Annotated in this window: 115 protein-coding genes and 2 tRNA genes (2 of these 117 only partly in view); 53 read left to right on the forward strand and 64 right to left on the reverse strand. The window is 35.1% G+C overall.

From position 1 onward, the window contains the following. The 4 genes from BW936_RS01490 to BW936_RS01505 form a co-directional block, all read right to left on the reverse strand. A protein-coding gene (locus BW936_RS01490) for a nuclear transport factor 2 family protein (RefSeq protein WP_076546556.1) crosses the window boundary here: on the reverse strand, nt 1-250 show its start. The gene continues 281 nt to the left of window position 1, outside the view; 250 of the gene's 531 nt are visible here — the first part of the coding sequence; the start codon lies at nt 248-250; its stop codon lies off the left edge, out of view. A gap of 602 nt (nt 251-852) precedes the next feature. After that, nucleotides 853-960: a GIY-YIG nuclease family protein gene (locus BW936_RS20150; RefSeq protein WP_076546557.1), complete on the reverse strand. Its 108-nt coding sequence runs from the start codon at nt 958-960 to the stop codon at nt 853-855. 172 nt (nt 961-1,132) lie between these two features. Beyond that, nucleotides 1,133-1,206 (reverse strand) — tRNA-Ala (locus BW936_RS01500). A 53-nt stretch (nt 1,207-1,259) separates the two neighbouring features. Further along, nucleotides 1,260-2,057 (reverse strand): universal stress protein, encoded by a 798-nt coding sequence (locus BW936_RS01505; protein ID WP_076546558.1) that lies wholly within the window; start codon nt 2,055-2,057, stop codon nt 1,260-1,262. 552 nt (nt 2,058-2,609) lie between these two features. On the opposite strand from BW936_RS01505, the gene BW936_RS01515 reads away from it, so the two are divergent. The 6 genes from BW936_RS01515 (at nt 2,610) to BW936_RS01540 (ending at nt 7,775) form a co-directional block, all read left to right on the forward strand. Beyond that, a complete protein-coding gene (locus BW936_RS01515; RefSeq protein WP_076546559.1) occupies nt 2,610-3,944 on the forward strand; it encodes an MATE family efflux transporter in 1,335 nt (444 codons plus the stop codon). A gap of 21 nt (nt 3,945-3,965) precedes the next feature. Further along, nucleotides 3,966-4,733: an enoyl-CoA hydratase/isomerase family protein gene (locus BW936_RS01520; protein ID WP_076546560.1), complete on the forward strand. Its 768-nt coding sequence runs from the start codon at nt 3,966-3,968 to the stop codon at nt 4,731-4,733. A gap of 215 nt (nt 4,734-4,948) precedes the next feature. Then, on the forward strand, nt 4,949-5,368 hold the full coding sequence (locus BW936_RS01525) for a hypothetical protein (protein ID WP_076546561.1): 420 nt from the start codon (nt 4,949-4,951) through the stop codon (nt 5,366-5,368). Between the two features lie 57 nt (nt 5,369-5,425). Continuing rightward, complete coding sequence (locus BW936_RS01530) at nt 5,426-5,875, forward strand: 6-pyruvoyl trahydropterin synthase family protein (protein ID WP_076546562.1); 450 nt, start codon at nt 5,426-5,428, stop codon at nt 5,873-5,875. Between the two features lie 83 nt (nt 5,876-5,958). Continuing rightward, entirely contained in the window at nt 5,959-6,936 is a 978-nt protein-coding gene (locus BW936_RS01535) for an endonuclease/exonuclease/phosphatase family protein (RefSeq protein WP_076546563.1), read from the forward strand. A 74-nt stretch (nt 6,937-7,010) separates the two neighbouring features. After that, complete coding sequence (locus BW936_RS01540) at nt 7,011-7,775, forward strand: UDP-2,3-diacylglucosamine diphosphatase (protein ID WP_076546564.1); 765 nt, start codon at nt 7,011-7,013, stop codon at nt 7,773-7,775. A 644-nt stretch (nt 7,776-8,419) separates the two neighbouring features. On the opposite strand, the gene BW936_RS01545 is transcribed toward BW936_RS01540, so the two are convergent. From BW936_RS01545 to BW936_RS01565, 5 genes are all read right to left on the reverse strand, one after another. Then, the gene (locus BW936_RS01545) at nt 8,420-9,682 is read right to left on the reverse strand and encodes an MFS transporter (RefSeq protein WP_076546565.1); all 1,263 of its coding nucleotides are present in this window, start codon (nt 9,680-9,682) and stop codon (nt 8,420-8,422) included. Nucleotides 9,683-9,785: 103 nt separating this feature from the next. Then, nucleotides 9,786-10,148: a hypothetical protein gene (locus BW936_RS01550; protein ID WP_076546566.1), complete on the reverse strand. Its 363-nt coding sequence runs from the start codon at nt 10,146-10,148 to the stop codon at nt 9,786-9,788. A gap of 62 nt (nt 10,149-10,210) precedes the next feature. Beyond that, nucleotides 10,211-10,483, reverse strand: coding sequence for a VOC family protein (locus tag BW936_RS20155; protein WP_394333577.1), 273 nt, complete (start codon nt 10,481-10,483; stop codon nt 10,211-10,213). Nucleotides 10,484-10,590: 107 nt separating this feature from the next. Beyond that, nucleotides 10,591-12,279 carry a single-stranded-DNA-specific exonuclease RecJ gene (gene recJ / locus BW936_RS01560; RefSeq protein ID WP_076546567.1) on the reverse strand — a complete coding sequence of 563 codons (1,689 nt, stop codon included), beginning with the start codon at nt 12,277-12,279 and terminating at the stop codon, nt 10,591-10,593. A gap of 199 nt (nt 12,280-12,478) precedes the next feature. Then, nucleotides 12,479-12,907 (reverse strand): OsmC family protein, encoded by a 429-nt coding sequence (locus BW936_RS01565; RefSeq protein ID WP_076546568.1) that lies wholly within the window; start codon nt 12,905-12,907, stop codon nt 12,479-12,481. Between the two features lie 536 nt (nt 12,908-13,443). Between BW936_RS01565 and BW936_RS01570 the strand changes: the two genes are divergently transcribed. Beyond that, the gene (locus BW936_RS01570; RefSeq protein ID WP_076546569.1) at nt 13,444-13,668 is read left to right on the forward strand and encodes a hypothetical protein; all 225 of its coding nucleotides are present in this window, start codon (nt 13,444-13,446) and stop codon (nt 13,666-13,668) included. 231 nt (nt 13,669-13,899) lie between these two features. Here BW936_RS01570 and BW936_RS01575 read toward each other — a convergent pair whose 3' ends face one another. From BW936_RS01575 to BW936_RS01610, 8 genes are all read right to left on the reverse strand, one after another. Then, entirely contained in the window at nt 13,900-14,472 is a 573-nt protein-coding gene (locus BW936_RS01575) for a uracil-DNA glycosylase family protein (protein WP_076546570.1), read from the reverse strand. 62 nt (nt 14,473-14,534) lie between these two features. Continuing rightward, nucleotides 14,535-14,879 (reverse strand): HopJ type III effector protein, encoded by a 345-nt coding sequence (locus BW936_RS01580; RefSeq protein ID WP_076546571.1) that lies wholly within the window; start codon nt 14,877-14,879, stop codon nt 14,535-14,537. A gap of 33 nt (nt 14,880-14,912) precedes the next feature. Further along, on the reverse strand, nt 14,913-15,884 hold the full coding sequence (locus tag BW936_RS01585; protein WP_076546572.1) for a transporter family protein: 972 nt from the start codon (nt 15,882-15,884) through the stop codon (nt 14,913-14,915). A 3-nt stretch (nt 15,885-15,887) separates the two neighbouring features. Further along, nucleotides 15,888-16,928: a cytochrome-c peroxidase gene (locus BW936_RS01590; RefSeq protein ID WP_076546573.1), complete on the reverse strand. Its 1,041-nt coding sequence runs from the start codon at nt 16,926-16,928 to the stop codon at nt 15,888-15,890. Between the two features lie 50 nt (nt 16,929-16,978). Then, complete coding sequence (locus tag BW936_RS01595; protein ID WP_076546574.1) at nt 16,979-17,779, reverse strand: MbnP family protein; 801 nt, start codon at nt 17,777-17,779, stop codon at nt 16,979-16,981. Between the two features lie 233 nt (nt 17,780-18,012). Next, the gene (locus BW936_RS01600; RefSeq protein WP_076546575.1) at nt 18,013-18,384 is read right to left on the reverse strand and encodes a hypothetical protein; all 372 of its coding nucleotides are present in this window, start codon (nt 18,382-18,384) and stop codon (nt 18,013-18,015) included. A gap of 99 nt (nt 18,385-18,483) precedes the next feature. Next, nucleotides 18,484-19,155 (reverse strand): 16S rRNA (cytidine(1402)-2'-O)-methyltransferase, encoded by a 672-nt coding sequence (gene rsmI, locus BW936_RS01605; RefSeq protein ID WP_076546576.1) that lies wholly within the window; start codon nt 19,153-19,155, stop codon nt 18,484-18,486. A gap of 154 nt (nt 19,156-19,309) precedes the next feature. Next, nucleotides 19,310-20,002 carry a hypothetical protein gene (locus BW936_RS01610; RefSeq protein WP_076546577.1) on the reverse strand — a complete coding sequence of 231 codons (693 nt, stop codon included), beginning with the start codon at nt 20,000-20,002 and terminating at the stop codon, nt 19,310-19,312. Between the two features lie 103 nt (nt 20,003-20,105). Here BW936_RS01610 and BW936_RS01615 point away from each other — a divergent pair, with 103 nt between their 5' ends. The 7 genes from BW936_RS01615 to arfB all read left to right on the forward strand — a co-directional run bounded on the left by BW936_RS01615 (nt 20,106) and on the right by arfB (nt 27,304). Then, a complete protein-coding gene (locus BW936_RS01615) occupies nt 20,106-20,750 on the forward strand; it encodes a thymidine kinase (RefSeq protein ID WP_076546578.1) in 645 nt (214 codons plus the stop codon). Next, nucleotides 20,743-21,849 carry an alanine racemase gene (alr, locus tag BW936_RS01620; RefSeq protein WP_076546579.1) on the forward strand — a complete coding sequence of 369 codons (1,107 nt, stop codon included), beginning with the start codon at nt 20,743-20,745 and terminating at the stop codon, nt 21,847-21,849. The genes BW936_RS01615 and alr overlap by 8 nt, the downstream gene beginning before the upstream one ends. Nucleotides 21,850-21,933: 84 nt before the next feature. Then, complete coding sequence (gene mscL, locus BW936_RS01625) at nt 21,934-22,341, forward strand: large conductance mechanosensitive channel protein MscL (RefSeq protein ID WP_076546580.1); 408 nt, start codon at nt 21,934-21,936, stop codon at nt 22,339-22,341. Between the two features lie 240 nt (nt 22,342-22,581). Beyond that, nucleotides 22,582-23,571 carry an aspartate-semialdehyde dehydrogenase gene (locus BW936_RS01630; protein ID WP_076546581.1) on the forward strand — a complete coding sequence of 330 codons (990 nt, stop codon included), beginning with the start codon at nt 22,582-22,584 and terminating at the stop codon, nt 23,569-23,571. A gap of 86 nt (nt 23,572-23,657) precedes the next feature. Further along, nucleotides 23,658-25,814 (forward strand): prolyl oligopeptidase family serine peptidase, encoded by a 2,157-nt coding sequence (locus BW936_RS01635; RefSeq protein ID WP_076546582.1) that lies wholly within the window; start codon nt 23,658-23,660, stop codon nt 25,812-25,814. Nucleotides 25,815-25,899: 85 nt separating this feature from the next. Then, nucleotides 25,900-26,889, forward strand: a complete 990-nt coding sequence (locus BW936_RS01640; protein ID WP_076546583.1) for an ABC transporter ATP-binding protein — start codon at nt 25,900-25,902, stop codon at nt 26,887-26,889. Between the two features lie 13 nt (nt 26,890-26,902). After that, nucleotides 26,903-27,304 (forward strand): alternative ribosome rescue aminoacyl-tRNA hydrolase ArfB, encoded by a 402-nt coding sequence (gene arfB / locus BW936_RS01645; protein WP_076546584.1) that lies wholly within the window; start codon nt 26,903-26,905, stop codon nt 27,302-27,304. 12 nt (nt 27,305-27,316) lie between these two features. On the opposite strand, the gene BW936_RS01650 is transcribed toward arfB, so the two are convergent. The 10 genes from BW936_RS01650 to pdxA all read right to left on the reverse strand — a co-directional run bounded on the left by BW936_RS01650 (nt 27,317) and on the right by pdxA (nt 36,247). Continuing rightward, nucleotides 27,317-28,645, reverse strand: coding sequence for a GntP family permease (locus tag BW936_RS01650; RefSeq protein ID WP_076546585.1), 1,329 nt, complete (start codon nt 28,643-28,645; stop codon nt 27,317-27,319). A 61-nt stretch (nt 28,646-28,706) separates the two neighbouring features. After that, entirely contained in the window at nt 28,707-29,177 is a 471-nt protein-coding gene (locus BW936_RS01655; RefSeq protein WP_317042865.1) for a 3-oxoacyl-ACP synthase, read from the reverse strand. Next, on the reverse strand, nt 29,164-29,772 hold the full coding sequence (locus tag BW936_RS01660) for a hypothetical protein (protein WP_076546586.1): 609 nt from the start codon (nt 29,770-29,772) through the stop codon (nt 29,164-29,166). The genes BW936_RS01655 and BW936_RS01660 overlap by 14 nt, the downstream gene beginning before the upstream one ends. A gap of 172 nt (nt 29,773-29,944) precedes the next feature. Beyond that, the gene (locus BW936_RS01665; protein ID WP_076547927.1) at nt 29,945-31,060 is read right to left on the reverse strand and encodes an NAD(P)/FAD-dependent oxidoreductase; all 1,116 of its coding nucleotides are present in this window, start codon (nt 31,058-31,060) and stop codon (nt 29,945-29,947) included. A gap of 86 nt (nt 31,061-31,146) precedes the next feature. Beyond that, a complete protein-coding gene (gene accC, locus BW936_RS01670) occupies nt 31,147-32,499 on the reverse strand; it encodes an acetyl-CoA carboxylase biotin carboxylase subunit (RefSeq protein WP_076546587.1) in 1,353 nt (450 codons plus the stop codon). 84 nt (nt 32,500-32,583) lie between these two features. Continuing rightward, on the reverse strand, nt 32,584-33,078 hold the full coding sequence (gene accB, locus BW936_RS01675; protein WP_076546588.1) for an acetyl-CoA carboxylase biotin carboxyl carrier protein: 495 nt from the start codon (nt 33,076-33,078) through the stop codon (nt 32,584-32,586). 33 nt (nt 33,079-33,111) lie between these two features. After that, nucleotides 33,112-34,104, reverse strand: coding sequence for a beta-ketoacyl-ACP synthase III (locus BW936_RS01680; protein ID WP_076546589.1), 993 nt, complete (start codon nt 34,102-34,104; stop codon nt 33,112-33,114). Between the two features lie 232 nt (nt 34,105-34,336). Next, nucleotides 34,337-34,534 carry a 50S ribosomal protein L32 gene (rpmF, locus tag BW936_RS01685; RefSeq protein WP_027065618.1) on the reverse strand — a complete coding sequence of 66 codons (198 nt, stop codon included), beginning with the start codon at nt 34,532-34,534 and terminating at the stop codon, nt 34,337-34,339. 7 nt (nt 34,535-34,541) lie between these two features. Beyond that, a complete protein-coding gene (locus tag BW936_RS01690; RefSeq protein ID WP_076546590.1) occupies nt 34,542-35,072 on the reverse strand; it encodes a YceD family protein in 531 nt (176 codons plus the stop codon). Nucleotides 35,073-35,194: 122 nt separating this feature from the next. Continuing rightward, a complete protein-coding gene (gene pdxA / locus BW936_RS01695) occupies nt 35,195-36,247 on the reverse strand; it encodes a 4-hydroxythreonine-4-phosphate dehydrogenase PdxA (RefSeq protein WP_076546591.1) in 1,053 nt (350 codons plus the stop codon). A gap of 137 nt (nt 36,248-36,384) precedes the next feature. Here pdxA and BW936_RS01700 point away from each other — a divergent pair, with 137 nt between their 5' ends. After that, complete coding sequence (locus BW936_RS01700) at nt 36,385-36,969, forward strand: riboflavin synthase (protein ID WP_076546592.1); 585 nt, start codon at nt 36,385-36,387, stop codon at nt 36,967-36,969. A 4-nt stretch (nt 36,970-36,973) separates the two neighbouring features. Here the strand turns inward: BW936_RS01700 and BW936_RS01705 are convergent, their stop codons facing one another. Beyond that, complete coding sequence (locus BW936_RS01705; protein ID WP_076546593.1) at nt 36,974-38,062, reverse strand: acyltransferase family protein; 1,089 nt, start codon at nt 38,060-38,062, stop codon at nt 36,974-36,976. 7 nt (nt 38,063-38,069) lie between these two features. Beyond that, nucleotides 38,070-39,881, reverse strand: coding sequence for a sodium:solute symporter family protein (locus tag BW936_RS01710; RefSeq protein ID WP_076546594.1), 1,812 nt, complete (start codon nt 39,879-39,881; stop codon nt 38,070-38,072). Nucleotides 39,882-39,956: 75 nt separating this feature from the next. Here BW936_RS01710 and BW936_RS01715 point away from each other — a divergent pair, with 75 nt between their 5' ends. The 4 genes from BW936_RS01715 (at nt 39,957) to BW936_RS01730 (ending at nt 45,927) form a co-directional block, all read left to right on the forward strand. Further along, nucleotides 39,957-40,712, forward strand: a complete 756-nt coding sequence (locus BW936_RS01715) for a sulfite exporter TauE/SafE family protein (protein WP_076546595.1) — start codon at nt 39,957-39,959, stop codon at nt 40,710-40,712. A gap of 107 nt (nt 40,713-40,819) precedes the next feature. Beyond that, nucleotides 40,820-43,027 carry a DNA cytosine methyltransferase gene (locus BW936_RS01720; RefSeq protein WP_076546596.1) on the forward strand — a complete coding sequence of 736 codons (2,208 nt, stop codon included), beginning with the start codon at nt 40,820-40,822 and terminating at the stop codon, nt 43,025-43,027. Then, nucleotides 43,024-44,205: an MvaI/BcnI family restriction endonuclease gene (locus BW936_RS01725; RefSeq protein WP_076546597.1), complete on the forward strand. Its 1,182-nt coding sequence runs from the start codon at nt 43,024-43,026 to the stop codon at nt 44,203-44,205. The genes BW936_RS01720 and BW936_RS01725 overlap by 4 nt, the downstream gene beginning before the upstream one ends. A 198-nt stretch (nt 44,206-44,403) precedes the next feature. Next, on the forward strand, nt 44,404-45,927 hold the full coding sequence (locus BW936_RS01730) for a GH3 family acyl-acid amido synthetase (protein ID WP_076546598.1): 1,524 nt from the start codon (nt 44,404-44,406) through the stop codon (nt 45,925-45,927). A 12-nt stretch (nt 45,928-45,939) separates the two neighbouring features. Here BW936_RS01730 and BW936_RS01735 read toward each other — a convergent pair whose 3' ends face one another. Together BW936_RS01735 and cls are read right to left on the reverse strand one after the other, a co-directional pair. Beyond that, nucleotides 45,940-46,569 carry a hypothetical protein gene (locus BW936_RS01735; protein WP_244156155.1) on the reverse strand — a complete coding sequence of 210 codons (630 nt, stop codon included), beginning with the start codon at nt 46,567-46,569 and terminating at the stop codon, nt 45,940-45,942. Continuing rightward, nucleotides 46,566-47,993, reverse strand: a complete 1,428-nt coding sequence (gene cls, locus BW936_RS01740) for a cardiolipin synthase (RefSeq protein ID WP_244156156.1) — start codon at nt 47,991-47,993, stop codon at nt 46,566-46,568. Before cls ends, BW936_RS01735 begins: the two co-directional genes overlap by 4 nt. Before the next feature lie 130 nt (nt 47,994-48,123). Here cls and BW936_RS01745 point away from each other — a divergent pair, with 130 nt between their 5' ends. Next, entirely contained in the window at nt 48,124-48,534 is a 411-nt protein-coding gene (locus BW936_RS01745) for an arsenate reductase family protein (RefSeq protein ID WP_076546599.1), read from the forward strand. Nucleotides 48,535-48,615: 81 nt separating this feature from the next. After that, a complete protein-coding gene (locus BW936_RS01750; RefSeq protein ID WP_143744043.1) occupies nt 48,616-50,169 on the forward strand; it encodes an AsmA family protein in 1,554 nt (517 codons plus the stop codon). Nucleotides 50,170-50,228: 59 nt separating this feature from the next. On the opposite strand, the gene BW936_RS01755 is transcribed toward BW936_RS01750, so the two are convergent. Then, a complete protein-coding gene (locus BW936_RS01755) occupies nt 50,229-50,411 on the reverse strand; it encodes a hypothetical protein (RefSeq protein WP_076546601.1) in 183 nt (60 codons plus the stop codon). A gap of 250 nt (nt 50,412-50,661) precedes the next feature. On the opposite strand from BW936_RS01755, the gene BW936_RS01760 reads away from it, so the two are divergent. Continuing rightward, the gene (locus BW936_RS01760; RefSeq protein WP_076546602.1) at nt 50,662-51,699 is read left to right on the forward strand and encodes a helix-turn-helix domain-containing protein; all 1,038 of its coding nucleotides are present in this window, start codon (nt 50,662-50,664) and stop codon (nt 51,697-51,699) included. On the opposite strand, the gene BW936_RS01765 is transcribed toward BW936_RS01760, so the two are convergent. The 4 genes from BW936_RS01765 to BW936_RS01780 form a co-directional block, all read right to left on the reverse strand. After that, entirely contained in the window at nt 51,696-52,388 is a 693-nt protein-coding gene (locus BW936_RS01765; protein ID WP_076546603.1) for an SOS response-associated peptidase, read from the reverse strand. The genes BW936_RS01760 and BW936_RS01765 overlap by 4 nt on opposite strands. 186 nt (nt 52,389-52,574) lie before the next feature. Continuing rightward, a complete protein-coding gene (locus BW936_RS01770; protein WP_076546604.1) occupies nt 52,575-53,024 on the reverse strand; it encodes a ferritin-like domain-containing protein in 450 nt (149 codons plus the stop codon). A 50-nt stretch (nt 53,025-53,074) separates the two neighbouring features. Next, nucleotides 53,075-53,314 (reverse strand): hypothetical protein, encoded by a 240-nt coding sequence (locus BW936_RS01775; RefSeq protein WP_076546605.1) that lies wholly within the window; start codon nt 53,312-53,314, stop codon nt 53,075-53,077. A gap of 356 nt (nt 53,315-53,670) precedes the next feature. Beyond that, nucleotides 53,671-54,741, reverse strand: coding sequence for a DNA topoisomerase IB (locus tag BW936_RS01780; protein WP_076546606.1), 1,071 nt, complete (start codon nt 54,739-54,741; stop codon nt 53,671-53,673). Nucleotides 54,742-54,970: 229 nt separating this feature from the next. Here BW936_RS01780 and BW936_RS01785 point away from each other — a divergent pair, with 229 nt between their 5' ends. Together BW936_RS01785 and BW936_RS01790 are read left to right on the forward strand one after the other, a co-directional pair. Then, nucleotides 54,971-55,576 carry a DUF2652 domain-containing protein gene (locus tag BW936_RS01785; RefSeq protein WP_076546607.1) on the forward strand — a complete coding sequence of 202 codons (606 nt, stop codon included), beginning with the start codon at nt 54,971-54,973 and terminating at the stop codon, nt 55,574-55,576. Between the two features lie 107 nt (nt 55,577-55,683). Continuing rightward, nucleotides 55,684-56,151 carry a Dps family protein gene (locus BW936_RS01790; protein WP_076546608.1) on the forward strand — a complete coding sequence of 156 codons (468 nt, stop codon included), beginning with the start codon at nt 55,684-55,686 and terminating at the stop codon, nt 56,149-56,151. 183 nt (nt 56,152-56,334) lie between these two features. Here BW936_RS01790 and BW936_RS01795 read toward each other — a convergent pair whose 3' ends face one another. Genes BW936_RS01795 through BW936_RS01805 form a run of 3 tightly spaced genes read right to left on the reverse strand, consistent with a single transcriptional unit; the run spans nt 56,335 to nt 57,216 of the window. Beyond that, nucleotides 56,335-56,529, reverse strand: coding sequence for a hypothetical protein (locus BW936_RS01795; RefSeq protein ID WP_076546609.1), 195 nt, complete (start codon nt 56,527-56,529; stop codon nt 56,335-56,337). Between the two features lie 6 nt (nt 56,530-56,535). Beyond that, nucleotides 56,536-56,883, reverse strand: a complete 348-nt coding sequence (locus BW936_RS01800) for a phage holin family protein (protein WP_076546610.1) — start codon at nt 56,881-56,883, stop codon at nt 56,536-56,538. After that, nucleotides 56,884-57,216 carry a YtxH domain-containing protein gene (locus BW936_RS01805; protein ID WP_076546611.1) on the reverse strand — a complete coding sequence of 111 codons (333 nt, stop codon included), beginning with the start codon at nt 57,214-57,216 and terminating at the stop codon, nt 56,884-56,886. A gap of 190 nt (nt 57,217-57,406) precedes the next feature. Here BW936_RS01805 and BW936_RS01810 point away from each other — a divergent pair, with 190 nt between their 5' ends. The 8 genes from BW936_RS01810 to BW936_RS01830 all read left to right on the forward strand — a co-directional run bounded on the left by BW936_RS01810 (nt 57,407) and on the right by BW936_RS01830 (nt 61,647). After that, entirely contained in the window at nt 57,407-58,768 is a 1,362-nt protein-coding gene (locus BW936_RS01810) for an NAD-dependent succinate-semialdehyde dehydrogenase (RefSeq protein ID WP_076546612.1), read from the forward strand. A 4-nt stretch (nt 58,769-58,772) separates the two neighbouring features. Beyond that, nucleotides 58,773-58,934 carry a hypothetical protein gene (locus tag BW936_RS19560; protein ID WP_159438991.1) on the forward strand — a complete coding sequence of 54 codons (162 nt, stop codon included), beginning with the start codon at nt 58,773-58,775 and terminating at the stop codon, nt 58,932-58,934. A 24-nt stretch (nt 58,935-58,958) separates the two neighbouring features. After that, nucleotides 58,959-59,108, forward strand: coding sequence for a DUF7677 family protein (locus BW936_RS20205; RefSeq protein WP_449405325.1), 150 nt, complete (start codon nt 58,959-58,961; stop codon nt 59,106-59,108). A gap of 151 nt (nt 59,109-59,259) precedes the next feature. Next, on the forward strand, nt 59,260-59,511 hold the full coding sequence (locus tag BW936_RS01815; protein WP_076546613.1) for a type II toxin-antitoxin system ParD family antitoxin: 252 nt from the start codon (nt 59,260-59,262) through the stop codon (nt 59,509-59,511). Next, complete coding sequence (locus BW936_RS01820) at nt 59,498-59,800, forward strand: type II toxin-antitoxin system RelE/ParE family toxin (RefSeq protein ID WP_076547930.1); 303 nt, start codon at nt 59,498-59,500, stop codon at nt 59,798-59,800. The genes BW936_RS01815 and BW936_RS01820 overlap by 14 nt, the downstream gene beginning before the upstream one ends. 13 nt (nt 59,801-59,813) lie before the next feature. Beyond that, complete coding sequence (locus BW936_RS01825; protein WP_076546614.1) at nt 59,814-60,224, forward strand: lipocalin-like domain-containing protein; 411 nt, start codon at nt 59,814-59,816, stop codon at nt 60,222-60,224. A gap of 30 nt (nt 60,225-60,254) precedes the next feature. After that, complete coding sequence (locus BW936_RS19565; RefSeq protein WP_159438992.1) at nt 60,255-60,419, forward strand: hypothetical protein; 165 nt, start codon at nt 60,255-60,257, stop codon at nt 60,417-60,419. A 16-nt stretch (nt 60,420-60,435) separates the two neighbouring features. After that, the gene (locus tag BW936_RS01830; protein ID WP_076546615.1) at nt 60,436-61,647 is read left to right on the forward strand and encodes a Pycsar system effector family protein; all 1,212 of its coding nucleotides are present in this window, start codon (nt 60,436-60,438) and stop codon (nt 61,645-61,647) included. A 19-nt stretch (nt 61,648-61,666) separates the two neighbouring features. Here BW936_RS01830 and BW936_RS20025 read toward each other — a convergent pair whose 3' ends face one another. Continuing rightward, nucleotides 61,667-61,792 carry a hypothetical protein gene (locus tag BW936_RS20025; protein WP_262493985.1) on the reverse strand — a complete coding sequence of 42 codons (126 nt, stop codon included), beginning with the start codon at nt 61,790-61,792 and terminating at the stop codon, nt 61,667-61,669. A gap of 284 nt (nt 61,793-62,076) precedes the next feature. Here BW936_RS20025 and BW936_RS01835 point away from each other — a divergent pair, with 284 nt between their 5' ends. Both BW936_RS01835 and BW936_RS01840 read left to right on the forward strand, forming a co-directional pair. Continuing rightward, on the forward strand, nt 62,077-62,667 hold the full coding sequence (locus BW936_RS01835; protein ID WP_076546616.1) for a DUF4202 domain-containing protein: 591 nt from the start codon (nt 62,077-62,079) through the stop codon (nt 62,665-62,667). 19 nt (nt 62,668-62,686) lie between these two features. Then, a complete protein-coding gene (locus BW936_RS01840) occupies nt 62,687-63,271 on the forward strand; it encodes a precorrin-2 dehydrogenase/sirohydrochlorin ferrochelatase family protein (protein WP_076546617.1) in 585 nt (194 codons plus the stop codon). A 2-nt stretch (nt 63,272-63,273) separates the two neighbouring features. Here the strand turns inward: BW936_RS01840 and BW936_RS01845 are convergent, their stop codons facing one another. Then, nucleotides 63,274-63,828, reverse strand: coding sequence for a hypothetical protein (locus tag BW936_RS01845; protein ID WP_076546618.1), 555 nt, complete (start codon nt 63,826-63,828; stop codon nt 63,274-63,276). A 198-nt stretch (nt 63,829-64,026) separates the two neighbouring features. On the opposite strand from BW936_RS01845, the gene BW936_RS01850 reads away from it, so the two are divergent. Then, on the forward strand, nt 64,027-65,079 hold the full coding sequence (locus BW936_RS01850; RefSeq protein WP_076546619.1) for a phosphotransferase enzyme family protein: 1,053 nt from the start codon (nt 64,027-64,029) through the stop codon (nt 65,077-65,079). Between the two features lie 8 nt (nt 65,080-65,087). Here the strand turns inward: BW936_RS01850 and BW936_RS01855 are convergent, their stop codons facing one another. The 4 genes from BW936_RS01855 to BW936_RS01870 all read right to left on the reverse strand — a co-directional run bounded on the left by BW936_RS01855 (nt 65,088) and on the right by BW936_RS01870 (nt 68,721). After that, a complete protein-coding gene (locus BW936_RS01855) occupies nt 65,088-65,786 on the reverse strand; it encodes a TVP38/TMEM64 family protein (protein WP_076546620.1) in 699 nt (232 codons plus the stop codon). A gap of 4 nt (nt 65,787-65,790) precedes the next feature. Then, entirely contained in the window at nt 65,791-66,675 is an 885-nt protein-coding gene (locus BW936_RS01860) for an SdiA-regulated domain-containing protein (RefSeq protein WP_076546621.1), read from the reverse strand. 84 nt (nt 66,676-66,759) lie between these two features. Continuing rightward, a complete protein-coding gene (porY, locus tag BW936_RS01865; RefSeq protein WP_076546622.1) occupies nt 66,760-68,034 on the reverse strand; it encodes a sensor histidine kinase in 1,275 nt (424 codons plus the stop codon). A 9-nt stretch (nt 68,035-68,043) separates the two neighbouring features. After that, nucleotides 68,044-68,721 carry a response regulator transcription factor gene (locus tag BW936_RS01870; protein WP_076547931.1) on the reverse strand — a complete coding sequence of 226 codons (678 nt, stop codon included), beginning with the start codon at nt 68,719-68,721 and terminating at the stop codon, nt 68,044-68,046. A gap of 158 nt (nt 68,722-68,879) precedes the next feature. On the opposite strand from BW936_RS01870, the gene BW936_RS01875 reads away from it, so the two are divergent. After that, entirely contained in the window at nt 68,880-69,326 is a 447-nt protein-coding gene (locus BW936_RS01875; protein ID WP_076546623.1) for a PepSY-like domain-containing protein, read from the forward strand. A 70-nt stretch (nt 69,327-69,396) separates the two neighbouring features. Here the strand turns inward: BW936_RS01875 and BW936_RS01880 are convergent, their stop codons facing one another. The 4 genes from BW936_RS01880 to BW936_RS01895 all read right to left on the reverse strand — a co-directional run bounded on the left by BW936_RS01880 (nt 69,397) and on the right by BW936_RS01895 (nt 72,423). After that, nucleotides 69,397-69,963, reverse strand: a complete 567-nt coding sequence (locus BW936_RS01880; RefSeq protein ID WP_076546624.1) for a TlpA family protein disulfide reductase — start codon at nt 69,961-69,963, stop codon at nt 69,397-69,399. A gap of 132 nt (nt 69,964-70,095) precedes the next feature. Beyond that, on the reverse strand, nt 70,096-70,287 hold the full coding sequence (locus BW936_RS01885; protein WP_076546625.1) for a hypothetical protein: 192 nt from the start codon (nt 70,285-70,287) through the stop codon (nt 70,096-70,098). 287 nt (nt 70,288-70,574) lie between these two features. Further along, complete coding sequence (locus BW936_RS01890; RefSeq protein ID WP_076546626.1) at nt 70,575-70,844, reverse strand: hypothetical protein; 270 nt, start codon at nt 70,842-70,844, stop codon at nt 70,575-70,577. Nucleotides 70,845-71,661: 817 nt separating this feature from the next. Beyond that, nucleotides 71,662-72,423, reverse strand: coding sequence for a hypothetical protein (locus BW936_RS01895; RefSeq protein WP_076546627.1), 762 nt, complete (start codon nt 72,421-72,423; stop codon nt 71,662-71,664). A gap of 325 nt (nt 72,424-72,748) precedes the next feature. On the opposite strand from BW936_RS01895, the gene BW936_RS01900 reads away from it, so the two are divergent. Together BW936_RS01900 and BW936_RS01905 are read left to right on the forward strand one after the other, a co-directional pair. After that, the gene (locus BW936_RS01900) at nt 72,749-73,774 is read left to right on the forward strand and encodes a 3-keto-disaccharide hydrolase (RefSeq protein WP_076546628.1); all 1,026 of its coding nucleotides are present in this window, start codon (nt 72,749-72,751) and stop codon (nt 73,772-73,774) included. Between the two features lie 130 nt (nt 73,775-73,904). Continuing rightward, nucleotides 73,905-75,173 (forward strand): PQQ-dependent sugar dehydrogenase, encoded by a 1,269-nt coding sequence (locus BW936_RS01905; RefSeq protein ID WP_076546629.1) that lies wholly within the window; start codon nt 73,905-73,907, stop codon nt 75,171-75,173. Between the two features lie 205 nt (nt 75,174-75,378). On the opposite strand, the gene BW936_RS01910 is transcribed toward BW936_RS01905, so the two are convergent. The 8 genes from BW936_RS01910 to BW936_RS01945 all read right to left on the reverse strand — a co-directional run bounded on the left by BW936_RS01910 (nt 75,379) and on the right by BW936_RS01945 (nt 89,924). After that, nucleotides 75,379-77,994, reverse strand: a complete 2,616-nt coding sequence (locus BW936_RS01910; protein ID WP_076546630.1) for a M14 family metallopeptidase — start codon at nt 77,992-77,994, stop codon at nt 75,379-75,381. 417 nt (nt 77,995-78,411) lie between these two features. Beyond that, nucleotides 78,412-79,053 (reverse strand): M48 family metalloprotease, encoded by a 642-nt coding sequence (locus BW936_RS01915; protein ID WP_076546631.1) that lies wholly within the window; start codon nt 79,051-79,053, stop codon nt 78,412-78,414. Between the two features lie 80 nt (nt 79,054-79,133). Next, nucleotides 79,134-80,159: a hypothetical protein gene (locus tag BW936_RS01920; protein WP_143744044.1), complete on the reverse strand. Its 1,026-nt coding sequence runs from the start codon at nt 80,157-80,159 to the stop codon at nt 79,134-79,136. Between the two features lie 93 nt (nt 80,160-80,252). Further along, on the reverse strand, nt 80,253-81,569 hold the full coding sequence (locus tag BW936_RS01925; protein WP_076546633.1) for a RagB/SusD family nutrient uptake outer membrane protein: 1,317 nt from the start codon (nt 81,567-81,569) through the stop codon (nt 80,253-80,255). Nucleotides 81,570-81,583: 14 nt separating this feature from the next. Beyond that, on the reverse strand, nt 81,584-84,877 hold the full coding sequence (locus BW936_RS01930) for a SusC/RagA family TonB-linked outer membrane protein (RefSeq protein ID WP_076546634.1): 3,294 nt from the start codon (nt 84,875-84,877) through the stop codon (nt 81,584-81,586). A gap of 3 nt (nt 84,878-84,880) precedes the next feature. Continuing rightward, nucleotides 84,881-87,418: a zinc-dependent metalloprotease gene (locus BW936_RS01935; protein WP_076546635.1), complete on the reverse strand. Its 2,538-nt coding sequence runs from the start codon at nt 87,416-87,418 to the stop codon at nt 84,881-84,883. 93 nt (nt 87,419-87,511) lie between these two features. After that, nucleotides 87,512-89,152 (reverse strand): sensor histidine kinase, encoded by a 1,641-nt coding sequence (locus BW936_RS01940; protein WP_076546636.1) that lies wholly within the window; start codon nt 89,150-89,152, stop codon nt 87,512-87,514. Nucleotide 89,153: 1 nt separating this feature from the next. Beyond that, a complete protein-coding gene (locus tag BW936_RS01945) occupies nt 89,154-89,924 on the reverse strand; it encodes a LytR/AlgR family response regulator transcription factor (protein ID WP_076546637.1) in 771 nt (256 codons plus the stop codon). A gap of 529 nt (nt 89,925-90,453) precedes the next feature. Here BW936_RS01945 and BW936_RS01950 point away from each other — a divergent pair. Beyond that, nucleotides 90,454-91,674, forward strand: coding sequence for a site-specific integrase (locus BW936_RS01950; RefSeq protein WP_076546638.1), 1,221 nt, complete (start codon nt 90,454-90,456; stop codon nt 91,672-91,674). A 759-nt stretch (nt 91,675-92,433) separates the two neighbouring features. Here BW936_RS01950 and BW936_RS01955 read toward each other — a convergent pair. Further along, complete coding sequence (locus BW936_RS01955) at nt 92,434-94,005, reverse strand: carboxypeptidase-like regulatory domain-containing protein (RefSeq protein WP_076546639.1); 1,572 nt, start codon at nt 94,003-94,005, stop codon at nt 92,434-92,436. A 66-nt stretch (nt 94,006-94,071) separates the two neighbouring features. On the opposite strand from BW936_RS01955, the gene BW936_RS19570 reads away from it, so the two are divergent. The 7 genes from BW936_RS19570 (at nt 94,072) to BW936_RS01990 (ending at nt 98,888) form a co-directional block, all read left to right on the forward strand. Continuing rightward, on the forward strand, nt 94,072-94,236 hold the full coding sequence (locus tag BW936_RS19570; RefSeq protein ID WP_159438993.1) for a hypothetical protein: 165 nt from the start codon (nt 94,072-94,074) through the stop codon (nt 94,234-94,236). Between the two features lie 324 nt (nt 94,237-94,560). After that, nucleotides 94,561-94,806 carry a helix-turn-helix transcriptional regulator gene (locus tag BW936_RS01965; protein ID WP_076546641.1) on the forward strand — a complete coding sequence of 82 codons (246 nt, stop codon included), beginning with the start codon at nt 94,561-94,563 and terminating at the stop codon, nt 94,804-94,806. 58 nt (nt 94,807-94,864) lie between these two features. Then, on the forward strand, nt 94,865-96,070 hold the full coding sequence (locus BW936_RS01970; protein ID WP_076546642.1) for a primase-helicase family protein: 1,206 nt from the start codon (nt 94,865-94,867) through the stop codon (nt 96,068-96,070). A 208-nt stretch (nt 96,071-96,278) separates the two neighbouring features. After that, the gene (locus BW936_RS01975; RefSeq protein ID WP_076546643.1) at nt 96,279-97,235 is read left to right on the forward strand and encodes a toprim domain-containing protein; all 957 of its coding nucleotides are present in this window, start codon (nt 96,279-96,281) and stop codon (nt 97,233-97,235) included. Next, nucleotides 97,232-97,537, forward strand: a complete 306-nt coding sequence (gene mbpA, locus BW936_RS20095) for a mobilization protein MbpA (RefSeq protein ID WP_076546644.1) — start codon at nt 97,232-97,234, stop codon at nt 97,535-97,537. The genes BW936_RS01975 and mbpA overlap by 4 nt, the downstream gene beginning before the upstream one ends. After that, nucleotides 97,534-98,403: a relaxase/mobilization nuclease domain-containing protein gene (locus tag BW936_RS01985; RefSeq protein ID WP_076546645.1), complete on the forward strand. Its 870-nt coding sequence runs from the start codon at nt 97,534-97,536 to the stop codon at nt 98,401-98,403. The genes mbpA and BW936_RS01985 overlap by 4 nt, the downstream gene beginning before the upstream one ends. Nucleotides 98,404-98,414: 11 nt before the next feature. Then, nucleotides 98,415-98,888: a DUF6730 family protein gene (locus BW936_RS01990; RefSeq protein WP_076546646.1), complete on the forward strand. Its 474-nt coding sequence runs from the start codon at nt 98,415-98,417 to the stop codon at nt 98,886-98,888. Between the two features lie 241 nt (nt 98,889-99,129). Here the strand turns inward: BW936_RS01990 and BW936_RS01995 are convergent. Next, nucleotides 99,130-99,203: transfer RNA gene (locus BW936_RS01995), tRNA-Ile, on the reverse strand. A 373-nt stretch (nt 99,204-99,576) separates the two neighbouring features. Beyond that, nucleotides 99,577-99,981, reverse strand: a complete 405-nt coding sequence (gene mce, locus BW936_RS02000) for a methylmalonyl-CoA epimerase (RefSeq protein WP_076546647.1) — start codon at nt 99,979-99,981, stop codon at nt 99,577-99,579. Between the two features lie 64 nt (nt 99,982-100,045). On the opposite strand from mce, the gene rbfA reads away from it, so the two are divergent. Together rbfA and BW936_RS02010 are read left to right on the forward strand one after the other, a co-directional pair. Continuing rightward, nucleotides 100,046-100,438: a 30S ribosome-binding factor RbfA gene (gene rbfA / locus BW936_RS02005; protein WP_076546648.1), complete on the forward strand. Its 393-nt coding sequence runs from the start codon at nt 100,046-100,048 to the stop codon at nt 100,436-100,438. Nucleotides 100,439-100,442: 4 nt separating this feature from the next. Beyond that, a complete protein-coding gene (locus tag BW936_RS02010; protein ID WP_076546649.1) occupies nt 100,443-101,648 on the forward strand; it encodes an ABC transporter permease in 1,206 nt (401 codons plus the stop codon). On the opposite strand, the gene dusB is transcribed toward BW936_RS02010, so the two are convergent. After that, entirely contained in the window at nt 101,645-102,643 is a 999-nt protein-coding gene (dusB, locus tag BW936_RS02015; RefSeq protein ID WP_076546650.1) for a tRNA dihydrouridine synthase DusB, read from the reverse strand. The genes BW936_RS02010 and dusB overlap by 4 nt on opposite strands. A 206-nt stretch (nt 102,644-102,849) precedes the next feature. Between dusB and BW936_RS02020 the strand changes: the two genes are divergently transcribed. The 3 genes from BW936_RS02020 to BW936_RS02030 are packed head-to-tail and all read left to right on the forward strand — an operon-like array spanning nt 102,850 to nt 105,189. Then, the gene (locus BW936_RS02020) at nt 102,850-103,632 is read left to right on the forward strand and encodes a prolipoprotein diacylglyceryl transferase family protein (protein ID WP_208611102.1); all 783 of its coding nucleotides are present in this window, start codon (nt 102,850-102,852) and stop codon (nt 103,630-103,632) included. Continuing rightward, nucleotides 103,604-104,998 carry a radical SAM protein gene (locus BW936_RS02025; RefSeq protein WP_076546651.1) on the forward strand — a complete coding sequence of 465 codons (1,395 nt, stop codon included), beginning with the start codon at nt 103,604-103,606 and terminating at the stop codon, nt 104,996-104,998. Before BW936_RS02020 ends, BW936_RS02025 begins: the two co-directional genes overlap by 29 nt. Further along, nucleotides 104,995-105,189 carry a hypothetical protein gene (locus tag BW936_RS02030; protein WP_076546652.1) on the forward strand — a complete coding sequence of 65 codons (195 nt, stop codon included), beginning with the start codon at nt 104,995-104,997 and terminating at the stop codon, nt 105,187-105,189. Before BW936_RS02025 ends, BW936_RS02030 begins: the two co-directional genes overlap by 4 nt. Nucleotides 105,190-105,192: 3 nt before the next feature. Here the strand turns inward: BW936_RS02030 and BW936_RS02035 are convergent, their stop codons facing one another. Together BW936_RS02035 and BW936_RS02040 are read right to left on the reverse strand one after the other, a co-directional pair. Beyond that, complete coding sequence (locus BW936_RS02035; protein ID WP_084181955.1) at nt 105,193-107,592, reverse strand: TonB-dependent receptor; 2,400 nt, start codon at nt 107,590-107,592, stop codon at nt 105,193-105,195. A gap of 109 nt (nt 107,593-107,701) precedes the next feature. Continuing rightward, nucleotides 107,702-110,032, reverse strand: coding sequence for an outer membrane beta-barrel family protein (locus tag BW936_RS02040; RefSeq protein ID WP_244156157.1), 2,331 nt, complete (start codon nt 110,030-110,032; stop codon nt 107,702-107,704). A gap of 270 nt (nt 110,033-110,302) precedes the next feature. Here BW936_RS02040 and lepA point away from each other — a divergent pair, with 270 nt between their 5' ends. Beyond that, a complete protein-coding gene (gene lepA, locus BW936_RS02045; protein ID WP_076546654.1) occupies nt 110,303-112,099 on the forward strand; it encodes a translation elongation factor 4 in 1,797 nt (598 codons plus the stop codon). Between the two features lie 527 nt (nt 112,100-112,626). On the opposite strand, the gene BW936_RS02050 is transcribed toward lepA, so the two are convergent. Beyond that, nucleotides 112,627-114,483, reverse strand: coding sequence for a cation:proton antiporter (locus BW936_RS02050; RefSeq protein WP_076546655.1), 1,857 nt, complete (start codon nt 114,481-114,483; stop codon nt 112,627-112,629). Nucleotides 114,484-115,173: 690 nt separating this feature from the next. Here BW936_RS02050 and BW936_RS02055 point away from each other — a divergent pair. Next, nucleotides 115,174-115,343 carry the beginning of a PAS domain S-box protein gene (locus BW936_RS02055; RefSeq protein ID WP_076546656.1) on the forward strand. It continues 3,643 nt past the right edge of the window, so 170 of the gene's 3,813 nt are visible here — the first part of the coding sequence; it begins with the start codon at nt 115,174-115,176; the stop codon falls past the right edge of the window.

Raw genomic sequence — 115,343 nt, forward strand, 5'->3', positions numbered from 1 at the left:
ACAACTGAGAAGAGTTCATTACGTTGGTAGGACCTCCGCTGAGACCATATATTTTGGCGTCATCTGCTAATTGCGCTACCATAGTTTCCACATCTTCGTTGTGCACTGCATTTACGTAATTTGACACAACAGCTACATTGGCTTCTGCATTCTCAAAATCCATGGTAGCCGAAATTTCTTGTGCGTTATTGATAAATGGTGTTAAAAGCACAGCAAGCATAAAAAGCATAGTCATTTTAATAGTTCTCATAATATATAGTTTTTGGTTATTATTCTAATCAATAGGTATTTTACCACAATGGGGGAATAATATTACCGGCAATACATACTAGGGGAAGTTACTTGCTTCGTTAAATGCTTCAACAATACATGTTGTTTAGACACAAACACACAATGTCTTTATAATCAGTAAGTTAATGATTATTTTCAACATATATATCTCAAAATAAATTAATATGGTATTTTTAATTTTAAATGAAAAACGGATAAAAAATAATGCTTTTTACTGGCAATTAAAGTTCTAAGTTGAAGGTACGGAGTACTATGTATTAAGTAAAAAAAAGGTTACCGGATAGGAACCAGTGACCTTCCCGAAAGCTTTCGGGACGCTCTGTTCCAGACAAAACAACTAATTATCAAGCAAAAAAAAAAGCCCTCACTTTCGTGAAGACTTTAAAGATGTGGAGAATACCGGATTCGAACCGGTGACCTTCCCGAAAGCCTTCGGGACGCTCTGTTCTTTCATTTCTGATGAGATTATTAAATACTCAACATACTTTCTGCTTTTCTTCTTTTTAATTAAAAGCTCAAATGAAACTGCTTCTGTTCGCATTTCAAAATTACGTTGCCATTTTAAAGTCCAATCATTTGCCTTTTTAGTCTCTCTTTTATATCTTCTGTGCTACCAATATAGTATCGGTCTAAAGTCTGGCTGTAAATAATATATGTAGTAAATGACATACCTAAAAGTAATCAAATAAAAAAAATCATAAAACGGTAGTTTTGTAAAATGAAGAATACCGGATAGGAACCGGTGACCTTCCCGAAGGCTTTCGGGACGCTCTGTTCCAGATAAAACAACTAATTATCAAGCTTAAAAAAAGCCCTCACTTTCGTGAAGGCTTTAAAGATGTGGAGAATACCGGATTCGAACCGGTGACCTCTTGCCTGCCAGGCAAGCGCTCTAGCCAACTGAGCTAATCCCCCAATTTTCAAGAGCATCAAAGAAAATACATTTTTCTATGCTAACAAAGTACTACTTAATCTTTCTTTACACTTAATACCAAGACCGGTACCGGGGCATAAAATTCTGATTTAGAAATGGTACTTTTTTCCCATAATTTCTTAAAAAAACCACGTTTTCTTCTAAAAACACATAACAAATCGGGGTGCTTGGCTTGAAAATGCTCTAAAACACCATGGTAGGTAGTTGAGTTTTCTGTAAAGGTCAATTGTGAGCTTATGTCCATCAATGCCGTATTAATTTTTAAATCATCATCTGAATAGCCCGGTGTTTTCACCATTAATAGGTTTATGCTGGCCTTATGCTTGTGCTGAATTTCAATTAACGGATCTAGAATCCTCTTTCTCTTTAAAATACCCGACTTAAAGGCAACTAAAATATTCTCAAAAGACGTATATGTCGTTCCTTTGGGTACGATCAACGTTGGTATGTTCGTTTCTTTTATAATTGCTCCAGAGGTTTGCCCTAAATAATTTTCTTCCTTTATATCATTACTTCTAGGTGCCAAAATAATAAGGTCAATTCCAATACCCTTATCAATTTCTTTAAGTCCATCTTTTAACTCCCCGTTAAAACTGGCTATTTTTATAGAAACATCTTTGGTATCTACCGTTGCTACGACCGCTTTTAATCGCTCTTTAGAGTTATCGGCCACCTTCTGCGTAACATTGGTGAGCGTTCCTGTTTTTCCACTAACGTTAAAAACCTCCATTACATATATTTCTGCATCAAAGTCTTGTGCAAAATTTACTGCATATTGTAATGTTTCATTTGCGTTTACAGAGGTCCCTATAGGAACAAGAATATTCATCATAATATAAGGTATTGGTTATAACTCTAAATTTACAATTTAATTAAATTTATTTTATGATAGCATTGTCAAAGATATTGCAAATACCAAAAATTCTTCTCTAGACAGATGCTGATAGCATAGCTAAAGAAGCCAACGGTATTTGCCAAAGCATTACAGAATAACCTTCTAAACAAGCGTTTGAAAACAATTTAAATGTAATAAACTTTTTGTACTACTTATTGATAACGAAATAACCGCCCGTATTGTTATTTCGTCTTTTATGAGTTAGGAATATAAATCTATGGATTGGTACACAGCAAACGCAAAGTACTGTTACATTCATTACCTAGGGTATAAAGGCCAAGGTTTGCCCATGGTTTGGTAGATTTTTGGGAAAAATTTGCCACAGAAAACAATACACTATCGGTTAGGTTAGATACCTTTAGCCAAAATTTAAAAAATCAGAAATTTTACGTACCGCGTGGTTATATCAAATTAGCTGTTGTCTTTTTACAAAAACAGAGCAATCCTCCTTTTTATTACTACGAACTTGTACTTTAGAAACCATACGTTTTGAAAACCTCCGTTAATTCTAAATCTATAAACGCCCTGGCTATCCCTGCTACTATTGCTGGTATTGCCGAACCCTTGCTTTCCATAACAGATACGGCTATTGTGGGTAATATTCCGGTAGACGGATTAGAGTCTCTTGCCGCTGCCGGCATTGTAGGTTCTTTTCTATCTATGTTGATCTGGATTCTTGGTCAAACCCGCAGTGCAATTTCCGCTATTATTTCGCAATATTTAGGCGCCGGAAAATTGGAGGAGGTCAAAAGTTTACCGGCACAAGCTATTTACCTTAACATTACTTTGAGCATCTTGGTTTTATTGTCTACCGTTTTTGTTATTCAAGAAATCTTTGAGCTGCTAAATGCTACTGGTAAAATACTTCAATATTGCATCGGCTACTACGAAATTCGTGTTTGGGGGTTTCCGTTAACTTTATTCGTTTTTGCGGTGATGGGTATTTTCCGTGGATTACAGAATACCTACTGGCCCATGGTCATTGCCATTACCGGAGCGGTCTTGAACGTAATTTTCGACTTTGCCTTTGTTTACGGTATTGAAGGATTTATCCCTGCCATGTATTTAGAAGGTGCCGCTTATGCAAGTTTATTGGCGCAGGCAATCATGGCAATCATGGCGTTCTACCTACTTTGGACAAAGACGGATATTAGTCTAAAACTAAAACTGCCCATTCATCCAGAACTTGGTAGGCTAGTGGTCATGAGCTTGAATTTGTTTGTGCGTGCCATTGCCTTGAATACTGCGCTTATACTTGCCGTTAGAGAAGCTACAGCACTTGGTGATAAATATATTGGCGCACATACCATTGCAATAAACCTCTGGTTGTTTTCCGCGTTTTTTATTGATGGTTTCGGCGCCGCAGGTAATATTATGGGAGGTAGGTTGTTAGGTGAAAAAAATTATGATGCGCTTTGGTTATTGGCGAAAAAAATTACGAAATACGGACTCATAGTGAGTCTAGTAATCATGGCATTGGCAAGTGTATTCTACAAACCTTTGGGCAGCCTATTTTCTAACGAAGATTTGGTGCTCTCTGCCTTTTATGGGATCTTTTATATTATTATCCTAGGTTTACCAATCAATACTATTGCCTTTGTTCTTGACGGCGTTTTTAAAGGTTTGGGAGAAATGAAGTATTTACGTAACACCTTACTAATAGCTACTTTTTTAGGCTTTGTGCCCATGCTCTTTTTAGGAAAATATCTAGACTGGGGCTTAACAGGAATATGGCTGGCTTTCACCGTTTGGATGTTTATTAGGGGTGCTGCTTTGGTGTGGAAATTTAGAAACAAATTCAAACCTTTGTTGCAAAATCCGTAATTTTGAAGGAAACAGAATGCTATGGTCACCACAAGAAAAAACGGAAGTTTATATACCAGAATAGATGGTAAAGTTGCCCACGTAGAATTTGGGCATCCTGCCAGTAATTCTTTTGTTTCTGAACTTCTAGAACGCCTTACGGATACCATAAACGAACTTTCAGATAACAAAGCCATTTCAGTTATCTTGTTAAAATCCGAAGGTGAAAAAGCATTTTGTGCCGGGGCATCTTTTGATGAATTATTAGAAGTCTCTAACCTTGAAGAAGGCAAAGCATTCTTTAGTGGTTTTGCCCATGTCATCAATGCCATGCGCAAATGTAAAAAGGTCATTGTAGGCCGTGTACATGGTAAAACTGTTGGTGGTGGCGTTGGTCTTGCCGCTGCTTGTGATTATGTATACTCGAACGTAAATTCTTCCATAAAACTATCTGAGCTTAGTATCGGTATTGCTCCGCTGGTAATTGCCCCTGCCGTAGCTCGTAAAATAGGTGCTGCCGCTATGGGCGAAATGTCTTTAGCACCTACCGAATGGAAAAGTGCATATTGGGCGCAAGAAAAAGGGCTGTTCAATAAAGTTTATGACTCTGTACAAGAAATGGATAAGGAGCTGGATTTCTTTATTCTCAAATTGGAAAGTTATAATCCAGATGCTTTGACCGAGTGGAAGAAAGTTTTATGGGAAGGTACCGACCATTGGGATACCTTATTGACAGACCGCGCAGCTATCACCGGTAAATTAGCACTTTCTGATTTTACAAGAAACGCATTGTCAAAATTTAAAAAATAAACAATAACTGAAACAGTGTTTCGTTCTGTTTCTAAATAATTAGTATGGAATTCTTTCAATTTTTAAATGGCAACCTTGTATTTCCCGTTCTTGCACTTTCTGTTTTGATCATTTATTTCGTGAACAAAATGCGCGCAAAGAAGAAATACAAAAGATAATGCTACACCCTACGCAACTAATCGGTATCTCAATCATCTTATAATAAAATCCGCTTTATGTTCGCAAAAATCTCCTTAATAATTCTTTCCATATTTCTTGTAACCTGTAACGATACTATTGAACTGCCAGATTGCTCTACAACTATATGCACATTAAATTTTGTTACCATAACTGTTAGGGTAAAAGATGCATCAGGTGAAGCAGTAATATTAGATAACTACCAGGTTATTGATTCTAAAACGGGTGAAAACCTAGCTACGAATTTTAACGGTGAAGAATATGAATATTCTAAAAAACAAGGTGTCTACCCTATTCTTAGTGATGCCAATCGAAGTCAATATCAAAATAAGTCAGCAACTCTTACCTTCAAAGGTCATATTAATAATGAAGAGGTGATCAACGAAGCCTATGAAGTTAGTGCAGACTGCTGTCATGTGAGCTTAATTACCGGAAATACCGAGATTACTTTAGATTGATTTATTCGCTATAAATGCGTTTAAACTTTTCCTACCTTTGCCATATAATTAGAGGCTATGGGCAACATTCGTATTACGAAACAATTCAATTTTGAAACGGGACATGCATTGTACGGTTATGACGGTAAATGTAGAAATGTACATGGCCATAGCTATAAATTATCGGTTACCGTAATCGGTAGACCTATTACCGACACCAACCACGTAAAATTAGGAATGGTTATCGATTTTGGAGATCTCAAAAAAATTGTCAAAGAAGATATCGTGGATGTTTTTGATCACGCCACCGTATTCAATAAAAATACCCCACATGTAGAACTTGCCAAAGAATTAATTGACAGGGGACATAACGTTATTTTGGCAGATTACCAGCCTACAAGTGAGAATATGGTCATTGATTTTGCAGCTAAGATAAAATCAAGGTTACCTGAGAATATTTCATTATTCGCCCTAAAACTACAAGAAACAGATACTTCTTTCGCAGAGTGGTATGCGAGTGATAATTAAGTTCAACAAAACTTAACCTAATATTTTAGCTACAAGCTTTTAAATTGTTTTATTTTTAAGATAACTCCTTAATATACAACAATATGACCAAGCATCATATTTATTGGTGGAATCTTGAAAACCTCTTCGATATAGAAAATTCGCCTAGACGAAGTGAGTTTCTAAACAACCATTTAGGCAAAGAACTTGAAGGATGGAATACTACTATTCTTAACCAGAAAATTACCAACCTAACCGCAGTTATATCCAAATTCAATAATGGTAAAGGGCCTGATTTATTTGGAGTTTGCGAGGTAGAAAATGAATATGTTATCGAATTGCTTATCGATGCCATGAGTACAGCACTTGATAAGAATTATGGCTATGTTATTTCTGAAGGTGAAGATAAACGAGGTATCGATACCGCGCTTATTTATGACAAAACCAAATACGGGCCTGAGCAGCAAACATTCAGTCTACGCATTATAAAGAGAAATACTACTAGAGATTTATTTCAAGTACACATCAACACTGCCAATGGCAACAAGCTGGTATGCGTACTTAACCATTGGCCTTCTAGATCTGGTGGTGAACTTGAAAGCGAACCATTTAGAATTATGGTTGCCGAAAACTTATCTTATTGGATCGAGAGAATCTACGAAGAGCAGGGTGACAACGCCAATATCATATTAATGGGTGATTTTAACGATAATCCGTACAACAAAAGTATTACAGAGTACTTAATGGCCATTAACAACAAAGCCTTGGTAAAAAGTAATAGAGTGCGCCTAAAGTACTTCTATAATGTAATGCATCGGTTTTTAGATGCGCAGATAGGTACATTTGTTTTTGGCAATGAATATAACATGCTTGATCAGTTCATGATATCAAAGAGTATTTTATCAGAATTGCCATTTAATCTAAGTACCGCAGAAATCATTGCCTACCCTGAGCTAACTTCTGGCTCATACCAGAAACCGGTAAAGTTTGGTAGACCAAATTCGTCTACCTTTAATGACAAGGGTTTTAGTGACCACTTGCCCATAAAAATAGTACTGAACGAGAAAGATGTCGCTGTTTAATTTAGAATGGTATACTCTTATTTTGACGTGCGTATTCCCGTGGTACGCAAAACAGTTATTATATTTACACCCTGATGACGAAAATTGAACTTCCGGCAGGGAAAAAAGTATATTTTGCTAGTGATAATCACCTAGGTGCACCTACTATGAAAGAAAGTAGGGTGAGAGAATTAAAATTTATCCGTTGGCTAGATATGATCAAGTCTGATGCCGGAGTGATTTTCTTGATGGGTGATTTGTTCGATTTTTGGTTTGAATATAAAACCGTGATTCCAAAAGGATTTACCAGAACCTTAGGAAAACTTGCAGAACTGTCTGATTCAGGCATACAAATACACTACTTTGTAGGCAATCATGACCTTTGGATGAGCGGTTACTTTGAAGAAGAACTTAATATTCCTGTATATCATAAACCTCAACAGTATTCTATTAACGGAGCATCCTTTTTTATAGGGCATGGTGACGGATTAGGGCCGGATGATAAGGGGTTTAAAAGAATGAAAAAGGTATTTACCAACCCAGTAGCCAAATGGTTCTTTAGATGGTTACACCCAGATATTGGGGTTCGGTTGGCAAAACATCTTTCTGTAAGCAATAAATTGATCAGCGGTGACGATGATGCCAATTTTTTAGGAAACGACAAAGAATGGCTAGTGCAATATGCACACAGAAAGCTAGAAACTCATCATTATGACCATTTCATTTTTGGTCATAGACACCTTCCTTTGGAAATAGAATTAAAAGAAAACTCAAGATACACCAATCTTGGAGATTGGATCAATTACTACACATACGCCATGTTTGATGGCCAACAACTTTCGCTAAAAGAATTCTGCTAAATTTCATCAAAACCAACGATGAAATACACAAAACCAAACGTAATCCTTTTCTTACAACAATAATTGAGCAGTTCACAACATAAGTTATATAAATATTGATCTTAGTAATATCTTTACAGTGTTATTAAGTCTGAGTGTTGAACCCAAATCTTCACTTTACCTACAAGTTATAGCATCTTAAAACCCAAATTTTAAGTGTACCTACTTTAAAGAACAGCCCCTATTTTAGGGGCTTTTTCGTTATTTACCATTTTCTATCAAGTTCAATTTTCTTTTGCCTCAAAAAATCTCTAAAATTTTTAAACAAGTAAATCTGTGAAATCACTAGTTCTATATAGCGAAATAATCCATCTTTCATTCTTGATCAAATATTACTATAATATGGATAACGTGTAGTGTAAAAATGCAACAAACCACTTGTAATCTTTTTCTTACATATAAAAATTGACACTTCACAACAAAAGTTAGCTCCAACTAGACATTGGTGCTATATTTACACTGTTGTTAAGATAAAGTGTTTATTCCCAAATCTACAGTTTACCTACAAGTTACAATAACTTAATGACCCAAACATTAAGTAAAACCTACCATAAAAAAGGCTCCTTATACAAGGAGCCTTTTTTATGGTATTACTGAAAAGTAAATTAACGCTCGTGATCTTCTACATCTTTTTGTAAATCAAGCTTTCTAAACTTGGGAGAAACAATTGCCGTTAAGCCCACAGTGAACAAAGTCATGGTACCCCCAAAAACTACGGCGGTCACCGTACCCATCAATTTTGCCGTTAATCCGCTTTCAAACGCACCAAGTTCATTAGACGACCCTACAAACATGGAGTTTACCGAGGCTACACGCCCACGCATATTATCCGGTGTTTTTAATTGCAATATAGTTTGTCTTATAATCATGGACACCCCGTCTACCGCTCCACTTAAGAATAAGGCAATAACAGATAACCAGAAATAGGTTGATAAACCAAAAACGATCATACACACTCCAAAACCGAATACGGCCAATAATAACTTCTTCCCTGCATTTTTATGCAAAGGAAATCTAGTAGACCCTAACATAGTTAACGCGGCTCCTACAGCTGGTGCAGCTCTTAATACTCCAAAGCCTTCTGAACCTACATGTAATATATCTTGAGCAAAGATGGGCAACAATGCTACTGCACCACCAAACAATACCGCAATCATATCTAAGGTCAGGGCACCTAATACCGCTCTGGTCTTAAATACAAACGTTAGCCCCTCTCTTAAGCTCTGAAAAACCGGTTCCCCTAGTTTTGGATTTAGAATTGGCTTCTTAGAAATATTAAAAAGTGCCGTTAATGCCAATAAAGAAAAACCGAATATGACACACATGGACCAATGTACACCAATAAGACTAATGGAGAACCCTGCTAAAGCAGGACCTAATACAGCTGCCATTTGCCAAGTGGTACTACTCCATGTAGCAGCATTTGGGTATATTTTTTTAGGAACGATCAACGCAATTAATGAAAATATGGTGGGACCTAAAAATGCCCTGACCAATCCGCCACAGAAGACCAATACATAAATTCCATACAGAATTGACTTGGTCTCATAGGTTTCTAAAACAGAAGGTAGACTCAGCATAAAAAGTCCGAAACTAATGACAGAGAAACCACAAATACACTTGATCAACAGATTTCGTTTTTCTTTCTGATCTACAATGTGACCAGCAAAAAGCGCCATACTAACTGCGGGTATTACTTCCATCAAACCAATAATACCTAATGACAATGGATCTTTGGTCATGGAATACACCTGCCATTCTATGACAATAAATTGCATAGACCAGGCAAAAACCATGGCAAAACGAACTAAAAGAAAAATATTAAATTCCTTAAATCTTAAGGCTGCATAGGAATCATTTACGCGCATAGGAAAATCTCTGAATAGACTTCAAAGATATTTAATAAATTACCGGACAAATAAAGATAAACCAACTAATTAATCTATAGTTTAGGTAAAAATTTAAAGGATTCTATCCAATTCCCAATTCGCCAAAAAAGGAATCTAGCTCTAGCTTAAATAACGTACCATTTATTAAATCTCTAACCTCTATAGCCTCTTGGTAACTTACTGCAAAGGTTATCTGGTGAGCAGGCGTATTCAATAATAAGGACCTGCATGCTTCCTTTGTTTTGCAATCTCCACAAAGATTGCCCTTTCCGTTTTCTACCGTATCTGCAATACATTTAGCAAAATGACGTAGCTCATTATAGGTAAGTAATAGCCCAATATCCCTGAAAATCACCTGTACTTTGTTAGATTGACTAGGTTTCTCTTTTTTCCATTGAAAGGCTATTCCAAAATCATTCTGGTAAATAGGATGTATATCGTTCATAAGAATCTACATATTTAGTATAAATATATGGATCTTATTTAGAACAGTTATAAATAAGAATGTTAAATAGTGAATTCTATTTGATTTCCTTCCGGGTCTAGAATGACACTTTCAAAGTAGCCATCATCTGTAGTTCTAGGTTCACCAACAATTGTGACTCCGGTTATCCTAAGCTTCTCCGTTAGTACATCTACTTGTTCTTTTGAGCGGGTTGACATGGCAAAATGTATAAATCTGGCAGAAATGGTATCATTTATGGCTACAGTAATAATTGACTTATACCTAATTTTTAAACCACTACCCGCTATAAAACTTAAAAAAAATAACAGGTGAATTCTTTCGTAGGATCATGATACTTTTATCCTGCTACGGCATTAAATTCGTTTCATAAAACGTACACATTGCTTATAAGCAATCAACCATATAGCAATATGTGCTGTTCTTATTTAATGTCCTTTAGCTTCAGCTGTAAACTAACATTCCCCTGCCATTCATTTTCATCAATAGCAAAAACAGCATTAAAAGGCTTTCTACCCGTTACCAATGAAAGTTTATCACCCATATTAAAGCCAATACCATCAATTCTATGGCTGCCTTGCTGAACTACCGAAACTTTTAAATGCGCTTCTTCTTTACCTACACCCTTTGCATAACCGGTATCTTTTAAGTCTTCTGCCATGAAAATTGGCGACATATTACCCGGACCAAAAGGGGCAAACTGTTTTAGAATTCGCATTAATTTCGGGGTGATATCTTTCAATTCTATTACGGTATCTATTGTAATTTCAGGTATCAACATTTGCGGGTCTATACTCTCTTTCACAACCTTTTCAAACTTATGCTTGAAATTATTATACTGCTCTTCTAACAAGGTTAATCCTGCGGCATATTTATGCCCACCAAACTGCTCAATATAATCTGCACAACCTTCTAGGGCATTATACACATCAAACCCTCTGACCGATCTTGCCGATGCCGCCAACTTATCGCCACTTTTTGTAAAAACCAGCGTTGGTCTATAGTAGGTTTCCGTTAACCTTGATGCTACAATACCGATAACTCCTTTATGCCAAGTATCTTTATAAACCACAGAAGTAAAACCTTCTTCCTCCTGATTTTCTTGAATTTGCCCTAGTGCCTCAATCGTAATTTCTTGATCCAGTCCCCTTCTATCCGTATTAAATTTTTCAATTTCAGCAGCAAACTGTATAGCTTGATCCATATTGGTTTCCGTGAGTAGGTTTACTGCATATTGACCATGTTTCATTCTACCAGCTGCATTAATTCTAGGTGCAATGATGAAAACCACATCTGTAATGGTCAGTTCTTTTTTATTGATTTGATCAATAATGGCTTTAAATCCTATTCTAGGTTGCTGATTGATAACCTGTAATCCATAAAATGCAAGTATTCGATTCTCCCCAGTTATTGGTACAATATCTGCCCCAATTGCAGTTGCCACTAAATCAAGGTAATAGATGACATCATCAATAGTTTCTCCTCTTCGGGAACCTAACGCTTGAATCAGCTTAAAACCAACTCCACAACCACATAATTCATCATACGGATATAAACAATCTTCTCTTTTTGGATCTAAAATTGCTATTGCACTTGGTAATATTGTACCAGGTCTGTGGTGGTCACAAATGATAAAATCGATTCCCTTTTCTTTTGCGTAAGCAACTTTATCAATTGCCTTCACTCCGCAATCCAAAGCAATAACTAATGTAAATCCGTTATCCTCAGCAAAATCGATTCCTTTAAAAGAAACTCCATAACCCTCATCATACCGATCCGGAATATAGGTAGCTACGTTCGGGTAATACCTTAAAAGATAAGATGACATTAAAGCTACAGCGGTTGTACCATCTACATCATAATCGCCATACACCAAAATATTATCTCCGTTAGCAATAGCTTCCTCAATTCTGTTCACGGCAATATCCATGTCCTTCATTAAAAAAGGATCATGCAAATCTTCTAACTGCGGACGAAAGAAATTCTTAGCCTCCTCATAGGTAGAAATTCCTCTTTGCAATAATAATTGCGCCACCAAATCATCAACCTTTAACGCATCGGCCAAAGCATCAATATCTTCTTGTTTCGGTTTTGGTTTTATTGTCCAGCGCATTATAGTCAGTGTTCAGTTTTCAGTATCAGTTTTCCATTCTTCACATACAAATATCAAATTCCTCAGTTGGCATTATCAGTTATCAGTATTTAGAGTATAATCGATATCGTCTTTGCGAGGCACGAAGCAATCTCTCAATTAGCTGTACCAAACAAACAGATTGCTTCTTCCGATTACTATCGGAAGAAGCAATGACGTTTTATTTTGTATGAAAAACAGTCTTAATCTCTAGCTCGGCAAATTGTCTGAACATTTCCATTACTCCACAATATTTTTCAATGGAAAGGTCTACTGCTCGTTGTAGTTTTTTCTCATTTAGGTTTTCCCCATGAAAATGATATTCTATCACTACTTTGTCATAAAACTTTGGGTGCTCATCTGTTAGATTTGCAATAGTTTCAATATGAAACTCATCTACTTCTAACTTCATCTTCTTGAACATTGCCGCTACATCTAAGCCAGAACAACCCGCTAATGAAGAAAGCATTAAAGCTTTGGGTCTAAAACCACTACCATCACCACCGTCTTCTTTAGCGATATCAATTTTCAATGAATGCCCTGATGGATTGTTACTTTCAAAGGACATGTTGCCCAACCATTTTGTGCTAATATGATTTGTTGTACTCATAGTTTTATGTTTTTTGTAGGCTACAAAAATACGATAATATTAAGCTAGGTTAATTATTAGATGAACCAACGATAGTAAATCAATTTTAGTTACATATTTTAAAAATGAAAGTATTTTAATTTTGGACAATAAAATATAATTTAACGCAAAAAGTAATCTTTACATTAAATCAAAATCTAATGTTTATTAAGCAGACTTCATCTTAACTTTTAAATTTTATTCTGGTTTCTTTGGTGAAACCAATTTTGAAAATTAAATAGCTCTTTAAAAACAAAGAACAAACATACAATATATTGATTTTCAATACTTTAATTTATTTTTAAATTTAATAATCTCTTATTATATGATTTAGATTACCAACCATAACCAATACTTAAAAATAGAATTTCTAATATTGATTGATAATGTTATAATTACAAAGACTAGCCAATAATACATGAATTGTGTTATATGATTAGAAAATCAGAAATAACATAAATTCTAAATGCTATAAAAATATTAACATTTAGAAATTTTATTAATTAAAGAAAGGAGCTATGGAAAATATTTGGCTTGTGACAATTCCAATCACTTTAATTATTGTTACAATAATTAAAGAATTATTTAAAGAAAGAAGAATTAAACTCTTTAAAGAAATTGATATTCCTAAAATTGAAGCAAGTGGGAATTATGAATTAAAATCAAGTTTAAAAGAACGAACTAAGAACAACTATATAGTTCAAATTTTAAAATCTATTATATCTAAACAAGATGAATCCTAACATTAATATACTTCCAAAGTTTAATGGGAAATACATCTATAAATCAATTCGTTTAATACTATTATGGGCGGTACTCCCCATCATAGTTTTTACTACACTACTCATTTTCTTTCCTGAAAGAATATTTGAAATTTTTAGAATTCTTTACTCAAGACCCTAGCAGTGGTTCAGGTGGTATTCTATTAGGTATCAAAATAACAATCAGATTGTTTCGTGCCTCGCAATTACGTTTTATTTCAAAATCTTAGCCACCAACTCTTGCAACTCCCCAACAACATCTTCTTCAAACCATGGATTTTTACTTCTCCAAAAGCGATTTACGGGCGATGGGTGCGGTAATACGAAGTACTTTGGTAGAAATTCTTTGTGGTGCAAAACGTTTTCGGTCAGGTTTTTTTTGGCTTGTTCTCCCAAATACTGGTCTTGAGCGTATTTACCGATCAGCAGAATAAGCTTTACGTTTTTAAATTCTTCCCATACTCTTGGGTGCCATAATGGGGCACATTCTTTTCTTGGTGGCAAGTCTCCTGATTTCCCTTTACCGGGGTAACAGAATCCCATAGGTATAATTCCAAAATTATTGGGATCATAAAAATCTTCATCAGTGACTCCCAACCATTCTCGCAATTTTCTACCACTAGGGTCGTCCCACGGTTTATTCTCTACATGGGCTTTTCTACCCGGTGCCTGACCAATTACTATTATTTTTGAATTCTTGGCACCTGCTACAATAGGTCTGGGCTCTAAAGGCAAATGTGCCTTACAAACCTCACAACCTCTTATTTCAGATAATAAATTCTGCATTATTTATGTAGATAACATATGCTTCTCCCAATACGTATCAGGAGAAGCAATGACATATAGTTTTAAAGCAACCTTAGCGCTTCTCCATCAAATGACAATCCTTCAAAACCAGTTGCCATAAAATTTCTAATATTCTGATGGGAATTACCCTTTAGGTCTAGTAATACCTCATCAAAATAATAAGACCCAAAACAAGTCAACGTTTCCTCTTTTGTTAATCCTTCTTTTATAGCGAAAGAAAATAATTTACAGGAGCCGGAATTCTGTCCAGCTTCATTCCTTACGCTCCCGTTAGTATATGCCGTAGGTGTAAAACTGTATTTTGAATCTATAACCACCATAGTGTCTGAAAAGGAAACTTCTTTTGGTGTGTCCGCTACTTTATTCTTGAATTCTATTAATGTCATGGGTATTATTTTGGTCTTAGCTAAGGTTATTTTTTAAATATTGATATTCAAATATAATGAAACCCTATTTTTTACCTCTACTTTACCTTCATTCAAATTTTGAGCTATAGGCAGCATACTAGAAATACCCAATGCATAGCTATTGTAATTTGCTTCTACACCAAAACGCGCAAAATAAACTTCGCCACCAGTATCTGGCACAGTAAGACTAAACTCTTTATTCTCTTCAAAAATCTCTCCACCCAAACCTATTTGCGGGCTTAGGGATATAGACGGAGAAAGGTAATACGTCTTGTACGTGTTTAACGCCACATTCCATTGATTACCGAACAAATAGCTTTTACTATTTTCAGTTTTTATGGTATAATTCAGCAAGGCAGACAAGCCCCAGTTTCTATGGGTGATTCCGTAATTGGCAGCTAAAATATAATCCCAACTACCGGTACCCAATTGAAAACTTGGGTTGACACTACCTTCAATGTTGGCGGCATCAAAACTACCGGTGGGCATTTTTACACCACCACCAATTTGTAAGGCATGTTCCGGTTTAATGGAGATTACACTATCGGGTGTTTGGCGTAGTACGTTATAATAGGCCAAGACTGTGGCATCTCCAATACCGTTTATGGTCTGTTCGGTATTATCTGCAAACGTTCTGTTATGTGAATGATACGGCAGCAAGGCATTTACCAATACCCTTTTTCCAACAGGGAGTTTACCCCATGCTTGTACCGTATTGAAATTTTCATTTATCCATGGGGAATTATCAAAAATACCATCACGAGAACGATACTTTTGACCAATATACCGTAGTCCTACGAAGTTATTATTTAGTCCGGTACCAAAACCCATACTTCCTCCATTTCCACCGCATCCACAGGTATCACAAAAATACTCGTAAGCTGTATTTTTCCAAATACATTCGGCTTTCCCCTTAGGGTTCTCATTTGCTTGGACAGTAAATAATCCGCCAAGCAAAAACATAAAAATTATTGTCTTGTTCATATTTTAATATTCTGAAAATCGTTCGTCATTTATAAAAGTGTCATCCGTCAAAATTTCAAAAAAGGCTAGCAATCCGGCCTTTTCTTCGTCGTTTAATGCAATTCCTAATCCGTCTTTGGTTCGTAAAGAATCATCTAACGTTTCCGATGCTACCATACCATTGGTGTAGAAATTCAACACAGATTCTAGGCTACCAAACCTGCCATCATGCATGTACGGCGCAGTCAATGAAACGTTTCTTAAACTAGGCACTTTAAACTTGTAATTATCACTATCGCTACCACTTACTTCTGCTCTACCCATATCATTTAATTGTGGATTAGGCGGCAGACCATTGTTTCTAAAACTGCCATCTGTAAATAAATCTGTAGCGTGGCATGAAGCACACTTTTGCTGAAAAACACCTAGCCCCATTGCTTCGGTTTCTGTCAATTCTCCGCCTGCTTCATTACGTACATACTTATCGTATTTACTATCTGAAGAAATCATCATGACCATAAACTGAGCTATCGCTTTTAAAAAATTCTCTGCATTTACCCCGCCTTCTTCAAAAGCCATTTCAAATTCTTTTTGATACTCGGCATCTGCTATGAGTTTGTTAATGACACCGGTCATGGTTTCTCCCATTTCTACCTCATTGGTAATAGGAATTATTGGAAAAAGATCTAAATGCGATGTAGCACCATCCCAAGCAAATTCAGTAAAAAATGCCATGTTAGCTATGGTAGGGGTATTTCTTGTGCCCTCTAAATCATTTACACCGTGACTAAATTGATGTCCGTGGTGGGTAAATGCTGAGCTCTGCTCATGACAAAAACCGCAAGAGATAAATCCGCTTGAGGATAGTTTGCCATCATAGAATAATTTCTTGCCTAGCTCAAAGCCCAATTGTGTTGGCGGATTTGCTTCTATATCATACACTAGTGCAGGAAAATTCTCAGGAACGTCTACCGTTAAAAAAGTATTCTTAACAGCCACATACGCGTCATCTTCGTGGCAAGACACCAAAAACACGGACACTAATACCCAAAATAGATATTTCATCTTTTATTATTTTAAAATAGGGTCGCCCAAAAAAGAGCGACCCAATGAATTTAGTGTGAGTCTCCAGTACCGTTATGAACATGATCTACTGTAAACATACTGGCAGTGTTCAAAGCTACTTTTGGTGATTTTTCTTCACTTACCATAATAACCGATTGCTCTGTTAGAGCTAATTTATTCTCTCCGTCTAAAATGTCATTGGCATCTGCAACAATGTGAATAATAGGTGACATTTCATCGCTTACCAAAGCATCTGTACCCAAACTCAAGGTTACTTCTTTGTAGTTGTCCAGGCTAGAACCGTGGCTGCCCATATGCACTTTAAAGTCCGTTGGTTCCGTTACCGTTTCTGAAGTAAAAGTGCCTTCATAATTTAAAAACTTGTACCCCGCTTGCCATGACCACATCATGTTGGTTTCTTCGGCTATGGTTAAAAAATCACCTTGACCTTCAGCTCCTTGTAGGTATTTTTCTTGGTCTACGCCAATACCAAAAGTTACAGATACATAGGTGCCTGCTGGTATATGCTCTAACACTACTTCTGTACTACCTGTTTCTTCGCTGGTAACAAAATAGCTCTCCTCTTTATCATAGGTAAATACTTCCCCTGCATCATTAGTTAAACTGAAGTTACTTACAATGTAATTTAATCTGGTAATGGTCAAAGTTTCGTTCTGCGAGTTGGTATAACCAGCGGTTGCCAATAGTAGATCGTCTGATCCTACACTATTATCAAACTCTAGGGTTACCTTGTTTTCTCCCATTAATCCTGCTGTAGCGTCATCATCACTACTACAGCTAGTGAATACGGCTAACAGTGTAAATGCTAAAAATTTATATATGGATTTCATGTATTGATATATTAATTATTGGATATAGTACGCGTAGTAGTACCTCTGAGTGTTACCCAAAAATAAAATCACGCACTACACCTTCGTTTATGTAATGGTTTCACCTAATGCCAATGCACTAAGCCTAATTTTAAAAAATTGATTGTGTACACGACTATAGCTTTTGTGTCGTGCTATGGAATACAACGGCATGTACCTTTTCTAAAAAAAGGCACAGGAATACTTTGTTGTATTTAAGATAAGGAGGTAGGCGGATGAAAAACAGCCGATATAAACTGTTGCTCGTTTAAGTTAGGATGTATTGAAACCACTTTTGTTTCAACTATTGTACTTTGAAAATTACAATCTAGAATACTCACAAAACCAATTGGGTATTCACGAAGGTCTGCTGAAGGAATGTCCTGATGATCTTCTTGTTGCTGCTTTTTTATCATTTGTGACAAATAGCATTTACCATCACAATTAAGCATTGGTTTATCTTTATTGATACACAAAACCTCCGCAATATAATCTTGATTTATTACATACTCCAATACAGGCAACACCGGTTTTACCATCGCTGTGAGGTATAACAGGATAAATGTGTATGTGAGAATTTTTTTCATGTTAAATCGATACGAAGATAATTCTGATTTTGAAATATTCTTATTTATTTCTTTGAATTAACACTTAAATCTTTTGATTTTGAAGGAATTATAAAATGATTACCTATTCCCCCCAACAATAATAACAATTTCCCCTTTTGGTGGTTTCTCTGTAAAGTGTTTTAGCACTTCTTCGGCAGTTCCACGAACAGTTTCTTCGTAGAGTTTGGTCAGTTCCCTTGAAACGGAAACAGGTCTTTCCGCCCCAAAATATTCCACAAAATTACCCAAGGTCTTTATTAGCTTATGCGGAGATTCATAAAAAATGATGGTACGTGGTTCTTCTGACAATAATTTTAAACGTGTTTGCCTTCCTTTCTTGACAGGTAAAAATCCTTCAAAAACAAACTTGTCATTGGGCAAGCCGCTATTGACCAATGCCGGCACAAATGCTGTAGCCCCTGGTAAACATTCCACTTCAACGCCCGCTTCTACACAAGCACGGGTTAAAAGGAATCCAGGGTCAGAAATTGCCGGGGTTCCTGCATCTGAAATTAATGCGATGTTCTCGCCTCCTTTTAGCTTTCCTACCAAATAGTCTACCATATTATGCTCATTGTGCATATGGTGACTTTTCATTTGGGTACCAATTTCAAAATGATGCAAGAGTTTACCGCTGGTACGGGTATCTTCCGCCAGAATTAAATCTACTTCCTTAAGCACCCTAATTGCCCTTAAGGTCATATCCTCTAAATTACCGATTGGTGTAGGTACTAAGTAAAGTTTTCCCATTTAGTATATAGTAAAAACCTCAAGGCACGCTCATGAGGTATTATATTGAAAATTTAAGTTAGATTTCTATGCAACCCTAGAAGCCATTAAATCTCTATTATCAAGTAAAAAACCCAACACTAAGGTTGGGTTCGTGATACACATATTGTAATTATTAAGAGAACCTACGAGATATCATTTCAATAAATCGTTCTTCATATGGTTCTTTTCCTAACCAATTATTATAGTCTGGCTTTACCATATTTTTAATAAATGAAATAGAACGTTCTTCGGTATCTATAGTATTTAATTGAGATAGTACACGGTTATAATCTTCCATGTTATCATTGAACAAATGTTTTACAAATGCCAAGCGATCGTTCAAGTCTACTTTTACATTGCCCTTTGCCAAACGATCATTCAATGACTTTGGCGTAGCATCTGCTTGCTTTAAATCTTCTTTAGAAGGTGTAAACAGTTCATTATCATTCTTCATTAAATGAGGCTCTGACATAAACTCTGTCAGTACATCTTCTAATGAATCATTATCTGGCATTTCAGAAATAAAACCCTTAATAGTATCCATACCCGGGTACTTGATAATATCTTCTGTATGCGGATTACTCTCTGGCACTCCTTGATTTCCTTTCAATACGGCATTCGCCATTTCTTCGAACTTTGCCGCAATGGCATTTTTAGAAACATCTACCTCCATATCATTGAGTTCTACCTCAATAAACTTAAGCACAGCGAGTTTCTCGTATAGGGTTTTAGAAACCTCATACAAATTTGTTACATCATCTAAATTATCTGCAGTCAAAATTTCTGTAGATAACTTTCTCAATTCCAGTTTCAACTTATTTTTCATCTCACAATTTTTACGGTAAAGACCTAAATAGCGGGTTTTTTAATACCTTTATCATTCCTAAACAAAAAACGAAATACCCAATATTTTCGTCTAAAATTACAAAATGTTTCTTGAAAACACAGTTAATCCTAAAGAACAATTCGGCTGGATAGAAGTCATTGCCGGATCAATGTTTTCTGGAAAGACAGAAGAATTGATCCGAAGACTCAAAAGAGCACAGTTCGCCAAATTAAAGGTTGAAATATTTAAACCTATGGTAGACACACGTTATGACGATGATATGGTGGTATCTCATGATGCCAATGAAATACGTTCTACACCTGTACCCGCAGCTGCCAATATTCGTATTCTTGCAGACACCTGTGATGTGATCGGTATTGACGAAGCCCAATTCTTTGATGATGAAATAGTTACCGTTTGCAATGACCTCGCCAATAAAGGCATAAGGGTTATTGTTGCAGGACTAGATATGGACTTTAAAGGTAACCCCTTTGGTCCCATGCCAGCCCTTATGGCAACAGCTGAATACGTTACCAAAGTACATGCAATTTGTACCCGTACAGGTAACTTGGCAAATTACAGTTTTAGAAAGTCTAGTAATGATAATTTGGTAATGCTTGGCGAAGTAAATGAATATGAACCGTTAAGCAGAGGTGCATATTACAAAGCCATGCTTAAAGAAAAAGTAAAAACAATGGAAGTAAAACCTGAGGAGGTCCATACCCTCAAAAAGAACCAAAATGGCTAAGGCAGAGGAAACCATTCTGGAAATTGACCTAAAGGCACTTGGTCATAATTACACATATTTACGCTCTAAAATAAAGCCCGAAACTAAGTTTATGGCAGTGGTAAAGGCGTACGCCTATGGCAGTGATGCCCTTGCTATTGCCAAATATCTGGAAAATTTAGGCACTGATTATTTTGCAGTGGCTTATGTAAATGAAGGTGTTACACTAAGAGAAGGTGGTATTACCGCTCCTATAGTAGTACTTCACCCACAGAAAGTTCATTTTAAAACCCTCATTAGAAAAAATCTACAACCAAGCATATATTCCAAAGCTATCTTGTCTGATTTTATTGCAACAGCCAAAGAATTGGGGAAGACGGATTATCCTATTCATTTAAAATTTAACACGGGACTAAACCGACTGGGGTTTTCTGACCATGAATTACCGGATATCGCTACAATTATTCAGCAACAAAATGCTGTAAAGGTAATCGCTCTTTTATCGCACTTGGCAGCTACCGAAGATCCTAACGAAATGGATTTTACAGACCTTCAATTAAAACGGTTTGATGCTGTTTGCAAAAAAGCAGACACCTTATTTAAATCTAACACGTTAAAACACGTACTGAATACTTCGGGTATTATAAATTACCCTCATGCACAGTATGGCATGGTTCGTAGTGGTATTGGCCTATATGGCTATGGTAACGAAGCACATATAGATGCTGAACTACAGCCCGTAATGACCTTAAAAACAATTATTGCTCAAAAACATACTATTTTACCGGGGGAATCCGTAGGTTATAATCGGAAATACAAATCTGAGCATAAAACCGTAACCGCTACATTGCCTTTGGGTCATGCTGATGGTATAGGAAGACAGTACGGGCAAGGAAAAACCTATGTAAGCATTCATGGGAAAGCTGCTCCTATCATAGGAAATGTTTGTATGGATATGATCATGATTGACGTAACCGATATTGAATGTGAGGAAGGTGATGAGGTTATTATTTTTGGAAAAGAATTAACCGCTCACGAATTTTCAAAAACTGCACAGACTATAACGTATGAACTTATAACAGGACTTTCTCAACGCATTAAGCGGATTTTAAAGAATTGATTTTATTAACATTTTATTAAGGTTTGTGTTTTTTTAGTAAATTGCTTTACTTTACTATTAACCATTAATAAAAAACACTAAAACATGTTTAAAGAATTTAAAGATTTCATCATGACAGGTAATGTCATTGATTTAGCTGTAGCCGTATTACTTGCAAGTGCTATGGGATTAGTAGTTAGCGGATTTGTTGGAGATATTATGATGCCAATAGTAGGTCACTTTAGTGGCGGAGTTGACTTTGCGGATTTAAAAGTTGTATTAGATGAAGCAGTAGTAGGTGCAGATGGCGTAGTAGCTAAACCTGAAAACGCAATTCTCTATGGTAAATGGATAAATGCAATTATCAACTTAATCATTGTTGGTTTTGTCTTATTCATAATTGTCAAAGCTTATAACAAAACTAAAACTCCACCGGCTCCGGTAAAAGAAGCTCCAAAAGGACCAACTACCGAAGAGTTATTGATAGAGATCAGAGATGCTTTAAAAAAGTAATCTAACATATGCCCCATAATTAGGGAACCGTTGCACTGCAACCCACATGAATTAAAACCGTCAACTATGTTTCGCTAACATGTTGACGGTTCTTTTTTTTACCACACTTTTCTACTCACCATAAAAAAACAACAATGTTACAAATTAAACATTTTGTTATATTTTAATTATTCTATTCTTTTTTACTTGCCCAAGTATCAGTATTACCTATTTTTGTCGCTTAATATAATTGTTTTACAAATGAAAGTAGCTGTAATTGGTGCCACAGGCATGGTAGGCGATGTAATGTTGAAAGTATTGGCCGAACGTAATTTTCCGTTAACGGAGTTGTTACTCGTAGCCTCTGAACGATCAGTAGGTAAAAAGATGACCTTTAAAGGAAAAGAACATACGGTTATTGGCTTAGCAGACGCAGTAGCGGCAAGACCACATATTGCCATATTTTCTGCAGGTGGTGACACTTCTTTAGAATGGGCTCCAAAATTTGCTGAAGCGGGTACCACGGTAGTGGATAATTCTTCTGCCTGGAGAATGGATCCTACAAAAAAATTGGTTGTACCAGAGATCAATGCTCATGAGCTTACATCCGAAGATAAAATCATCGCAAATCCTAACTGCTCTACCATACAATTGGTAATGGCATTGCACCCATTACATAAAAAATATAAAATGAAACGCGTAGTTGTTTCTACCTATCAATCGGTTTCGGGTACCGGGGTAAAAGCAGTAAAGCAATTAGAAAATGAAATTGCAGGCGTTCCGGGCGAAATGGCATATCCTTATCCAATTGGTAGAAATGCATTGCCTCATTGCGATGTTTTCATGGAAAACGGTTACACTAAAGAAGAAATGAAATTGGCTCGCGAACCACAGAAAATTCTAGATGACCGTACTTTTTCTATAAGTGCTACTGCAGTTAGGATACCTACTGCTGGCGGACATTCAGAATCTGTAAACGTAGAATTCGAAAATGACTTTGAACTTAATGAAGTCCGTCGTCTGTTAAATGAAATGCCCGGCGTTACCGTTCAAGATAATCCAGATACCAATACCTACCCAATGCCAATATACGCTCATGAAAAAGATGAGGTTTTTGTAGGGCGTATTCGTAGAGATGAAACACAAAGAAATACGTTGAATATGTGGATCGTTGCAGATAACCTTAGAAAAGGTGCAGCAACTAACGCAGTACAAATTTCAGAATACCTAGTAGAAAAGGGCTTAGTTTAATTTATACCCTTTACAACGTTAAAACCTTCAAAACATAGCTGTTTTGAAGGTTTTTTTATGGTATTTTAGTGCAAACTGAACTACTCATGAAAAAAATAATATTCGCATTTATTTTTTTAACACTGATTTCTTCCTGTACAAACGAATCTAAACCTGAACCCATTCTAGTGAAATATCCTGTTACCGCAAAAGTAGATACCATAGATACTTATTTTGGCACTGAAATAAAAGACCCCTATCGCTGGCTAGAAGATGATAGAAGCCCAGAAACAGAAGCTTGGGTTAAAGAACAAAACACGACAACTTTTGGATATTTAGATCAAATACCCTTTAGAAATGATCTAAAAAACCGACTGGAAAAACTGTGGAATTATGAGAAGTTAGGTTCTCCCTTTAAAAAAGGAGATTATACCTATTTTTATAAAAATGACGGATTACAGAACCAATACGTGGTATACAGAACCAAAGCCGATGAAGCGCCCGAGGTTTTCTTAGATCCAAACACCTTTTCTGAAGACGGCACTACCTCATTGGCCGGCTTAAGTTTTACTAAAGATGGCTCTTTGGCTGCTTACCTTATTTCTGAAGGAGGAAGCGACTGGAGAAAAGCTATTATTTTAAATGCCGAAACTAAACAGGTTGTTGAAGACACTTTAATTGATATTAAATTCAGCGGACTATCCTGGAAAGGTAAAGAAGGATTTTACTATTCTAGTTATGATAAGCCAAAAGGCAGTGAGCTATCAGCTAAAACAGATCAGCACAAAGTATACTATCATAAATTGGGTACGCCACAGAAAGAAGATGAATTGATCTTTGGCGGTACACCCACGGAAAAGCATAGATATGTAGGCGCTAGTGTTACTGAAGACAACAAGTATTTACTAATAAGCGCATCTGTCTCTACTTCTGGAAACAAGTTGTTTATTAAAAATTTAGAAGACCCTAACGGATTACTTATCCCCATGGTCCAAGATACCGATTCTGATAACTATGTAATTGATAACATCGGCTCAAAACTATATATTGTTACCAATAGAAATGCCCCGAACAAGAAAATTGTTACGGTAGATGCTAACAACCCTGAAGTTAAAAACTGGGAAGATTTCATCCCTGAAACAGAAAATGTATTGAGCCCCAATACCGGTGGTGGATATTTCTTTACCGAATATATGGTCAATGCTATTTCTAAAGTAAATCAATATGATTACAATGGTAAACTAATTCGTGAGGTAGAATTGCCAGGTATAGGTTCTGTTGGCGGATTTGGTGGTGAAAAAGAGGACAAGGAATTGTACTTCTCCTTTACAAATTACAATACACCCGGTTCTACCTATAAATATGACCCTGCAACCGGTGAATATGAATTGTACTGGAAACCAGAAATAGATTTTAATCCTAAGGATTATACTTCTGAACAGGTATTCTACGCTTCCAAAGATGGTACCAAAGTACCCATGATCATTACTTATAAGAAGGGAACTAAATTGAACGGTAAAAACCCAACCATTCTTTATGCCTATGGTGGATTCAATGTGAGTTTAACGCCATCCTTCAGTATAGCAAATGCCGTTTGGATGGAACAAGGCGGAATTTACGCTGTACCAAATCTTCGTGGAGGTGGTGAATATGGTAAAAAATGGCATGATGCGGGTATCAAAACTAAAAAGCAAAATGTATTTGATGACTTTATTGCTGCTGCAGAGTACTTAGTCGATAATAAATATACATCAAAAGAATACTTAGCTATTCGTGGAGGTTCTAATGGCGGGTTACTAGTTGGTGCCACAATGACACAAAGACCAGATTTAATGCAAGTAGCTTTACCTGCTGTTGGCGTTTTGGATATGTTGCGCTATCATACATTTACGGCTGGCGCCGGATGGGCTTATGATTATGGTACTGCAGAAGATAGCGATGAAATGTTCCAATACTTAAAAGGCTATTCTCCTGTACATAATGTAAAAGCCGGTACTGCATACCCTGCAACTTTGGTGACCACAGGTGACCATGATGACAGAGTGGTACCCGCACATAGTTTTAAGTTTGCGGCAGAACTTCAAGAAAAACAAAAAGGCACAAACCCAACGTTGATCCGCATTGAAACAAATGCCGGACATGGCGCAGGTACGCCTGTGAGTAAAACAATAGAGCAATATGCAGATATTTTTGGCTTTACACTCTATAATATGGGCTTTACCAAACTGCCTAACAAAAGTGTTTTAAAAGAGTTTAAAGAGTAATTTCTAACTTAAATCAATAAATTATTGAAAAATCCGTTTCATATTGAAACGGATTTTTCAATTTTAAATTCCTAAGTATAAAAGCATGTTACGAGTAGAGAATCTATCATTTTCATATGATACACTTCCAGTTTTAGAGTCCATTAATTTACGAATTCAACGTGGAGAGCATGTGGCTATCATTGGTGAAAGCGGGTGCGGCAAAAGCACCTTACTTAAACTAATGTATGGTTTAATGGATTTGGAACAGGGTGAAATTTTCTGGGAAGACGAACAAATACTAGGTCCGGCGTACAACTTGGTACCTGGTGCCCCATTTATGAAATATTTGTCTCAAGATTTTGATTTGATGCCGTTCATTACCGTTGCTGAAAATATAAGTCAGTACCTATCCGTATTTTATCCCGATGAATTAAAGCAACGAACTGAAGAGCTATTAGAGATGATAGAGCTGACAGAGTTTGCCGATAAAAAGGTTAAAACGTTAAGTGGCGGGCAACAACAACGTGTAGCCTTAGCAAGGGTTTTAGCGCAAAAACCAGAAGTACTCCTTTTAGATGAACCTTTTAGCCATATAGATAATTTTCTTAAAAACAGTTTACGCCGAAATATTTTTAATTACCTGAAAGAGAATCTTATTACTACCATCGTTGCTACACATGATGTGCATGATGTTTTACCTTTTGCCGATCGTGCCGTTGTTTTGCGTGATAAAGAAATAATAGCCCGGGCAAGACCTATGGAGCTTTATAAAAATCCTAAGAACTTATATGTAGCCTCTCTTTTTGGTGAGGCAAGTATGATTTCTATAGATGTATTAAAAACCTATGCCAATACCAAAAGAAAAATTATTGTCTACGCACATGAGTTTAGGGTTTCTCCTTCACAAGGCTTTCATGTTACCGTTGAAAAAGCATACCCAATGGGTAGCCATTACTTAACAGAAGGCAAGAGTGATGAAAATGAATCCATCTTTTTTAACGCAGATAGGTTATACCCAAAAGGAAAAGAAGTGTTTTTGAATGTAGCCATTGAAACTATCAACCAACGCATACAAGAAGCCACTGCTCATTAATAAAAAACGTGTTGTGAACCAAGAACAAATTCTTACCGAGTTACAGTTTAAAGCCATTAGAAGTAGTGGTCCGGGTGGTCAGCATGCCAATAAAGTTTCTTCTAAGGTAGAATTGTCTTTTCATGTAGAAGCTTCAACAGGGTTAACAGAACGCCAGAAAAAAAGAGTGCTTTTAAAATTAGGCAATAAACTAAGTAAAGAAGGTTTACTGATTTTACAGTGCGATGAATCTCGCAGCCAACATAAAAACAAAGAATTGGTTATTAAACGATTCTTTAAGCTTCTTGAAAAATCTCTAATTGTACCCAAGGCAAGAAAAAAAAGTAGGCCTACTAGGTCATCTATTGAAAAAAGGTTGAAGGGCAAGAAAATAGCTTCGCTCAAAAAGCAGAATCGCAGTAAGCCAGATTATTAAATTTCTTGTTTTTTAAGCGAAAATGGTATAGCATACGAATACGGTTAGCGCACCAGTAAGACCAAGAACGCCCGTACCCAACCCAAAAAGGCGATACCCAGTTTTTACATTCATACCACTCATTTGTGTTACTACCCAGAAAAAGCTATCGTTTGCATGAGATATTACCGCAGAACCTGCGCCAATAACTACTACGACTAAAGCTTTCTGTATTTCGGTATCAAAACCTAAAGATGACATCATAGGCATGATAATAGATGCTGTGGTAACCAAAGCTACAGTTGAAGAACCTTGCGCCGTTTTTAACGCAGCAGCCAATACAAATGGCAAGAAAATACCCATATTATAATCCGTCAAGGTTTGCCCTAGAATTTCTGCAATGCCGGAGTTCTGTAATATTTTACCAAAAATTCCGCCTGCGCCTGTTATCAATAATATAGAAGCTGCATCTTTAATTGCTTTGCCTACCCAACCCGCCGATGAGAGCATATCATAATTCAATTTTTTAGGCAAAAGCAAACATAAGAATACGCCAATTAATAAAGATATAACTGGCTCACCCACAAAATTGATAACATCTACTAGTCCGTTTTCTTGTCCGATAACCATGGAGTTTAAAACCGATTTCAAGACAATTAGAAAAATAGGAACAAGTATGGGTATAGACGCTTTTAAAGCACTTGGCGAATCTTTATTCTCTTGTTCTGCTTCTAGTGCATCTTCAACATCTGGTGGTATCATGGTTTTTGATGCATATTTTTTGGCGAATATAATTCCGACAATCAAAGCAACAATACTTGTGGGAAATCCGAAAGCGATAACCAAACCTAAATCTGCCCCAAGAATACCAGCAGCGGCTATTGGACCCGGAGTTGGCGGCACCATCGTATGCGATGCCATTAAGCCCAAGCCTAGTGCTATTGCAGGACCAGCAATGGATATTTTGGCCTTTTTAGAAAGACTTTTATTTAAGGGATGTAACAGCATAAAACCACTATCTGCAAAGACAGGTATAGATACAATATAACCAATAATACCCATTGCCGTTGTCACCCGTTTCTTCCCTATTAGACCCAATACTTTCTCTGCAATTGCAAATGCGCCACCAGTATGTTCCAAAAATGCACCAATGATCACCCCAAGCACTATGATCAGACCAATTTTACCAAGTGTGCCGCCAAAACCATCATTTATAGATACAATGATGTCAGCATAGGGCATACCTGCAAAAACACCGTATAAAATAGAAATGATGAACAGTGCTAGAAATGCGTGGATCTTTAGCTTTGTCGTTAATATAATTATGGCAATGACCGCGAGTAGTAAGTAGAATATTTCCATAATAGTGGTTTAATCAATTATTCGGTTGCTTTAAGATAACCATATAAATACTTGAATGTATTTATTGAATACCAACAATAGTCAGCTCCCTCCCGTTAAAACTAAAAACATCTCCTACTGATTTTCCAAAAACTAGCTTCCCAATAGGTGTTGCGGCAGAAATACAGTAGACGGACTTAGGTTTGCATTTAAACTCCCCTGCCGATATGGCTATGTAATATATAAAAGCGTCTGTGACAACCAAACTACCCAAACCTACCGTTGGGGCATTTCTGTCTTTTGGCACTTTTGAGAGTAATTGTTGGGTTTTTTCAAGTTCTGCTAATTGCTGACCTAGTTTTTCACGCTCTAGTTGAATCATAGCGCGACCCGTTTCATGCTTATCGCCAGCACTACTCTTTGTCTCTGAGGTTAAGGCCAACTCCAATTCTTTAATTTGATTCTGTATTCTTGTCAACCTATCGTTGACGAAATGCACGCAAAAGTGGTAAGCGTCTTTTTTTAAAATCTCAAGTGATTCAATTTCCTTCAATGTGATACAGGTCTGCCAGTTTATAGATCAAGTAATTTACGATTTGATTATCACTTTCACCACCACTTAGCATCTTTTGAATTTCAATTTCATTTTCAGCTTTAAAATAGTCTAAATCACCAGAGCGATCATCACTGAAAATGTTCCACGATTTTAATCCGCTTAACATTGCTTTATGCGCTTCGTAACGGTTTGTTATCGCTTGAACTTTTTTCTTATCTAGCTTTTTGGTTGGCTCGCCATCCTTTAACAGCATGTAATCTGCCGTAATTTGTGCATCTGCTTTTTCTGCTTCGGTAATTATCTTAAAATAAGCTCTTGATACCAAAGATTCATACTTCGTATAAAAACCTGATTCTAAATTGTCGTCCGCCAATGTCACCTCAGAATCTGTACTGGCATATAAATCATCTTTGACATACGAATTGCTGGCAATAAGGGATTGTTTCCAAGCCTCACTCTTTATATGCTCTCTCCACACTTTTGCATATTCTCGCTGGTAATGGGTTTTGGATAAACCGCAGCTATTTAGACATACTATTCCTATAGTGGCTAAAAGCGTAGCCGAAGTAATTCTTCTAATCAATGTTTTCATATAGTATACATGCTATTACAAACCAACTTAAAAGTGTACTGTTCTAGGGTAAACCAATAAGTGCATTTTGGGCAATAGGTAATCAAAGGGGATAGACAATTTAAAAATAAAAATAAGAGTAGACCTGACTTTTTGATAAGAATTAAAAAAATAGGATGAACGGGAGGTTATTTTAGTCTAACTTATTAGCTAAGTTTTTACCTATAATCCTGCCTATGGCAATGCCCATACCGCCCAAACGCACTCCACATGCTACGTTATCAGATATTTGTTTTACAATTGCCTTCTTCTGTTGCCCCACACCCATAATACCGCTCCAACTATAATCAATTTCAAAAGGCTGCTCTGGTAAAATGACCGTTTCCAATAGTTGGTTTAATTTATTTTTAATTAAGACCGTAGTACCAAAATCTGTAGTTTGTTCCGCTTTAAAATCTAGATTACGACCACCACCCAACAAAATACGATTATCAATATTACGGAAGTAGTAATACCCTTCTTCTAAATGAAATGTTCCTTTAATTGATAAGTCCCTAATTGGTTTTGTAATCAATACTTGCGCCCGTGCAGGTTTCACGTTCTCTGACAATAACTGGGCAGCAAAGCCATTGGTGGCAATCAGTAATTTTTTGGTTGTAAATGCTATATCATCGGTTTTGATCAAGACCCCTGTACCTGTATCTTCAAAAGCTTTTACTGGCGTTGCATTTAAAATATTGATGTTTTTATCGTGTGCTAATTGCAGTAAAGAATGCATCATTCTACCCGTATCTATCTGCCCCTCAAAAACATTCGAGATATAAGTATTGTTAATCCCTTTAAAATTAAACTTATTTGGCACAACCTTAAACGCATCATTCTTGAACACGGGTTGCAATAGGGCATTGACCGAATTTAATTCTTGTAAGCAGCGCTCATACAAGCCTACATCCTTATTTAAAAATAATTCGTGTCCGCCATTATTTTGATACCCTATTGCATCATCGCCCAAAAGAGTGCGTAGCGATTGTATACCATCAAACCGATCCTGTACCAATTGCAAAACCTCTTGCTCTGAATGTGTTTTGAGGTCGGATAAAATTTCAGAAATACTACCAAAACAGGCAAACCCTGCATTTTTAGTACTGGCACCTTGTGGAAGCTTCCCTTTTTCCAAAATAAGAATACGTGCCTTCGGATGCTTCTTTCTTAATTCTAAAGCACAGTTTAAGCCTACAATTCCACTACCTACAACAGTAATATCTATATTAGAAAACCATGACTTTCGTTCCCAGTAGCTTAAATTCATAGTAGTATTTGAATCTGATATAAGATAAACAATCCAACTTAAAAAATGACATAAAAAAACTCCAACATTGCTGCTGGAGTTCGTTTTTAATTTTCTGGTTGAGGATCCATTTTCCAATTATCCATAAAGGCTGTTGTGTAATTACCCGCCAAATAATCTGGATGGTCCATTAACTGCCTGTGGAAAGGAATGGTCGTTTTAATTCCCTCAATTACAAATTCATCTAAAGCACGCTTCATTTTATTGATTGCCTCTTCCCTTGTTTGGGCAGTAGTAATCAACTTTGCGATCATAGAATCATAGTTAGGAGGAATACTATACCCACTATACACGTGCGTATCCATACGTACCCCATGACCACCTGGTGTGTGTAACGTTGTAATCTTACCTGGTGATGGTCTAAAGTTGTTATAAGGATCTTCCGCATTAATTCTACACTCAATAGAATGTAATTTTGGAAGATAGTTTTTACCTGAAATTGGCACACCTGCAGCTACAAGTATTTGCTCACGAATTAAATCATAGTCAATAACCTGTTCTGTAATTGGGTGCTCTACCTGTATACGGGTATTCATTTCCATAAAATAGAATTTACGGTGTTTATCTACCAAAAACTCTATGGTACCTGCACCTTCGTATTTTATGTATTCCGCTGCCTTTACCGCGGCTTCACCCATTTGCTCTCTTAACTTATCTGTCATGAAAGGCGACGGAGTCTCTTCCGTTAACTTTTGGTGACGACGTTGTACGGAACAATCTCTTTCTGATAAATGACATGCTTTACCGAATTGATCACCAACAATTTGAATTTCAATATGTCTTGGCTCTTCGATCAGCTTTTCCATATACATACCACCGTTACCGAAAGCAGCGGTTGCTTCGTTTACGGCACTATCAAAAAGCTCTTCCATTTTGTCTTCTGAAAATACGGCACGCATACCTTTACCACCACCACCGGCAGTAGCTTTGATCATTACCGGATAGCCCATTTTTTTAGCTATCTTCTTTGCGTCTGCAACATCTTTCAATAGACCTTCTGAACCAGGTACACAAGGTACACCCGCTTCTTTCATGGTTTCTTTGGCCGTAGCTTTATCTCCCATTCGATCAATTTGATCACCAGAGGCACCAATAAATTTTATATCATGCTCTGCACAGATACGTGAGAATTTTGAATTTTCTGAAAGAAAACCATATCCTGGATGGATCGCATCTGCATTTGTAATCTCTGCGGCTGCAATTATATTTGGGATCTTTAAATAGGATTCACTACTAGCGGCAGGACCAATACATACAGCTTCATCTGCAAAGCGCACATGCAAACTTTCTTCATCTGCCTTACTATATACGGCTACCGTTTTAATACCCATTTCTTTACAGGTACGGATAACACGCAAAGCGATTTCTCCCCTATTGGCAATCAGTATTTTTTTAAACATCTTTTAAATTTTAAGTTCTAGGTTCCACAAGATTCTTACACACCGTTTTGTAACGGTATCTAACAATTACTACTCAAAATTTAGTTAAGAAGGATCTACCAAAAACAATGGCTGATCAAACTCTACCGGTGAAGAATCATCTACCAAAATCTTCACGATTTTACCAGAAACTTCAGATTCTATATCATTGAACAATTTCATAGCTTCAATAACACAAAGTACATCTCCTGTTCCAATTGAGTCACCTACTTCAACAAAAACAGGTTTATCTGGAGAAGGCTTTCTGTAGAACGTACCAATAATCGGAGATTTTATAGTAATGTACTTATCGTCCTCAGCTTTCTTCTTTTCAGCTTCTGATACGCCGGTAGCTGCTGGTTGAGCCTCTACTGGTGCAGGAGCTGCCGCTTGCATGGCTGGTTGAGCCATAGGCATGGTATGCACATAGGTAGGCTCAGAGTTACCTGTTAAGCTTCCAGTACGAATGGTAATCTTAATATCATCCGTTTCCAATTTTACCTCGCTAGCGCCAGACTTAGCAACAAACTTGATAAGGCTTTGAATTTCTTTAATATCCATATTTTCTATGTTATAATTGGTAGTTGTTGTTAGTTAATATGCCCATTTAAGGTAGATAGAACCCCAAGTAAAACCACCACCAAAGGCAGCAAAAACTAGATTATCTCCTTTTTTAAGCTGTTTTTCGTAATCGAATAATAAAAGTGGCAATGTAGCAGATGTAGTATTACCATAGCGTTGTATGTTCATTAATACTTTTGAATCATCTACCCCCATTCTTTTGGCCGTAGCATCAATAATACGTTTATTTGCTTGATGTGGAACCAACCAGTCAACATCTGATTCTGTGAGATCATTTCTATCCATGATCTTAGCGGCTACATCTGCCATATTGGAAACCGCGAACTTGAACACTGTTTTTCCTTCTTGAAAAATATAGTGTTTTTTATTGGTTACACTTTCTATGGTAGCCGGCAATAAAGATCCGCCACCTTCCATGCCCAAATACTGTCTTCCACTTCCGTCTGCCCTCAAATACTCATCTTGTAAGCCTAAGCCTTCCGTATTGGGTTCAAAAAGAACTGCACCGGCACCATCTCCAAAAATGATACAAGTAGTGCGATCGGTATAGTCAATTATAGATGACATTTTATCTGCACCTATAAGAAGTACTTTTTTATATCGTCCGGTTTCAATATGTCCGGCAACTGTAGACATGCCAAAAAGAAAACTTGAACAGGCAGCCAATAGATCGTATGCGAAAGCATTTACCGCTCCTATTTCTGAAGCAACAAAAGCTGCTGTAGAAGCAACCATACTATCTGGTGTTGCGGTTGCAACTATAATAAGGTCTATTTCAGAAGCATCTAGGCCCTTCTTTTCCATCAGGTCTTGCGCCGCTTTAATGGCTAAATATGATGTACCTTCTCCCTCTTCCTTCTTTAGTACCCTTCTTTCTTTAATACCAGTTCTTGTAGTGATCCATTCGTCATTGGTTTCAACCAAATCCTCAAGCATTTTGTTGGTCATTACAAACTGGGGAACATAGCCTCCTACCGCGGTAATAGCTGCTGTAATTTTGGTCATACTTTATTTGCTTTCTTGTAAAAAACTTAAAAACCTGTCAAAAGTCATGAAAATTAGTGATTTTCGGCGACTTTTTGGGTAAAGTTATCGGGTTTTTGAAAAATTGCAATTTATAGCCATACCTCTGTTACTTCTAAATTTATCTGAGTAACAAGGTCATAAAATACAAATTGGGCTAAAAAAAACTCCCTACTTCAAATGAAGTGGGAGCTTGGTATAATGTAAAAAGGTCTTAAGCTTCTGCTTCTTCAGTTTTGTCAACCAAAACTTGACCTCTGTAATGTAACTTTCCTTCGTGCCAGTGAGCTCTGTGAAACAAGTGAGTTTCGCCAGTTGTAGAATCGGTAGCCAATGTTGGAGCTACTGCTTTATAATGTGTTCTTCTTTTGTCTCTCCTTGTTTTGGAAATTTTTCTTTTAGGATGTGCCATTTAAACCTTATTTATCCGTTAATAGTTTCTTTAATTCGTCCCATCTGGGATCGTTTTCTTCTTTATTTGATCTTTTCTCTTTTGGTTGAAGCTCCTTTAACCTGTCTAACACTTCAGATTCTAAAGTGCCATCTTCAATACCAGGATGAATTCTTTTTTGTGGAACCGCCAATACTAACATTTCATATACATATTGCGCAATGTTCAATTGATGTTCATTATGAGGGAGAATCAATATTTCATCATTCTCATCATTATACTCTTCACCAAATTTCACCACCAAATGCAAATCGCCATTTATAGCTTGATCATAAGGTTCGCTGGTCATATCACAATTCACATTCACCGTTCCCGATGCTTCCAAATCAACCTCCATCATTGTACTTGACTTATGAAGTACTACATCTAAAATAATGGCGGCAGCGTTGAATTCATCATATCCAAAAGAATCAAAGAACGTATTGTCAATCTGATAATTAAAGTCGTGTTTTCCTTGCTTCAATCCTGAGAAAGGAATATTGAACTCCTTTTGCTTCATCACGTACACACTTAAATTAACACTAATCGCCCACAAAAGGCGGGTGCAAAGATACTATAATTTTGATAAAAGACAATAGTTATCAACTATTTATCTTTATAACTTTTTAATTGAGCCTAAAATTAACGTTCCCTCTTTAAACGTTGCTTTTTTAAGACGTCTTTTGTGAGCTCTTTATACTCAGTTCTATTCTTAAAAATCTTCAACGCCATAAAGACTGCTTCTTTAAACGAAGTCTCATCAGCCAATCCTTTTCCTGCTATTTCATAAGCCGTTCCATGATCTGGAGATGTTCTCACCTTACTTAAGCCTGCCGTGAAATTAACACCCTGACCAAATGATATGGTCTTAAACGGAATTAAACCTTGATCATGATAGGCCGCCAAAATTGCATCGAACTTTTTATATCCGTCAGAACCAAAAAAACTATCTGCAGAATACGGGCCAAATACCAAATGTCCCATATTCGCCATTTCTTTTATGACGGGTTTCAACACCTCTTCATCCTCTTTACCGATTACACCATTATCTCCACTATGTGGATTTATACCCAACAAAGCTATTTTTGGCTTTCGAATACCAAAATCCATCTTCAACGATTTTTCAATGGTATTGACCTTATCTCTTATTAATCTAGGGATAATAGCTGCAGAAACATCTTTTACCGCTAAATGATCCGTCAACAAACCTACCTTTAAGGTGTCAGTCACCATAAACATCAAACTTTCCCCTTCTAGCTCCTGTGCTAAAAAATCTGTATGACCTGGGAATTTGAATTCGTCTGACTGAATATTATTCTTGTTGATCGGTGCCGTAACCAACACGTCTATATCTCCTTTCTTTAATGCATCTACCGCAGCCCTTAAAGATTTAATGGCATACTCGCCACCAGCTTTGGTCGCCTGACCAAAATCAACTCTTGGCACTTCTTTCCACACATTAACAATATTGACCTTATTATCTATTGCTTTTGATGCATCTGGTATACCATTGAAGACAACATTGAGTTTCAGCTGCTTCATCTGAAAGGAAACCGTCTTGTTAGAGGCAAAAATAACAGGCGTACAAAAATCTAACATTCTGCTGTCTTGGAATGTTTTTAATGCCACCTCACAACCTATTCCGTTTAAGTCTCCTATTGAGATACCTAACCTTATTTTCCTATTTTCCTCCATGATAATCTGTACCTTTGTAACTCCACTTAAAACCTTGAAAATAGTTTTAGCTTTCCAAAAGGAAAAGCAAAGTGGCCGTCCCTACCTAAACTAAGGGACTCATATTAAAGGACAAAATTACTTAAATTAAACGACACATGTTTACGGGAATTATTGAAACATTAGGTAAGGTTATTTCTCTTGAGACTAAAGGTGGAAACTTAGATATCACCATTGAATCTAGCCTAACACCTGAACTTAAAATAGATCAAAGTGTTGCACATAACGGTGTTTGCCTAACCGTTGTTAGCCTTACAGACACTACTTATACAGTAACAGCTATTGCTGAAACACTGAATAAAACTAACCTAGACACCCTTAAAACCAATGATATTGTAAACTTAGAACGTGCCATGATCTTGGGGTCTAGATTGGACGGTCATATAGTTCAAGGCCATGTAGATCAAACCGGCAAATGTACTAGCGTAAAAGAAGATAATGGCAGTTGGATTTTTTCATTTACCTATGACCCGGCAAACGGCAACCCAACCATTGAAAAAGGCTCTATTACTATAGATGGTACAAGTTTAACCGTTGTTAATTCCGGCAAAAATACTTTTGAAGTGGCTATTATACCGTATACATATGAACATACACGGTTTAACTCCTACAAACCGGGTACTATTGTAAACCTGGAGTTTGATGTTATTGGAAAGTATGTTGCCAAATTGATGGCCAAATAAACGATTACACCTTTATAAATATCTCTTTCTGATGTAAGATATAGCCCACTAAGCTATAAAACAGCACTACGCTTAATCCGTATAATAAGGATGATGTTTCTAGTGCCAAAAAATCATGGACATATACTTTCTGAAACAACCAACCATGCAATGAGGTGTCACCAATTTGTATTTGTCCCATTACTTTACTGATAAAGCTAGAAAGAAAGTAAATTACAATAGCATTAGCCCCCGCATATCTGAATATGGATCCAAATTCTATTTTCTTTACATCCGTTAAATAATAAATCAAGGCCAGAATTAGATTTGCCCAACCTGCGGTTACCAATACAAAACTGCTAGTCCATAGTGCTTTGTTGATCGGGAAAAATATATCCCAAAAATGCCCTAAAATTAAAAGACTACCACCCAAACCCATTAGAATGGTGGCTTTCTTTTCTTGTTTACTGGTTAAAATAAGACCTGTGAATACCCCTAACAAGGAACTTGCAATAGCCGGCAAAGTACTTAACAATCCTTCTGGGTCATAATCTGCTTTGTAATTATGAGAGCCAAATACTTGTACATCTATCCAATTGGCTAGATTATTAGGTGCTCTTTCTAATGTAGATGCCATACCTTCTACAGGAATAAAAGTCATTAACAGCCAATATCCTATCAACAGAAATGCAGTAACCCAAATCAACTGTTTCCAGTTCAGGTTAATGAATAAAATTGCAGCAAAAAAGAAAACCACCCCAATACGTTGCAACACCCCCGGAAAACGAATTTCACTAAAGCTTTTAAAGAACGGATAGTGAATAAGAAACGCCCCCAAGAAAAGTCCCAGCGCAATTAGCTTCAATGCTCTAACGGCAATCTTTTTATAGGCAGCTGCGCCTACAGTTCTATTCTTATATGAGAATGCAATTGATGTACCTACTATAAATAGGAAGAACGGGAAAACTAAATCGGTCGGTGTATAACCATGCCAATCGGCATGTAAAAAAGGGGCATATACATTAGACCATGTTCCCGGCGTATTGACCAAGACCATGAGCAGTATGGTAGCTCCTCGAAATATATCGACCGATAAAATTCTACCTTTTACCATCTTGCTACTATAAGATGTTTCCTTTTAAGCGATTCCATGCTTTTACCAACAATACTCCCGCTATAGCAGAAACAACGGTTAAAACAATAGCTTGTGTAGTTCTACCATAAATCCAATACCCAGTAGCAAACATTATGGTGTAAATTAATACTACCCCTAATAACATAGCGGTTATACCTGCAGGTACACTCCACTTCTCTTTATCTTTTACAATCTCCACTTTATCGGTTTTTGCATCGCTAACAACTTTAGACCAACCCGGACCACCAGGTTGAATTTTAGTGTAGAAACTTCTCAAGGTATCATTAGATTCCGGCTGTGTCATTAATGTAGCCGCTAACCAAATTATCGTAGTTACTACTACTATAAATATGTATTCTGACCAATCTGGCAATACCCCAGTTTCCGTAGCAAATAAATATGCACCTACGGGAGTCAGTTTTAATATGATAGAAATAATACCAGATGCGAACATTGCCGTGATTTCACTCCATGCATTAATTCTCCACCAGAACCATCTTAAAATAAATATGAGTCCGGTACCGGCACCAAATGCCAACAAGATATCAAACAATTGAAGTGCATTTTGAAGCAGCAATGCCAATGCAGCACTAAACACCATTAAAACTACTGTTGAAATTCTACCCACTGCAACCAATCTTTTTTCAGATGCATTAGGGTTTATTTGTTGCTTATAAAAGTCAAAAACAATGTAAGACGAACCCCAGTTTAATTGAGTACTGATCGTACTCATATAAGCAGCTACCAAGGAAGCCAATACCACCCCTAACAATCCGCTAGGTAATTTGGTCAACATTGCCGAATATGCCAGATCATGACCTAATTTATCAGCGGTTACATTTGGGAAAGCCTCTTGAATACTTGCCAAATCTGGATACACCACTATAGATGCCAATGCCACTAAAATCCACGGCCACGGTCTTAATGCGTAGTGCATAATATTAAAGAAAAATGTTGCACCTATTGCGTGATTCTCATCTTTTGCCGCCAACATACGTTGCGCAATATAACCACCACCACCTGGCTCCGCACCTGGGTACCATGAACTCCACCACTGTACTGCAAGGGGAATAATAAATAAGGTTATCAATGCTTTCCTATTACTGAAATCTGGAAGGATGTTCAATTTTGAAGCTACGTTCTCATTGGCCATTAAAGCTTCAATACCGCCTACTTCTGGGATATTCACTAAATAATATGCCGCACCTATTGCCCCTGCCATGGCCACGAAGAACAGAAGAAAATCTGTATATACTACACCTTTGAATCCACCAAGGGCACTAAAAGTAACAGTTATCAAACCTGCACTTACCACCGTTTGCCAAGGCTCAAGACCTAGCATAATACTTCCTATTTTAATTGCTGCCAATGTAACCGCAGACATGGTGATCACATTGAAAATAACACCTAGATAAACTGCTCTAAATTTTCTTAAAAAACTAGCTGGTTTTCCACCATAGCGCATTTCGTAAAACTCTAAATCTGTATTAACGTTCGATTTACGCCAAAGTTTTGCATAAACGAAAACGGTCAACATCCCTGTTATTAAGAAACACCACCATACCCAGTTACCGGAAACGCCGTTGGTACGTACAATATCGGTTACTAAATTGGGTGTGTCCGTTGAAAATGTTGTTGCCACCATTGAAAGCCCTAAAAGCCACCATGGCATGGTTCTACCAGATAGAAAAAATTCTGATGAATTTTTACCTGATGTTTTTGAGACATAAAACCCTATGCCTAAGACAAGGGAAAAGAAAACTATAATAAAAGTATAGTCAAGCGTACTGAGTTCCATAAATTGGTTTTAGGTTGATTGTTAAAGATATATTATTTTAGGACATTTTTATACCTAAAACGCTAAACGTACCACGTGCTACTATCAATAACTACTGAAATTACACCAACAGCTTGGATTCTTGCATCAATTGCCACTTTTATTATAGGATTATCCAAGGCCGGCATAAAAGGAATTGCTGTTTTAAACGTTACCATCATGGCATTAGCTTTTGGTGCAAGACAGTCTACAGGTATGGTGGTACCACTGCTGGTTCTAGCCGATATTTTTGCCGTCATTTACTACAATAGATATACACAGTGGAAATATGTATTTAAAGTACTACCGTGGATGCTGGTTGGTTTACTTATAGGTGTTTTCATTGGAAATGAACTTCCTGAAAAACTCTTTAAAATAGGCATGGCCATTATCATCATCATTACCGTAGGTATGATGTTTTATTGGGACCGTAAGAAAGACAAGACCGTTCCTTCTCATTGGACTTTTGCCGGGTCTATTGGTATTATAGCCGGTATAACTACTATGGTGGGCAATTTAGCAGGAGCCTTTTCTAACATTTATTTCTTAGCCATGCGCTTACCTAAAAATCAATTTATAGGCACGGCTGCGTGGTTATTTTTAATCGTGAATATTATTAAACTTCCTTTTCACTTTTTTGTTTGGAAAACCATATCCATTGAATCGTTGACTTTAAACTTAATGCTTTTACCGGGTATTCTCTTAGGTTTCTTTGTGGGTATTCGTTTTATTAAACACATAAAAGAAGCCTTCTTTAGAAAGATGATTTTGGTCTTGACCGCTGTGGGTGCCGTGCTTATTATGCTTAGTTAAATTGGTCGTTATTTTAAATTAAGTTGTTCTTAAAATGATAATTAAATAGAAATTTAAAAAAATGTCCGTAAATTTGTCCGTGTACGCAAAAACGTCCGTGAATAATTATGGCAACAATTAATTTTTATTTAGACAAGCCTGACAAAAAAGGGTTTGCCCCAATTCATCTACGAATAAACTGTAACGGAAGTCAAGTAAAGATTTCTACGGGACAGAAAATAGAACCTAAAAACTTCAATAAATCCAAACAGAAAGTGATTGGATTAAGTATAGAGTCTCACGAAATCAATCATTATTTAGATTTCCTAAGAGAACGAGCGGATGAACTTCTACACCATTCCAACAAAAAAAACTTTGTACAAGACGAAGTGAAAAGCATATTGAACGAACACATCGAAAACTATAAAGAAAATAACAATGTAAGCATTGTAAAAGAACAGGTTACGCTTTATGGCAAACCATTCACTTTTGTGGATTTATTTGCTGGCGCAGGAGGTTTTAGTGAAGGTTTTTTACAAGCTGAACATAATAATAAATTCTTCGATTTCGTTGTTGCCAACGACATCAACGAAAATTGCGAATTAACTCATGTGGTTCGATACAATCATCAATTAGGATTGGATGCTGAGTTTTTAAAACAAGATATTACTGAACCAGACTTTTTAGACAATTTATTAGAAAAAATTGATGGACGAAAAATTGACGTTGTTTGTGGTGGACCTCCTTGTCAAAGTTTCAGTCTTGCTGGAAAACGAAAAAAATTCGATAAAAAAGACGACCTGTTTTCTCACTATTTAGAAGTTATTAAGGTTTTACAACCTAAATACTTTGTTATGGAGAATGTCAAAGGAATTTTAACTAAAGAGGGTGGAAAAATAAAAGAATTAATTATCAAGGAAATCAACTCTATCGTTGATACTAAGGAAATACCGCTACTAAATACTTTCATTAAAAGAATAAGGAAAGAATCAAATTCTTTCATTTTCGATAGTATTATAAAAAGAGTAGAACTTGAAAAACTACTTGAAAAGGATAAGGAAACTGGAAAAATTGATTTCATTGGCTTTGTAGAGAATAGATTTAAAAAACTGACACCAAAAATAGCGGACTACAAAACCAGTAAAACAGACGAAAATATAAATACAATTCGCCACGGTTTTAATCTTTTGGCAAGAACAAAAGAATGGGAAAAATTAAAGCGTGACATTATCAAAGAAAAAGATTTTTGTAATATTGATAGTGATGATTTTGCAAATGCCTTTACAGATTTTCTAACCGAAATAAGTTCTGAAAATGTCATTTCAAAAATTGAGAATTCATTTAAAGCATTAAAAGTTCCAACCAATTACAAAAAGGATTGTGAGGATATTATAACTGCTTTAAAAATCTACACAACATCTTTTGATGAATCCATTGAGATTTTAAAATCTCATTGTAACAATTCACAAAAAAAAGAATTAGAGACTATTCTTGAAAGTATTAGACTTTATAAAATAGAGCAACCATTTGTCGCTAACGCATCAAATTACGGCGTACCTCAAAATAGAGAAAGAGTACTTTTTATTGGTTGTCGCAAAGACCAAAAGTATATTTCTGAAATTCCTGCAACAGTTTCAGAAGAAGAAAAAGTAACCATTTTTGAAGCTTTATACGATTTAGACTTTATTGGCAACAATCAGGAAGCGCATCGTTATGAAGAAATTGATATTTTCGCTCAATACAATGGAACTGCAAAGAAAATGGCTAAACTTCTCAAAAAAAGAAAAATTAATGGGAAGCCTATTTCTAAAGGTGGAAAATCATTTGCAGAATGGTCAAAAAAAGGCAGATTAATTGAACGATTTAAGCCTCAGACAAAACCATTTTATGTAAAGAGTACAGAAAGTTTGGAGAACGGAGAAAAATATTTCGACATACTTAACAATCACAAAACAAGTAATCAAAACGAAACAGTTATTGAAAGACTTAACGTGATTTTAAAAAATGGTAATTATAGAAAAGCACAACCAGAACTTGAGAAATTAAATCTTTCTACAAACAAGAGAAATTACAATGTTTTAAAACCAGACGAGCAAAGTTCAACAATAATGACTATTGCAGACGATTACATTCACTACAATTCGCCTAGGTCTTTAACAGTTAGAGAAATGGCACGCTTACAATCGTTTGACGACTCATTTGTATTTCAAGGAAAACGGTCTACAGGTGGAAATAATAGAAAAACAGAAGTACCACAATACACTTTAGTTGGAAATGCTGTTCCGCCTTTATTAGCTAGAGCAGTCGCAAGTGAAATTTTAAAACATATCAAGTGAGAAAGCTTACAGATGCAGAACAAGAAAAGATAAAATTACTAACTAAAAACCAAGTTTCTCTTACTTTAATTGAACCAACTGAAACGGGATTAAAAAAATCCATAATGGATGCAACTGGTTCAGTCCGTAGTTATTTGAAAAATGAAAATATTCACGATTACGAATTACAAAATCAAGGAACCGAGAGCAAAATAATGATTCCTGCAATAATTCATACTGGTTTTAAGATTATAAAATCTAAAGCATCATTATATCGTCCTTCAACTAAAAAAGGAGACCCAAGGATTTGGTTCTATAGTTTAACAAAAGTTGCCTGCCCAAATGATATTATTGCAATAACATTTTACAATGATAGTTTCCAAGTTTTCAACTTGACAACGTTGGATATCAATGCGTTGATTAATTCAGCTATAATTAATCCTTTTCAAGAGTTAATTTCGTCTATTAATTTTGAAGAAAGCGAAATTTCTATTGAATTGCTTAACAAACTTAAGGTTATATCAAAAAAAGGCTTTGTGAAATCTGAAGTTAATTCAGACACAGGAATAGGAAGAACTATAGAGTCACTTCTTGGAATTGAAATGAACTCTTCGAAATTACCCGATTATAAAGGCATTGAGTTGAAATCTTTTAGAGATGCTAGAAATAACAGAAAAGGATTATTTGGAAAAACACCTAACTGGAATTTAAGTAAATTCAAATCACGAGTTGAGATATTGGACACGTTTGGATATTGGGAAGAAGGTATTTTCCGCCTTTATAATACAATGAGAGGTACTGGTAGAAATGCACAAGGTTTGATTTTAAGAATTGAGGATAAAAAGGATTGGCTTGTTGAGAATTCTGATAGACCAGAGATTGGCAATTTTCTAGTTTGGGAGCTAGAAATTTTAAGGAAAACATTATTAAAAAAGCATAAAGAAACTTTCTGGATAAAAGCCGAAAGTAACATTGAGGATAATAATGAGTATTTTCACTTCAAAGAGGTTGAACATACTAAAAATCCGATGGTTGATAAATTTGAAATCCTCATTGAAACTGGAGCAATCACAATGGATTATCCTATTAAGAGAATGCCTAGTGGTAAAGTTGTAGATAAAGGCTGTAATTTTAAACTGAAAGCAAATTGTCTAGATTTATTGTTTCCACCAAGTGCAAACTATGATTTAATGGCATAGCGGAATTAGCAACGCCTAAACTATAATCCTTTAATTACACTCACAAAAATATATAATAACCGTAAAAAATATCTCGCTACAGCAAATTCGAGGCTTTCAATCACCAACCCAATAAAGCCCACATATTTCAGGTTAGGGTTAATGTTTAGCTCCTATCAAGAGTAATTTAGCAGTGCTAACCTTAAAATACTGCTATACATGAATATCATAGGAAATTTTATAAAAGGTGTGATTGATATTGCCGACAAAATTACCGGTGATGACAATCCTATTGAAGACCAAAAGGCCATGCTTCAACACCTTTTGGAAACTGCAAAAGATACTTCTTTTGGTAAAGCCTATGCTTTTGAACGTATTCTGGATAGTGATAATCCTCAGCAAACATTTCGTGATGCTGTGCCTTATTTCGACTATAATCAAATCAATGAAAAATGGTGGCATAAGTTGCACGAAGACCAGACCGATGTTACATGGCCTGGCAGTCCAGATTATTTTGCACTGAGTTCTGGTACTACAGGAAAAACAAGCAAACGTATTCCTGTAACCAATGATATGATAGATGCTATAAGACAAGCGGGTATTAAGCAGGTTTTGGCAATATCTAATTTTGATCTTCCGGCAGATTTCTTTGAAACGGGAATTTTAATGCTGGGCAGTTCTACGGATCTAGTTGAAAATGATGACCATTTAGAGGGTGAGATCAGCGGTATTAGTGCCAGTAATATTCCTTCTTGGTTTAGCGGATACTACAAGCCCGGAAAAGAAATTGCCAAAATTGATGATTGGGACGATCGTGTGGCAAAAATTGCAGAAAAAGCTGCGGATTGGGATATTGGTGCCCTTAGCGGAATACCTTCTTGGATAGAATTAATGTTGAAAGAGGTTATCAAAAAACATAACCTCAACAACATTCATGAAATATGGCCCAACTTACAAGTATATACTTCTGGCGGAGTAGCATTTGGGCCATATGAGAAAAGTTTCAATGCCTTAATGGGAAAACCGGTAACGGTAATTGACACCTATTTGGCTTCTGAAGGGTTTATTGCCTTTCAAGCAAGACCAGAAACCAATGCTATGAAATTGGTAACCGATAACGGAATCTATTTTGAGTTTGTTCCTTTCAATCCTGATTATATTTTAGAAGACGGTTCTCTTTCACAAGATGCCCCTTCTTTAACACTTTCAGAAGTTGAAACCGGTCAGAATTACGTACTCATAATTAGTACCGTTAGTGGTGCTTGGCGTTACCTAATTGGTGATACTATTGAGTTTACCGATGTGGAACGTGCCGAAATAAAAATTACCGGGCGCACCAAGTTCTTTTTGAACACCGTGGGATCGCAATTATCTGTCAATAAATTAGACGATGCGTTACAGGACCTCATGAAAACCTTTGATATTGAAGTCCCTGAATATACCCTTTGTGCTAAAAAGTACGAAGACGGCTTTTACCATACCTGGTATTTAGGCACTACAGCAACAGAAAGTGCTGATGCCATAGCCCAAAAACTAGATGAATCTTTAAAAGCTGCCAATAAAAACTATAAGGTTGCGAGGTCTAAAGCCTTGAAAGGAGTAAAGGTTTTTACTATTAATCCTAATGTTTTTTATAGCTGGAACGATAGCAACAAAAAGAAAGGCGGACAAGTAAAAATGGAGCGCGTTATGAAAGAAGAAAAGTTTGCAGAATGGGAAGCTTTCGTTGCGCAACAACCATAAATAATATTTCTTTTATTCTTTACCTGTTGCATCTCTTTCTTCCACCAAAATCATAATTTCCTCTGGAGATAAATAAAAGTTTTTTATACGATCCACATACGCTTGGGTCAACCCTGCCTTAGTTAAAATAAATTCTTTTGTTGCCAGTATATAGGTTTCCATACCATGTGCTACCGCAAAAGAATCTGCACGGCGCTCCGCCTCTCTTATATACGTATTAGAGGTAATGTATTTAAAGCCAAAACCTATTAAATTAAATCCGCTACGTTGCTGGTAATCCATTACATGACCTAGTTCATGACCCAACCACCCGATCATAATTTCTGAAGGAATATCCTTAGTATAATATACAGAATCTGCAATCTTAATTCTTTCACTGATCAATATATAATAAGACCGTTTTCTCTTAGACTTAAAGACACTCCAAAAAGAAGGTTGTGCCTGCATGGTAGACTTTTTGATATTCTTTTTAAACTTGAATTCAATTTTAGTATTGGCAAGCTCAGGATAGTGAGAAAGGGCAATTTTTGCTTCTTCGGTTATTTCTTTGGGAATTATATGTTGTGCAGATGCAACCATAGGGTAACTTAATAATAGTAAGATTAAATAATTCAGTTTTTTGATGATTAGGGAAGTTCTCATAACAACGGACTAAAGAATTTGGCGAGACCTTCCAAAAATTTACTGAACGGGGATCTTTTTTTAAATTTTTCTAAATCTATTTTTACATCTTCAGTACAGTGTTCTGTAAAAAACGTTTCTATGTCCGATGCTTTTTCTTTATCATACAAAATAGCATTGGTTTCAAAATTATGCTCAAAGCTCCGGTAATCAAAATTACCAGAACCCACAGAGACTATCTCACCATCAATAATAATCACCTTACTATGTGAAAAATCTGGTCTTAAATAAATACTGGCACCTACTTCTAACAATGCCTCAAAAGTGGAAAACATACTATATTGAGCCAACAGGGAGTCTGATATTTTAGGGGTTAGCAACGTAACCTCTACTCCGCTCAACGCCGCAATTCTTATGGCTTCTAAAACAGGTTCTCCTGGAATAAAGTACGGATTTGCAATACAGATACTCTTGGTGGCAATATTGATCATGGCCAAATATTGCTGCATAATTGCAGGATACTTAGAATCTGGTCCGCTAGATATTATTTGTGCCACAGTTTCACCCACTGGCTCTACTTTAGGAAAATACTTATCTTGAAGTAGCAATTCTTCCTCTCCAGCGAAATGGTAGTCTTTTACAAAAACGCGTTGCAGACTGTTTACTGCAGGACCTTCTATTTTTAAATGTAAATCTTGCCAAACCCCAAGTTCAGATATGGGTTTCATATATTTATCTGACACATTGAAACCGCCTGTAAAACCAACTTTACCATCAATGACAATAATCTTTCTATGGTTTCTATAATTAAGGGTGAACAATAGATTTCCAAATCTAATGGGCATGGTTGAAAATGCCTTTACGCCAAGATCCTTAAAACGTTTTACTCTTTTACCTCGCATAGAATTACTGCCAAAAGAATCATACAACATTCTAATTTCTACCCCTTCTTTAACTTTCTTTTGAAACAACTCATAAAACTTATCAAGCAGCATACCGTCCTCAAGAATATAATATTGAAGATGTATAAAATCCTTGGCGTTTTCTATTGCCTTAAAAATGGCACTAAAGGCTTCTTCTCCATCGTTTAACAAAATGACATTATTGCCTTCATAAGGAGCAAAATAGCTGTTCTTACGAATTAAAGCACCTAACTTTTCATGCTTATAATCATCAAACTTATGCACACTTTGTTCGCCGCCCTCCAGTTCCCTATAGGTTTCTGAATACAGCTTTCTTTTTTCGGTCTGTTTTAATTTAAAGAGTTTAAATTTTCTTCTGTTGATTCCAAACAAGTAATACAAAAGTGGTCCTAGAAAAGGAAATATGATAACAGATAAAGACCAGCTAATCATTTTAGCCGCTCTTGATCCATTAAAAATAATATTAATAATACTCCACAGAGTTACTATTATATAAGCAAGCCAAAAAATGGTATTTATCACTTTATTTAATGTTTACCATCAATATACTATAATTTAAAACGGCTTAACGTTCAAAAATCCTATCAAGACACTTTTAGTATTAAACGAGTTAATTACTAGTACTAGATGTAAGTACTTTTAAAAAAAAGTGATGGGAGTAATTGCTATGGATAAAAAACAGATAACATTATATTATAGTTCAGAAAATTCAATAGGTAAGCAATTAAATGCTTATGTGCAATCTTCTGGAAAGGAACATTTAACAATAGACATTTCTAAAACAAACGTTACCGGCACGCAATGGGCAGAATTAGCCGAAGGACTGGGCAAGGACATCCCTGACTTGATAGCTAAAGATTTGCCAGATTTTAGGGAAACGTACGGCACGGACACGGTAAACTTAGATAATGATGGATGGTTGAAAATTCTGGATAAAAACCCGAGATTTCTTAAAAATGCCATAGTCATAAAAGGAGAAAACTATATTGAACTTACAAGCGCATCTGATTATAAGCAGTACATGGATCCTGATAGTGCAGGCATAGAAAAACCTTATAAATAAGACGCTGGACCATTAGAAAGAGTATACTTCTATATATAGGGTTCTCTTAACCTTAAACTATATTCCCTTAATATATACCTTATGCATAAACTCTTTAAATGGCTTATTGTATTTCTCATATTTTGTATTGGTGGCTACATGATAGCTGAGTGGAAAGTAAAGAAAGAAATTATTGCATTTTTAGAACAAAAAGTACCAAATCATATAGAGTTTACATATGATGAACTAACCCTTAGCCTTTTAAAAGGAAGCATAGCATTTAATGATGTAGAGGTGGTTAACTTAGGAAAACAAACTTCTTCATGTGAAATTAAGATAAACGCCAATCAATTTGCAATAAAAGGTTTTAATTACTGGAAAATGCTTTTTGAAAAATCTATTTTCATTAAGTCCCTGACCCTTAGCAAACCTCACCTAAAATTTAGAACCTGCCCTAAACGCCCCGACAATAAAGACGAGATTAAAAACAACCCCATTAAATTAATAAAAGAGATTTTTATTGAAGATCTCATTCTTGATTCTGGCATAGTTGAAGTTTGGGATTCAGAAGAAAAAGTTGAATTAATATCTGTAGAGTCTATAAAGTTACATTTAAACAATGTAGCCACAAACCCAGATATCATTACCAAATACTTGCCATTTACCTCTTCTAAATATAACATTGAATTTAAAAATTTTAATGCGCCGTTGGGCAAGTACGAAAAGTTACAAATGGCATCAATGGTTATGAAAGATTCAACCATTAACATTACAGACCTTTCACTGTTCACCGTATATTCTAAAACTGAATTAAGTAAAGAGATTACTTACGAAAGGGATCATGTAAATTTATCTGTTCCTGTCATAGAAATAGAAAATCACAACTATTCAGTAGCAAACGATTCTATACATATATACTTTAAAGAACTGCTATTTACCCAACCAAATCTTGAAATTTATAGGGATAAGTCTAATTTAGAAGATTTAGAAAACAAGTTACTTTATGGCAAATTATTACAAAAATTACCTTTTAAATTAGCTATTGACTCTGTTTTGATCAAAAAAGGAACCATTGTATATGAAGAAGATATCCCTAATAATACAAAGGCAGGTGCTTTAAATTTTGATAAATTAAATGCCAACATTGGTCATCTGTCCAATATTAAAAATGAAAAACCACTAAATATACAATTGAACGCCAACCTTATGGGTACTGGAAAATTGCATCTTAATTGGCAATTTGATGTTCATGACCCAAAAAGCGCATTTCAAATTTCTGGAGAACTATCAAAATTCAATACCGTTAGTTTAAATGATTTTCTTGTACCTAATCTTAGAACACAGACGACAGGAACTATTGATCAATTCTACTTTACCATTTCCGGAAACGAAGATGTTGCCGTTGGTGATATTAAAATGAGCTATGATGATTTTAAATTCGAAGTATTGAACAAAGATAGGAATGGTGTAAAAAAAGTGCTATCCTTTATTGGTAACCTTTTGGTAAGCGATGGTTCTAAAGCAGATGAATATGGCTACAGATATGGAGATATTTCAGCAGAACGTGTTAAAAACAAATCTTTCTTCAATTACCTATGGATCAGCATTAAAGATGGTCTTCTAAGCGTCTTAACAGGCAATGGAAAAAAGGAATAGAACTAAAAAAGCCAAGTAGTTAAACTACCTGGCTTTTATTTTCATAGCAATATTATATTCTAGTTGTCGTCAGTAGCATCTTCTACCGCATCTTCAACTTCTTCTGCTCCGTCTTCAATTTCGTCTCCAACATCATCAACCCCTTCTTCAATTTTATCTCCTGTTGATTTTTCCTCTCTACAACTTGTTGCAATACTCATTGTTGCAAAGGCAAATACAATCATTAATAGTGACTTTTTCATAATATAGATTTTAATAATTAGGTTAAAATTTTTAAATATGTAGATATATAGGGTTTACTATACAGTACCTAATACCTTACAAACCAAAGATGCCACTATTACCTAAAACTATTTGGTTGTAAAAATATAAATCTTGACTCATCTGATAGATGCGTATTTGTGTTAATTAACATTTTAAAAGTGTTAAGGTAATTCTCCATTTTCTAGTTTTTTTGTAGTGTACAATTGCCCTTGTGCATAAAATAAAACAATGAAAGAGTTAAGCATTAATAGTTCAAAGTCTAACGATATGTTTTCCCAAATACAAGCTTGTATACAGGGGGAACTTATAGAGGATTGGGGCGAAAGTGTTTTAACTTTTAATAATACTATTGGAAAAGGTTCTTTGAGAACTATAGATTTCAACTGGGGAATATCTCTTATTGATTGCAATATGAAACTTACCGAAGAAACCAAGTTGATTTTTGAATCGCAAGATTTAGCACCGATCGAATTCATCTTTATCAGTAAAGGATATTTTGAATATAGCGAGAATAATACGGATGATTTTACCAAGTTAGAGCAATTTCAAAACACGATTATATCACACAAACGAAATGCGAAAAAGACTTTTCAATTTCCCAAAAATGAACATTTAAAAATTAATTTTATTAGAATTAATCGGAAAGAATATTTACAAAAGAAGAATAACAACGTCTCTCAACTAAACCAATTATTGGTTTCGTTATTCAATGATAGTAAAGGAGAGGTGGCATTTAAACATGGCGGTAGTTTTAGTTTAAGAATTGCTGACGAAATTAAATTGCTAAACAATGTTGATGCTAATAGTGGTATGCTAAGGTCTCTTTCTTTAGAGGGTAGACTTTATCTTATTCTGTCATTACAATTATTAGAACATAAAAATTTTGAAGAAAATATGAATATTCCAGAAGCCATCTCAAAAGAAGATATTCTAAAAATCCATAAGCTTACTACTTATATATTAGAACATATTTCTGATAATATATCTATATCCACCTTGAGCGGAGAATCTGGTCTAAGCCCTAAAAAGTTACAACTAGGTTTTAAAATTCTATATTCCAAGACTGTAAATGAGTACGTTAGACAATTAAAATTAGAAATTTCAAAAGACTATCTAAAAAACTCTGACTTATCTGTTTCAGAAATCGTATATGCCATTGGAATTAAAAGCAGAAGTTACTTCTCCAAAATATTCTTTGAAGCTTATGACATTCTCCCTACCGATTATAGAAAGCACTTAAAAGATAAAAATACTGCACTTCGTTAACTCTCTGGATATTCATAGGGCATAAGCATACTATCGTATGAAATATCTTGGTTGAACAAGCTTTTGGCAATAGGTCTTATTTCTAAATCTGTTGTATGCGGAGGTTGTAATATCTCTTGCGCCCTTTCAATTGTAGTATCACCGGAAAACCATTCATATTTATCATCGCGGTCTATGATAACCGGCATATAGTCTACTAAATTTTGAAAATTGACTACCTCTTTTTCTAGTGGTCCCGTAAGTAAAGAACAAGTAATGAAACCATCATCTAAAATGGTATATATACCTGCTAGATATAATATTTCACCTTTTTTACAACTCACATGATAGGGATAGATTTCTCCGTTCTTTAATACAGATGTAAAAAAGCCGGTTACAGGAATTATGCATCTTCTACTCCTAAAAGAGTCATAGTACCAAATATCAGCCTGTAATTTATGTGCGGGTATGGTCAATGTATTGGTAAGTTTTTGAAATAGCTCCCAATCATCATTAAAACCACTGGGTAGCAAACCCCATATAGCTAAGTTGATCGCATTGGGCTCATCCATGGTAATGACAGGAATAGCAACCTCTGTTAACCCGCTTATGACCACTTGGGGAGTATATAGATTTGGATACTTGAAGAAAGCATTTACCTCTCGTTCTATCTCCTTCACCTTTGCTGTATTTGAAATTTTAAAATACATATCGATCATTTGCTTTAGCCATAAAGTTCGGTAATTGAGCGTAGCACTCTTATTGCAGAAACACAAAAATATAACGCATTAAAAAAGAGGTGTTTATTTCATTTCTAAAAATGAGGTTTCCATAAAAATAAGCACAAAAAAAAAGAGGCTAATGATAGCCTCTTTTTCAATTCAACAAACTTAAATCTATCTAATATCTTCCAACGTTTTAATATTTGAAAGTCCATTTCTGATAGCCTCTTTTTGGTTTCTTAATATGGTAGCCGTATTAGAAGGTAAAGAAGTTTCTTTTAAAACTTCTTCATATTCTTCAATTGCTGCCTTTTCTCCTCTAGTAGCCTCTTCCAGCATTGCTTCTGCATCATCTAAAGAGAATAGTGCCTTTACGTCCATCCAAGCTCTATGTGCTTTTCCGGTAAAACTGTCTCCCTTATCAATTTGTTTATCAAAAGACATCATTTCTGTTTTCAACTCATGACCAAAATCATATCGTTGTTTTGCCTTTGATTCAAAATATGATTTTAACTGAACATTGTCCGTATTTTCTGCTGCTTTTTTAAAACCTTTTTCTGCATCATACGTTTTTTCTAAAAGATCATTTAACTTCTCACCTACTTCTTCTGTATATGTACTCATTCTTTATAGTTTAAATTATGTGATTTATTATTTTTAGATGTCAACCACAATTACATCTTGTAAAATTTATTTCTATTTTTAAATTCTTGTAACTTTCTTTTTAATGCCCTAACATCTTTTGGTTCAGATTGGTCTGAATACATTAAAACATGGTCCATATCTATTTCACAAAATGCATCTTCCTTTTCTACCCCAAAATCATTACTTGTATTTTCAACTATATAATTTCGCAATAATAAACCGATGAAACCTAAACCGACTATTATTGAAATAACTGTTACTAAATTCATTGTCTATGTTGTTTTGAACTCAAATATAATTTTCATTATCTATACTTTTTACCTTTAAAAAAAGTAGCATTGACTCCTTTGAATAAGGTTAATTTTCATGTCTTTAAGGTTAAAAAACAATAGGCTATTTGTAAAATGATGTGTTCCTTTAAGCTTGTAATATGAAAACAATACGCTTTCCGTTCTCATTTTAATGAGAACTTTAGCATTGTATATTAACTAATCCAAAAAATGGTAGATAGCACGATCCATTAGTGTATTCATAATCATGCGGTACAATACTTTTGTATGGCAATCAAAAGTGCACAAATAAAGTTAAAAACAAAGGAGAGTGCTCTTTGGCATGCTATTATTTATTACTTCTTTTTAGACAAATCTGAAAGCGGATTAAAATCTGATATTAACTTGATCAACGCCTTCTCTGCAATGGTTTGATATTCTGATGCAGCTTCCATATTGTTGAAAACAGCTCCTAATTCATTGTTCTCATATTTATTGACCAGATAAGGATGAACATAATATTTCTTACATACATTTCTAGTATTCCCTAAAGCTTTTGCGGTAGCATCAAAAGCTTTTAAGGTATTCTTTTTGATCTGGCGTTCATCTGTAGTACGCTTGTTTTGTAGTAACGATTCAAAAAAAATAATGGTTCCTGACCACGTCCTAAAATCTTTGGCCGTAAATAAATCTCCGCTAATTTCCTGTAAATATTCATTTACCATACCACTATCAATACTAGTTTTTACACCTTCTTCATCAAAAAACTGAAAAAGATCCCAACCAGGTATTTCCTCACATTGTAATACCAACCTACGTAATCTGCGATTGTTTAGGGTAATACTATGCTTTTTTCCTTTTTTACCTGTGAATTCAAATTTCAACCTATTCTTACTCATTTTTAAATGGCGTGTTCTAAGGGTAGACAATCCGTATGTTTTATTTCTCTTGGCATACTGTTGGTTACCGATACGAATATGGGTTTCTTCCATCAACCTTACAATTAGGGCAAGCACTTTATCTTTGGGCCATCCTTGAAGTTGTAAGTCTTCATCCACCTTTTTTCTAATGAGTGGTAATGCTTTCCCAAAATCATGCATTCTTAAAAACTTTGTGCGGTTTCTTATTCGCAACCATAAATCATGATATCGATATTGTAACCTTTGTTTAATATCAAAACCCACTGCTTGCAAATGTGCATTTGCAATTGAAGCAATTTTAACTTCTTGCCAAGCGGGCGGTATTACCAGTTTTTCAATTCTAGATAGTTCAGATTTTTTATTGAAGGGTTTATTTTTTAATACATATTCAAAATGATCTTTCTTCTTGATCCTAAGTATTGAAAGTGCCTCTTTATTCACATATTTTAAATGCATATGTTCAGCAATATCACTAGGTTCACCCGCCAATAACTCTGAATAGTTCATGATAAATCATTTTAAAAAATTGATATTTTGTTTATAGTTTTGAAATATATGTGAAACAAAATTAATGTATCATTCTACTATAACCGTATTTTATTGCACCCTTTAATAACTCAAAACACATAATTCTTAAGCTATAAATATTTCTTGATTGCGGTAGTATTCTGCTGTAACGGAGTCTTTTTAGTTTTAAAACTTCAATACCTTGGCACTTCACATATTATAACTACTTATGAAAGGATCTCCCATGTTAATTTGTATACCAGATATAAGTGGCTTTACCGAGTTTATGAGTGAAACTGATTTTGAATTGAGTTCAAAAATTATACCTGCACTTTTAAACCAAATTATCTACACCAATAAAATAGGACTTAAAGTTTCTGAAATTGAGGGTGATGCCGTTCTCTTTTTTAAGACCGGTGAAATGCCAAGCCTAAAGCAGCTTATTGAACAATGTAGAATATTTTATACAGAATTCTATAAAGAGCTTGATGCGCTTAGAGAAAAACACAAGCACAACAAAGATGCTGCGGCAATACCTGAAATACTTGGTTTAAAAATTATTCTTCATTATGGAAAAGAAATAGCGTTGACAAAGGTTGGTAATAGCATAAAACTATTTGGTGAAGATCTTATAATTGCTCACAAACTTTTAAAGAATAAAATTAGAATGAGCGAATACTTGCTCTTTACCGAAGGTTTAACGAACTATTACAAAGAGAATAATTTAGATGAACAATTTGACTGGGGTTCTCTAAAACAAAACTCTACCGAATATGACCATGTAGGTGTAATTAACTACTCATACATTAATCTAAAACCTCTTGTAAATGAATAAATCAACGCCAACGTTAAATACCGTTAAAGTGTTCATCTATAAGTCTTCTGAGTTAAGGATATCAACCCAATAATATTACATTCGTACTATAAACAATAATAAAATTTATGAGCTATTTAGATATAAAATCGAAAGATATAAAGCCAATTGTAGACGAATTAAATACCCTATTGGCAGATTATAATTTATACTATCAAAACCTTAGAGGATATCACTGGAACGTGTCTGGGAAAAACTTCTTTGATCTTCATATAAAGTTCGAAGAACTGTATACAGATGCAAGAATTAAAATTGATGAAATCGCTGAACGTATCTTAACTTTAAGACATAACCCAACTAGCGAATTTTCTAAATATTTTGAAGCCTCTTCAATAAAAGAAACACCTTCTCTTATTTCTGATACTGAAATGGTAAAACATATTTTAGACCAACACCAAACCTTGTTGAAACAAATGAGCAAGGTGGTAAAAATAGCCGAAAATGGTGGTGATGAAGGTACTATTGATATGATCGGTGGGTATATTGGTGAAATTGAAAAAGTAAGTTGGATGCTAGATGCCTGGACAAAAGAATAACAGCACTATAATTTTAACATAAAAAAAGCACCTTTTTAAGGTGCTTTTTTTATGTACTAACATCGCTACAACCATACTAAAATTGCTAGTGCTGAATAATCAAGCTTAAAATGCTCCAGCGCTGCGTTGAGCTATTAATGATATTTTCAAATTCAATACCTTAGGGGCTTGCCCAGAGGTTATTTACTTTATTACTTTACGCATTACGTATAGCATTCCAAATTTTTTGGCTGCGGAAAATGCGGTAGAGACCCAGTTATACGGACTTAAATCTTCTTGTACATCTTGTTTTAATCCTTTAAGTTCTTCTAAAGCAATTTCACGCTCTAATTTCAAGCGTTTTAAATTAAACTCTACTTCCTCAAAATTTTTGTACATAATTATTTAATTAAAGAATTTATCCGATAATTTCCTTACCAACATGCTGTCTATTTTACTTCTTAACACATAAGCCACGATCAAAAACACTACAAATAAGGCTCCTGCAATTAAACAAGCGCCTACCAAACTATTAATGACATTTGCCAAGAAAACAACACCGGCAACAGTAATAAACATTAGTGCCAAAAAAGCAAGACCACCCATAACTGCCATTTTTAGCAGCATACCAGTGGTCATTGTTAATTGTTGAAACACTTTTAGCCTGTAGTATTCTTGGGTTTTCTTATAGTAAACCTCTGCTACATCAATTGCCTTGTTAGACGTTTCGTTAAGTGAATCAATAACTCCCATTTATACTGTTTTCTGCAGTTTCTTATTTTTCGTTTTCAACTCTGCCAATTTCTTCTCTAAAGTAGAAATTACATCTTCTGTCTTATAACTTATATCAGACACCAAAGATTCCACTCTCGTATCTAACGTATCTTTTTCATCATACATTTTAGATGCTACCCTATTCTTTAGGTCTATAGCGCTATCTGTAAAATTGTCTCTTGTTGCCGCAGCCTGATCAGCAATTAATTTTCTTGTATTCTCACCTTTATCCGGTGCATAAAGAATACCCAAAGCTGCACCAATGGCAGACCCTGCGATAATTGCTAATAATGTATTTCCACTATTGTTCATGTTTTATATTTTAGATTAAACGTTTCTTGTACATGATAATTACCTTATCGTGTTCTACAAATGTCTTTATAAACAATACAATTACTTAACTCTAAACCTTTTAATATTGACGTAAACACTAGGTTAAAAGGATCAAGAATTATTGGAAACGAATTAACAGAATTTTCATCTTACCGCTAAATTTGTACTTATGAAAGAATATCAGACGAAGAACCCATATACTACTGAAGTTGTCGATACCTATACGGAGGACAGTTCAGTAGAAATCGAATCTAAATTGAAAAAAGCCTTGGCTATAGAATCCTCTTGGGCACGTATGGAAATTGAAGATCGATGCGAATTATTGACCAATGTAGCAGAACTTCTTATAGAACGAAAAGAGGAATATGCAGCACTTATGACGCAAGAAATGGGTAAACCTTATGCTCAAGGTATTTCTGAAATTGAAAAATGTGCTTGGGCCTGTGATTTTTATGCTTTGAATGCCGACGATTTATTGGCTGATGAGATTATTGATACCGATGCCGATGAAAGTTTTATAAGTCACGATCCCTTAGGATGCATTCTTGCCGTTATGCCTTGGAACTATCCGTTTTGGCAGGTAATTCGTTTTGCCGCACCAACGTTAACCGCAGGAAATACAGCACTTTTAAAACATGCACAAAATGTTACCGGATGCTCTTTAGCAATAGAACAGTTGTTTTTAGATGCAGGATATCCTGAAGGATGTTTTCAAAGTTTAAAAGCTGGTCATGAAGAAATAGAGAAACTTATTGCCAATGACGGTATAAAGGCAGTTACCTTGACCGGAAGCGAAAAAGCCGGTAAATCTATTGCAGGTACTGCAGGTAAACACTTAAAAAAATCTGTTCTTGAACTTGGCGGCAACAATGCCTGTATTGTTTGGGAAGATGCAGATTTAGATCAGCATATAAACACCATGGTTACGGCACGTATGCAGAATACCGGTCAAAGTTGTATTGCCGCTAAACGCTTTATAGTTTGTGAAGATATTTATGATGCTTTTTTAGAAAAATTTACGGCAAAAGTAAAGTCTCTAAAAAGTGGCGACCCTAGGAACGAAGAAACCTTTATAGGTGTTATGGCTCGTGAAGATTTAGCGGAAGAATTGCAAAAACAAGTGAACGAATCTATAAAAAAAGGTGCTAAAGTTATTTTGGGCAACATGCGAAACGGAGCCTATTATTCACCTACCATACTTACCGATGTCACCATAGATATGCCTGTATTTATAGAGGAAACCTTTGGACCCGTTGCTGCAATTACCAAAGCAAAAAACAGGGAAGAAGCTATTGCTTTAGCCGCAAATTCTAGATTAGGGTTGGGCAGCATGCTTTTCACTGAAGATATTGATGCCGCAATGAACATAATATCTAACATACCTGATGGTGCCTTTTTTATAAACGACATGGTAAAATCTGATCCCAGACTGCCATTTGGTGGTACAAAAGCATCTGGCTATGGTAGAGAATTATCTAGAGAGGGAATCTTAGAATTTGTGAACAAAAAAACAGTATACATTAAAAAATAAAATAATGACAGACGAAACAAAATTTGTAAAAGAACCGGAAGAAGAAACACGGGAGTACATACTTCAGAAAAATAAGAAAACAAAATTAGGGGTAACTATACTTATTGCCTTTCTTGTTCTTCTTGTTGTTGGTCTCATTGTTTCAAATGTATTTTTCACGAACTAAAGAACACTAGTCAAAAAACAAAGGGTGAGAATTATTTATTCTCACCTTTTTTTGGTCGTACCAACTCGTAACCTATTTGCTCAGAAAAGGGCTACAGATTATTTGCATTCTTATTATGATTCTACCTTTATAGTTCAATCAGAATTTGAAGATTGGGAGATAGAATTACATTAAATAATTTAGAGTTCAAGTTAAGCCACTAGAATGTAATTAGTTAAAATTGATAAAAGAATTAATTCGCAAAACATATCTTATTTTTTAAGGATTGTGGACTACATGAAAAATTATTCTTAAATTGAACCATTATTAATAATATTGGTTCACCATGGCTGTAATTAGAAAATCCATCACATTTACTCAACAACAAGATGCTTATGTTAAAAGCCTAATCGAACAAGGTTTCTATACCAACGATAGCGAATATGTAAGAGACATAATTAGAAAAGATCAGGAGCGAAGAAAACGGATTGTAGATTTAAACGAAGCTCTTATCGAAGGCATGGAAAGCGGTCCTTCTGATGCTACTGTAGACAGTATTTGGGAAGAAGCTATAAATGAATATAATGCCGGAGAGTAGCTACATACTAAGTGTTAAGGCAAAGAGTGATATTAAGTCCATTGCCAAATACACTATAAAGGAGTTCGGTACAAGTCAATCTTTAAAATATGCGAAAGGTTTAAAGGATATTTTGGGAGAACTCTCCAACAACCCAGATATGGGTAGAAGATATGTTGCTGTTAAGGACCAAATGCTTTTAAGGTATCGGTACAAATCTCACGTAGTTTTTTATTACATAGATGCTAAGTTTATCTTCATAGTTAGAGTTCTAGGCGGTAAGATGGACTTTTCTAAACACCTGAAGTAAAGTTAAATAAAGGATGAAAAAAATATTGATAGTTGCTTTAAGCGCTTTTCTTTTTATTGCCTGTGAAGAGGACAATGAAAGCCCTTTGGAGGTTGACACAGATATTATCGGATGGTGGCTGTTAAATTCAATAATAATTGATGATGTTAAACAAGAACTTAATAGATGTCAAGCGGATACCTCTTTACTATTAGATGCTGACGAACGGGTAATAAATAACATCGATAATTTTAATCCGCAAATTGGTTGTTTTCCAAATGATGGTGGGAATGGTTGGTATACAGTTAGTGGTAACGAAGTTACTTTTAACTACGATGAAGGCAACGTATTTAATGAAAGTGTAACTTATACATTTGAATTAAAGGATGATACGTTGTATTTAGATATATCGAATAATGAAATCTATATTTATCAGAGGAAATAGATAAAAAAGATAAAGTCTAATTAAAGGACGATGTTAAAAAGAATTTTATTGATAGCTATTTTTGGAGTGATATTCTTAGGTTGCGAAACCGATTCGCTACCTTGTGAAGATAGGTATATAGAAGTACCGGGTCAAAACGGACCTGTTTGCGTATCTGAAGGAGAAGTAAGAGCTATTTACATATTAACACCTTAAGTTCAAATAAACAATCATGTCCACACTAGTTGCTACAGCCGAAGAATTTGCCACTAATTTATTAACTGAAAGTACAGACCCTAGATTTCTATATCATAATCTTAGGCATACACAGCGTGTTGTAGATAGCACCAAAGAACTAATTGAAGGCGAAAAAATTGGCAATGAAGAGAGCAAATTACTTTTGGTTGCCGCTTGGTTTCATGACCTTGGATACACTGTTTCTTACGAGAACCATGAAGAGCATAGCTGCCAATTATCTAGAGGTTTTTTAACCAAACATAATTGTACTCCAACTTTTATTACCAATGTTTGTAACCTAATTCTAGCAACTAAAAAAGGGTACGAACCAAAAAATGAATTAGAGAAAATTATACGTGACGCAGATTCCTCCCATTTTCATGTAAAGAATTTTATGGCTACCACAGCATTGTTACGTGAAGAGGTTTCATTAATTGGTAAACAAAGTATTACTACTGCAGATTGGCGCGAAGAAAACATTACTCTTTTGCGAACCAAGCATCGTTTTTATACCGATTACGCCATCCAAAATTGGCAAGCCGGAAAAGATAAAAATGTAAAGAGACTCATAAAAGCAAGAAAGAAGAACAATGAGCTGATTAAAAAAGAGAGCCTAAAAGCAAAATATAAAGGAGAATTACCAGATAGGGGAATACAAACATTGTATAGGGTAACCCTACAAAACCACTTGAAACTTAGCGATATTGCCGATACCAAAGCAAACATTTTACTTTCCGTAAATGCCATTATTATCTCTATGGCGTTGGCAAATTTGGTGCCTAAATTAGATAATCCCTCAAACGATTACCTATTTTATCCTACCTTTTTATTCATTGTTTTTAGTGTAGTATCTATGGTGATGTCTATTATAGCCACAAAGCCAAATATTAGCACCGGACAGTTTACAGAGGAAGAAGTAACCACAAAAAAGGTAAACTTATTGTTCTTTGGTAATTTTCATAAAATGAAGTTAGAGCAATACAATTGGGCTATGAACAAGCTTATTAAGGATAAAGATTACATCTACAGTTCATTAACTAAAGATCTTTATTTTCTTGGGGTAGTTCTAGAAAGGAAGTACAGAATTTTACGATGGACCTATACTGTGTTCATGATAGGCATGATCATATCTGTAATTGTATTTGGTATTGCCCTTAAATTTTATGGTCCTGAACGGGTTTTAGAACTCCCCGTAATGCAGCCCTAAAAAAGGGTTTTAAACTATCTTACCAACCAAAAGTCATTAAAAAGACGCATAACAAAATGCCAATTGTTGCAATTACAATAGTGACTTTCAACGCCTTTACTAACGCTGGCTCTTTATTTTGATTATCTACATTTACTCTGGTCATGAGTGGCGGCTTATTTAGAATTATACCGCAAATTTATGCGGAATATTGCAACCGCATTAACTTCATAAATGAGTTTTTTATCTCATAAAATATTTATAAATCATTGATTTAATGACACATACAAACACCTTTTAATAAAATATATCCACTTTAGGGTCTATAATTTTGAATTAGATTTATTGAATCCCGAAAAAAATATCAGAATCTAGAGCAAACCTTGTAAAATCACAAAGGTCTTTGCCTATCTTGCCTTTTCTAAATAGCTTTGAGTAAATTATAGTACTATGGTGACTACACCTAAATTATTAATTGCATTTCAACGTTTTGATGATGCAAACCAAAAAGATCCAAATACAGAAGTTTTTCAAGGTAATACCTACCCTAAAGAAGTACTTTATGGAATAAGAATGTCTGAACGCTTAAACAGTTTTGATCTAGAAGCATCAGAAGCATTACAACTTACAGCACGTTGTCAACATATTTGTAGATGGGAAATACCAAGAGACGCGTATGAAATGAATAGGGCAGGGTATCTTAGGTGGCGACAAGAGCTGAAAAAATTCCATGTTAGCAAAGCTTCCGAAATATTAGAAGAAGTTGGTTACGATAAAAAGACCATAGAAAAGGTTAAATTTCTATTGCAAAAAAAACAGCTGAAGAAAAACGAGGAAACCCAAGTATTGGAAGATGTCATTTGTTTAGTTTTCTTAGAGTTTTATTTTGAGCCTTTTGCTCAAAAACACCCTGAAGCCAAGACTCTTGATATTCTTCAAAAGACCTGGGTGAAAATGTCATTACAAGGACAAGAAGCCGCACTAAAACTACCGCTTTCTAAATTTTCTAAAGACCTAATAAACAAAGCCCTAAACAGCTAGGCTTAATAACTTATTTTACATGGAACGTAATACGCTTTACCCCATATTTTTAAAAGTATCTAACCTACACATTCTAATTGTTGGGGGTGGAAATGTTGCTTTGGAAAAATTGACTTTTCTATTGAAATCTAGTCCAAACGCCCAGGTAGAAATGGTAGCACCCATGTTTAGGGAAGAAACCATTGAACTAGCCAATAAATTCGACATTAAAATGAATGTGGCTAACTATGATGTTTCTTATTTGAAAGGAAAACATATTGCCATTGCCACTACCGATAATGTGCCCGTAAACGAACAGGTCTATCATGACTGTAGGGAAAGGCAAATATTAGTGAATGTTGCGGATAACCCACCATATTGTGATTTCTACATGGGTGGTATTGTTACCAAGGGCAATGTAAAAGTGGCCATTTCTACCAACGGTAAATCACCTACCACAGCTAAAAGATTACGTCAATTTTTTGAGGATGTAATTCCTGAAAATATTGATGACCTTGTTCAAAACCTCAACGAATTCAGAAAATCTATTAAAGGCGATTTTGAGGAAAAAGTAGAGACCCTAAATGAATTTACAAAGGGACTGGTAAACAAGAAAGATAAGTAGCATTACTTATCTATGCTTGCATGGTCCTTATCATGGCTACAGCTGTAATGTGCATTATCAGCAGCATATGCAGATGCATCAGCGGCGTCTTGGGCCTCTCGCATTAAACGCTGCGCCTTTCGCATATAGAACTGTAAATTTCCTAGATTGTTCGCCTTTGCCGCATTTTTTACATTTTCAAAGGCCTCAGTAGAAAAATCACGAGAATCAATGGCATATTTTTCTGCATCGATCGTGTAACTCATTGCTTCTTCTAGACCGCAAGTTTGAGAATCATATTGCGCTTCTGAAGCTAATATTACAGACTCATCGGCTGCATTTACCGCCTGTCCCATTAATAACATAGCTATTTTAGCATTTTTTCTGGCTGTACTCATAGAAGCATTAAAAGCGGCAATTTCTGCAGGGCTACTCAATGAATCTGAAAGTGTACTAAACTGCGACATGTAACGCTGTACATCGCTAATCTCACTTTTAAAAACTTCGCATTGCGCTTGTACATATGTTGAAGTAACCAATAATACTGCAACTTTTAGGTAGGTTTTGATTGTAATCATATTTAGGGGAATTCATTTGGTTATCATACTAACTTCATTATTCTATAAATCGTATTATAATTAGACCAACTGCATAAAATAATGAATCCTGGAACTTTTTTAACTTTTTACTATTCTACACGTAAATTTCTAACTCACTATTACTATATAATGTGTTCTAGATTTCAATATCTTTAGCACTGAAATAGTATTTAGTTTATGACTCATCAATCCATAGAAAGCATTTTACAAGAATTTAATCTTAATGCAAGCGAATGTAAATACACACCTCTTAACTCTGGTCTTATAAACGACACCTATTTAGTCTCTGGTGCTACTAGTGAGCAGTACATCCTTCAGAAAATTAATCATAATGTATTTAAAAATGCAGGGATGTTAATGGACAATATCAATAGTACGCTGCCATTTTTAAATGCAGACAATTATTCCCAAATAACTTTTTTATCTACTGTTGAGGGCAATAATTATCTTCAAAAAAATGGTGAGTTTTGGCGTATTATGACCTATATACCAAATAGTACCACCTATGACACTACTAATGATACTACCACAGCATATGAAGCTGGTAGAATTATTGGCGGCTTTCATCAACTTTTAAAGACTGTAGATGCTACCACGATTAAAGATACTTTGCCAAAGTTTCATGATTTAACCCATAGAACACAAGAGTTTAAGGAAGCATTGGAGCATGCCGATGAGCAGAGAAAGCAAATTGCCGCTAACGCTATAAACCAAGCTAACCTATTTTTAGATGAATTGGCTCAGTTAAACCATAAAGAGCTTCCAGTTAGAATTTGCCATAATGATACCAAATTGAATAATATATTATTCTCAAAAACTACCTATAAAGCGCTATGCCTTATTGATTTGGACACTATTATGAAAGGTTATTTTTTCTATGATTTTGGTGATGCCATTAGAACGGTAGTCAACAATGCCCCTGAAGATGAGCAGAACCATGATTTAATTAATTTTAATGACGGTTTGTTTAAAGCTTTTGTAGACGGTTTGGCTGCTAATGAACCTTTTCTTACCAAGGCCGACAAGGAAAGTTTACCCTTAGGGGCTGTTTTTATGCCCTTTATACATGGATTACGCGCATTAACAGATTACCTGAACAATAATAAATATTATAAAGTAACTTATGAGAACCAGAACTTAGACCGCTGCCTTAGCCTCTTTAATTTTGCAGAAAAGACCCTAGAGAAAAAAGATTTTATGGCACGTTATATTGCAACTACCCTTGGGTAGAATAGTACTTATTCATTTTGTTTTCTTCGTTTATCCCACCAGATATAAATTCCAAAAAACAGTAAACTAATTAAAGACCCCCATAGCAATCCCATTTTAAGATCATCTATGTTTTTTCCGAATACGGCAATGAAACCGGTTAATGGTAAAATACCTACCATAGTTGCTCCCATAAATCTCCAATACCCCATGCTCAGAATTCCGCCAACAAAACTTATGGCATCATTAGATAAAAAAGGATTAACACGTGTTACAATTACCGCCCAAAAACCATAGTCCTCTAAAAATGAGGCAACCTTCTTTTCTGATTTCTTCCCTATAATTCGTTTTACAAAGACATCTCCAAAATAACTACCTATAAAATAACCTACCGTAGATGCAGCAAAAACTGAGGCAATTATGATAACACTACCCCAAATAGGACCGTAGGCCAATACAGAAACTACCATCAACAGAATACTGGGAACGACCAATAAAAACAACTGTGCCACCATAGCTGCCACTAGTACAATTGGACCTAACCACCCAAAGCCGGACACCCATTGCTCAATGCGTGCTTCATCATCACTTGTTAATACCGACCATGCTTCATTAAAAAAATCTTTTACGCTGGGTACTAAAAAATAAGAGACTACCAAAGCAACCAATAAACCAATGGTTATATATAATGGTAGCTTACTTTTAGATGTTGATTTTTCTTCTGGCATATTCTTAAAGTAATAGTTTCAATTTTGTAATTGTACCGGTTTCATCATTTTTTCCTTCGCTAGAAATATACAAATCACCTTCTGGACTAAAAGTGATACCCTCTGGTTGCGGAAAAACTTTCTTATCAAGCCCATAGCCTTTTTTAGGAATTCCGTTTTCATCCATAATTAGTAGCTTGGGTTTAGAACCTTCTAACATATACATCTCTTTCGTTTTTGGGTGGATGGCAATATCAGATGGTCTAAAATTTTTATAAACCTTATTCTCCCTAAAGTTTTTCAGCACCTCATCATCCATATTTAGCTGCATAACCGGTGTAACTGCCAGTTTATATTCCTTTAGGGAGAAGGCGTACACACCTTTCATGTCATCCGAATCAATATCACGATCCTTAGGTATCACCAACAACTGGTTGCCCGGCAGGTCTAACCAGAGACTCTCCATGTTATTCTTTTCACTGAATCTTGTGGTATAAGCGGTAATTTTTCTGTTAGATTCTTGAAAATTCTTAATTATAGTAATGGTACCATTGCTCTCAAGCACATATGCATTGTTGCCTTTAATGGCAAGACCTTCATAATCACCTGATTTCCCAAATTTTATTTCTTTGACTACCTTTTTCTTGTCTAGGTCATAGATAAATATGATTCCGTCTTCATCTTGTATGGCTGCTATTTGATGCTCATTCATCCAAGAAATACCAGAAACTTCACGTAACTGCTCTGGCAGCTCCCATCGTCCTGTAATTTCATACTTCACTTTTTCCGCGCTCTCATACGGTAACCAATCCCTGAAATTCATAAAAAGGAACCCCATACCTATTACAATGGCGGCAATAGTCCAAAACTTCACTTTTGCTATACTTAATGTCTTGTTCGTAGTTGTCATAATTCCTATTATTTAAATAAAAATAACCTTGAAATCTGTAAAAAAATGGGAACCGTTATACACTCATGGCTTTTTATAAAAAGCTTAACGACTTACAGGAAAAATTATCATAAAATTATGCTGATCTGTAAAAGTATACGTTAGTTGTAACCCGTATTTATCTGCTATAGCCTTACTTATGGCTAAACCTAACCCAGTTGAACGACTATCTGACGAGGCTTTTTTAAATCTTGTAAAAAGACTATTACTATCTAAGGCTTTTTTCTTGCCATAATTTTTTATAGTTATGCTACTTGCATCAATTGTAATGGTTACTTCTTTACCGGTATTCCCGTGAATGATAGCGTTTTTTATTAAATTGGTAATCATTATAACCGCTAAATCAGCATTCATTGTATAATTTACAGTAGCATTTCTGATTACTTTTAAACGCATATCTCTATGGGTGGTAAAGTCTAAAAAATCATTGGCAACGTTCATAACCAGAGTATTCATATTTATATACTCTTCTTCTAAATACTGCCTATTATCAATTTTGGAAAGCAATAGCAAAGACTTATTTAATCGGGTTAACCGCGTTAGGTTATCTAAAACACCGCCCACATCTTGTGACTGCAACCCAGACAGTTCATCTTTCTCTAACAACAATTCTAACCTGTTAATGGCAATAGCAAGTGGTGTCTGTAATTCATGAGCTGCATTTTCTATAAATTCTTTTTGTGCCACATAACTATCTCGCGATTTCTCGGTTAGTCGCGCTACGCTTTGGTTCAATAAATTAAACTCGTCAATTGATGTAGGCTCAGGTTTTATGGGGTCATCTTTCTCTATATGAAAGTCTTTTAATCTATCTATTATGGTATAGAATGGTTTCCATACTTTCTTCATTACCAAATTATTAAGCACTATAATACTCAATATTAACACCAAGTAAAGCCCTACAAGATATTTGAACAAATTTTCTATTTGATCATCTTCTTCTACCATAGAAGTAATAAGCTTTATCTTATAATACTTACCATCTTGTTGAAACGTGCTTTCAAGCATACGAATAGGCTCAAACTCATTTTCGTTCTGCATGTACATTAGTGTATCTCTGTAATTATCTTTAAACTTGGTTTGAGCACTAATGGTTGTACTCTTAATGGTATAATTATTGACTCCAAACTCCGTGTCGTTCAACAGATCCGGTTCATTGTTCAGCGCTTTTATAATCAACTCTTTTTGGTTCTCCAAACCGTCATCTAAACTGTCGTACACCTCATCTAACATGGCAAAATAAAAGATTACCGCCCATATAGAAATCAATACTATAAGTAGTAATGCAAAGTATTTTGTGGTATGGTTTAGTAACTTCATATGTACAACTTAGATAACCTGTAATTTATACCCAATACCATAAACAGCTTCTATCTCTATACTTGCCATGGCATCTGTTAATTTTTTACGTAGGTTTTTTATCTGAGAATAGATAAAATCAAAACTATCTGTTTGGTCAATATGGTCTCCCCAAACATGTTCTGCCAAAGCGGTTTTGGTTACCAAACGTGTTTTATTTGTAATCATATACAACAATACGTCATACTCTTTACGGTTAAGTAAAACCTCATGGTTCTTGATGGTAACACTTCTACTTTCTGGATCAATAATTACGTTACCAATTTCAATAAGTTTATTGCCGTCAAAAGTTCTACGGCGTACTATTGCTTTTACCCGTGCATGAAGTTCTGCCATATGAAAAGGTTTGGGCAAGTAGTCATCTGCCCCTAAATTAAGTCCTTTTATACGGTCATCTAAAGAGTCTTTTGCCGACACTATGATTACACCGTCATCTTTGCCCTGTTGCTTAATTTGCTTTAACAGTTCTAAACCATTACCATCCGGTAAGGTGATATCTAACAAAATACAATCATATTCATATACCCCGATCTTTGTACTGGCAGCAACAAAATCAGCAGCAGTTTCTACCGTATACTGCTCGCGCTCTAAAGTTAAGCGCATATTCTCTAGCATTTGCGGTTCATCCTCTACAATTAGAATTTTCATGGTACTGTTGTTTGCTACAACAATATAATAGAATTCTAGAAAGATATGGGAATTACCATGCCAAGGAATTAAACTCAAAAAAAGTGAAATTAATGCTATTCCCAATTTCTTCTAGATTTGACTCTTTTCTTTGAAGAGAATTTAAAAATTATCTGATTATGAAAAATAAAAGTATAGCAACATTAACGTTAACCGTACTGGGTATATTTACTGTATTTGCACAAGATATAGATCCCAAAAATGTACCTGAAAAATTAAAGCAGCATTTTGAGCAGAATTACCCACAAGCAAACGATGTGGAATGGGAAATGGATGGACAGTCATACAAAGTTGAGTTTGACCATAACAAACAAGAACATGAGATATGGTATACCGCAGATGGAAACACTACTAAAACAGAACTAGAAATTACTGAAGCAGAATTGCCAAGCGCCATTACCTCCGTGATTGCTAGTAATTATGATGGATACAAAGTAGACTCTGTTGAAAAAACTACCGTAAACGGAACTTCTACTTATGATGTTGAGCTTGAAAAAGGATGGAATAATGAAAAGGATATCGTTTTTGATGAAAACGGAAAAGTACTTAGTGAAATGGTTGATTAATGTTTCTTTTGATTGGGAGATGTGGAAAAGGCCGGAATTCATTTTTCGGCTTTTTTTTGTTTTAGCTGTCCTATTTTTCTATTAACCCATTTAACAACTCGCGTACTTTAGTACTGTTCCAATCTGCAGCACCGGTTTCCTTTATAATTATCCTTCCGTTAGCATCTATTACATAGTTTGTGGGGATACTATTTTCTTGCAACGCTTCCGGAGCTCTCATTTGCGGAATATATATAGGGAGTTCATACCCTCTTTTATTTATAAAGCGCTGCACTCTTTCTGGTGATTCTTGGGTCAGCAATATAAAATTAACCTGGTCTGCGTATTCGTTATATAACTCTTGTATTCCTGGTAGTTCTGCTATACAAGGCGGACACCAAGTTGCCCAATAACTTATAAAAGTTACTTTACCCTTACCCACCGAAATACTTTGCGTTTCTCCCTGTAAATCTATCACGGTATATTGAAACGGAGTTACCTCACTTTGGTTCTCTTCATCTTCAACACTTGGTGACCAAACTGCCACTTTCAATGTGTTGACCGCTACCTGAATGGGAGTTCTTGTCTGCGGAATTAACAACAACAAAATGAACACCGCAAATATGATATCACTGATCTTAAATTTTCGTTTTTTCATAAGGTAAGTGAGTCGAAATATTTGGTAATTGTTTACTCTGAGTTTAGGATTACATGCAAACTAGTACCATTTTGCCCTTTAATTTTACTAATTAACAATCAAAAGAGTAATATTGTACAATTTTTGAGGTGATTATATTTTCTTCCGCTCTTTTAAATACCCATTCAAAATTACTCCGAATAAGGCAAGCCAAATTAGTCTATACATCCAAATATCCATTTCAAATCCAAATAAGGAACCGGTGTCGTTATCCTTAATAAAAGTAGAGACTATAGTGATAAACGCTATTATCATTCCAATAATTGCTATTGTTGTTCTTTTCATAATTTTTAAAATCGTATTCTTAATTTCTTAAAAAATAAGTAAGCTGGTGCTAAATCCTAACTTCATTTTTGCGAAATCTTAGACTATATATTTAAAGTCAAAACTATAAAAATGTTATCTAAAATTCTCATAACCCAATAAATATAATATGTAAAGAAAAGTATACAGTCTGCCAAAACAATGGTCAAAATATCACACTATAATTTTTACCCCGGTATGTCTTTAGGCAGCTTCATTCTTATGTTTAAAACGTTCTACTTTGTTTAAATTACCTCAATTCATAACGATTATTCTTCACCTTCTATCTTAGATTTATTGTATTTAGTGAACTCTACTTTTTTATCTTCTAGAATTTTATAAAACCTCCTATGGCTAATTTTTAGGTCTTTAGTTATTTGCGCTACCTTTTTCTTCTTTTTCTTATACAGTTTAATTTCTGCTGTAACAGCTTTGTTGAAATAATGTTTTTGCAACGCTTCTACTACTTCTAGTTCGGTTTTATTGCTGGTACTCACTAACCGATCTATTTCAGATTTTATTTGTTGTAAGCCTTTCATATTTCAAATTATTTTTCTGGTACAGCGATAGAGAATCTATTTACTTATCTACATCTTTTAGAGAATGATTACCACAATCAATGACCATGTTAAACTTTATATTCTTGTTTGCTAATTAACTGGCTACTCTTTCTAGCGCTTCGGGGGAACCATTTATTTCAATCTTTGCCATTATTTACAAATTCATTTCATTTAAGTGTTTGCCTAATTTAATACTATTCTATGAAATTTGGCCACTCTTATTTACTACCATCATCTATCTTCCTTTAAGTTTATTTTATTTTTAAATTTCTAAAAACTCATCATCCTTACTATCCTATTTCTAAAACCTATGGTTCATTTTACTACTGTGAAATTCGTATTTATTACAATACCGATTCCCGATACGTTCAATGTAATGGCCTAATGGTACCACACAAAAAAAGACTTCATAAAAGGAGCAAATCATACTTTTAAAATAGGTAGTGACCCAATGTTGTTGGGTGCAAATATCACTAGTTTAATTAGCAAACAGCTCCGGAGCAAGGCTATGAAGCAATGAATAAAAATAAATCTCTAAAGGTATTTTAATATACTTTGGGGAAATATATTCTTTGCAGGACTTCAATAAAAAATGCCCGTTAATAAAGAGCTATACTAATGCATTCTGGGGGAACTTTAGCATACTAATATTAAGGGCAGCCTCAATTTAACATTTTCTAGGAAAATATAAAAATCAGTTTTGAATTCTATCTGATTTTGTACTAAAAAATCCCTTTAAAATGTAAAAAGCAGCCTGTAAGGGCCGCTTTCTACTATCCATATTTTTTTTACCTACCTAGTCTGCTACATAAGTGAAGGTTGTTACGTACGTTTCGTTTTCATCTGAATGCATAGAAACCGTAGAAACCGTTGCTGCCGTTGGGTAATCACCATCATAAGTGTAAGACATATTTATAGTATATTCTATTTCTCCTTCCTCATTTTTATACACTATTTGCGCCGGATTATTGTTAGGAAACAATGCCTTTGCCCTTACAATTTCTTCTGCTTGTGGGGCACTTGCAAAGTTCAGTTTAATCTGATCCAAGACATTTATGATACCCGCTGCTTCTGCAGTTTTATAAAATGGATTTGGTTTATCGTCATATGAAATTTCTGCCGTGTAATACACCATATCCTCTTCACCCGTCATGTAGTCATAATCATACTCAATAAATTGTATTACAGATGGGTTACCATTATCATCATATGCTTGTATCTGCCCAGTTTCAAAAGCGTTATAGGGTGATTCATATAACTCCTCTACATTTCCGTTATCTATATTACCTGATACATTTGTTAAATTATCTTCGTCATAGGTTAAGTTCGTCGATGCTGTTCCATCAAAAATGGAGGTCAATTGAAGTTTGCTATTGTACGAAAATAAGATATTGTTATGTTCTTCTTCATTTTCGGCAGACGCCACATTAATAGAACTAATAAGCTTAGTTTCTATATTTCCGTTTACTTCTTCAAACTCTTCTGAGGTTGATTTTTCGCAACTGAAGTTCAGGAATACAATAGATGAAAATAGTAATACGTAATTAATTGATTTCATGTTCAAGTTTATGTTTTAATTTATTTTAAAGGTCTATACTTAACCATGGGATTTTAAAAATATTGCACACACAAATATTACGGAAATCCGTAATATTTAGGTAAGGCTAATAGCTGTAGGCTTTAGTAGGAATAATAAAGTTTTAAAAAATGAAAAATTTAAAGTGAAACATGCCCCACTACAGGTACACTTTACTTCATACAATATACCTTAATTCCCTGTTAAACTTTAAATCAGCGTACAGCAGCTTTTTATTTTATCCTTACTTTTAAAACTTGCACTTGTTTCAGGTGCGTTCAAACCAACATTCTAACTCACTTTAATCATGAAAAAAGTACCAGTTTTACTCATGGCATTTCTTCTTGTCATTACCTCAACATTTGCAACTTCAGTCGGCACCTCTACCGCACCTGAAAACACCTTTATTGGCACGTGGACCATTGATGTCGTCGGGGGTGGTGTAGCCTGGTTAAAAGTGCATGAAGAGCAAGGGGTCTTAGATGGCGAATTATTATGGATCGGCGGTAGTATTCTTCCAGTTTCCGATGTTTATATGGTAGACAAGAACACGCTTATTGTTACCCGTACGTCTAAAAATGAGCTTAAAACCACTTCAGGAAAAGCCCGTAGCCATACTAGAACTTGGACCATGCGTATTACCAAAAGAAACGATGCTATCGCAGGTACAATGACAGGACCGGCATGGGGCAAAATTGGAGAGGAAATTAGTTATTTCACAGGCACTCGTTTGCCTGCGGTAGGTGCTGCTCCCAACTTAAGTCTCTTAAAATACAAAAAACCCATTCAACTTTTTAACGGTAAAAACTTAGAAGGCTGGAGAACCATTGATCCTAAAAGCCCAAACGGTTTTAAAGTTGTAGACGGCACTTTACAGAACAATCCTGTACAGCCTAAAAATGGTGATCATATCTATTACGGAAACCTACGTACAGACCAAGAGTTCAAAGATTTTAATTTAAAATTAGAGGTCAATGTACCTAAAGGAAATAATAGTGGTATTTACCTAAAAGGACTGTATGAAATCCAGGTAGTAGACTCTTATGGACAAGAGTTGGACAGTCATCATATGGGTGCACTTTACAGCCGTATAACCCCTAGCGAAAATGCAGAGAAACCAGCAGGTCAATGGCAGACGTTAGACATAACATTGGTAGAAAGACATGTAACAGTCATCTTAAACGGAAAAAAAATTATTGACAATGCAGCCGTTGAAGGACCAACCGGTGGCGCTATTAGCTCTGACGTTTACGCTCCAGGTCCGCTCTACTTACAAGGTGACCACGGTAATGTTGCCTATAGAAACATTGTTCTTACCCCAATTAAAAAATAATTTTTATTGCACTACCGCACATTAAATGATACCACTTTACTTTTGGGTATCAATTATGTCCATGGTCTCTATATACGCACAACCTATTACAAACCAATATTAACAAGGTATTCAAAACCTTTAACAGCTTATGAACAAATCAATTACAATTAAAAACTCACTTTATTTACTTACATCAATGGCATTGACAGCTCTTTTTGTTCAGTGTAAACCAGAAACAAAGCCTGTTGCCAAAACAGTAAAAAATGAAACTATTTTAAAAGCTCCTGAAGGATTTTCAGTAGCAGAAATCGGTAAAAATTTAGGCGCCGTTAGGCATTTGACCGTGGCTAAAAACGGACATATCTATGCCAACCGATCGGTATTAAAAGATAGCACGGCAATTATTGTCCTTAAAGATACCAACAATGATGGTACCATAGATGAACAACAACAATTTTCTGAATTGCCGGGTACCGGTATTATAGCAACTGACGATTATTTATACACCTCTTCTAATTCTGCCATATTCCGCTATCCGTTAAATGACGACCATGAAGTTGTAGATACCAATGCACCAGAGAAATTGGTTGACGGACTAATTGATATGGGTATGGACAATGCCAAACCATTTACCATTGATAATGATCATAATTTATATGTTACTATTGGGTCATGGAACGATGCATGTAGAGATGGAGATGCAGGTATGATGCCCTGTACAATTTTAGATTCTGCGGGAGGTATTTGGAAATTTAAAACGAATAAACTGAATCAGACATTTGCCGATGGTTCTAGATATGCTACGGGACTTAAAAATTCAGTAGGTATTCGTTGGAATTTTGAGACCAACTCTTTATTTGCAACAGATCACGGCCGTGGCGGATTACACTCTTTTTATCCAGAGGTATTTACACAAAAACAAGATGCCGAACTACCTGCGGAAACCCTTTATGAACTAAAAGAAGGTGATAATGCCGGATGGCCTGAAACGTATTACGACCATTTTAAAGATAGTAGAATGCTTGCGCCAGAGTACGGTGGCGATGGAGAACAAATAGCCAATAAAGACTATATTAATCCTGTAGTTGCATTTCCTGCACATTTAGGACCCAACGACCTACTTTTTTATACAGGCGATATGTTTCCCGATAAATACAAAAACGGAGCTTTCATAGCTTTTCACAACCAGTCTGCAGAACTTAAAAAAGGATTTTTCGTTGCATTTGTTCCTTTTAAGGATGGAAAACCAAGTGGTGAATGGGAGATTTTCCTGGACAACTTTGCAGGTTTCGATTTAGCGGACACCACCACAAAAGGTACATTGAAACATCGCCCGTGTGGATTAGCACAAGGTCCTGACGGAGCTCTATATGTCTGTGATGATTTTGGCGGAAGTATATTTAAGATTACGTATTAACTTGTTTCATACACTAGATTCTAAAAACGCCCATCAAAATGATGGGCGTTTTTATTTTTTAAACATTGTCCTCTTCAAATTTTTACAGTCTAACTGTTAAAACATTTTGGCTGTACCCCAAGTGACATTCCATCAGTATGGAAACCAAACATGGCCTATATGAGGAAAAAGCCTATCTACATCAGGTAAGTTCCACCGCGCAACATTATTCTGCAGCACCTTCAAAAATGCTATTGAAAATAAGCTTGTAGGTTCCTCTTGGCTGTGCTCTAAATTGTGGTCTAAAGGCAAATAATACTACAGAACCTTTTCCGTATGTTGCTTTTACCATAGCTGGCTTTTTAGCAATATATTTTTTCTCGCCCATTGCCCAACCACTCATCAATAAATCTTTCTCCGCATAGGTCGCAATCACCTCTACTTCCGGTAATGGTGCATTTTTAATCTCTTCTGTACCACCTTCTCCTTTCTTACTTTGCTTATCAATAACAAAAGCGCGACTCTTATTAAAAGAAACCGCAACGGTATCTTGCATACCAAATGCTAACGGGTGCGTGGTGTCTATAGCTGTTTTAATCAACGAACCTGGTATAAAGAACTCATTACTATCTATACCTTCCGTAGCATCTTTTAAAGGTAGTCCAAATTGCTCTATTATATAGTTACTTGCTTGATCAAAAGCCAATAACGTACCTCCATTTTTCACATAATTACTTAAGGCTACCGTACCTTCTAAACCAATACCGCCCGTAAACTTCTGGGGCATTTTTAACGGTGAATTACCATGTAAAATAGATTTTGGTCGTTGCGAAGGGATAATCAACACATCATACTGAGATAAATCTTTTGTTTGAATGTCGATATCATGGAGCGTATCGGTCTCAAATGAGTATTCATCCATTATAAAACGTGTCCACCCTTCATCCATATTAGCCACCCAGGATTTGTACAAACCTACTTTGGGGGCATGTACCTTGGTCATTGCTACTTTTGGTTCTGCGGATAAACCTGTTACCTCTAAACCGTATTCAGCTGCTATATTTTCTACAGAAGCACTACCGCCAGAAACGATATAAGCACCTGGCGGATATGTTGTTTTACCAGACTTGAACGATGCATTTGTCTTGTATGCCGTTCCGCCCGCTTTTAATATTTTGTTAGTTACCTTAACAGATGCATTACTGTTGGCACTTAATAAATATCCGAAGGAAGCATTTCCTTTTACTTCGCCCTCATAGTACGGCGCAGATTCTACTACTTTTTTGGTAGCTACTTCAAACGGCTCTGCAATTTTATCTACCGTAATGCCCATTTGCAATGGCAATGTCCAACCCGCTAGGTCGTAAGGGGTGTCTGGAGGACCACCTGGATATTTAAAACGTGTTGGGTAGTTTTGCTTTTCCATCAAATCCATCAGATAAGGTCTAAAAGCTTGTGCTGTATAAATAACATAGGCCCCTTTCTCATATTTTTTTCCATTGACCTCAAAACTTTTGGTCGTTTTCTCTATTTCAATACCGCCTTTAAGCAACACATTGACCAAGTTTACAGCCTCAAAAGCATCCCATTGATCTTTACCTATTACATATGCAAACGGACCTTCTTCTTTCGACTTCTCAATTGCAGAAGCTCCCATTTTGTAAATATTATACAAGTAATTGCTCTTACGATCGGCAGCCAAATCCAAAGTTGCCCAAGTAGCGGTCAGCATATAATCTACAGCATCACGAAAGTGAGATTCGCCCCCTTTCCATGGATCCGGATACATAATATCCGTACCATCTGTAGGTGTACCTCCCGCAACGGTCTTCGGTAATTTCTCTGGATCGTAGAATCTGGGCGTAGGAGTGGTATGACCAACCTCAGTTAAAATGCCGATCATATTATGGTAATAAGGCACTGTACGCCCACCGCCGTTCCAGAACATGGTATAAAAATTATCGGCAATGGCACCCGGCATATTCTCCAATGAAAACCTTTTGGTCATCGCTGACCCTACCTCACTAACTCCTGCAGTAATTGCAGGATGAATTCTTGGATTTACGGGATCTGCATACGGAGGCAGTGAAATTTTTGTCCACGATGGTGAGGATTGGTGGTGGTTATATACAATCTGCGGATACCACTCATTATACAATATTTTAGTAACATGATAAGTTTCTGGCATGGTATTCATAAACCAATCTCTGTTATTATCATGCCCCATGTAATAATGATATAAAATAGGCGGTCGTGATGTTTCATAAGCGGTACCTAAGTTCTTCTTGTACCAGTCTACCACAATATCTAACCCATCAGGGTTCATAACAGGCATTAGTATCGTAATTACATTCTCCCTAATCTTTTTCATTTCGGTACTTTCAGATGTAGCCAAAGTATATGCCAGTTCTGATGTCATTTGACCGTGAGCCAATTCGGTAGAATGCATACCGCCATCGATCCAAACAACAGCCTTACCTTCTTCAGCTAATTTTACGGCTTCATCATCGGACACTTGAACACGAGCAAGTTTTGCACTTATGTCTTTCCATTTGTCTAAGTCCTTAAGGTTTTCTTCGCTTGAAATAAACAAGATGTACATTTTTCTACCTAACACGGTAGTGCCAATCTCTACTTTTTGTACACGTTCAGAAGAACTATCCAATATAGAAAGGTAGTCTTCAATTTGGCTATAATCTGCCAATTTATAATCGGTACCAACTTTAAAACCGTAAACATCTTCTGGTGAAGGTATGGTCTGCGCCACTGTTACTGATATGCAAGAAATGGCTAGTACAAGAATCAGCAATACCGTCTTGCACCAAGCGTTTGTTATCGTCATTTTTCTAAATGGTTTGTTTGAACTAGTAAATTAAGAAATAGTAGAGAACTAGATACATCTAATAAAGATTATGTTAAAAAAATGTTTGTTTCTACTACTGAAACCAGAATGAAATTATCTCTACATAGGACTTTAACCGTAACAATATCAAAAAAATATATAATTAGTGCATTTTGAATTTTTGCTAAAAATGAAATCAGATCCTTGTTACCAATCTAAATCCTATTTCCATACCACTACATATTTGCAAACAATAATATAACCCTTAACCTTTGTATTACATTATACCGTAATTTCTATTTCTGTACAAAGGGCCTTCTACCTTTAATACCATTAAAATTGGATGTCATTTTAAACCCTTGACCCTACTTAGCCGGTTAAGATCAACAATAACGTTATTTAGTAAACAGATTGTACTTAAATACTATTATTCCAAATATTTAAATACAGCTCTTTAAAGGCTATATTGTTAGTTTTGGTAGTACTTAAATTTATATACTTATTTATTTGTTTTATGCGATCGGTACCAGAAGGGTGTGTAAAGGTCTCACTACCTAAAATCAATTTTAAAATATGGAAATTACTTTTTAAATCTTCAAAAAATAGCGGTGCCTTAGATTTAATTAAATGTACAGCTATTAAATCTGCCAAATACTCGGCTTTTTTATAGGCATTTAATTGCGGTCCTTCAGAAAGAAAACCTTCTAAATTAAATAAACTTGCTTGGTGTAAAGTAGCTATATGGGCAACCTCATGAGTTAAGGCGAATAATTGAATACTTTCTTCTGTACAATTAACTAACCCTCTACTTACTTCAACATAACCAAAGGCGGCACCGGCATTAACACCTAAATCTTGTTCAATAATTTGAAATTCGGAAGGTATTTCAAGTGCTTCATACCTTGAGAATAATGGAACTAATGTTGTATTATATAATTGAATTAATTTTTCCTCTTTCGTTAAAACAACCTCCTCTTCTTGTTCTAGCTGACTATTCTTACCGTCATTACTACAGCCAATAAATATTAAAACAAGTAATATGTAAATATAAGTTTTCATGTATATTATTGTATAAAAAAAGGAACACTCTTTATTAAAGTGTTCCTAGTATAAAATTGGCCTTAATTTAATTCTCTAAATTAGTAGGTGTAATTTTTTTCTACGCTAGCCAAACCATCAAAATATGTGTAAGATGCTTTAATTGGGTAGTTATCTGTATTGTACTCATAAGTAATAGCACCATCTGCTAAAGTACCAGAAATAGGATTATTGGTGTTTACAGCCGTAATGCCAGCATTTATAGCTGCATAAGCTGCAGGGTATAATCCTTTAAAAGGGTTGTTCTTATCATCATATGTGGCTATATAATCATCAGAAAATCTATTTTCAAGGACTACATTTCCTTCTTCGATCGTAAACTTCACCTCTGTCACGGCATCATCGCTTGTATGGTCTGTTCTTTTCTCAGAAGATAAAGCACCATTTGCATCATAGCTATATTCGTAGGTGTAGGTCAACTCAGATTCAAAGCTGTATTTACCTTTTACTATTTGTCCTTCATCATTATATTCGTAAACCGTAATTGATTTAGAATCTGCAGATTTTTTTTCTAAAACTTGGTTTTTATCATCGTAAACTAAAATGTACTCTACAGTATTTATATCTCCAAAATCATTGATTTCTTTAGTATAAGAACTTACAAAATTAGACTCATTATAGCTATACGTAGTTATTGAGTTTTCACCGAATAAATCTGCAATCTGATACGTAAGTAATTGCGTACCATTACCAACCTCTGCGCGAATATTGATCACTACACTATATTCTTTAGCAGTAGTACCATCTTCAGCGGTTACTATAAAAGTTTTAGCCTCACCGTCTACAAATGTCACCTCTGATCCAGAGTTTGGCGTTACTGTTGCATTTTCAGAAATCCCTATTGTTGGTACAACCGTAGTTAAGCTGGTTCCAAAAGGAACTTCAATTGCTATAGTATTTCCTAAATCATATGTAATATCATCTGCATTGACACCATCTATTGCAATTGAAAAATCATTGATAGCTGTTAATGTTGATAATGCCACAGTATCATCATCGCTTGAACACGAAACCATCACTGTTGAGATTGCTACAAATAGACTTAAAATCGAAAAAATTCTCTTCATAATTTATTATTTATTTAATTGTATTTAGAATGCCTTATTTAATTAATCCTTGAACCCGAAAGGCGTAAAACAGGTTACAATTTGTTCCCTTATCTATAAATCGGGGTTATTTATAATTGCATCATTAGGAAATGGAATAGTATATCTATCATCATCCTTTTCTAATCTAAACTCTTGATTTTTATAATTTTTAATCAGTAATGGTCGTGTAGTTCTTCTTAGATCGTTCCATCTATGCCCTTCTATAGCAAACTCTCTTCTTCTTTCTTCCAAGACTTCTTCCAATACGTCAGCTGAGTTTAACTCATTTATTCTTGTTCTATATCTTTCTAAACCTATTGGCGTATATCTCATATTGGCAAGCTCAATTAAATGTGCCTTTGCCTGGTCTTGGTTATTTAACTGAGCATAACACTCCGCAAGTATTAAATACAACTCTGCAGTTCTAAAAGAAACCTTAAACTTGGTATCTGCACTTTTACTAGAATGATAGGTACCGTCACTTTCTTCATTGAAGTATATGGAAAAACGTAAGTCGTCTGTTTGATCGTAAATACTCAATAAATCCTCAGAGATACTTGCGTTTTCGGTCATATCAAAAGAGGCCACCGTTTCTAAAGCTAATATGGATTCTACAGAATTATACTCTGAAGGTAGTATTGCACTATTAGAGTTTAAATTTTGTAATTCGTCGTTTATAGCCAATGCTTGGTTAACTTCATCAATGGCCAATTGCCAATTATTCTTAAATAAATATACTCTTGCCTTAAATGCTTTTACCGCTAAAATTGAAAATCTATAATTATACCCAGTCTCTTGTTGACTTACATTTAAAAGAGATTCTGCAGATTCCAAATCGCTCAGTATTAAATCATAAACAACTTCAACCGTTTCTCTTGGATACGGTTTTTCAGAATCATAAGTTGTTGTGATCGGTACACCGGTATCAGTACTTGCAGTTGATGAATTGTATGGTTTTGCATACAGGTTGATCAAGTCAAAGTATTGCATTGCCCTTAAGGCATGAGCTTCTCCGATCAACTGCTCTTTTTCTAGAACGCCACCTTTCATTTCATCACCACTATTAATAACATGATTGGCATAAAAAATGATATTATAAATACTGGCATATGGGTAAGCCGATGTCAATGGACTTGGGTTTTCATCGTTCCAAATAAAAAGATCTTCATATTGCTCAATTCCAACGGCTGTAGCACTTAAACTTAATTCATCTCCCCGGTAGGTCGTTAAAACCTTAGAACCCGTATTAATGGCGTATGCCGATGTTAAAAAATTTCTATAATCTTCTACTGTAGTCGGTATAATTTGACCTACCGGCTCAATGTCTAAATAATCATCACAAGCGGTAAAGCTCAATGTCAATAATATGATGTATGCTAGTTTTTTCATGAATACTGTCTTTATTAAAATGCCAGATTGAACCCTACAGAAATAATTTTAGGGATTGGTTGAGAATAAATACTACCATAAGTTTCAGGGTCAAAGAAACCGTCATAATTTGTGCCTAAAACAAATAGATTACGACCTTCGATATTAAAATCCAAGCTTGCTATCTTTAGTTTGTCCAATTGCTTTTTTGGTATAGAATACCCTAGCTTAATGCTACTTATACGTATATAAGAAATGTCTTTAATCCAAATATCAAGATCATCATATGTTCTACCGTCATCTGAAGAATTGAACCAGTTATAAACTAAATCAGTATCAAAGCCAGGTGTATTAAATCCAATTAAGGCCGGAAAATTGCCTGTTCCTGCTTTAAGGATATCCGTGCTATAGTTTTTACCTGGTTCTGCTTGAGTTAGATAGTAACTAGGCGTTGCCTGAACCGTTTGCTTAAGATTAAAGTGCGTTAAAATACGAAGCCCAAATTGTTTATATTTAAAACTATTATTGAAACCACCACTGAATTTAGGCGCACCATCACCAACATATGAGTATAAGTTTCGGTGCTCTTCTCTTGTTAATTGACTGCCATCTGTGCCTTCTTCTAAATTATAGAAATCTACTGCCGTTACTTTTTTACCATCTTTCCAGAATAATGGTAGCCCATTACTATCCAAACCGGCAGTTTTTATAGCAAAAATAGCCGTTGGACTGTACCCTTTTAGCGATGGTTTAAAATCTTCTTCCCTAATTTCAATATCCTCAACTATACTCTTGTTACGAGAAATATTAAAGCTTGATGTCCATTTAAAATCATCATTTTGAACGTTAACCGTATTAATTAAAAATTCAAAACCTTTATTGCTAATACTAGCCCAGTTTGTATTTATAAAACTAAAACCGCTTTCTAGAGGAACAGATTGTAGACCAATTAAATCGGTACTCTTTCTGTAATAATAATCACTGGTAATATATACTTTGTTATTCAGTAACCCTAGATCAAACCCAAGGTTTGAAGAAACCGTTTTTTCCCATCTTAAATTTGCATTTGGTGCATTTAATGCTCTTATAAGATCCTCATTGGTACCTGGTAAAAGAGATTCTGTATAGTACTCTCCAAGAACAAAAGGAGATGTAGATTTATCTATATTACCCTGTACACCATAAGATGCACGAATTTTTAAATCACTAATAGCATCTATATCATAAAGAAAATCTTCGTTATTCACATTCCAAGACCCTGCAAAAGACCATAAAGGCAAATACCTATATTTAGGGTTTACCCCAAACAGGTTAGAACCATCATATCTTAAACTTGTAAAAAAAGTATACTTACGATCAAATGTGTAAGACGCTGTTCCAAAGAACGAAGCATAAGCATTCTCGAAGTACGACTTCTTATACGGATCAAACAAAGCGTTTGTCAAAGACCTCTCATCTGTTATGGCAATGGTAGTTAATGTATTTTGATTAAAACCGAAGCCTTTTGCATGGATTTCTGTCTTTTTATTTCTTCTAAACTCCGTACCCGCCATTAAATCTAACTCATGTCTTTCATTAAGGGTTGTGTTGTAGTTTACTGTTGTCTTCCAATTATATTGAAACACATCTGAATTCCAGTTTTGCAGTATACCGCCCTTAGGCATATAAAATGCAGCACCATCCTCTGTATTGTATCTAGATCTTTGCTCATACTTTCTTGTAAAGTAACTTTGTTCATCACTAAACTTCTCGGTTTTGTCAAAATCTAACTGTAGCCCTAATTGAGTATTGATCTGTAGCCCAGCGAACAACTTATAATTAGCATCAAAAATTGCTTTTAAAGAATTGGACACCAATTCGTAATTGGTATTTTCTCTTTCCTCTAAAACATTATAATCTAAGTTTAAGTCTGATCTTTCAACCAAATCTGGATCGTAAAGATAGTTTCCATTCTCATCGGTCAACTTTAAATAAGGGTTTGCATTTCTTGAATAATAAGAAGGGTTGGTATATGCATCAGCTCCAGTAATGTATGAACTTGTTCTTGTTTGACTTCCAAACAGAGCCACACCTACCTTAAATTTTTCGTTTATAGAAAATTTATCTTTTAAAGTAATATTATATCGCTGCTGCCCTGTGCCCTTGGTAGTGCCTTTTTCATCAAAAATACCTGTAGAAAAATAATAGTTATTATTTTCATTGCCTCCAGAAACACTTACACTATACTGTTGGTTAATGGCTGTTCTATATAAAACATCTCCCCAATCTGTGTTGGAGTTTCTTAGGTTATTGATTGCATTTTGAGACGCTGAAGAAATATTATTAAAACCGTTATTTTGAAAATTTACATAATCATTATTAGCATTTAAAATACGAGCAACGTCTCCTCTACCTTGTTGGTAAGTTAAGTCTGTACGGTTTGCCAAATACAACTCAAAATCAACTTTTTCTGCTGAATTCATTAGGTTCAACTTAGAGAAATCTGGTTTTTGGGTAACAAAGATGTTACCATTTGCCTGTACCCGCATGGCACCCTTTTTACCACTTTTACTGGTTATTACAATAACACCGTTAGCAGCTCTTGCTCCATAGATTGAGGTTGCAGAAGCATCTTTTAATACCGTAATACTCTCAATATCTTCTGGGTTTAACCCAGCAATAGGGTAAGATTGTAGGTTGTCAATATTATCTTTATCCTTAAAATCTTTTGGGATATCATTACCTTCTAATGGAATACCATCTAACACCCAAAGTGGATCAGAAGATCCATTTAATGAAGCACTACCACGGATTACAATTTTCGCAGGTGCGCCAGGTGCACCGGTTGTAGGTTGAACCTGAACACCGGCAAGTTGACCGGTTAACATATGATCTACCGTCATAACGCCAGATTGTTCCAAATCTGACATTTCTACTTTCTTATATGCGGATGTTATTTTACGTTTTTCTATTTTCTGATATCCCGTTAAAACCACCTCATCAAGTGCTTCAACATTTTCGTTTAAAACAATGGTAAAATGCGTGTCGTTATCTGAAATAGTTACTTTTTCTGTTTCGTACCCCATATAGGAAACCAAAAAAGAAATAACATCGTTGTTAACGGTTAGTGAAAACTCACCATCAAAATTCGTTGTTGTACCCAACATACTACTATCTAAAACACCTTCTGTCTTAGTTTTGCTACCTATTATAGCTGAAGATACGTATACCGAAGCTCCGATAATTGGCGATTTTGTGGCGTTGTCGATTACCTGACCGGTGATTACTTTTTGGTTTTGACCTAAAAGTAATGTTGGAATAAAAATTAATATATATAATAACCCCCTCATGAATTAGTATTTCAGATTATAAGTGATTCTAGCGATCAAGTCGTTATAGTGTGCTCTTGTTGCCCTATCGCCTTTTCTTTTCTTTTTTTGTAATAATTTCAATACTTTATCTAAAGCGGCACGCTTATTTGTACCAATATCCGCAACCCTTGGCAAGTATGAAAAATGAATGTTTTTAAACTGATCTTCACCATCTACCGCTTTATTATCTTTCGTTTTTTCTAAAAGCTTGTTTCTATCAACAGTTAAAACATCTATATAGTTTTTCTGAGTCATTCGTTCAAACATATCTAAAGAATGGCCTTTTTTCGTTTTTGTAAAAATGGCATTGAACAACTGGTCAAACAAATACTCTTCCGTAAATGCTTCTTCATTATTTTTAACCAGCACCCTATTTTCAGTTATTCGCATTAACCGATCTGTTTTAACCAACGCATAAATAGCATTGGTCTGATAAATACGCTGCATGGAAACAGGTGAGTAATAGCGTTCTCCATCTGGGGCATCCCTTACTGCAAATATTTTATTGATTATACTAGGTGTAAACAGCCACTTCTGTGGTAAAATGGCATTTTCTATAAGGTAGTCCAATGCCTGTTTTTGCATTTCTACACTTACTGGTTCATAGGTGTTTTTACCATCTTTATAAACCGTATTATTAATATGTACCCCACCTATATTTGCCATGACATGGCCATTGTATGTTTGCCATTGATCTATAACTTCTTTGTATAGCTTGGATGCCTTATAATACCCTTGTCCTTCTTCTTTTGTCCAGGTTAGAATATTAGGGATAATTCGCTTTAAATTTTTAAGTCCGTATTCACTTGCTTTTACCGCATTATCTCCTAAATCCTCGCTTTGGGACCGTGGATCAACAACATCGCCTTGCTGTGGACCGTAAAAATACATAGGGTTGTTTTCGTGCTTGCGTATCCATTTATTTAGAATAGGCAATTCTTCATGGGCCGTTTTATTTTCTATCCATCGGTATCCCCAGTCAATAGCATAAGTATCGTAAACCCCAATTTTTGGTGTAATGTCCACAATATCATCTCCTGGCTGTGCTACATAATTAAAGCGTGCATAATCCATTATAGAAGGTGCAGTTCCACCCATTTTAGAAGTAAATGTTTTGGACCTCAAAGAATCTACTGGATAACTATAAGAAGCTGCCATGTTGTGTTTTAAACCAAAAGTATGACCAACCTCATGAGAAGACACAAAACGAATGGCTTCTCCCATATGTTCATCTGAGAATTTATTAGCTCTAGCTTTAGGGTCTATAGGTCCTGTTTGAACACGAATCCAAGAATGTAAACCTTTCATTAGATTATGCCACCAAATAATATCAGATTCCAAAATCTCTCCACTTCTAGGATCTACGACAGATGGTCCCATAGCATTTTGCTTTTCTGAAGCGGCATACGTAATTACCGAATAGCGCACATCATCAGCATCAAAATCAGTATCTTCCTCTGAAGGAAACTTCACCTTTACCGCATTTTTAAATCCTGCAGCTTCAAATGCTACATTCCAATCATAAACACCTTGTTCAATAAACGATCTCCACTGTTTAGGAGTAGCCGGGTCTACATAATACACTATAGGATCTTTTGGCTCTACCAACACGCCCTTTTTGTACTTCTCTATATCATCTTTTTTTGGTTCTAATTTCCAACGCGTAATCAATTGTCTTGACTCTACTTCATGCTGACTATCAGAATAATATTCCATTGGTATACTGAAATAGCCAATTCTATTGTCGGCAAAGCGTGGCTTCATAATTTTGGTTGGCAGTAATACAATATTTGTGGTAACACCAATAGTCAATGGCATACTGGGACCACCACCTTCTGCAACCGAAGTTGTCATTGCAGATTTCACCACAATATTCTTAGGGAACGATTTAATACCTTCTAATTTTGAAAGATCGGTCTTAATGCTCCCACCTAGTCCAACATTGGTAAGTACATCACTAAAGCTTTTTTCTTTACCATTAAAGATCTTGTTCACTTTTATAAAATATGATGTAGAATCTGAGTTGTTTGTCTCAATATCGAACTCTTCAATGACAGATTCTCTAAAATTGTCTTTTACAGAACGAGTTATAGCATCTGTTTTAGGTGATTTTACTCTTGGGTTTATCGTTTTCACCCAGATTTTGTTCGATACCGAATCGCTATAAAAACGAACCAATTTGGTCTCAAATGTCATTCCTTTATTTAACCCATGGCCATTTAATGCATACGGCACACTTGACACTTTATTTACAACGAGAAAATCTCGACTTAAAAGTGAATCTGGAATCTCAAAATAGTAATCTTCCTTTAAGGTATAAACATTAAACACTCCCTTTCTAACATTGCCCTCTTTAACTAATTTTTTATAATTAAGCTTTTTATCATTTCCTTTTTCAACACTATCTTTTTGTACAGCATCTTTTTTGTCTTGTGCAAAACCTGCTACTCCAACTAAAAACAATATAAAAATTACAGAAAACCGGTAGGTGGTTTTTTCTTTTAACGAAGCGTATATCATGAAAAAAATTAATTATGCCTCAAATTTTCATGAAATAACATGATGAACAAAATGAAAAGGAGTGAACTCAATAAAAAAGGGAGTGAAGTATTATTATACGTTAATAAAAGGTAGAATACATTTGAATTTGCCTTCAAATATTTCCGTTTTAAAGTCTTTAATTTGATAATGTTGATATGTATTCTCTAAATAAGTTAGCCCAATATGATGACTATTCTCAATTTTCTTCTTTCTAGGCATATAATTGTTTAACACAATGATGTTATTATTAGATATTGTTATTTCTATAAATAAAGCATTTTGTTTTGTTATATTATTGTGCTTAATTGCATTTTCGACTAAAGTTTCTAGAGACAAAAAAGGTATTTTTTTCATTAAAATTTTATCATCACAATTATAAATAATAGATACATTTAGACCTTTATTAAATCGTATTTCTTGTAGAAATATATATTGCTCCAAAAAAGTAATTTCCTTTTTAACTGATATTAAATTACCCTCTCTCTCTTCTAAAAGATACCGATATACCTCTGCAAGTTTAAGGACAAACTGTTGAGACAACTCTGGGTCTACATCAATTAAAACATGTAAAGAGTTTAAACTATTGAATAAAAAATGAGGATTCATTTTCTTTTTCAGTTGATTTAATTGAAGTACCGCATTCTCTTTCTGATATTTTTCATTGGTATAAACCAGCTGCTCTTTTTCTTCTAAAACTCTTAAATTTTCTGCATACTCTTTTTTTAACTGTAACCTGTAGACTATTAACATCAACATAAAAGTTATAAAAGCTAGAAGGCTTATCCATGAAAAATAGCGCTGTATACTTTGCGTTGTTTCTTTTAAATGAATGTCTAAGGGAAAATTAACGACAACAATTAACGGTGTATGGTTTATTTTAATAGTATCATAATACCGTAACACTTCTAAATCTAAAAACTCAGACACCGCTTTTGTTTTTAATATGTTATGGTTTTTAGGAACATAATACCCATTTATTTCTACTGTACTTTCAAGTACCTTATCTAATGATATCGTATTAAAATACCCGTCTATTTTTTTTCCAATATAACTTGTCTCTGGGTGCAGCATACAAACACCCTCTTTATTAGTTACTACCGTATAGCCACCATCACCCTTATATTTTTCTGAAAAGTATTTCCAAAAACGCAACAAATCAACGTCATAACCATAAACGACTACTGTATTGTCATTTAATTTTTTAGTATAAGTTTTTCTATATACAACACTGTCCTTAACCGTTAGCACTACATCTTTACTCCCATTACTATTTAAGAGGTTATTCTCTAGAATATAGTCATCAACTTCTTTCTCAAATAAAGAGTCTGTACTAGAACTATAAAAATCTATTTTACCGTTTTCTTTTAAAATTTTGATAAAAGTATTAGAGATATTTCTATTTTCTACCACTAAACCAGAAGAGTACAACAGCTTTTTTTTCAGCTCATTACTATACACATTATATGCTTCATATTGGAAAATTTTCTCTATATCAATTAAATAGTTGTTAAGCTTATTGAATTCAAAAGAAACAATGTTTTCCTTATACTTTAAATTCCCCTGAAAAAGGTCCTCCACCAAATTTTCTGATACAGAAGTAATTTTAGGAGTTATCAACGAACTTCCTATAAAATAAACAGCAATAAACAATAGACTAACAAAGAAGTATTGGCTTTGTTTTTTATATTTTGACAGCATCTTATTTCCAAACATTCTAATTATTTAACCAGTTTTTGAAAGCGTTGATATAATTGGCACTAACAAAAATTAAATCATTTGAATAAACAGGTACCTTTAATTCTATCTTTAATCTATTTTGGCTATACTTTGCCATGGTTTTGATAGCAGAATGACTAATGATATACTTTCTGTTTATCTTAAAAAATTGCTTGGTAGAAAGTTTGTGCTCTAAACTAGAAATTGTGTCATCATAAAAATAACGCTCCCCTTTATGGGTAAATAATAAGAGAGATTTGTTATCTGCCATAAAATAGGCTATTTCCTTACTATCTATTGAAAGCAGTAATTCTCCTTTTGATACCAAAAAGCGTTCTTGATATTCCTTTTTTTCTTGGCTACCCTTTAATTGATGAAGAAAGGAATCTAATTGGTTATAGTCTATAACTGAATTTGGTCTATATTCTATATGTTTTTTAACAGCACTACTTAACCTTATCATATCATAAGGTTTTAATAAATAATCTATAGCAAAAAACTGAAACGATTGAATAGCATATTGATCAAATGCTGTTGTAAAAATGATCGGAATACTAATATTTAAGGTTTCAAAAATCTCAAAACTTTCGCCATCACCTAAATGAATATCACTAAAAATAAGATCACATGTGTTGTTTTCAAACCATTGTAATGACTGTTCAACACTTTCCAAACGTTTTTTTATATGAATTGGATGGTCTAAATTCAGCAGCATCTTTTCTAGAGAACTTGCTGCTAGATCTTCATCTTCTATTATAACGATATCCATTCTATAATTTTAATATTTCAAAAATATAACACACTGTGCTTATGTCAATAAAGTTCTCTTGACAAAAAAACGGTGCACTAAAAAATTTCCCAAGATAGGGTTTTGAAATGCTTCTAAAAGTTAAATGTTACTTGATAAAATACAAAGTAACCTAAACACCTCATAAACTTTAAATATTAATATGATTATCAGTTATTTATCATAGCGATGAACAGTAACGGTTGGTGTACTATTAAAATTTAGTGAAGGAATTAACAAAATCTTTTATATTAAAAAAAATAACTCTTGAAAACAAAAAATCCATAACTCCTTAATTAAAAGTGTGTTATGGATTATTGATGTGGTCCCACCTGGACTCGAACCAGGGACCACCTGATTATGAGTAATCGGAATAAGGCTCATCTAAACACAAACTATAACGTATTATATTGTTAATCAATTATTTAATGTTTTTTGATATCAAACAAGCTCATTTAAAACCAAAGTTTTATGTGCAAATTATGTGCAAACTTTTTTGTACTTTCAAAAAATGCAAACAAGTTTAAAATTAAGTCTGGATACACGTAGAATAAGGAAAGATGGAAGCTATCCCATCATAATTAGATTAGGTCATTTTCAAAAAACTACTTCTATTTCTACAGGTCATTCTGTTCCTATAAATTATTGGGATGATTCAAGGCAAAGAATACGAAATACTTACAAACGGGTTAAAGCCATAAACTTTCTTAATAATCTTCTAGTAAAGCAATTGTCGAATGCAAATGATGTCATCAATCGACTACAGGATTGCGAAGAACTAGATTTCATGTCTATTAAAGAGGTAAAGGATAAAATTGTCAATAAATCAAAATATGAATCCTTCCTCGAGTTTGCTACTGAACTAGCGGAAGATCTTAGGCTTTCTGAACGTTTAGGAACTGCTCGCACCTATAAAGAAGTTGTAAGTGTTTTAAAAAGTTCAATAAATTCATCAGATGTTAAGTTCAATGAAATCAACTATGATTTTTTAAAAAGTTTTGAAAGGTTCCATCTGTCCAAGCCAAGTAATTCCTTAAACGGTCTAGCTGCCTACATGAGAACAATTAGGTCGATTTATAACCAAGGAATAAAAAGAGGGCTTATATCCAAAGACGCCTATCCATTTAAAAGCTATCAAATTAGAACTGAACCGACTGCAAAGAGAGCAATGAATAGCGAAAATTTGAAAAAAATAGTGTTACTACAATTGGAAAAAGGAAGTTGGCCGTTTCATTATAGAAATTACTTTTTGCTTTCCTATATGCTTTTTGGCATGTCTTTCATTGATATGGCTTTTTTAAAGATGAGTAACGTAGTTGACGGTAGGATTAAGTTTCAGAGGAAGAAAACTTCAAAATTGTATGATATCAAAATAACGTGCCAAATGAACCAACTGTTAGATTTTTACATTTCGGGGAAGAAAAAAGATGATTTTATACTTCCGATAGTTAGACGAGAGACATTAGATTTACAATATAAAGATGTACATGGGGCTCGAAAAAGATACAATAAAGGCCTGCGACGAATAGCCGAAATCTGTCAAATCGACGAACATCTTACCTCATATGTATCGAGACACAGCTTTGCTACGCATGCGATGTTGAAACAGATTCCTTTGCCGGCAATCTCAGCAATGTTAGGCCATAGTAGCATGGCTACAACACAGATTTATCTTAAGTCCTTGCCGAATAACATAATAGACAGTTATCAAGAACAATTGAACATCATTTAATTATAGCAATTAAGAGGTAGCGGTTCGAAGTTAGTATTCTCCGCCAGTAATAATAGAGCTTTAAGATCTTTTAATTTTTAAGCAGAACATGCTTAAACTAGTCATAAGTATTATTTAATACATAATGTATTTTGAATTTTTTCTTTCCTTGGTGAATTGTCTGTAATAAGATATGAGAATTCAGGTCAAAATTTAGTTTTATAAAAGGTGAATTACTAAAAAGAACGACAAATGGAACTGAAATAGAAACTTTTCGAATTGCAGTCGAGCTGTCCCTAAAAACGGTTCTTTAATTAGACTCTTAAATTACCAAAATTTAATACACTTTTACAAATAGTAATACAATTACATTACTAGTAAAACCGGAATAAGAACATAAAATATCAGTAGCGGGATTACCTCTTTAAAAGCTTTCCAGATTTTCTCAGAACGAATATTAAGAGAAATAGTTAATCTATACAATAGGTTTAGTTTCTAACTAGGACTCCTCATTTCCTAAGATAGATAAAAGGTCAGCTTAGAAATAGCAAGATAATCTCACATCTCCGATGGTGTGTAATTTTTTTCTATAAAGGTTTTCGGTATGACTAGCCTTTTTCAGTACTGTTTTTGAAAGGCCTTATGGCAGCCATTATTTCTATCTTGGTACAGGTGCTAATAATATCTCTTAATTTTGACTATAATATAAAATACTTAGCTAAGTACGAATTTCCATTGATTTAAACTGGTAATCAGTATTTTATGGAAACCTAATGAAAGTTAATTTACTATATACTCAAAAAGTTGATATTTATCGCTGTCCTCGGAAGTGAATCTGAACAGGTTGATACTAGCTATTGCTTTTCTTTTTGAATTCCATTCATTGTATATAGATACCTTTAAGTATAAATTTTTAATATTTTTTACAGTTGGTAAAAAATTAAATTGCCATTTCCCCCTAATAGTCCTATCTAAAAAAAATTCTTCTATTCCATTTTTTGTGCCATAAAACTCACCATACTCGACTAAATACGAATTACCTTCAGGATCTACTACCTCCAGTCCAATATCTTGATTAGCATCGGACCATTCCAATACTATTCTTGTCATCAAATTATCAACGGTTGAAAAATCCGACTGAGGTTGGAAGCTTTCAATAACCTTTCCTCTTAGCTTTTCAGTTACATAGAGTTTTTCCATTTCATTAAATACTATATTGCGAATTTTTGTCTGATCTAAACTATCACTGTTTTTAAATGCGATCATATAATCAGACCAAGCCTTCAAAGGCTTATTGCTTAAGTGCCAACAATGGGCTACATTACGGTGAGATATAATATCTTCGCTATCCAAGGACAAAATTTCTCTATATACTTGAGCAGCTATGGTTTGATTTCCTTTAGATTGATTATAATAAGCTAGCCCTCTTAGTATATTCAAATCACCTGAAATATCTTTTACTAAATTACTCATAGATGAATCTCCGAATGTTTCAAATAAAAAGGGTTTCCTTTTTAACGATTTATATGGTACCGAGCTAGGTTTTTCAATTTTACCAGCCCTTATTTCATTATTATTTCCTATTTTAGAGTTGATCGTTTTTACTATTATCACTCCTCCGGCACCTCTACTACCATACCTTGTAGTACCAGCTAAACTCTTAATAACATACACATTTTCAATAGTATTTAAATCGACGTATGGGGGATATCCATCATAAGTTATTCCATCGATTTCCCATAAAGCTGTATTGTCCTGAGTCATCGAATTTTTAGAACGAAGAACTATTCCTTCTGTTGTTATTTTATAGTTTGTAACTTTGCCGTTAAGTGCAAATGCTATTGACGGTATATTGGGAGATTCTGGAGCTGCAAGATTAAGATCTTTTCCAGAAACTTCATTAATGGAATAACCAGCAGCTTTAGTGTTCAAATTTCCGAAAATACTGCTAACCTCTTTAGACTTTGTACCTGGACCATCTGATGTATTCTTTGCGTCAGTTACTATAACTTCATCCAGTTTTTCGTACTTATCAAAAAGTTCAATAGGTGGTAAAAAAATTTTTGAAATACGTTTTTCCAAAGTTTGAAGTCCTAAATGTGAAAAAACCAAAGTATCTCCTAAAGTAGCATTTATTTTAAATTCCCCATTGGATTTAGTTTTTGTTCCTACCAAGGTATTTTTTACTAAAATATTGACCCCTGATAAGGGTTCATTGTTGTGTAATACAACTCCTCTAATTTCTTGACCAGTTAAATAATGAGAGAGAGCAAAAAATAAAAAAGATAAGAGCAAATGGTTTGGACTAATGTAAAATCTCTTAATCAGGAAAAATTTAATATAACAAATCATAATTTATTTGAAAATAAATACTTTAACTGTTAAATTCCTTAATAATTAAAAATAAATCTTAAAATTATGAAAAATTCGAAAAAACTTCCTCTATCCTTGAAAAAAATTACCATTTCAAAATTCGCTGCAAACAATATAGTTGGAGGTAGCGCATCTAATTGCTGTACAACAGTTGCTTCAGCTTGTGTTTCAGAAAGTATTAGACTGCATTTAAAACAATCCAAACATTAAAATCCGCCTTTTTAAAGTTCCTGTTTTCTAATTCCTTCAGTTTTAATTGTTGATAACCCTGTTTTCATCTATAATATCACCTATTGCCCAATATTAAGATTAGTTCCATTTGGCATCAAATGAAACCAAATAAAATAAATGGTCCTTTAACACTATTTAGTTTAATGTTATTTGGTTTAATTTATTGTATATCAGCTATTTGTGGATAACTATTTGTATAAATCCATTTCTTCATTTGCCTATTTTCATACATTTATCAAGTAACAATATTGAAAGAAAACAAAAGCGCTTTTGTTCATTCTGTAACCCTAAAAAAGGAAAACAATGGACAATTATTTGATTCTCGAACGGCTCGATCGTTTGGAAAAACTTCTTACAGCGAATAAAAAGGTACTGACCTTTGAGGAAACCTGTGATTATACGGGAATTTCTCGAAGCTATCTTTACAAGCTTACTGCGGCTGGCAATATACCTCACTCCAAACCCAATGGGAAACTGATATTTTTCGAACGAAAGAAAATCGTCAGGTGGTTGCTCCAGAACGAAAGGGACTACGTTCAGGAAATCTAATATTCTATCCAATCATCATATCGCCAAGGGAATGTCCTTGGCGGTCAAAACAATTCTTATGAAAACCATACCGTACTTACGGGTAGGAACCTCGTACTATAAACTGGTACAGGCACCGACCATCGCAGGGCATTTCAATGAAATACTGGTGCATTGGAACATCGAGACCATCCGCCAAGACCATGGTAAGGATTACCTGAGCAAGGTTCCAAAGTACGATGGGTTTACCTGCATACCCAGCCATATTGATTTCAAACAGGAATATAAAGGGTTCTATAACACCTATTCCCCTTTGCCGACAATCCCAAAAGAAGGAGAATGTACGACCTCGTTGGATTTTGTGAAACATATTTTCGGCAAACATTATGAACTGGGGCTGGACTACCTGCAATTGCTCTACACCAAACCGGTACAGGTACTGCCTATTCTGTGTTTGGTCTCCAAAGAACGTTCCACGGGCAAAAGCACCTTCCTGAAATGGATGAAGGCCCTGTTCGACAACAATATGACCTATTTGACCAACGATAGTTTCAGCAGCCAGTTCAATGCGGACTGGGCAAATAAATTGCTCATCTGTATCGACGAGGTACTGTTCAATAAAGAAGAGCTGACAGAGCGTATCAAATACCTGAGTACGACCAACATCAATAAATTGGAGGCCAAGGGAAAGGACAAACGGGAGGTGGAGTTCTTCGGTAAGTTCATACTGTGCAGTAACAACGAGGACAACTTTATCAAGATAGATGGAAACGAGACTCGTTTCTGGGTACTGAAGATACCTGTACTTAATAAAGAGGAAACAAATTTTCTCCATCAATTGATATCGGAGATACCGGCTTTCCTGTTCTATCTACAACAACGAAAGCTATACACGGAGCATACTACCAGAATGTGGTTTACCCCAAAACAGATTAGAACCCCTGCCTTGGCAAGGCTGGTACAGAACAATAGGAATAGGGTCGAAAAGGAGCTGGCAAGTATCCTGTTCAGCGTGATGGAAAAGTTTGAACTGGACAGTATAAATCTATGTCCCATCGATGCCCTGCATTTGCTTAATAAGACCAGGGTGAAAACAGATTTGACACAGCTGCGGAAACTGCTGAAGAACGACTGGAAACTGACCAATCAGGACAACTCGAACAAATACCAAAAAATCGTCATTTGGAGCGATGGCGATATCCATTTGGCCGATGCAAAAGGACGCTACTTTACGGTCGAAAAAGACTTTTTGACCAAAAATTTCGATGATACGATGACGGAATAGTCCGAGGCCAATGTCTATAAAGGCTAAAGCTGTCATCAAACTGTCATCATTCTGTCATCAAAAAAAATAATGATGACAGAAAACGTCGTATAAAAGCAGAGAATGATGACACGATGATGAAACGATGACACGTTAAATCCAATACCATAGGGGCTTTAAAGGGTGCTGTCATCATATCATCAAAAAAACAAGTAAAACGAATTGGCTTATGAAAAAAGAAAGAACAAACGGATTATCGTGTGAAAGAGCCCGAGCTTTTCCCATCGAAAAAGCGCTGGCAAAACTAGGGCACTTTCCGACCAGAACGAACGAGAAAGAAGCTTGGTTCCTGAGCCCTATCCGCCCGGAAACCCAAGCCTCTTTCAAGGTGTCCAAGAAGCTCAATAGATGGTACGACCATGGAGAAGGAAAAGGAGGGAATGTTATCGGCCTTATCTGTTTGATTACAAAAGGTACGGTCAAGGAAGCATTAGAAATAATAGGACAGGATGAACTTTCTTTTTCTTTTCAAAAGCAACCATTTTTGGAAAAGCAGCGAGAGCATACAATCACAATCATGTACGCCAAACCTATTCAGCATCTGGGATTGATGAAGTATTTGCATGAACGTAACATTTCAATGGCAACAGCATCAAAGTATTGCTCGGAAGTCCATTATATGTTCAGGGGAAGGAAATACTTCGCCACTGGTCTTAAAAACGATTCCGGTGGCTGGGAACTACGGAACAAATATTATAAAAATTCAAGTTCGCCCAAGGATATCACCCACATCAAAAACGGATACGATAAACTCATTATTACCGAAGGCATGTTCGACCTGTTATCGATTTTAGAGTACCATAAAAACTTGGAATCGGATTATGATTTTCTGGTATTGAACTCAACGGCATTCGTTCAAAAGGTGATGCGAACATTAGAGGGTTATTCTAGCATCGAACTCTATTTGGACAACGATAGCAATGGAAAACGAACAACCGAAAAATTGATGGCGCACTCTAAAAGCTGTAAGGACAAATCGAAACATTATTCAGGATTCAAGGATATGAACGAATGGCTGAGAGGTAGTTCTATTAATGGAGTTGGGCAGAAGGCGCAAGATGTGTTTTTGTTGCCACAAAAACAAACTTGCTTTACTCCCGGCGGTCGCAAAGAAAAAAACAAATGAAAAAGACCTACATCAAATTCAGGTGTTCCATTTACGAGAAAAAGCTACTCAAGAAAAGAGCGGAGCGGGCCGGTATTTCCCTTTCGGAGTACTGCCGTAGTTCCGCCTTCGGAAATTCTGTAATCGAACGTTTAACGGAAGAGCAGTTAACGCATTATAAAATACTGGTAAAGTACAAAGGGAATTTTACCCGTATCGGGAATATGTTCAAGAGACATAACCCGAAACTGGCCAGCGAGGTCGAGAATTTGGCGGAGGAAATCCGAACTCATCTCTATAATTTCAAGAGCATAAAAAAATGATAGGCAAGGGAAAGGCAGTCGGGAACACCAGAGCCAACATCGATTACGGTCTGGACAAGGAGAAGGATGCCGAAATTGTCTTTAGCCAACATCTTGCGGGAGATAATGCCCAACAGATAACAGAGGAGTTCAGGCTGATACAGGAACAGAATACAAGATGCCAAAAGAACAGCCTGAGCTTTATTCTAAGCCCTACCCGAGAAGACGGTAAAAACCTTACCAAAGAACGGTTAGGGGAACTGACCCAAAAGTTTGTAAAAGAAATGGGATTGAAGGAAAATCAGGCAGTGGCCTTCGTTCATCGCGATAAGGCACATACCCATGTCCATCTTTACGTGAACCGAATCGGTTTCGACGGCAAGGCCTACAATGACAGTTTTATAGGTAAACGGAGCCAATTGGCCGCCGAGAACGTAGCCTATGATATGGGGCTTACTACCGTCAAGGAAGTGCAACTAGAAAAGGAGATGGATACGATAAGAATACGTCTTGAAATCAAGCATATTCATCAGAAAATTATGGTGAACGAAAGGCCAAAAACCTTGGATGTTTATATCAAGACGATGAAGGCACAGAAGGTGGAAGTCATACCATGTATCAACAAGGCGAACAAGTTACAAGGGTTTCGATTCGAATACAAAGGACAGAATTTCAAGGCGAGCGAAGTACACCGTTCCATGTCCGGAGGAAGGATTATGGCGCAGCTTTCACAAAATAGGGGCATTGCAAAACCATTGGAGGTAGGAAAGTCAGCTCAGCTGTTGGGGAAGACTTTGGAACTGAGTACCAATCTGGCTACCAGTATCGCCAAGAACATCATCAAAAAAACAATCAGAAAAGCCATCGAAACGGGAATCGGGTTCTAAAATAAAAAGCTATGGGATATAAAAAACTGGACGAGGTAATGGAACTGCTCACCGACGAACTGGACGGTTTCAATACATCAATAAACAGATTGGAACGGTTAGCTCAAAATGTCGAAAACATCAAAATACAACCCGATACTTCTGAAATCGAGAGAATGCTCCTTGAGCACTTAGAATTAGAGAAACAGAATAATTTGAAACTCGAAGAATCTGTTTATCATATAAAGAAACGGATTGCAAAAGCAAGACTGGTTCCAAAAGTTCAGCTATGGCTGCATTATTCGATTTGGTTGGTTACATTTATCATCATCGGCTATCTAGCTTTTAAGGTATCTCAAACACCTGATATTCGGGAACGGGCATTCGCTGAAGGTGAGCGGCAAGCAGTCTTAAATCTCAAAGCATATTTTGAAAACAATCCCGAGCAGTTTCAAGCCTATAAAAAATGGATTAAAGAAAAAGATAGTGTTCCAAATCAAAAGTAGTGTGCGCCCTATTTCGATTTTACTTTACGCTTATCTACCAGAACACTATAAAATCGAAACAGGATCCGTGCGCAGGTAAGTTATGGTAAGATTTGGGGACAATTAGCTACAAAATGATATCATTTAATATCAAATGAAGTTAAATTAATGTTTGAAAATAAAAATTAAATTATATGTGCAAATTATGTGCAAACAAAAAAAGCTTCCAAGAAATAAATCTTGAAAGCCTTGATTTTACTAGTGGTCCCACCTGGACTCGAACCAGGGACCACCTGATTATGAGTCAGGTGCTCTAACCAGCTGAGCTATAGGACCGGTTATAATTTTGTAAAACGTATTCCAATTAAAATCGGTTTAACTAGTGCTCAAACTAGTTGCATTACAAAACCCGCAAATTGCGGATGCAATATTACTACTTATTTTTAACCAACACAAGATTTTTATGCATAGTTCGTAGAATAGTTTATTTGCGCATTAAAGATAAGGACTAAACATCTACAATAAAGGTGCTAACCAATGAAGCTTTTCTACTTTATTCTTTGTGATATCTAAACGTCATTTTATCTACATCAGCCTTCATTTAACTTTTAAAAAGAAGGGAAATGTAAGTTCATGTAAATTTCTATTTTCATATTTTTTTTGAATCAAGAATCTTTATGGTTTCAATACTTAAATAAAACAAGTTTAATTATGCTCTAATTTCTTGACATAACTCTACCAATACGCCATTTGCTGTCTTTGGGTGAACAAAGGCTACTAACTTATTATCCGCTCCTTTTTTTGGTTTTTCGTTTAGTATTGTAAAACCTTCTTTCTTTAAGCGGTCTATTTCTGCGAAAATATCTTCTACTTCAAAAGCAACATGGTGTATACCCTCTCCTTTTTTCTTTAAAAACTTGGCAATTGGTCCGTTGGGATCAGTAGATGCCAATAATTCAATTTTATTAGGTCCGTTTTTAAAGAAAGAGGTTACTACGCGCTCAGAAACTACTTTTTCTTTTTTATAGGGTGCTACACCCAATAATCTCTCAAAAAGTGCATTAGATTCTTCCAAGTTCTTCACTGCAATACCTAAATGTTCAATTTTTTTCATGCCTTATTTGCTTCGGTGTACATCATATAGAGGTTAAGATACAATTTCTATGTATTTTTGCAGTATGGAAACGCAAAGACAACGTAAGATAGCTGGGGTCATTCAGAAAGATATTGTAGATATTCTACAAAAGGCCGCCATTGATGGCGGACTAAGAAATACACTTATCTCGGTTTCTAAGGTTGCGGTGACTACGGATCTATCTATCGCAAAAATTTACTTGAGCATTTTCCCTAACGAGAAATCTGCCGAATTGATGGAAGGTATAAAATCTAATCAACCACTTATTAAACACGAGCTTTCTCAGCGTACACGTAACCAATTGCGTAGAGTACCAGAGTTGTTGTTTTACCTTGATGATTCTTTAGATTACATAGAGAATATTGAAAAATCATTGAAACGCGAAGAAAACCCAATAGAAAACAGAGATTTGTTACCCAAACGTAAAAAGTCTTGATCGGTTGAATTTTCCACTCTATATCGCTAAAAGGTATGTACGTTCTAAAAGCACCCAGAACGCTGTAAACATCATTAATTTTATCACCTTTTTAGTTATAGTTATTGGTTCTGCAGCACTGTTTATTGTACTTTCGGCATTCGCCGGATTAAAAACTTTTAGCCTCTCTTTTACTGAATCTTTTGATCCAGATTTAAAAGCTTCACCCAATTACGGAAAGATTTTCACCCTTACCCCCGATCAAGAAAAGCAATTACAATCTCTTGACGGACTCGCATTTTACGCCAAAGAGCTAGAAGAAAAAGTATCTCTTGAGCACCGGGGCAAAAATCATATTGCCTACATAAAAGGGGTAGATAGCAATTACACCAAAGTAACCGGTGTTGACAGTACACTCTACATTGGCGACTGGACCATTAACGACACCCAAGTTGTATCAGGTTTGGGCATTGCCAATATTTTAGGGGTTACTATTAATCAGTTTCGTAGTCCTATGCAGATTTATGCCTTTAAACCTGGTAAGGGCTCTATATCCCAACAAAGTATTTCATCGCTTTACAATCAATTGCCCATGGTTATTGGTGGCGTGTATGCTGTTGAAGCAGATTTGGATAATAAATATGTATTTGCAGATTTACGACTAACCCAGGCTTTATTGGAAAAGGATTCACTTTCCATTTCCGGCATTAATTTTAAGATGGATGTAGGTGTTGAACCTAGTGCCGTACGTGATGAAATACAAACTATTTTGGGTGATGACGTACAACTGAAAAACAGACAGCAATTGAACAGTACGCTCTACAAAATGCTGAATACTGAAAATGTAGCTACGTATCTTATTTTCACCTTGGTACTTATCATTGCCCTATTTAATGTGGTAGGTGCTATTATTATGATGATATTAGACAAGCAACAGAATTCTAAAACCCTATACAGCCTTGGTACTACCATAAAAGAACTACGTAGAATTTACTTTGTACAAGGTATTCTAGTTACCGGTTTTGGCGGATTTATCGGTGTGCTAATAGGCGTACTGATTGTTTGGTCGCAGCTAGCTTTTAGTTGGTTAAAAATAACCCCGTCTTTGGCTTACCCGGTAAAGTTTGAACCCATTAATATAGCCATAGTATTGGCAACCATCATTGTACTAGGTATCATTGCCTCTAAAATTGCAAGTAGCCGTATCAATAAAAAATTAGTGGATCTTTAAACGTTTGTAAACTGGTGGTCGCCAAATTTTTGCAACACCTCATCAAATGCTGCGAATACGGATGCAGAATCATCACTAGTTACCATTTTCATACGGTATTCCTTAAAATTAGGAATGCCCTTAAAATAGTTGGTATAATGTCTTCTGGTTTCAAAAACACCTAATATTTCACCTTTCCAATCTATAGACATCTGTAGGTGACGACGCGCGGCATCTACACGCTCTTCCATAGTTGGCGGAGCTAAATGTGTTCCTGTTTCAAAAAAGTGTTTTATCTCTCTAAATATCCAGGGATAACCGATACTTGCACGACCGATCATGGCCCCATCCAAGCCATAATCATCACGCATTTTCATGGCTGCTTCAGGAGAATCTACATCACCGTTGCCAAATACAGGTATATGCATTCTAGGGTTGTTCTTTACCTCTCTAATAGGGTTCCAATCTGCACTTCCCTTATACATTTGTGCACGGGTTCTACCATGAATGGCAATTGCTGCACAGCCTACATCTTGTAATCGTTCTGCAACCTCAACAATTCGTATAGAATCATCATCCCAACCCAACCTTGTTTTTACGGTTATAGGCAAGTTGCTATGTTCTACCATAGCCTTGGTCAAAGAAACCATTAAATCAATATCCTTTAAAATTCCGGCTCCTGCTCCTCTTGATACTACTTTCTTTACAGGACAACCAAAATTAATATCTATAATATCTGGCTTTGACTTCTCTACAATTTCTACAGATTGTAACATACTGTCTAAATTGGCACCAAAAATCTGAATACCTACAGGGCGTTCCTTTTCATAAATATCTAACTTCATGACACTCTTTGCGGCATCACGAATTAATCCTTCCGAAGAAATAAATTCTGTGTATACCACATCTGCTCCTTGCTCCTTACAAAGGGCACGAAATGGTGGGTCGCTAACATCTTCCATAGGTGCTAAAAGCAACGGAAAATCAGGCAGTTGTATGTCTCCTATTTTGGGCACTGGCGTAATTAATTTTGGGTTGCAAAGTTATATAAAAATACGAGAAGGGCATTACTTTGGTTTTTGGATAAATTGTACGGTTTTAAAGGATTTTATTACCGCTTAAAATACTTGTTCCTGGAAAGACTGTAAATTAGTGACGAAATTAGGTTTTCAACTACATTTAGCCTATCATTTTATCACCAAATTCTCTTACCAATACCTTCATGAATAATTTGCTACTTAGTATTTCGATACCCTTTGAGCCTATTGTATTTGGTGTAAAATTAAACATGCATCTTATTCTAGAATACCTGGCGTTTTTTATTGGATTTCGATATTATGTTTTTCTTCGGAAAAGAAGTACTGATGCTATTTCTTCTAACAACCGACTTTCTATTTTAATTGGTGCTGTTTTTGGTGCCTTGTTCCTTTCTAGGTTAGTTGCATTTTTTGAGAACCCTGTGACGCATATTCAAGAAGATTGGCTATACAACTTGAACAATAAAACCATAATGGGCGGACTCTTTGGTGGTTTGCTGGGTGTGGAATTTGCCAAGAAAATTATTGGTGAAAAGCAATCATCCGGAGATCTGTTTACATTACCTATTATCTTAGGTATAATCATTGGCAGGGTTGGTTGCTTTTTAGCAGGTATTAAAGAGTTTACCTTTGGAAAAGAAACTACCTTTTTTACAGGAATAGATTTAGGTGATGGTCTTCTTAGACACCCTATTGCATTGTATGAAGTGGTATTTTTAATTTTCCTATTTATTATTATCCAAAGACTTCAAAAATCAAAGATTAAGCATAGAAACGGAGACCTTTTTAAGCTGTTTATGGTTGTCTATTTTACATTAAGATTTTGTATCGAATTTATAAAACCGAACCCTTTTTATTTCTTAGGTTTAAGTAGTATTCAAATATTATGTTTAATTTGTTTGGTTTACTACCATAAATTTATCCTACGGGGAATATCCTATGTCAGAAAAAAATTATACATATTATGATTTCACTTTAAGCCTTTGCCCAGAATGTTTACGACGGGTAGATGCCAAAATTGTCTTTGAGAACGAAAAGGTATACATGCTTAAAAATTGTAAAGAGCATGGTAGATCTAAAGTGCTTATTGCTGATGATATTGAATATTATAAGAACATAAGAAACTACAACAAGGCTTCTGAATACCCTAAAACATTCAATACAAAAACGCATTATGGCTGCCCATATGATTGCGGATTGTGCCCAGATCATGAGCAACATTCTTGCCTTACCGTTATTGAACTCACGGACCGTTGTAACCTTACCTGCCCTACTTGTTACGCGGGATCATCGCCCACGTATGGCAGACATAGAACCCTTGAGGAAATCAAGAAAATGCTTGATGTTATTGTAAATAACGAAGGTGAACCAGATGTGGTACAATTAAGTGGTGGTGAGCCTACCATACACCCTAATTTCTTTGAGATTTTAGACTATGCAAAATCGCTTCCCATTCGTCATTTAATGTTGAATACCAACGGAATTAAAATTGCGAAAGATTTTGAGTTTGCTAAGCGATTAGCCACCTATGCACCAGATTTTGAAGTGTATTTACAGTTTGATTCGTTAGATGACCAAGTACTGCAAACCCTTCGCGGAGCAGACCTAGCCCAGATTCGTTTACAAGCTTTAGACCACCTAAATAAATTAAACCTTTCTACAACGTTGGTAGTCACTTTACAAAAAGGACTGAACGACCATGAAATGGGAAGCACCATAGACTTTGCCTTAAAACAAAAATGTGTACGCGGGGTTACTTTTCAACCCACACAGATAGCAGGGAGATTAGAGAATTTTGAGGTGGACGAAAACCGAATTACCTTAACCGAAGTACGACGAAAAATATTAGAGCAGTCGCCTATTTTTGAATCGGACGATTTAATTCCCGTTCCCTGTAATCCTGATGCTTTAGTAATGGCCTATGCCTTAAAATTAGGTAATGAGGTAAACCCGTTAACCAGGTTCATAAACCCAGATGATTTATTGAACGAAGGTAAAAACACGATAATCTATGAGCAAGATGAGCAGTTGCACGGTAAAATGATTGAGCTCTTCAGCACGGGAAATTCCGTTGAAAAAGCTTCGGAAAACCTAAAGAGTATTATGTGTTGCCTGCCAGAAATTGATGCTCCAGAGCTGGGGTATGATAACTTATTCCGTATTATAATTATGCAATTTATTGATGCCCATAATTTTGATGTACGTGCCATAAAAAAATCTTGTGTGCACATTGTAAACAAAGACTATAAAATTATCCCGTTTGAAACTATGAACCTGTTTTATAGAGATGATAAAATTGAAAGATTAAAAGAACTACAAAACGAAATGATATGATTTTAGAAGGTAATTTAGATGGTCTAGCTACCTTTCTGATTATGATAATGTTTGGCCCTGCAATCTTGTTCCTTATTATTGGTGCCATCCTATTTAATTATAAGAAGAAAAAAGCGGGTAAAGTATTTATGATTTTAGCCGGAGTGTATTGTTTAATAAGCCTTGGTTTATGCGGTACTATGATGGCATAGTATTTATAAACGTTTGCCTTCGTCTGTACTCTTTTTCTTAGTATTATCTCGAATTTTGGTGTTGCCAAACTTATACCTCAACCCTAGCACCAACAATCTAGTTTCATTTCTAGTACTGGTAGTGTTTTTTTGATCTAGATAATTTCTTGTTGAGTTTATGGTGCCGTTGTTAAAAATATCTTCAACACTTAGAGAAATACTTGCATCTTTGTTCCAAAAGGTTTTTCTAAAAGACAGGCCAAATTTACTTAAAGGTTCATTATAGGCATTTCCCCTTATACTAGGAGAGTAATAGGTATAGGTAATATCTGCAAATAGCGATTTATCTTTAAGTAATGTAAAGTAATTATTGGCACGAATTAAGGTGGTCCAGATTGAGTTCTCTATAATAGTATTTGTGTTTAAATCTGTAAAGCTATCCCTGTCATGAAAATGGCTAACTAGAGCATAAAGATACCAATACGATGTAAGCTCTTTTGATACACTAACATCTATACCGTAAAAGTAATTGGTTTCTAAATTTACAATTTGTGTTTTCAGCGTATGGGTTGCATTGTCTTGTGTTATTTGTTGCAATTGTTCATTAGACTTTCTACTGGCAAACAACACCACTTTAAAATCGCGATCAAATACATAATCTAACTGCATATAATCAACATAAGATGGTTTTAAATTAGGGTTGCCTTCATAAAGAGAATTTGCAGACAGATAAAACTGAAAAGGATTAATGCTGCTATACCTTGGTCTTGTAATTCTTCTATAATATTTTAAATAAAAGGCATTTTTCTCTTTCTTATACGAAAGTGCCATATTGGGAAAAAAATTCAAATAAGAGGTCTCATGAACTGATAGCAAGGTATCTAAATCACCTTTGGTTTCCGTATATTCCGTTCGCAGTCCAATATTCAATTTCCAGTTTTCCCAATTATTGTTTAAACTGAGGTAACCCGCATAAATTTGTTCGTCATAATCAAACTGTCCATTTTCTGTTGGGTTGACTCCGTCTGTTGAATCATCAAACCCTGACTGCATAATATTTGACTCAGAATTTATAGTAGCTACTCTTAATCCTGTCTCCATGGTAGCGTTTTTTGAAACCGGTAGCGTAAGGTCTGTTTGAGCACTAAAAAGATTTATTATTTGATCAGATCCTATTTTTAGCGTATTTTCTGAAGTTTTATCCGTAAAGCCCTGTGTAATATCATTGTTTAATACTTGGCTCTGTTTAGAATTATAATAAGTAAAATGCGCATTCGTAGACAATTCTGCCCCTTTGTCATTTAATTGATGTACCCAATCTAAATAATTAGATGAATTGTAGGTGTCTTTATGCGTTATGTTTAAGCCATCTAATTGAGCTATTAACTCTTTATCTGTATTATCTATATCCGTTGTTGAAAAATAATTTGAAGTGCCATTAGGTGATAGGCTAGAGGTAGAAGAAAGGCTTATTGTGTTTTTTTCATCTAATTCTAAATCTAAAAACAAATTGATGTTGTGACTCCTTCTTTTATCTATTATCTTTTGTTCTGCAGTCCAAATCTCACTTTCTTGTCCGTTTTCAAAATAAGTAGTAATATCAGTGTATCTACTCCAATCTCTGTTATGGCTAAAACTATAATTAGTAGAGAAATCTAATTTCTTTCCTTTAAAAAAATGATCTGTACCAATCGTATGTTTTGGAAGAACACCTTGGGTAAATCGGTTAAAGACTGCCCCGTTATACCCGGCAACCAGATTTTTCTTCATCTTAATATCTATAAGCAATCCGCCCTCTGCACTATATTTTGCCGGGGGGCTAGTAATTACTTCTATCGACTTTACATTACTTGCTGAACTACCCGTAAGAAGATTAATAATATCATCTTCTGGTAAATTAACACGCTTTCCATTGATCATGATGGTTACATTAGGGCTGCCATTTATGTATAAGCGATTGTTCATCACCATAACCCCTGGCGTTCGTTTTAAAACATCCCATATATCACTATCTGAAAGTGCTGTATTTTCAATATTGAAAATGTGCCTATCTGCCAATTGTTCTATGACAGGTTTTTTTTGAGTTACTACAACCTCATCTAATTCTTGTGACCTTTTTAATACTAGGGTTTCTATTGTAGTGTTACCCGTTATAGATAAAATAGTACCCTCTACCGTGTTTGCTATATAGCTAGCAACTATACGATACCTGCCAGGAGTAACTGCCTTAATTTCATAACCACCTTGCTCATTGGTAACGGTTCCTTTTATAAATTCACCATCTTCGCTCAATAAAATAACATTGGCAAGAACAACAGGTGTCTGGTTATCATCAACAACAAAACCATTTATACTAAAATCTTGGGAAAACACTAATGAAGCTATAAGGCAACATAAAAGTGATAAGCAGAATTTCGTAGTCATTAGTAATCGTATTCTACTTAAATGTAGGAAAGTAATATTGAATAATCTTACATATTTTTTAACTTTTTCTTAATGAAAAAATAATGCATTGATAATTAGATAGTTACATTTACTCTATACGTTCACGTTCTATTTTATCTATATTACGCTGATTATCTTCTAGACGAAAATTACCAAAGTTATATGTAAAACCGATCTTTATATACTGGGTTTCAGGAACTTTTAAATAACCATTATCTTGATTTAAATATTTAGAAGATACATACCCGTTATATTTACCTAATAGGTCGTTTGCACTTATACTAAGAACAGCTCTGTTGTTATAAAAGGATTTTCTTAACCCTACGGTTAAATTTGTAGTTTCTTCTTGTATAAATGAACCTTGCAACCAACCAGATATATAGGTTAATCCTAATTCCCCTTTAAAACTACTGTCTTTAGAAAGGGTTAAATAATTTGTAAGATCTATATATGCTCCATTAAAGTTGTTTGTAAACGAAAAGGCATCGCTTTGTAAGGCAATAAAAGATTCTTCTTCATGAAAAAGAGAGATATAACTATATAAATACCAATTATTACTTAAAGATTTTCCGTAGGTAAAATCAAACCCGTAAGAGGTGCTTTCCAGCACGTTCTGTGTAATATCTCTTAGCACTAAGTTATCAGTATCCTGAAAAGTTAATGTAGAAATATACATGCCGTTATCTCTATAATAAAAATCGAAAAAATACTCCTGTTGAAGGGTGTAGTTCAAATTGAAATTTTGACTAAAACTAGGGGTTAAATTAGGGTTTCCTTCTTGAAAAGTACGCTCATTAATATAGGTTCTAAACGGATTTAAATCTTCATACCTAGGGCGTTGAACCTTTCTGGCATAATCAAAAGACAGACTGTGGTTCTCGTTAATAGTATGTAGCATATAAAATGAAGGAAATAATTTAAAATAGCTAAGATCGTTTATGGTAGATACATTTACAGATATTCCTGAACTCTCTGTATGCTCTGCTCGTAAACCGGTTTTAATACTCCATTTTTCCCAATCTTTTGACAAACTTAAATAGCCTGCGTATACACTCTCATCATAGGTATAATCATCAGATAAATTAGGTATAAACTCAGCTCCGTTATTTTGTAGAAAATAGTCTAATCTACTTTCAGAATCAATAAAAGAACTTTTTACACCTGTTTCAAAAAATACATTACCCAAGTAGTCGTTATAATCTACTTGAGCGGTTTTTATTTTTATCTGCTGATCGGCAATAGTGGAGAAATTAAAATCACGTAAAAAGGAACCGTTAGGCTGAAAGTAATCTGATTTTACATTTTGATTTTGGTCTAAACCAAAATCTGTATAATGTGCATTTATGGTTAAATTCCCTTGGTCTTTAAATTGATGTTTAAAAGTTAGGTCACCAGAAATATTATTCTTTTTTTCACTTAAAAAACTATCTGTAGTAAATAAAGAATCTAAAACACCTGAACTATTTTTAATGGTCGTTTCCTGATAAAAATCAGCATCCTTCTTTGGTTGAAATTGCGCATTACTGGTGAAGCTTAAGCTGCTCTTTTCATTAAACTTATAATCTACTGCTAAGTTTGCACTATGGGTATTAGTACGTATTACTTGGTCAAAATCTGTGTCCCAAATAGAGGTTATACCGGTATCATCTCTATAATTGGTATTGTTCAGGGTATTCTTAAATTCTTTTTTTGGTGTGTAATTATAATTGGCATTCACATTTAGCTTTTCAGTTTTGTAAAAGTGAGATGTGCCAAAATTGTACTTTGGGAATACCCCTTGGGTATACCCGATATTTACATTTCCTTTATAACCAACAGACACATTTTTACTGGTAACAATATTTAAAATAGAGCCACCCTCGGCATCATAACTTGCCGGAGGATTATGAATAACCTCTATAGATTTTATATGCTCCCCTTGGTAATTCTCTAAAAGACTTCTCACCTCTTCAGCTGATAAATGAACCTTACGGTTATTGATATAAACGGTTGTTGCCTGATTTCTTACCTTCAGTTCATCGTTCATCATAATTACTCCCGGTGTTTGACGAAGAATGTCCCAAGAACTTTGCTGAGAAATAACCGTGTTTTCTACATTAAAAACAATACGGTCAACCTGTCTTTTTACAAAAGGCTTATTACTAGTAACGGTCACTTCATTTAACTGTTCTGCCTGCTGTTCTATGATCAAAGCTCCAATTTTAGTGTCTTTTAAAATTTCAATCGCTAAATTATTGGAAACCTGACCAACGTAAGATGCTTTAAGAAAATAGAGACCTTCTGCAATATCAGAAAACAAGAACGCACCGTTTTCATCGGCAGAAGTGCCTTTTACCACAACAGAATCCGTTACTTTTAATAGAAAAACCGAAGCAAATGCAACTTGCTCTTGATATTGGTCTTTTACTTCTCCTTTCACCTCAAAGGTTTGACTGTGCACAAAATGAGTTATACCTATGGTGAATAATAAAATGGAAAGCAGTCTTTTCAATGGTGGCTAAAGGTTGGTAATCAAATCTAATTAAAAAAAATGATGTAATGCCCTACAATATAAATTTATAATCTATGCGCCTATAAATAGCTAACCACACTAAAGCTTAGCGCTATAAATTAGATTATATTTGCAGTTGCTCTTTGTTGCCTGGCATTATTTCTGGCGTAAATTGGCATTATTATTACTGTTACCACTATGAAAAACATTAGAAATTTCTGCATTATTGCACATATTGACCATGGTAAAAGCACCTTGGCAGACAGATTGTTAGAATTTACCGGATCGGTTACCGATCGAGAAAAAAAGGAACAGCTTCTGGACAGTATGGATCTTGAAAGAGAACGTGGTATCACAATAAAAAGTCATGCAATACAAATGGATTACACCTATAAGGGTGAGCAATATGTATTAAATTTAATTGACACACCTGGTCACGTAGATTTCTCATACGAGGTGTCTAGATCTATTGCGGCCTGTGAAGGTGCCTTGTTGGTTGTAGATGCAGCACAGAGTATACAAGCACAGACGATTTCTAATTTATATTTGGCATTGGAAAACGACCTTGAAATTATACCTGTTTTAAATAAGGTTGATTTACCAAGTGCCAATCCAGAAGAAGTAACAGATGATATTGTTGACCTTTTAGGTTGTGATGCAGAGGAAGTTATTCCTGCATCTGCAAAAACCGGTATAGGTATAGAAGAAATATTAGCTGCTATTATTGAACGTATTCCTGCTCCTATAGGTAACCCCGACGAAGCGCTACAGGCATTGGTTTTCGATTCTGTTTACAACCCGTTTAGAGGTGTGGAAACCTATTTTAGAGTTATAAACGGTGAAATTAAAAAGGGACAAAAAATAAAATTTGTAGCAACTGACAAGGACTATTTTGCTGATGAAGTAGGTACGCTGAAGCTGACTCAAGAGGTTAAAAAAAGTGTAAAGGCCGGTGATGTTGGTTATTTGATAACAGGTATAAAAGACGCCCGCGAAGTTAAGGTCGGTGATACCATTACTGATGCTACCAACCCAACTAAAAACGCAATTGCCGGATTTGAAGATGTGAAACCAATGGTATTTGCCGGTATTTATCCTGTAGATACCGATGAGTTTGAAGAGTTACGTGCTTCAATGGAAAAATTACAATTGAACGATGCCTCTCTTGTATTTGCTCCAGAAAGTAGTGCCGCCCTAGGTTTTGGATTTAGATGTGGTTTCTTAGGAATGCTGCATATGGAAATCATTCAAGAACGTTTAGAACGAGAGTTCAATATGACGGTAATAACTACGGTACCCAATGTTAGTTATCATGCATTTACTAGAAAAGATACTGAAACACCAATTATTGTTAACAACCCTACGGATCTACCCGATCCATCTGGTATAGATCGTGTAGAAGAACCTTATATAAAAGCTACGATAATTACAAAATCTGACTTTGTCGGTAATGTAATGTCTTTATGCATAGAGAAAAGAGGTCAAATTACAAACCAAACGTATTTGACTACAGAACGTGTTGAACTTAATTTTGACATGCCTTTGGCAGAAATAGTTTTCGACTTTTATGATCGACTTAAAACAGTTTCTAAAGGATATGCTTCATTTGACTATACGCCAATTGGAATGCGTACCTCTAAATTGGTTCGTGTAGATATTCTTTTGAACGCTCAGCCCGTTGATGCCTTGTCTGCTTTAATTCATGCAGATAATGCCGTTAATATTGGTAAAAAAATGTGTGAAAAGCTCAAAGAATTGATACCAAGGCAACAGTTTGATATTCCTATTCAAGCGGCTATAGGTGCAAAAATAATTTCTAGAGAAACTACAAAAGCCTTACGTAAAGACGTAACAGCTAAATGTTATGGTGGTGATATCTCCCGTAAACGTAAACTTCTTGAAAAGCAGAAGAAAGGTAAAAAACGTATGCGTCAAGTAGGTAACGTAGAAGTGCCACAAGAGGCTTTTATGGCGGTATTGAAGTTAAATGATTAATGCCGTGCTTTTAGAGTGATCTATTGAAACAATTCTTTAGAAATTACGATATCTGTTAAATTTTCTTCCGGTACAGAAATTATGATTTCTAAAGATTGTCTTTAAAATTCTAATGCCGTTTTTTAAAACACTCATTTCATTTCTACCTCAAAAAATGAAAAAAACATCTAATTGGAGTATGGTGTATTTAACCATCAAAACAGCCAATTAAAAATATATTTTCTATCCTATACATTAATTTGTTCATGCAATCCTAAAAGCTATAGGTAGAACTTTTTCTGGACAATTATATTTGTTCGTTTTAAACTTATCTATACCCCATTCTCAAAAAAGCATCATACCTGCATTACATACCACAATATTCATTCAATTATTTTCTTTAAAAATGCTAAAGAAGTTTCAACCATTTGAAACAATAATAGTAAATAAACTAAGCACAAACCCAGCCAGCTGTAATGCGTTTTTATACTAGAAATATGGTTGGTATATAGAATTTTAAGGTTTTGGAATAAAAAATTAAGAGGTAATTAATTCTCTTTGGCTTCCTCTTTATCTGAATCTTCCATAGGGAACATTTTACCCAAATATGCCAACTTATACCCTTTCTGAATATCTGTAAACTCCTTACTAAAAGCGGTTATGATTTGTATATCACCTTCTGGGTCTATGAGGAACAAGGGAACAATATCTGAATCTGCTTTTGTAATCTCTATTAAACCTTCATAATGTTCTGTATCATGCAGTTCAATTTCGTGAATGGCCGGAAACTTTCTTGAAGCTTCGGTTAACTTAATAAAGTCATCGGTATGAGAAAATAGACCTTCTTTGGGATTATTCTCTGGATCTGCCATTTCATCTGTATCTACCAATCTAAAAGATCCATTCTCGCCAAATGCATTTTGAAATTTATCAATGGCATATTTGTTAATATCAGAGTTTGGGGTCAATGCCATCAAATAACCTATATCATTGAGTTCAATATTATCAGTTAAATTATCTGAATAAATGTTGGCAGAAATAGCTTCAAGTCCCAACTTACTTGCTTTGTCAATATTAGACTGGTTATTATCAATTAGTACAACGTGCCTATCATTTTTTTGTAAATATTCACCTATTAAACGCGATACTTTGGACGCTCCTAAAATCAAAATTCCTTCAGATTTATTTAGAAAAACACCTATTAATTTAGCGAAAACCCTAGCCGTGGTAGCATTCAATAATACGGTGCCTAGAACAATCATAAATACCAATGGAGTAATGTATTCTGCACCTGGTTCACCTTTAGAAAGTAATTTAGAACCAAATAAGGACGCAATACCTGCTGCTACAATACCTCTTGGACCCACCCAACTTATAAATAGCTTTTCATTGAACTTTAAATTAGACCCAATAGAACTCAAGAAAACTCCAAGTGGTCTAATAATCAATACTATAGATAAGAAAAGAACAATTGTTTTCCAAGTAAATATTAATTCCAGATCAGAAATATCAATATTAGCGGCCAATAAAATAAATAGTATAGAAATTAAAAGAATACTCAACGATTCTTTGAAATAAAGCAGCTCTTTTATGTTAGGTAAATTGGTGTTTCCCATTACCATACCCATTACAACTACGGCCAATAAACCAGATTCGTGGGCAAAAACATCAGACATTACAAAAACCCCCAATACAACGGACAATGATACTACATTTAGTAAATAATGTGGTATAAAGCTTTTCTTGATTAAAAACGTTAAGGCATGTGCAAAAGTGAATCCGAAGGTAAAACCGAACAATAAAATTTTTCCAAATTCTATTAATGCTGTAACAGTATATGCCTGACCTTCACCTACACTAATAAATTCATAGACCAAAACTGCTGCCAATGCACCAATAGGATCAATTAAAATTCCTTCCCATTTTAATATGGCAGAAACATCTTTTTTAAGCGGTATATTTCTTAAAATGGGCGTTATTACCGTTGGACCCGTAACTATGATCAAAGCTGAAAATAAAAAACATAGTTGCCATGAAAGTCCAAATAAAAAGTAGGCGGCCAATGCTGCCCCAAAGAAAGTTGTTAGACTACCAAGCGTAATTAGTTTCGTTATTACCGGACCAATATTTTTAATCTCTGATCGCTTAAGTGTAAGTCCGCCTTCAAATAATATAATACTAATGGCCAATGATACAAAGTAGTACAGCCCCTCTCCAGGAAAGAGACCTTTGTCACCGTTCCAAATAGGTTCAATTATTTTAGATCCATCTTCTGTATACATTGTTGACAAAGGACCAACGATTAAACCTATAAGAATTAAAGGTAAAATTGCAGGTAGTTTTAGGCGCCATGCCACCCATTGAGCAAGTATTCCTAAAATGATGATTCCCGCAAGTTCTAGCATATGTTCTATTTTGGATAAAAATAACAATTAAACACCATTATTTAATATAAAAACAATGGTAAACAGCGCATTTTTAGGTACTAGGTACAGTCGCCAGAGTTTACTTGTTATTATATAGACCAATATTGTAAAAGACAATTGTTAGAACAAATGACATATTAATTTATATAATTCTGTATTATTAGGGCCTGTAAGGAGCACAACAAATAACTTTCGTTGAAGAAATTCAGGTAGGTGTTGAAAATGACCGATCCGTAAAAAAGCAAACATTCTAAAGAGCGTAATAGATATAGAGAAGTTACTCCATTAGGCATTATGCAACAGTAGAAAGAAATTAAAGCAATGCTCTAATCTGGCAAACAACTTTATCTACTCCTTGATAAAAGTGTATTTGTTTAATATTGTTTTGTTCAATAATAAATTCTAATACCCATATCTAATCCTGTTTTTTATATCAATCCCTTAAACAATTTTGTTTATGTAGTTAAAAAAGAGTAGGTTTTAAAACTATAACTACTTAATATATAGTCTATAAGTGTAGAAAATACACTAAACTAAATCTTACAAAACCAAAAGAAAAGACGTCAAAATAAACAAGACTTTTTTAACTTTGTATTTATCCCCATTGGTTTAAGCTGATTTTAGAAAGCAAACAGTTTTAAACAAATTAATATAAACCATATTATTAAAATGTCTGAACCAGAAAAGTGTTCTGTCTACAAAAATCCTTTATTGTATGGCTGTCTGGCATTTTTTATTGTGCTATTCATTACTCAATTTATTACTTATCAAAAACACCAATTTCATCAAAAAAACGAACAACAAGAAATTGAGATAAGGGTATCTAAATTAAAAGTTGA

It is taken from the genome of Maribacter ulvicola (genome assembly GCF_900155985.1).
Lineage (GTDB): Bacteria > Bacteroidota > Bacteroidia > Flavobacteriales > Flavobacteriaceae > Maribacter > Maribacter ulvicola.

What these genes read in the sequence shown, in the direction of transcription:
- BW936_RS20150 (WP_076546557.1), bottom strand. Translation starts at nt 960, where the DNA reads ATGTCATTTACTACATATATTATTTACAGCCAGACTTTAGACCGATAC.
- BW936_RS01505 (WP_076546558.1), bottom strand. Translation starts at nt 2,057, where the DNA reads ATGATGAATATTCTTGTTCCTATAGGGACCTCTGTAAACGCAAATGAA.
- BW936_RS01520 (WP_076546560.1), top strand. Translation starts at nt 3,966, where the DNA reads ATGGTCACCACAAGAAAAAACGGAAGTTTATATACCAGAATAGATGGT.
- BW936_RS01525 (WP_076546561.1), top strand. Translation starts at nt 4,949, where the DNA reads ATGTTCGCAAAAATCTCCTTAATAATTCTTTCCATATTTCTTGTAACC.
- BW936_RS01530 (WP_076546562.1), top strand. Translation starts at nt 5,426, where the DNA reads ATGGGCAACATTCGTATTACGAAACAATTCAATTTTGAAACGGGACAT.
- BW936_RS01535 (WP_076546563.1), top strand. Translation starts at nt 5,959, where the DNA reads ATGACCAAGCATCATATTTATTGGTGGAATCTTGAAAACCTCTTCGAT.
- BW936_RS01540 (WP_076546564.1), top strand. Translation starts at nt 7,011, where the DNA reads ATGACGAAAATTGAACTTCCGGCAGGGAAAAAAGTATATTTTGCTAGT.
- BW936_RS01545 (WP_076546565.1), bottom strand. Translation starts at nt 9,682, where the DNA reads ATGCGCGTAAATGATTCCTATGCAGCCTTAAGATTTAAGGAATTTAAT.
- BW936_RS01550 (WP_076546566.1), bottom strand. Translation starts at nt 10,148, where the DNA reads ATGAACGATATACATCCTATTTACCAGAATGATTTTGGAATAGCCTTT.
- recJ (WP_076546567.1), bottom strand. Translation starts at nt 12,279, where the DNA reads ATGCGCTGGACAATAAAACCAAAACCGAAACAAGAAGATATTGATGCT.
- BW936_RS01565 (WP_076546568.1), bottom strand. Translation starts at nt 12,907, where the DNA reads ATGAGTACAACAAATCATATTAGCACAAAATGGTTGGGCAACATGTCC.
- BW936_RS01570 (WP_076546569.1), top strand. Translation starts at nt 13,444, where the DNA reads ATGGAAAATATTTGGCTTGTGACAATTCCAATCACTTTAATTATTGTT.
- BW936_RS01575 (WP_076546570.1), bottom strand. Translation starts at nt 14,472, where the DNA reads ATGCAGAATTTATTATCTGAAATAAGAGGTTGTGAGGTTTGTAAGGCA.
- BW936_RS01580 (WP_076546571.1), bottom strand. Translation starts at nt 14,879, where the DNA reads ATGACATTAATAGAATTCAAGAATAAAGTAGCGGACACACCAAAAGAA.
- BW936_RS01585 (WP_076546572.1), bottom strand. Translation starts at nt 15,884, where the DNA reads ATGAACAAGACAATAATTTTTATGTTTTTGCTTGGCGGATTATTTACT.
- BW936_RS01590 (WP_076546573.1), bottom strand. Translation starts at nt 16,928, where the DNA reads ATGAAATATCTATTTTGGGTATTAGTGTCCGTGTTTTTGGTGTCTTGC.
- BW936_RS01595 (WP_076546574.1), bottom strand. Translation starts at nt 17,779, where the DNA reads ATGAAATCCATATATAAATTTTTAGCATTTACACTGTTAGCCGTATTC.
- BW936_RS01600 (WP_076546575.1), bottom strand. Translation starts at nt 18,384, where the DNA reads ATGAAAAAAATTCTCACATACACATTTATCCTGTTATACCTCACAGCG.
- rsmI (WP_076546576.1), bottom strand. Translation starts at nt 19,155, where the DNA reads ATGGGAAAACTTTACTTAGTACCTACACCAATCGGTAATTTAGAGGAT.
- BW936_RS01610 (WP_076546577.1), bottom strand. Translation starts at nt 20,002, where the DNA reads ATGAAAAATAAGTTGAAACTGGAATTGAGAAAGTTATCTACAGAAATT.
- BW936_RS01615 (WP_076546578.1), top strand. Translation starts at nt 20,106, where the DNA reads ATGTTTCTTGAAAACACAGTTAATCCTAAAGAACAATTCGGCTGGATA.
- alr (WP_076546579.1), top strand. Translation starts at nt 20,743, where the DNA reads ATGGCTAAGGCAGAGGAAACCATTCTGGAAATTGACCTAAAGGCACTT.
- mscL (WP_076546580.1), top strand. Translation starts at nt 21,934, where the DNA reads ATGTTTAAAGAATTTAAAGATTTCATCATGACAGGTAATGTCATTGAT.
- BW936_RS01630 (WP_076546581.1), top strand. Translation starts at nt 22,582, where the DNA reads ATGAAAGTAGCTGTAATTGGTGCCACAGGCATGGTAGGCGATGTAATG.
- BW936_RS01635 (WP_076546582.1), top strand. Translation starts at nt 23,658, where the DNA reads ATGAAAAAAATAATATTCGCATTTATTTTTTTAACACTGATTTCTTCC.
- BW936_RS01640 (WP_076546583.1), top strand. Translation starts at nt 25,900, where the DNA reads ATGTTACGAGTAGAGAATCTATCATTTTCATATGATACACTTCCAGTT.
- BW936_RS01650 (WP_076546585.1), bottom strand. Translation starts at nt 28,645, where the DNA reads ATGGAAATATTCTACTTACTACTCGCGGTCATTGCCATAATTATATTA.
- BW936_RS01660 (WP_076546586.1), bottom strand. Translation starts at nt 29,772, where the DNA reads ATGAAAACATTGATTAGAAGAATTACTTCGGCTACGCTTTTAGCCACT.
- BW936_RS01665 (WP_076547927.1), bottom strand. Translation starts at nt 31,060, where the DNA reads ATGAATTTAAGCTACTGGGAACGAAAGTCATGGTTTTCTAATATAGAT.
- accC (WP_076546587.1), bottom strand. Translation starts at nt 32,499, where the DNA reads ATGTTTAAAAAAATACTGATTGCCAATAGGGGAGAAATCGCTTTGCGT.
- accB (WP_076546588.1), bottom strand. Translation starts at nt 33,078, where the DNA reads ATGGATATTAAAGAAATTCAAAGCCTTATCAAGTTTGTTGCTAAGTCT.
- BW936_RS01680 (WP_076546589.1), bottom strand. Translation starts at nt 34,104, where the DNA reads ATGACCAAAATTACAGCAGCTATTACCGCGGTAGGAGGCTATGTTCCC.
- rpmF (WP_027065618.1), bottom strand. Translation starts at nt 34,534, where the DNA reads ATGGCACATCCTAAAAGAAAAATTTCCAAAACAAGGAGAGACAAAAGA.
- BW936_RS01690 (WP_076546590.1), bottom strand. Translation starts at nt 35,072, where the DNA reads ATGAAGCAAAAGGAGTTCAATATTCCTTTCTCAGGATTGAAGCAAGGA.
- pdxA (WP_076546591.1), bottom strand. Translation starts at nt 36,247, where the DNA reads ATGGAGGAAAATAGGAAAATAAGGTTAGGTATCTCAATAGGAGACTTA.
- BW936_RS01700 (WP_076546592.1), top strand. Translation starts at nt 36,385, where the DNA reads ATGTTTACGGGAATTATTGAAACATTAGGTAAGGTTATTTCTCTTGAG.
- BW936_RS01705 (WP_076546593.1), bottom strand. Translation starts at nt 38,062, where the DNA reads ATGGTAAAAGGTAGAATTTTATCGGTCGATATATTTCGAGGAGCTACC.
- BW936_RS01710 (WP_076546594.1), bottom strand. Translation starts at nt 39,881, where the DNA reads ATGGAACTCAGTACGCTTGACTATACTTTTATTATAGTTTTCTTTTCC.
- BW936_RS01720 (WP_076546596.1), top strand. Translation starts at nt 40,820, where the DNA reads ATGGCAACAATTAATTTTTATTTAGACAAGCCTGACAAAAAAGGGTTT.
- BW936_RS01730 (WP_076546598.1), top strand. Translation starts at nt 44,404, where the DNA reads ATGAATATCATAGGAAATTTTATAAAAGGTGTGATTGATATTGCCGAC.
- BW936_RS01735 (WP_244156155.1), bottom strand. Translation starts at nt 46,569, where the DNA reads ATGAGAACTTCCCTAATCATCAAAAAACTGAATTATTTAATCTTACTA.
- BW936_RS01745 (WP_076546599.1), top strand. Translation starts at nt 48,124, where the DNA reads ATGGGAGTAATTGCTATGGATAAAAAACAGATAACATTATATTATAGT.
- BW936_RS01750 (WP_143744043.1), top strand. Translation starts at nt 48,616, where the DNA reads ATGCATAAACTCTTTAAATGGCTTATTGTATTTCTCATATTTTGTATT.
- BW936_RS01755 (WP_076546601.1), bottom strand. Translation starts at nt 50,411, where the DNA reads ATGAAAAAGTCACTATTAATGATTGTATTTGCCTTTGCAACAATGAGT.
- BW936_RS01760 (WP_076546602.1), top strand. Translation starts at nt 50,662, where the DNA reads ATGAAAGAGTTAAGCATTAATAGTTCAAAGTCTAACGATATGTTTTCC.
- BW936_RS01765 (WP_076546603.1), bottom strand. Translation starts at nt 52,388, where the DNA reads ATGTATTTTAAAATTTCAAATACAGCAAAGGTGAAGGAGATAGAACGA.
- BW936_RS01770 (WP_076546604.1), bottom strand. Translation starts at nt 53,024, where the DNA reads ATGAGTACATATACAGAAGAAGTAGGTGAGAAGTTAAATGATCTTTTA.
- BW936_RS01775 (WP_076546605.1), bottom strand. Translation starts at nt 53,314, where the DNA reads ATGAATTTAGTAACAGTTATTTCAATAATAGTCGGTTTAGGTTTCATC.
- BW936_RS01780 (WP_076546606.1), bottom strand. Translation starts at nt 54,741, where the DNA reads ATGAACTATTCAGAGTTATTGGCGGGTGAACCTAGTGATATTGCTGAA.
- BW936_RS01785 (WP_076546607.1), top strand. Translation starts at nt 54,971, where the DNA reads ATGAAAGGATCTCCCATGTTAATTTGTATACCAGATATAAGTGGCTTT.
- BW936_RS01790 (WP_076546608.1), top strand. Translation starts at nt 55,684, where the DNA reads ATGAGCTATTTAGATATAAAATCGAAAGATATAAAGCCAATTGTAGAC.
- BW936_RS01795 (WP_076546609.1), bottom strand. Translation starts at nt 56,529, where the DNA reads ATGTACAAAAATTTTGAGGAAGTAGAGTTTAATTTAAAACGCTTGAAA.
- BW936_RS01800 (WP_076546610.1), bottom strand. Translation starts at nt 56,883, where the DNA reads ATGGGAGTTATTGATTCACTTAACGAAACGTCTAACAAGGCAATTGAT.
- BW936_RS01805 (WP_076546611.1), bottom strand. Translation starts at nt 57,216, where the DNA reads ATGAACAATAGTGGAAATACATTATTAGCAATTATCGCAGGGTCTGCC.
- BW936_RS01810 (WP_076546612.1), top strand. Translation starts at nt 57,407, where the DNA reads ATGAAAGAATATCAGACGAAGAACCCATATACTACTGAAGTTGTCGAT.
- BW936_RS19560 (WP_159438991.1), top strand. Translation starts at nt 58,773, where the DNA reads ATGACAGACGAAACAAAATTTGTAAAAGAACCGGAAGAAGAAACACGG.
- BW936_RS01815 (WP_076546613.1), top strand. Translation starts at nt 59,260, where the DNA reads ATGGCTGTAATTAGAAAATCCATCACATTTACTCAACAACAAGATGCT.
- BW936_RS01820 (WP_076547930.1), top strand. Translation starts at nt 59,498, where the DNA reads ATGCCGGAGAGTAGCTACATACTAAGTGTTAAGGCAAAGAGTGATATT.
- BW936_RS01825 (WP_076546614.1), top strand. Translation starts at nt 59,814, where the DNA reads ATGAAAAAAATATTGATAGTTGCTTTAAGCGCTTTTCTTTTTATTGCC.
- BW936_RS19565 (WP_159438992.1), top strand. Translation starts at nt 60,255, where the DNA reads ATGTTAAAAAGAATTTTATTGATAGCTATTTTTGGAGTGATATTCTTA.
- BW936_RS01830 (WP_076546615.1), top strand. Translation starts at nt 60,436, where the DNA reads ATGTCCACACTAGTTGCTACAGCCGAAGAATTTGCCACTAATTTATTA.
- BW936_RS20025 (WP_262493985.1), bottom strand. Translation starts at nt 61,792, where the DNA reads ATGACCAGAGTAAATGTAGATAATCAAAATAAAGAGCCAGCGTTAGTA.
- BW936_RS01835 (WP_076546616.1), top strand. Translation starts at nt 62,077, where the DNA reads ATGGTGACTACACCTAAATTATTAATTGCATTTCAACGTTTTGATGAT.
- BW936_RS01840 (WP_076546617.1), top strand. Translation starts at nt 62,687, where the DNA reads ATGGAACGTAATACGCTTTACCCCATATTTTTAAAAGTATCTAACCTA.
- BW936_RS01845 (WP_076546618.1), bottom strand. Translation starts at nt 63,828, where the DNA reads ATGATTACAATCAAAACCTACCTAAAAGTTGCAGTATTATTGGTTACT.
- BW936_RS01850 (WP_076546619.1), top strand. Translation starts at nt 64,027, where the DNA reads ATGACTCATCAATCCATAGAAAGCATTTTACAAGAATTTAATCTTAAT.
- BW936_RS01855 (WP_076546620.1), bottom strand. Translation starts at nt 65,786, where the DNA reads ATGCCAGAAGAAAAATCAACATCTAAAAGTAAGCTACCATTATATATA.
- BW936_RS01860 (WP_076546621.1), bottom strand. Translation starts at nt 66,675, where the DNA reads ATGACAACTACGAACAAGACATTAAGTATAGCAAAAGTGAAGTTTTGG.
- porY (WP_076546622.1), bottom strand. Translation starts at nt 68,034, where the DNA reads ATGAAGTTACTAAACCATACCACAAAATACTTTGCATTACTACTTATA.
- BW936_RS01870 (WP_076547931.1), bottom strand. Translation starts at nt 68,721, where the DNA reads ATGAAAATTCTAATTGTAGAGGATGAACCGCAAATGCTAGAGAATATG.
- BW936_RS01875 (WP_076546623.1), top strand. Translation starts at nt 68,880, where the DNA reads ATGAAAAATAAAAGTATAGCAACATTAACGTTAACCGTACTGGGTATA.
- BW936_RS01880 (WP_076546624.1), bottom strand. Translation starts at nt 69,963, where the DNA reads ATGAAAAAACGAAAATTTAAGATCAGTGATATCATATTTGCGGTGTTC.
- BW936_RS01885 (WP_076546625.1), bottom strand. Translation starts at nt 70,287, where the DNA reads ATGAAAAGAACAACAATAGCAATTATTGGAATGATAATAGCGTTTATC.
- BW936_RS01890 (WP_076546626.1), bottom strand. Translation starts at nt 70,844, where the DNA reads ATGAAAGGCTTACAACAAATAAAATCTGAAATAGATCGGTTAGTGAGT.
- BW936_RS01895 (WP_076546627.1), bottom strand. Translation starts at nt 72,423, where the DNA reads ATGAAATCAATTAATTACGTATTACTATTTTCATCTATTGTATTCCTG.
- BW936_RS01900 (WP_076546628.1), top strand. Translation starts at nt 72,749, where the DNA reads ATGAAAAAAGTACCAGTTTTACTCATGGCATTTCTTCTTGTCATTACC.
- BW936_RS01905 (WP_076546629.1), top strand. Translation starts at nt 73,905, where the DNA reads ATGAACAAATCAATTACAATTAAAAACTCACTTTATTTACTTACATCA.
- BW936_RS01910 (WP_076546630.1), bottom strand. Translation starts at nt 77,994, where the DNA reads ATGACGATAACAAACGCTTGGTGCAAGACGGTATTGCTGATTCTTGTA.
- BW936_RS01915 (WP_076546631.1), bottom strand. Translation starts at nt 79,053, where the DNA reads ATGAAAACTTATATTTACATATTACTTGTTTTAATATTTATTGGCTGT.
- BW936_RS01920 (WP_143744044.1), bottom strand. Translation starts at nt 80,159, where the DNA reads ATGAAGAGAATTTTTTCGATTTTAAGTCTATTTGTAGCAATCTCAACA.
- BW936_RS01925 (WP_076546633.1), bottom strand. Translation starts at nt 81,569, where the DNA reads ATGAAAAAACTAGCATACATCATATTATTGACATTGAGCTTTACCGCT.
- BW936_RS01930 (WP_076546634.1), bottom strand. Translation starts at nt 84,877, where the DNA reads ATGAGGGGGTTATTATATATATTAATTTTTATTCCAACATTACTTTTA.
- BW936_RS01935 (WP_076546635.1), bottom strand. Translation starts at nt 87,418, where the DNA reads ATGATATACGCTTCGTTAAAAGAAAAAACCACCTACCGGTTTTCTGTA.
- BW936_RS01940 (WP_076546636.1), bottom strand. Translation starts at nt 89,152, where the DNA reads ATGTTTGGAAATAAGATGCTGTCAAAATATAAAAAACAAAGCCAATAC.
- BW936_RS01945 (WP_076546637.1), bottom strand. Translation starts at nt 89,924, where the DNA reads ATGGATATCGTTATAATAGAAGATGAAGATCTAGCAGCAAGTTCTCTA.
- BW936_RS01950 (WP_076546638.1), top strand. Translation starts at nt 90,454, where the DNA reads ATGCAAACAAGTTTAAAATTAAGTCTGGATACACGTAGAATAAGGAAA.
- BW936_RS01955 (WP_076546639.1), bottom strand. Translation starts at nt 94,005, where the DNA reads ATGATTTGTTATATTAAATTTTTCCTGATTAAGAGATTTTACATTAGT.
- BW936_RS19570 (WP_159438993.1), top strand. Translation starts at nt 94,072, where the DNA reads ATGAAAAATTCGAAAAAACTTCCTCTATCCTTGAAAAAAATTACCATT.
- BW936_RS01965 (WP_076546641.1), top strand. Translation starts at nt 94,561, where the DNA reads ATGGACAATTATTTGATTCTCGAACGGCTCGATCGTTTGGAAAAACTT.
- BW936_RS01970 (WP_076546642.1), top strand. Translation starts at nt 94,865, where the DNA reads ATGAAAACCATACCGTACTTACGGGTAGGAACCTCGTACTATAAACTG.
- BW936_RS01975 (WP_076546643.1), top strand. Translation starts at nt 96,279, where the DNA reads ATGAAAAAAGAAAGAACAAACGGATTATCGTGTGAAAGAGCCCGAGCT.
- mbpA (WP_076546644.1), top strand. Translation starts at nt 97,232, where the DNA reads ATGAAAAAGACCTACATCAAATTCAGGTGTTCCATTTACGAGAAAAAG.
- BW936_RS01985 (WP_076546645.1), top strand. Translation starts at nt 97,534, where the DNA reads ATGATAGGCAAGGGAAAGGCAGTCGGGAACACCAGAGCCAACATCGAT.
- BW936_RS01990 (WP_076546646.1), top strand. Translation starts at nt 98,415, where the DNA reads ATGGGATATAAAAAACTGGACGAGGTAATGGAACTGCTCACCGACGAA.
- mce (WP_076546647.1), bottom strand. Translation starts at nt 99,981, where the DNA reads ATGAAAAAAATTGAACATTTAGGTATTGCAGTGAAGAACTTGGAAGAA.
- rbfA (WP_076546648.1), top strand. Translation starts at nt 100,046, where the DNA reads ATGGAAACGCAAAGACAACGTAAGATAGCTGGGGTCATTCAGAAAGAT.
- BW936_RS02020 (WP_208611102.1), top strand. Translation starts at nt 102,850, where the DNA reads ATGAATAATTTGCTACTTAGTATTTCGATACCCTTTGAGCCTATTGTA.
- BW936_RS02025 (WP_076546651.1), top strand. Translation starts at nt 103,604, where the DNA reads ATGTCAGAAAAAAATTATACATATTATGATTTCACTTTAAGCCTTTGC.
- BW936_RS02030 (WP_076546652.1), top strand. Translation starts at nt 104,995, where the DNA reads ATGATTTTAGAAGGTAATTTAGATGGTCTAGCTACCTTTCTGATTATG.
- BW936_RS02035 (WP_084181955.1), bottom strand. Translation starts at nt 107,592, where the DNA reads ATGACTACGAAATTCTGCTTATCACTTTTATGTTGCCTTATAGCTTCA.
- lepA (WP_076546654.1), top strand. Translation starts at nt 110,303, where the DNA reads ATGAAAAACATTAGAAATTTCTGCATTATTGCACATATTGACCATGGT.
- BW936_RS02050 (WP_076546655.1), bottom strand. Translation starts at nt 114,483, where the DNA reads ATGCTAGAACTTGCGGGAATCATCATTTTAGGAATACTTGCTCAATGG.